We start from the raw sequence: 113,696 nt of genomic DNA, 5'->3' as shown, positions 1-113,696 counted from the left end.
GCGGGTGGTGAAGAAGGCCCGGAAGATCGACCGGATCTCCTTCGAGGACATGCTGGAGCTGGCATCGTCCGGCTCCAAGGTGCTGCTGCACCGCTGTGTCGAGTACGCGCGCCGCTACAACATCCCGATCCACGTGCGGTCGTCCTTCTCCGGCCTGAAGGGCACGTGGGTCACGAACGAGCAGCCGGACGGGCAAGGGGAAGAGTCGATGGAGCAGGCGATCATCTCGGGTGTGGCGCACGACACGTCCGAAGCCAAGGTCACGGTCGTCGGGGTGCCGGACAAGCCGGGCGAGGCCGCGGCGCTCTTCCGCGCCGTAGCGGAGGCCGAGATCAACCTCGACATGGTGGTGCAGAACGTCTCCGCCGCCTCCACGGGCCTGACCGACATCTCCTTCACGCTGCCCAAGTCCGAGGGCAAGAAGGCCATCGCGGCGCTGGAGAAGGTGCAGGGCACGGTCGGTTTCGACTCGCTGCGCTACGACGACCAGATCGCGAAGATCTCCCTCGTCGGCGCCGGGATGAAGACCAACCCGGGCGTCACGGCGACCTTCTTCGAGGCGCTCTCCAACGCCGGGGTGAACATCGAGCTGATCTCCACCTCGGAGATCCGCATCTCGGTCGTCACCCGCGAGGAGGCCGTGGGCGACGCGGTCCGCGCCGTCCACTCGGCCTTCGGACTGGACAGCGAGACGGACGAGGCCGTGGTCTACGGCGGCACCGGCCGCTGACGGGGTCCTTTCGGCCGTCCGTACGGCCCACTGGCCACGGTGGTGCTCACTGACGGACAATGGCGCTCCCCGCCCCTGCAACCGGCAGGCAGGCGGGGAGCGTCTTTGTGCCTCCAGAGCCTGACGCGCAGTGGGGAGCGCGGTCGACGGCCTGGAAGACACGGGGCGATCACAGAGACTGAGAGATGTGTGTATGACGGCATGTGGTGTGTTTTCCGGCACAGTGCCTGTCGCGTACAACCCTGACGGGGGGAAACGTGTCAAACAGGCGTGGCAGAGCTACTCGGAATCGCAACGGCCCCTGGTCGCCCCGGCCCCGGTGCTGGAGGGCTACCGGTGGCCGGAGGCATGCCTGTGATCGCGCCGTGGCCAGCCGCGCGCCCTTCGCGCCCGCTCACTCAGCCTGGGGACGCTGACGAGGCGATGGCTCATGGCACCACAGTCGACCACCTGACCGAGACCTACCGCGCCCACTACAAGTCCTTGCTCGGGCTCGCGGCGCTGCTGCTGGACGACACCGCCTCGTGCGAGGACGTCGTCCAGGAGGCGTTCATCCGCGTCCACTCGGCGCGCAAGCGCGTCCGCGACCCCGAGAAGACCCTCGCCTACCTCAGGCAGACGGTCGTGAACCTGTCCCGCTCCGCGCTGCGCCGCCGCATCCTCGGGCTGAAGCTGCTCTCCAAGCCGATGCCCGACATGGCGAGCGCCGAGGAGGGGGCCTACGAACAGCTCGAACGGGATCAGTTGATACAGGCGATGCGCGGCTTGCAGCGGCGCCAGCGCGAGGTGCTGGTGCTGCGGTACTTCGCCGATATGACCGAGGCTCAGGTAGCCGAGGTGCTCGGACTCTCCCTCGGCTCCGTGAAGGCGTACGGATCGCGAGGCATCGCCGCGCTGCGCACCGCCATGGAGACGGCGTCATGAGTGAGCGACCGGGCCTCCCCGGCGGCGAGGAGCCGCGCGAGCGGCCGGTGCCGCGTGACGAGCGGGACGAGAGCGCCGAGAGTGCCGAGGAACTGGACGGGCGTCCCGCGGAGGATGCCGACGCGAGAACCGACGGGAGAAGTGAGCTCGGCGCCGCCGAGGAGATGTCGCTGGACCTCTTCCCGGAGTCCGCGCTCAGCTCCGAGGAGGAGACCCTGCGGGAGCTCCTCAGGAGCAGTGTCCGCAGTATCGAGCCGCCCGCCGACAATCTCGACCGCACGCTCGAACATCTGCGCCGCGCGGTGCCCGCGCGCCGTGCGCACCGTCGCCAGGCGATGGTCGGCGGGGTGGCGGCGGCGCTCGTCGCCGTCGTCGGCGTGCCCGCGCTCTTCTACGGCGGCGTCGTACCGGGCGTCGGCGGTGACGACCGCCCGATGACCGCCGCCAGCACCCACGGTCAGACCCGCGGCCCCGACGCCGGTTCCGGCGGGAACGCCGGCAAGGGCGAGGACAAGCAGGGCAGCGGCAAGGACGAGGACGAGGGCAAGGGCGACAAGGGCGGTGCGGACGCCTCCCCGTCGCCCTCCGGCGGCCCCGGCGACAGCGGCGCCGACCCCGACGAGACCCTCAGCGCCAGCGCGCCCACCTGCGGCAGCGACCAGCTGGGCGGCGGCTCGGCGCAGTCGGGGGCACCCGACAGCTCGGGCACCGTCTACGGCAGCTTCCGCGTCTCCAACGTCTCCGGCGACGCGTGCACGGTCGACGGCGAGGGCGTCGTCGGAGCCTCCGTGCAGGGCAGCGGTGCCGGGCAGGTCGTGGTCGTCGACCACACCCCCGGCGATCCGGCGCCGGGCCTCGGCGATCCGGCCGCCGCGCGGGACGAGGTCGTGCTGCGGCCCGGCCAGGCGTACGTGGTGAAGTTCGCCTATGTGCCCAACGACGGGTGCAGCTCGCCCTCGCCGCAGGGCGGGCGGTACGACGGTGAGACCTCCGGGTCCGGCGCCGCTGTCGGTGACGGCTCCGCCGACGGTGGTGGTGACGGCTCGGGCGGCAACACCGGGACGCCAGGTGAGACCGACGGCGGCAACGGGGACCCTGGCGGGGGCGAGGCCGAGGTCGTGGTTTCCCACACCCCGGAGGGCGGTGCGCCTGTCGCGGGGACGCGGGTGCCCGGCGCGTGTGGTAGCGGCACCGTTTATCGCACGGGCGTTATTCCGCAGAGCTGAGCTGGCCCGCACTGGTTCGGGGGCTCGCCGTTGTGGGCTGAGGAAGTGCCCGTGTGCCGCTTCGTGGTGGCTGGGCGCGCAGTTCCCCGCGCCCCTTCGGGGCGCGGCCCCCTGACGGCGTGCCCCGTATCGCGTGGTCGTACTGTTGGGGTGTGTACCGGTTCTTGGTGACCCCGCGGTGGTGGGCGATCAACATCTTCGCCGTGCTGGCGATTCCGGTCTGTGTGCTGATGGGGAGCTGGCAGCTCAGCCGCTTCGACGACCGGGTCGACCGGCACCAGGAGCAGCAGGAGCAGTCGACGGCTCAGTCGCAGGAAAAGGCGCGGGCGTTGCGGGAGCTGCTGCCGCTCACCGAGGACACGGTCGGCCGTACGGCGGAGGTGACGGGGCGGTTCGACACCGCGCATCCGCTGCTGGTGCCGGACCGTACGGTCAAGGGCAAGCGGGGCTTCTATGTGCTGTCGCTGCTGCGCACCGAGGACACCGACGACGGCAAGGCGCTGCCCGTCGTACGGGGCTGGCTGCCCGGCAAGGCGGACCCCGACCGGGTACCGGCGCCCCCGAAGGGCGAGGTCACCGTCGAGGGTGTGCTCCAGGCGTCGGAGTCGCAGAACGACGCCGGTGACTCGGCCACGCGCGCACTGCCCGACGGGCAGCTCGGTTTCGTCAGTGCCGCGGCGCTCGTCAACGTCGTCCCGTACGGCGTTGAGGACGCCTGGATCACCCAGCAGCGTACGCAGCAGCCGCTGAGGCCGGTGCCGCCGGTCGCGCCCGACAACACCGGCCTCGACATGAAGGCGTTCCAGAACCTGGGCTATACGGCGCAGTGGTTCGTGTTCGCCGGGTTCGTGGTCTTCATGTGGTTCCGCTTCTTCCGCCGGGAGGCGGAGCTGGCCAAGGACGCGGCCCTGGGGCTCATTCCGGACGGGCCATCGGACGGTCCGGGAGAGGATGCCGGCCCGCCCGGTCCGTCTTCGGAAGGTGCCGCAACGCGAAGTCGATCTCCAGTCTGACCTGCTTGATCCGCTCCTCCACGACGAGCGAGCCGTGCCCCGCGTCGTAGCGGTACACCTCGTGCGGGTGGCCGCGCTCTGCCAGCTTGGCGACGTAGTTCTCGACCTGCCGGATCGGGCAGCGGGGATCGTTGACGCCCGCCGAGATGTAGACGGGGGCGCGCACCTTGTCGACGTACGTCAGAGGAGAGGACGCCGCGAAGCGCTCGGGCACCTCTTCCGGGGTGCCGCCGAGCAGGGTGCGGTCCATGGACTTCAGCGCCTCCATCTCGTCGTGGTAGGCGGTGACATAGTCCGCGACGGGCACGGCGGCCAGCCCCAGCGCCCACACCTCCGGCTGGGTGCCGACGCCGAGGAGGGTGAGGTACCCGCCCCAGGAGCCGCCCGCCAGCACGAGCCGGTCCGGGTCGGCGAGCCCGGAGTCGACGGCCCAGCCGCGGACGGCGTCGATGTCCTCGAGTTCGATCAGGCCGACGCGGTGCTTGAGGGCGTCGGTCCAGGCGCGGCCGTATCCGGTGGAGCCGCGGTAGTTGACCCGTACGACGGCGAAGCCGTGGTCGACCCAGGCGGCGGGCTGGCCGGCGAAGGAGTCGCTGTCGTGGTGGGTGGGGCCGCCGTGCACCTCGAAGACGGTGGGGAAGGGGCCCTCCCCGGCCGGCTTCTGCACCAGCGCGTGCACGGTCCCACCGGGGCCCTCGACCCAGGCGTCCTCGACCGGCACCGAGCGGGGCGCCTTCATCCCGGGAGGGTCGAGCACGGCGGAGCCGGTGGTGGAACGTACCTGCGGCGGTTCGGCGGCGGACGACCACAGATACTCCACCGTGCCGTCGGGCCGTGCCGTCGCGCCCATGACGGAGCCGGCGGGCGCGTCGATACGGGTGCGTTCGCCGCTCGCCAAGTCGTAGCGGAAGAGCTCGTCGCGGGCCTGGTAGCTGTGCGCGATCAGCAGCGCGGAGGCGTCCGGGTACCACTCCGCTGCGATGTCACCGGGCAGGTCCAGCTCCAGCTCCGTCACCGTGCCCGCGACCGGGTCCCAGATCATCGGCTCCCACCGGCCGTGCCGCTGGTGGCCGACCAGCAGCCGCGGGTCGCCGTCGAGGGGGGCGAAGCCGAGCACGGTCAGGCCGAGCTCCTTGGTGCCGCCCTCGCTGTCGTCCAGTTCGGCGACGGTCGAACCGTCGGGCCGTATGACGCGCAGCGCCGAGTGCATGGCGTCGCCGTGTTCGGTGTGCTCGACGGCCACCAGCGTGCTGTCGTGTGAGAGATCGCCCACACCGGCCGACTCGCTGTGCCGGTAGATCTCGACGGGAGCGGGGGAGCCGGGGCGCAGCACATGGATGGTCGAGCCGTCCTCGTCGGTGGAGCGGCCGACGACGACGGTGCCGTCCCGGCCGATCGCCAGGCCCGCCGGATAGGCGGGGTCCAGGCCCTCGACGGCGACGGCGTCCGGGCCACCCGCGAAGGGCTGGCGCATCCAGATGCCGAACTCGTCACCGTCGGTGTCCGAGAACCACCAGATCCACTCGCCGTCGGGCGTCAGGGTGCCGTCCGTGGTGCCGTTGGGCCGGTCGGTCACCTGCCGCTGTTCACCGGTCGTACGGTCCCAGGCGTACAGCTCGAACGTGCCCGTCGCGTTCGATACGAACAGCGACCGGGCGGGGGCGTCCTCGGCCCAGTCGGGCAGCGAGACGCGCGGCGCCCTGAACCGCTTCTCCCAGTCGGGCATGGCGTGGTCGGGCAGTGCGTTCTGATCCATGCGCCCCATTGTGGACCGGGACCGGTGGTCGGGGCGTGGGGTCCCGAACAGTACAGTTCCAGCCGTCCGTCTTCGAGAGCCTTCGCGTCCCCCTAGGTGTCTGTGATGTCCCCGTCTGCCGCTGCTGAGCCCGAGGTGTCCCTCGTCGGGATCGGGGCCGACGGCTGGGCGGGGCTGGCCGGGCCCGCGCGGGAGGCGCTGCGCGCTGCCGAGGTGATCATCGGGGGGCGCCGCCAGCTGGATCTGCTGCCGTCGCCGTCGCTGCCGTCGCTGCCGTCGTCGCCGTCGCCGCAGGAGTGCGCGGGGGAGCGGGTGGTGTGGCCGTCGCCGCTGCGGCCCGCCGTGCCCGGGCTGCTCGCGGCGCACGCCGGGCGCCGGATCGCGGTACTGGCGAGCGGCGACCCGTACTTCTACGGCATTGGCCGCACCCTCGCGGAAGTGCTCCCGCACCTTCCGCTCCGGGTGCTGCCCCATCCCTCGTCCGTCAGTTACGCGTGCGCGCGGCTGGGGTGGGCGCTGGAGGAGTGCGAGGTCGTCAGCGTCGTCGGCCGGCCGCTTGCCCGGATCGCCGCCGCACTGTACGACGGGCGGCGGCTGCTGGTCCTCAGCGCGGGCGCCGGCACCCCCGGCGAGGTCGCGGCGCTGCTGCGCGAGCGCGGGTTCGGGCCGAGCCGGATCCGGGTGCTGGAACAGCTCGGCGGCGCACACGAGCGCGGGTACGAGGGGACGGCGGACGACTGGCCGCACCCGCCGGGCGACCCCCTCAACATCGTCGCCGTCACCTGCACGGCCGCCCCGGACGGGATGCGGCTCGGCGCCGTGCCCGGGCTGCCGGACGCCGCCTACGAGCACGACGGGCAGCTCACCAAGCGCCACGTACGCGCCGCGACACTGGCCGCGCTGGCGCCCGCGCCCGGCGAACTGCTCTGGGACGTCGGCGGCGGCGCCGGCTCGATCGCCGTCGAGTGGCTGCGCGCCCACCCCGCGTGCCGGGCGCTCACGGTGGAGCGCAACCCCGAGCGGGCCGCACGCATCTCCCGCAACGCGGACCGCCTCGGCGTGCCCTCGCTGCGCGTCGTCACCGGTACGGCGCCGGGCGCGCTGGCCGGACTGCCCACGCCCGACGCCGTGTTCGTCGGCGGCGGGCTGACCGCGCCCGGCCTGCTGGACGCCTGCTGGGCCGCGCTACCGATGGGCGGCCGGCTGGTCGCCAACACCGTCACCCTGGAGTCGGAGGCGCTGTTGGTGGAGTGGTACCGGCGGTACGGCGGTGAGCTGGTGCGGCTCTCGGTGGCGCACGGAGTGCCGGTGGGCGGCTTCACGGGCTGGCGGCAGGCGATGCCGGTGACGCAATGGGCGGTGTGCAAGGGCGCGGGCACGGCAGTGGGAGGGGACTTGGGAGGGGACACATGACGGTGTACTTCATCGGCGCCGGGCCCGGCGCCGCCGATCTGATCACGGTGCGCGGCGCCCGTACGCTCGCCGCCTGCCAGGTGTGTCTGTACGCGGGCAGCCTGGTGCCCCGCGAACTGCTCGCCGAGTGCCCGCCCGACGCGCGGCTGGTCGATACCGCGCAGCTCGATCTGGACGCCATCACGCGGGAGCTGGTCAGCGCCCACCGCGAGGGGCTGGACGTGGCGCGGCTGCACTCGGGCGACCCGTCCGTCTTCAGCGCCGTCGCCGAGCAGATGCGGCGCCTCGATGCCGCGGAGGTGCCGTACGAGGTCGTACCGGGCGTGCCCGCGTTCGCGGCGGCGGCCGCCGCGCTGAAGCGGGAGTTGACGGTGCCGACTGTTGGGCAGACCGTCGTGCTGACCCGCGTTGCGCGGCAGGCGACGCCCATGCCGCCGGGGGAGGACCTCGCGACGTTGGGGCGCAGCGGCGCGCTGCTCGTTTTGCACCTGGCGGTGCGGTACGTCGATGAGGTCGTCGCCGAATTGGTGCCCTATTACGGTGCCGACTGCCCTGTCGCGGTGGTGGCTTTCGCCAGTCGGCCGGAGGAGATTGTTTTGCGGGGGGCTTTGCAGGACATTGCGGAGCAGGTGCGGGCCGCGGGTATTAGTAAGACCGCCGTCATCATGGTGGGGCGCACGCTTGCGGCGGAGCACTTTCGGGACAGCCACCTTTATTCGGCGGAGCGGGACCGGCACGTGTGCTGAGGGGGTGCCCCTGTCTGCCGTCCGCAGGCTGCAGGTTGCGTGTGGCTTGTCGCGCAGTTCCCCGCGCCCCTGACGGGGCGCGTCCGCACCCCCTACTGCGCTTGGGAGGTCTGCTCCCCCAGCCTCCGGCCGGGAGGTGCCCCCAGGGCGCAGGGCTGGCAAGCGCAGCCCCCTGGGACCTAGCGGATAGTGCTGCGGCCCACAATGGTGCCGGCGCGATCGATGCAGAGGACGTCGACTGCGACTGGCGCCCCGCGCAACACAGCGAGGGCTTCGTCGCGGGCCGCGGCGGCAACGAGATCGCCGAGTGGCACATCGGCGGCGGCACACAATTGCAGGGCGGCCAGGCCGGTGTTGGCCTCGCAGATGCGGGCGGCGAGCGCCTCGTCGGCCCCTCCCTGGCGGGCGAGGGAGGCGAGGAAGGCCTTGTCGACCTGGGAACGCTTCGAATGGAGATCCAGGTGCCCGGCGGCCAGTTTGGACAGCTTGGCGAAGCCGCCGCAGATGGTGAGCCGGTCGACGGGATGGCGGCGTACGTACTTGAGGACCGCGCCCGCGAAGTCCCCCATGTCCAGCAGCGCGTCCTCCGGCAGCCCGTACTCGGCGACGACCGTCCGCTCCGAGGTCGAGCCCGTACATCCGGCCACATGCGTACGACCGGCCGCGCGCGCCACATCCACCCCGCGCCGGATGGAATCGATCCACGCGGAGCAGGAGTACGGGACGACGATGCCGGTCGTGCCCAGGATGGACAGCCCGCCGACGATGCCGAGCCGCGGGTTCCAGGTGGAGCGTGCGATCTCCTCGCCGTTGTCGATGGAGAGCGTGATCTCCACATCGCCGCTGCCGCCGTACTTCTGGGCCACGCGTTCTATGTGCTCGCGCATCATCTGGCGCGGCACCGGATTGACGGCGGGCTCGCCCACATCGAGGGGCAGCCCGGCACGGGTCACGGTGCCCACGCCCGGCCCGGCGCGGAAGACGACGCCCGCGCCCGGCGCGAGGGGGCGCACGGTGGCGCGTACCAGGGCGCCGTGAGTGACGTCGGGGTCGTCGCCCGCGTCCTTCACCACGGCGGCCATGGCGCACCCCGGCGCCCACTCTTCGCGGGCCAGCGCGAACGAAGGCGTCTCGCCCTTGGGCAGCGTGATCGTCACCGGGTCGGGGAAGTCGCCGGTCAGCAGCGCGGTGTACGCGGCGGTCGTCGCCGCCGTCGCACAGGCACCGGTCGTCCAGCCGGGCCGCAACCCGGTGTGCTTGAGTTGAGCGCCGCGCCCGCCCTTGGGCTCCTCAGCCATGACGCCCTTGGACTCCTCAGCCATGAAAGGAACCGCAGCCCGTGCACGTACTGATCCTCGGCGGGACGACCGAGGGCCGCCGCCTCGCGGAGCTGCTGGACGGCGCCCCGGACATGAGGGTCACCAGCTCGCTGGCCGGACGGGTCGCCGCTCCGCGGATGCCCCCGGGCGACGTACGGATCGGCGGCTTCGGCGGTGTGCGGGGGCTGGCGGAATGGCTGCGTACACACCTTGTGGACGTACTCATCGACGCCACCCATCCCTTCGCCGAGACGATCAGTTTCCACGCCGCCGAGGCCGCGGCCGAAGCCCATGTTCCCCTGCTCGCTCTGCGCCGCCCCGGCTGGGTACCGACCGCGGGGGACAATTGGCACATGGCGGACTCTTTGCCGCACGCCGCGCAGCTGCTGCCCCGGCTGGGGCGCCGCGTCTTCCTGACGACGGGACGCATGGGGCTGGCCGCCTTCGCGGACGCCGCCTCCGCGGGCCAGGACAGCGATGGCCTGTGGTTTCTCGTCCGCTCCGTCGACCCGCCGGAACCGGGCACGCCGACCCCGGCCCGGATGGAGCTCCTCCTGGACCGGGGCCCGTTCACCCTGGACGGCGAACGCGAGCTGCTGCGCGGCCACCGCATCGACGTCGTCGTGACGAAGGACAGCGGCGGTACGGCCACCGCGCCGAAGCTCGCGGCGGCGCGGGAGGCCAGCCTGCCCGTCGTGATCGTCCGCCGCCCCCCGGTCCCGGAGGGCGTACGGGTGATGACGAGCCCCGAGGAGGCGGCGGAGGCGCTCCGCGAACCGTGACCGTCGGAGGACGTGGCGGAGGCGCTACGCGAACCGTGACCGTCAGCCGGTCGCCGCGCAGAGGCGGGTCGGCGTCAGTCGCAGAACGCGTCGTCCAGCGCCTTGTCGAGCGGGGCTCCGATGTCCGGGTCCGCGGGCCAGTCGGCGAGGTTCGCGGACAGCACCATCCGCCGTGACCGGTCGGGCGTGGTGAAGGCCATCGTCACGTAGCCGGGAATGCCGCCGGTGTGCCCGACGACCGTACGTCCGCAGCTCAGCTTCCGGTGCTTGAGCCCGAGCCCGTAGCGTGCGCCGGGCTCGCCGGTGCCGACGGTGCGGTTCATCTCCCGCCACTCGGCGGGGCGCAGCAGCTTGCCCGAGGTGAGCGCGGTGAGGAACGTGTCCAGGTCGCCCGTGGTGGACACGATCTCGCCCGCCGCGCCGGCCATCGAGGGGTTCAGCTCGGTGATGTCCTTGTGGTTTTTGCGGTCCTTGTGATCCTTACGGTCCTTGAGTGCGATGTAGCCGTGTGCGTGCGGCCCGGGAAGCACTGGGCTGTCTCCGGGTACGGAGGTGTGCCGCAGGCCCAGCGGTACGGTGATCCGCCGCCGGACCTCCTCGGCGTACGACCTGCCAGTGATCCGCTCGATGATGAGTCCGGCGACGGCGTAGTTGGTGTTGGAGTACCCGTAGTCGGTGCCGGGCGGGAAGTCGGCGGGCTTGGCCGCCGCCGCGCGCACCAGCGCCGCCGGATCGTGGTGCCGGAAGCGGGTCCGGACGAGCTCCTCGCCTTGCGGCAGGTCGCGGGCCAGGTCGTGCAGGCCGCTGGTGTGCTGGAGGACCATCCGCACGGTGATGCGGTCCGCGTTCGGTACGAGGCCGGTGGGCAGGTACCGCGACAAGGGATCGTCCAACGCGGCTCGGCCCTCCCCGACCAGTTGCAGCAGGACGACCGCGGTGAACATCTTGGTCGTACTGCCCGCGCGGAACACTCCGTTCCGGGGAACGGGGGCGGTTCCCTGAGCCCTCGCCGAGCCGGCCCGCGCGGTCCAGCTGTCGCTCTTGTCCGTCACTCGCACCTGGACGCCGATAGCGCCGTTGCGGGTGATGTCGACCAAGTCCTCGCGAATCTGGGTGCGTTTGTCCGGCTGCTGTTGCTCGGCAGTTGCGGGCAGCGTGCCCGTGACGACCATGACGGTGGTGAGGACGGCGAGGGCGCACAGGAGCGCAGGCCGGTGAAGGCTCATGTCTTTCCCCGTTCTTCGTGGCTGGTGGAGGGCGCGTGTTGGCTCCCGCACATTCCACAGCTGCCGACGGACGGGAACCATGGAGGTGGCACCCCTCCCGGGGTTCGGATTGCCCGAACCCCTATTGGTCCGCTTCCGGTAGCCGGGCACCCCGGCTGTCGGCGACGCGGATGACGTTGCTGAGGGCGACAGCGGCCTTCCGGGTGGCCCGCGCGGTCTCGTCGTCGGCGCCCGTCTGCCTGGCCACCAGGGGCAGGATGCGCTTCAACGCACGGTGACCGTCTTCCAGTTGGGCCTCTTCGAGTTCGTCGGCGTAGCGGGAGAGGAGGGAGTCGGGGGTGCCGCTGAGGTAGCACGGTTTGCCGGACCCGGTGGTCCACGGCAGCAGCCGGAGCTCGCCGGCCGCGGGGATGGCCGTCTGATCCCGGTCGTAGATCCAGACCCCCTCCACCCCTGTGTGGCAGACGCAGCCGCATGCCTCGTACGTCACCGGGACGCCGGGGGGTGCCTGCCTCGGTGTGGCATGCCGGCACTCCGGGTGCCTGCCGAGACCGCATGCCGCAGAGCGGTAACTCGTCACGGGACATTCCTTCCTTGCGCGCTCTGTGAGAAAGCGCCTACAGAGTGGCACCAACACGGCTAGCGTTGGAACGGAGTTGAGGAGTTTGCGCGGACAACTTTCCGCGCCATTTCCTGCTGCTCGGCGGTGGTTTTCACGGTTCACCGCAATGTTCTGCAAATTCGCAGAACATTTCTCGCGCTGGCGGAGGAAGGAAGCGCGCGATGATCACAGACATCGAGTCGGCAACGCCCGCCCTGTGCCGCTTGCAGCTCGGCAGCGAGCTGCGGCAACTGCGGCAGGCCGCGGGCCTGAACGGACGCCAGGTCGTCCGAAAGCTCCTGTGGAGCTCGTCCAAACTCACCCGCCTGGAGACGGGCGACAACGCCTCTGTCGAGCCGTCCGACGTGATAGCGCTCTGCCAGATCTACGGGGCAACGGCGGAGCAGCGGGCCGTGCTGGAGGGCTACGCCGCCGTGACGAAGACCCGGCGGGACTGGTGGCAGTCGGCGGAGTATCGGCCGGTGATTCGGCCGGGGTTCAAGGCGTACCTGGGATTGGAGGCCACGGCCAGTGCCTTCCAGACCTACGCGTCGGAGTTCGTGCCTGGCCTGTTGCAGACCGAGGCGTACGTCCGAGCGATCTACGCGAACGGTCATCAGGCGCTCAGTGCTGAGGAGGTGGATAGCCTGGTAACTGTGCGGATGACTCGTCAGGAGGCGTTACTGCGTACGGAGTCACCACTCAAGCTCACAGCCATCATCAACGAAGCGGTGTTGCGCCGCGCCGTTGGTGGGCCGAAGGTGATACGGGGACAGCTTGGCCACATCGTCGATGTAGTGACGGCTCGCCCGAACGTACGCGTGCAGGTGGTGCCGTTCAAACTCGGGCTCCACCCCGCGATGAGCGGTCCGTTCGTCGTCCTGCGCTTCTCCGACCGTGCTGTGCCCCGACACATCGTGTATCTGGAAAACCTGGCCGGTGCCTGGGTTTACCGCAAGGAGGGGGACGTGGAGCGGTACGTGGAAGCGTTCGCCGACCTCCAAGCGTTGGCTCCGGGGCCGCACGAGTCTCTGAACCTCATCAAGAAAGCAGTCAAGGAGCATTGATACCCATGAAGAGCATGGCCGAGGCGCCGCGTGATGCCGCTTGGTTCAGGTCGAGTTACAGCGACAACCAGGGCGGCGAGTGCGTTGAGGGCGCTCGCCTGAGTGGTGGCGTCATGGCTGTCCGGGACTCCAAGCAGCCGGAAGGCCCCGCGTTCACGTTCCGGGCCGACGCCTGGTCTGCCTTCCTGACCTCGGTAAAGAGCGGAGCTCTCGATGGCTGATGCCGCCTGGTTCAAGTCGAGCTACAGCAACGACCAAGGTGGCGCATGCATCGAAGGTGCCCGCCTGAGCGCTGGCGTCATGGCCGTCCGGGACTCCAAGCAGCCCGACGGCCCCGCGTTCACCTTCCGGGCCGACGCCTGGTCCGCGTTCCTGACCTCCGTGAAGAGCGGAGCCCTCGAATAGGAGCAGTGCTCGGGGGCGAGAGCACTGCTCTCGCCCCCGTCGCTCTCCGAGGGCCGCGGAAGTGGCCGGAACTGAAGGGCGTTCGCACAGTTCGGTACTGCGCGCTCATTCCCGCCCGGTGTTGGCACTTATGCCAGGACAGGAATAATTCCGAGACGGCATGGACGACCCGCTTCGGGCACCCTAGCGTCGTTGGTAGGGGCCGGGAGACGCCCGGTACGGAGGGGGAAAGCCATGGCCGTGAGTGAGGGACTGACACGACTTACCGGCAATGTCTACGGGCCGGAGTGCGATGACGATGACTGTCCGAACATCTACGCGACCGGGCGCGGTTCGTATGTCGTTCAGGGTGACGTATACGACGGGTTCCAGGTGCCGGGAGGGGAAGGTCTCGTCGAGATTCCCGAACACGTCCTGAGGGAGGCTGTCCGTGTTCTTGGATGGTGACGAATGGCGGAAGTTCTTCGACGCCTTCGAGCGGGAAGCATTTCGGTTCGAGGCGCAGCCGAAGTACTCCATGCCAAAAGAGGCCGCAAGCTTGGCACGGTTTCTGAGCGGGCAGCCCAAGCCCGTCGACCACAACCGCCGTTGGCATGAGCGGGTGCGCGAGTACTTGGATCAAGGAAAGTGGATCGGCCGCGTACGGGTAGTCAGTCAGCCGCTGACCGACTACCAGCGCTACCAACTGTCCTGGGGAATCCCGGGGAATGTGGCCGCTGGCGAGCACATTCGGATTCTTGATGTGACGCAAGGAGACTTTGGCCTTCCCCTTGGTCAGGACTGGTGGATGTTCGACGAATCAAGGGTGGTTCGTCTGAACTACCGACCGGACGGTACGCAGATCAACCGGGAAGTCGTGGAGGGTGACATCGAGCCCTACCGCCGGTGGAAGCATGCCGCCTTCGAGGCTGCGATCCCGTTTGCCGAGTACGCGAAAGTGCACGGGTGACGCTCGACCCTGAGCAGCTGGCGCAGTCCAAGAACGACCTGGCGGAGACGCTGAAAGAGTTGCGTAAGCGCGCAGGTCTCTCCGGAGATCGGCTCGCCAGGCGTTGTGCCATGAGCCAAAGTAAGATTTCGAAGATCGAGACGGGCAGGACAACGCCGAGCGTCGTTGATGTCGAGCGTATCCTCACTGCCCTTCAGGTGCCCCGGGAGCTGCTGGCCGAGATAACGGCGCTGGCGCGCATCGCGAACACCGAGTGGGAGGACAAGCGGTCGTCGTGGCGCCGTGGCCTCGACAAGCGTCAGACGGAGCTGGCGTCTCTCGAATCAGCCGCCGCTGAACTGCGCTATTTTTTGCCGTCCATGATCACTGGCCTCCTGGCCACGCCTGAGTATGTGCGCGCCAGTCTCGCTCATTCACCAGTGGACACATCGAGGACGGTGGCCAAGAAACTGGAACGGCAGGCCATTCTCTACGACGTCTCGAAGTCCTTCACGTTCCTGCTCACGGAGCAGGCGATCAAATGGGCAATCGTCCCCCCGTCGGCGATGGTCGTTCAGGTGGACCGGCTGGCCTCACTGTCCCGGCTCCCCAATATTCGCTTGGGGGTGCTTCGGAACGGGACGCCACTCGTACGTGGCCCGTTGAACACTTTTACCGTCTACGACAGTCGTCTGGCCACAGTGGAAACATTCACAGGGCGCCTCGTTTTTCGAGACGCCAAGGATGTGGCCCAGCACCTTGAAATCTTCGATATGTATATGAGTCGAGCTTTGTTCGGGGATGATGCTCGGGCATTCCTCGACGAGTGCGCTCGGTCCTTCCTTCATGATTTTTAGTATGAGACGGGAATGATGACGGCTGTGCAGCCGGTCTCGTTCTACATTGACTGATGAACACGGTTAGATCGAGCATCAGTTGAAGGAGGCGCCCGTATGGGAAGGCACAGTGACGGCAAGGGCGGCGAGGACGGCGACAAGCAGCAGTCTCCCCGGGAGTCGGACGGGCAGTGGAACAACCCCATCCCGCCTGAGGACGACGAGAGCGAGAAGTAGTCCCATGGTTGACTCGGAGTATGGACAACTCGTTGCTGATCTCGGCGAGTCCGGCGCTCTGGGGGCAGGCTGGCGGGGTGCGTTTTTGCGGACGCCGCGCAGTGGCTTTCTCCCCGAGTGCATCTGGGCCGAGGACGGACCCAGTGGGTACCGGAAGGTCACGAGGAGCGGCAATGCCGAGGAGTGGCACGCGAAAGCGAACGCGGACGATGTCGTGGTCACTCAGCTTGATGACGGGGCCGAGGGCGGCCCCGGAACAGCGACGAGTTCGGTGAGTATGCCGACATTGGTCGCCCGGATGCTCGGGCATCTCGATGTGCGTGACTCCGGGCAGTCCGTGTTGGAGATCGGCTCGGGCTGGACCACCGGGCTCCTGTGCGCTCGCGTGGGGGCTTCTCATGTCGTGTCCGTGGAGATCGACCCGGAAGTGGCGGAACGTGCCCGGAGGGCGTTGGCCGCACTCGGGCATTCCCCTGTGCTCGTCGTCGGTGACGGCACACGAGGGTTCCTGGAGCGTGCGCCGTATGACCGGGTGAGTTCCACGGCGGCGGTTCGGCGCGTGCCTTACGCATGGGTGGAGCAGTGCAAGCCGGGTGGGGTCGTGGTGACGCCGTGGGGCACGTCGTTCTGCAACGCGGGTCTTTTGAAGCTGCGGGTTGGCGAGGGGGTAGACGCCGGGCCCGAAGCTGTCGGCAAATGCGTGGACAGCGTGAGTTTCATGTGGATCCGCGACGAGCGGCCACCGGCGGACGCGGGTGCCGACCGTGATGAGGCCGAGGCGCGTTACGGCCCTTCCGCCATCAGTCCTGAATCAGTGCTGGAATCCGTCCACTGTGCGTTCTCCATCGGCCTGCATCTGCCCACCGTCCGGTATCGCGTCGTATGGAACGAGAGCGATCCGCAGGCCACGCGGCGCCTTGTGCTGTGGGACGTTGACGGCTCGCGGGCAGTCGCGTTCTTCCACGAATGGAAAGCGGACGACGCGGTGAAGCAGACCGGTCCCCGGGACCTGTGGACGGAAGCCACCGCCGCCCGCACGTGGTGGCAGCGTCAGGGAATGCCGGAACTGACCCGGTTCGGTGTGACGGTCACCCGCAGCGCGCAGCACATTTGGCTGGACCAGCCGGATCAGGTGACCGCGACGGTGTAGAGCCCGCGTTCGGGGCGGCAACTGGCGCCGCGATCGAGTTGAGAGGGCGAGGAGGTCGGCGAAGGCCTGGGCACTAGGGTGGGCCGTATGACCAACGGGGACATGCGCTATGGGCGGTGTGGCGCGTGCGGGGGTGGTGAGGTGTTCCGGGGCGAGTACGTGGCGCAGGGTGGGCTCCGTCCGGCGGGTGCGGGGGCGTTCGGGACGAAGCAGGCGGTGTTCGATGCCTTCGTCTGCGCGGCCTGTGGGAATACCCAGTTGCATGTGCGGCTGGACCCGAAGACGTCGGCGCACATCCGGCAGAAGCTCGCCTGGGTACCGCCGCAGCAGGGCATGGGCTAGGGCGGAACCCGCCCCCGAAGCGGGTGGCCCCCGAAGCGGGTGGCCCCCGAAGCGGGCGGCGCTGAAGGTCTTCACCAATCCCCCGATTTCAACCCGCCCTGGTGCCAAGGGTGTTCGGCTACGATCTTTCAGCTCAGCAGCCGGAAGGGGTGGCGGTGCGACCGTTGGAGACCTCCGACCCGCGCAGGGTCGGGCCGTACAGGATGCTCGCCGAACTCGGCAGCGGCGGCATGGGGCGGGTGCTGCTGGGGGATACGCCCGGCGGGCGGCTGGTCGCGCTCAAGCGTGTACGTGCGCAGTTCGTGGAGGACGACGGCTTTCGCGCACGGTTCCGGCGCGAGGTGGCGGCCTCCCGTAAGGTCTCCGGCGACCATACGGCGGCCGTGATCGACGACGGCGCGGACGAGCCGGTGCCGTGGCTGGCCTCGGAGTTCGTGCCCGGACCCTCACTGCACGCGGCAGTCGAGGCCGTCGGCGGGCTGCCGGAGGAGGCGGTGCTGCGGCTGGCCGCCGACCTCGCCTCGGCGCTGATCGACATCCACGGGGCCGGATTGGTGCACCGCGATCTGAAGCCCTCCAACGTGCTGCTCGCCGAGGGGCACGCCAAAGTGATCGACTTCGGCATCGCCCGCGCCACCGACAGCGACGACGGCACCTGGGTCACACATACCGGCTGGTTGGTAGGTGCACCCGGCTACATGTCGCCGGAGCAGGCGGAGCCCAACGGCCACCCCCTGACCCCCGCCAGCGATGTGTTCTCGCTGGGCGCCGCGCTGGTCATGGCGTGCACCGGCGAGGGCCCGTTCAACGGGACCTCGGCCCCGCAGATGATGTACAACGTCGTCCACACCGAGCCGGATCTCAGCGGGATACCGGAGGAGCTGCGCCGGATCATCCAGCCGTGCCTGGCCAAGGAGCCGACCGAACGGCCCACACCGGAGCAACTCCTCCAACAAATCAAAGAGTTGCTCACGCAGGACGAGCGGCCCGAGCAGCCCTGGCCGCGCGAGATACACCAGATGATCACGGCCCAGCGCGACGACGTGCTCCGGTTCCGCATGGCGGCGGACGAGCGGCAGGTCTCTCCGGACGACGAACAGCCGACCGTCGTCGTACCGCCCCATCCGCAGGGTGGCGCGGCGTGGGCCCGCCGGGTGTTCGCCTGGGTACGCGACTTCACCCGCGAGGCTTCCCGGACGGTACGCGGGGTACCGCCTGGCGGCTCACCAACGGGCGCGGCTCGCGGACGTACGAGCACCAGCGAGCCGGACGGGCCCGGGTCCACCGCGCAGGCCGCCGGCTGGACTCCGCCGCGCCCGGCCCCGCCGCTTCGGGCACGACTGATGGCCGCCGTCTCCGGTCCGAAGGCCCGCCGCGCGCTCAGACGGTCGCTGGATGTCGCCTTCATCGTTCTCGGCGTACTCGGGGGTGTGATCGCCGCGACCAAGGCCAACAGCGGCGCCCTCATCCCCATGTCCCAGCAGCACTTCCACGGCGACCTGCTGGACATGGAAGCGCCCGGGATCCCGGACGGGCTGATCCATCCCAGCTATGTGGGCGCGGTGGCCGGCGCCTGGCTCGGCGGGCTGTCCGGCGTCGTCGCATGTATCGTCGCCGGGCTGCGGTCCGCGCTCACCAGCTTTCTCGTCCTCGTGGCGCTGTCCGTGACCGGCTTCGTCGTCGGTTGGATCGGAGACGACGGCGGGCTGGATGTCGCTGTGATCTCGGTGGGTGAGTTCGGCGACGAAGGCGGCTGGGTCGGCGCGCTGCTGGGGCTGGCGCCGTTGGTCGTCGCCAGCGCCGTGTCCCAGCGGGGCAACGTGGCGAGCTCCGGCGAACAGGGCTGCGGAATCGTCGCCGCCCTCGTGGTCACCACGGCGTTCACCGCATGCCTGGGCGCAGTGTGCGGCTACTACGGCTGGACGGGCCTCGTCCTCGGCGACTCCAGCAGAATCGGACTGTTCACAGCCATCGGCGCGGCCGTCGGCGGCAGCGTCGCCTTCCGTATCGTCGCCGCTGCCCGCGGCCGGAGGGGATCCGGGTCTTGATCCCGTCTACGTAGGCGGAAACCGGGGCTGATTGGATCGCGCCCATGGAAATACTTGGTTTGGCCTGCGCGGCCGTGCTCCTGTTCGGCGCGGTCCTCAGCATCGAGACGCGGATCTCGCGTTCGGACCGGCAGTTGGCGCGGGTGGAGCGGAAGCTGGACCTGTTGCTGGAGCACATGGGGTTGCAGGAGCACGACCCGCGGCTGCGCGAGGTGATCGAACTTCTCCGCAACGGCAAGAAGCTCTACGCGATCAAGCGATACCGCGAGTTGACGGGCGCGGGCCTGAAGGAGGCCAAGGAAGCCGTCGAGCGGTTGGGCTAGCGCACGGGTGCGGCCTCCGGCAGGGCGACCTGGCCTGTCACGAAGGAGCTCCACAGCCCTACCCGGAGCTTGGTGCCGGTCTCGGCCGAGGTCTCGGCGAAGCTGACGGTACGGGGGCCCGTACGGCGAGTGGCGCCCCACTCCAACTGGAACCGCCGGGTGCCCACCCGGTCGGCCGGTGGCACGTCGGAGGGCGGCAGCATCTCGTCGAGACCCCACAGATAACCCCGCTGCCGGTAAGGACTGGTGACGCGTTCCCAGGTCAGCTCCAGAATCGTGTCCGTGGCCGGGATGACGACCAGGGCACCCCGCATCCCGTTCGCGTACCGGGTGTTGAAGGCGTACACCTCCGAAGTGCCCTGCGGGTAGGCGTGCGCCGTACCCCGGCCGATGCGGGAACCCTCGGGGCAGCCGTCGGTGCCCTGCCGCTCGACCACCGTGCGCGCACAGGTGGGAAAGGCGGCGGGGTGGAAGCGCAGCGATGCGTCGAAGAGGAAGACGAAGCGGCGCGCGGCAGCCGGCGGGCCTTCCGGATCGGCCCGGCTGGTGCGGTCGAAGGCCACGCGTACACCGTCCCGCGTGCCACCGTCAGGGCGCACCGTCGCGCTGAGCCCGTCGATGTTGCGGGGTCCGGGCACGTCGGGCTCGTACGGGCGCTGCGGCCCACCGGGTGTGGGATCGGACGGTGCTCCGCCGGTCCGGCGGCGGGGTGTCGCGGGTGCCCCGGGCGCCATGGAGGCCGCGATTGTCCCAGGGGCTGTGGACGTCACCGGCGCGGTAGGTGTCGTGGGTGACGTGGGTGACGTGGATGTCGCGGGTGACGCGGCGACGAGCACCGCCACGACCGCCGCCGCCGCGGATGCCGCGCTCCGTCCGCTGTGTTCGCGCAGGGATCCGCGCATAGTCGCCACCTTTCGACCGTCCCTCTGGTCCGTTTCGCCGGCCCGCTCGGCCCGGTCGGCCCGGTCGGCCCGGTCGGCCCGCTCGGCCTTGATCGGCCGCCGTCTGCCGCCGTATGCCGACGGCAGCCGGTGTCAGTCGCCCGGAGCCCCATGACGTCGAGCCCCGTGCCCCGCGTCATGTCCGGAACTCCATGGTGGTCCGGGTGCGCGGGTTCTCCGGCTGCTCTGCCGTACGGGGGGTCCGGCGTACCCACCGTCCGCCGGGCCCAGGTTCGGGGACAATGAACTCATGGGCAAACACGCGGAGTTGGGCGACTTTCTGCGGTCCCGTCGGGCGAGAATCCAGCCGCAGGACGTCGGGTTCGCCTCAGGGTCCGGCCATCGAAGGGTGCCGGGGCTGCGCCGGGAGGAGCTGGCGCACCTGGCGGGAGTGAGTGTCGACTACTACGTACGGCTGGAGCAGGGCCGCAACCAGAGCGTCTCGGACGCGGTGCTGGGCGCCGTGGCCGACGCACTGCGGCTGGACGAGGACGAGCGCGAGCACCTCTTCCGGCTGGCTCGCCCGCACCGACCGGTGCCCGCGCGGGGTGCCCCGGGCACGGCCCGGCCGGAGGCCGACTCCGTACGGCCCGAGGTGCGGCAACTGCTGGACTGGATCACTGCACCGGCCCTGGTGATGGGGCGGCGCATGGACGTACTGGCCTGGAACCGCCCCGTGTGCGCACTCATCACGGACTTCGACGCGCTACCGCCGGCCGAGCGGAACATGTGCCGACTCCACCTGCTCAACGCGGAGATCGGGAGCCGCTACCCCGACCGCGAGATGATCGCCCGGGAGGCCGTGGGCCATCTCCGGATCGCCGCGGGCCGCCACCCGGAGGACCCCGAACTGTGGCGGCTGGTCGCCGAACTCGTCGAACACAGCCCGGAGTTCCGGCAGCACTGGGAGCTGCACACGGTGCGCACGAAGTCGTACGGCATCAAACACATCGACCACCCCGACGCCGGCCCGCTGGCCCTCACGTACGAGATCACCCATTTCCCGCAGGACCCGGAACTGGCCCTGCTCGTCTACACCGCCGCACCCGGCACACCCGAGGAGGACGCGCTGCGCCTGATGGCCAAGGCGTGACCGCGGCAGCCCCGCAAACCGACCGAACTCACACTTCCGGATAGCGGCGCGGGGTCCACACGTACTCCGTACCGTCCGGCCGCCGGGAGGCCCGCGTCTGGGAGGAGCCGACGATCAGCAACGTACGCATGTCCACCTGGGCCGGGTCCAGTTCGGCCAGCGGCACGATCCGCACCCGCTCGCCGTGCCCGCCCACGTCACGGGCCAGCACCACCGGGGTGTCCGGCGCGCGGTGCTCCAGCAGGACCTCGCGGGCCTTGCCGACCTGCCAGGTGCGGCTGCGCGAGCCGGGGTTGTAGAGCGCGAGCACCAGATCGGCCGCCGCCGCCGCGCGGAGGCGCTCGGCGATGACCTCCCACGGCTTGAGGCGGTCGGAGAGGGAGAGCGTGGCGTAGTCGTGGCCCAGCGGAGCGCCCGCTTTGGCCGCTGCCGCGTTGGCCGCGGTCACGCCTGGCAGTACGCGTACGGGAACGTCCGCGTACGCCTCCTGATCGGCGGCCTCCAGTACGGCCGTCGCCATCGCGAACACGCCGGGATCGCCGCCCGAGACGACGGCCACCCGCCGGCCGCGCCGCGCCAGCTCCAGCGCGAACTCCGCGCGCTCCGCCTCCACACGGTTGTCGGAGCCGTGCCGGCGCTGCCCGTCCCGCGCCGGCACCCGGTCGAGGTAGGTGGTGTAGCCGACCAGATCGTCGGCGGTGGCCAGTGCCCCTCGCGTCTCGGGGGTGAGCCACAGCGGCCCGGCGGGCCCGGTGCCGACGACGACGACTTCGCCGCCGGGGACGACATCGCCACGGGGGACGACTTCGCTACCGGAGACGACTTCGCCGGAGGTCATGCCGTTCCCGGGGGCGTCGCCCTCGTTATCGAGGGCTGCTCCCGGCTTGCCCACCTTGCTCGGCAGTACGGCCACCGAGAAGTACGGCACCGAGTCCGGGTCCACGTCCGCGACCCGTCCGGTGCGTTCGCCGTCCATGGTGGCGCGCTCGACGTAGCGGGCCTCGGCCAGCCGCCCGGAACGCTCCAGCGCGCGGCGCACCTTCGGGAACGTACGCCCCAGCTTCATCACGGCCACCGCGTCGCTGGAGGCGAGGCGTGCGGTCAACTCTTCCTCGGGCAGCGTGCCGGGCAGTACGGTCAGCGCCTCCTCCGCCTCGGACAGCGGGGTGCCCAGCCGCGCGGCGGCGGCGCTCACGGACGTCACACCGGGGATCACCTCGGTCGGATACCGGTGCGCCAGCCGCTTGTGCATATGCATGTACGAGCCGTAGAAGAGCGGGTCGCCCTCCGCGAGCACGGCCACCGTCCGTCCCGCGTCCAGATGCGCGGCGAGCCGCGCCGCGGCCTCGGCGTAGAACTCCTCCAGCGCGCCCCGGTAGCCGCCGGGGTGGTCGGTGGACTCCGTGGTGACGGGGTAGACCAGGGCCTCCTCGATATGGTCCGGGCGCAGTTGCCCGGCCGCGATCGAGCGCGCGATCGAACGGCCGTGCCGGGCGCTGTGGTACGCGACCACATCCGCCTCCGCGATGGCCTCGACGGCGCGTACGGTCATCAGCGACGGATCGCCGGGCCCCAGTCCCACGCCGAGCAGCCGTCCACTGCCCGTACCCTCGGCCACGTCGCTCCTCGCTGTGTCGGTGCTGCTCACCCGGCTCACTCCTCCTCACTCGCGATGGCGTTGAGCGCGGACACGGCGAGCGCGCTGCCGCCGCGGCGACCGTGGACGACCAGGTGCTCCAGCCCGGAAGAGTGCGCGGCGAGCGCCTGCTTGGACTCGACAGCCCCGACGAACCCCACCGGCACCCCGATGACCGCAGCCGGTCTCGGCGCCCCCTCCTCGATCATCTCCAGCAGCCGGAACAACGCGGTGGGCGCGTTGCCGATCGCCACGACGGAACCCTCGATGCGGTCGCGCCACAGTTCGAGCGCCGCGGCGGTACGGGTCGTACCCAGTTCCGCGGCGAGCCGGGGGACGGAGGGGTCCGCGAGCGTGCAGATCACGTCGTTGTCGGCGGGCAGCCGCTTACGGGTGACGCCGCTGGCGATCATGGCGACGTCGCAGAGGATGGGCGCCCCCGCACGCAGGGCCGCGCGGGCCTGTTCGACGACCCGCGGGGTGTGGGCGAGGTCCCGTACGAGATCGACCATGCCGCAGGCGTGGATCATCCGCACCGCGACCTGGCTGACATCGGCGGGCAGCCCGGCCAGGTCCGCCTCCGCGCGGATGGTGGCAAAGGACTGCCGGTAGATGGCAGCGCCGTCCTTCTCGTACTCGAACACTGTGCTCTCGCTCATCGTCATGGGGCGGTCGTGGTGGCTGTGGCTTTGGTGGGGCTTGCTGCGGGGGTGGGGGTGGGTCCGGGGCCGGATGCGCTGTTGCGGGCTGCCGAGACGGTGGCGGTGAGAGCGGAGCGGTGGGGGAGGGGCACGCGGACCACCGCGCCCGAGCTCCGTACGACGGACACCTGGTAGCCGCCCGGGCCCGCGACGACTTCCACCCGGTCTCCGCGCGGATGCCCGCACCGGCGCTCGCAGCCGGACCAGTACACGGGCAGTGTTTTTGCGCCGTCTTCGCCTTGGGGGGTGCTTGGCCCGGCTGCGCCTTGGGGGCTGCCGTTTGTCAACGCGGCTGCGCCTTGGGGGCTGCTTGCCAACGCGGCTGCGGCGTCGTCCCGTACGTCCGTCAGCGACTTGGCGCACCCCGGCCGCCCGGCGCAGGCACCCACGCCGCGCCACGGGGACGCGGGGTCCGTCACCAGTCCGGCGTCGCCCAGCGCGGCCAGCGCACCGGGCGCCCGCTCGGGGGCGAGACCGGGCACGACGACCCCGCGCCACGGGGTCAGCCGCAACTCGCCGCTGCCGTGCCGCTCGGCGGTACGGGCGAGCAGCGCCCATTGGCGGCTGGTCAACCGGCCGAGGGGAGCGTGTACGGAGAGCGCGACCTGTCCGGTGGGGGAGGTGACGAGACCGGGCGCGGGCGCCTGGTCGTCGAGCTCCGGAACCGGTGAAATGGGGACGATTCGCTCGGCGTCGCCGAGTCGCTGGGCGTCGGCCAGCCGCTCGGTGTCGGTCGGCCGCTCGTCGTCGCCCGGCAGCTGGGCAACCCGGTGAGCCAACCGGGGCGCCAACCGGGGCGGCAAGCGGTGAGCCAACCGGTGCTCCAACCGGTGAGCCAACTCACCACCCGTCATCGGCAGCTCGCTCACCCGCCAGGCGCGAACGCCGCACTCCCGCGCGGTTTCGAGAAAGACCTCGGCGGCGGTCACGGCGGCAGTGGCGGCGTACGCGCTGTCGATACGGAGCGCTCCCGCGTCGCGATCCGCCCCTACGCGCAGCAGTGCGCCGCCCTCCCGAACGGCGACCAACGTCACATCCGCGCCGAGCGCGGCCACGTCCCCGCGGCCGTCGTCCACCGCGAACAGAAAGCGCCCCGACAGCCCGCGCGCCTCTTCGCTCCCGCACAGCAGCCGGTCCAACTCGGCGAGCCAGGGCCTGACATCCCGGTATCCGCACCCGTCCAGCCCCGACAGTGGCGAGGCGACGATGTTGCGCACCCGCTCGTGCGCGAGGGAGGGGAGCAGCCCCGCGCCGTCCAGCAAGCGCGCCAACTCGGCACCGGAATCCTCGCCGAGTCCGCGGAGTTGAAGGTTTCCCCGTGAGGTCAGATGCAGGTCACCGTCCCCGAGCTGAACCGCGGCCGCACCGAGCGCCGCGGCTTGCCCGCTCCCCAGCACCCCGCCGGGCACCCGCACCCGCGCCAGCCCGCCGTCATCGGCCTGATGCAACCGCAGCGCCCCCGGACATGCGTCGTCCCGCTCCCGCGAAGCCGCCCAACCAGTTGCACCGGCAACGACAGCGGCCTCGGCGGAGCGCGAGGAACGGGAGGGCATGACCATGTCGGCGAGCATACCGACCCCCCACCCCGCGCCTCCCCGCCCCAGCGTCGTTGCCGCCCCGACGTCGAACCTCCTGGGGCGGTGTCGCTACGCGGCTCGCCAGTAAGTGACCCAGTCGTGCGCATGGCGCGCCATCCGTTTCTTCCAGGGCTGGGGCTCATTGCGGGCGATCTCGTCCCAGGCTCGCGCGTTGGCCTCACCGAACCGCAGCGCGGCACCGTGCGGGGCGTCAGCCCATGCCGGTAGGTGTTCGCGGGCCCACGTGTCCGCGGCCGGCGCGGAGTGCCCGGCTTCCATCAGTCGCAGGATGAGTACGGCGGGGTCGATCCATGCGGCTCCTACCGTCGGCCACGCCCAGTCGATCAGGTGCGCTCGCTGCCCGATCAGTACGTTGTGCGGCGCGAGGTCGGTATGCAGCAGGGCGCTGCCGGCGAACGGCGAGGGGTCACCGTCGGTGTATCCCGCCCAGCGCTGCGCTGCGTCCTTGACGGGCACTCCGCTGGGAAGCGTGATCGAGCGCAGCTCGTCAACGGCGTGCGCGACGAGGGCGAGGTCGGGCGAACCGGGGCGGTAGTCGGCATGGCGGCCGGTGAGTCGTTCGTAACCGAGCAGATCCCATCCGGCGACCTGCACGTGCCACAGCAGCCGTGGGCAGGCGGCGGGCAGGTGCGGGGCGATGGCGGCCTCGCGGTGCTGGGTGCGGATCTGCGGATGATCGCTGGGCAGGCCTTTGACGAAGACGGGGCCGGTCGGGGTGTGCAGGGTCACAGCGATGCCGGAATTCGCGCCCGCTGCTGCCTGCTCGGCGCGGAGCATCGGGCCGGTGCACTCTTCGACGGCCTGTCGGGCAGAGCGCGGAAGGTCGTCCCAACAGATGCGGGTGACGGGCATCGGGTCGGTCTCCTGGGCGCGGGCGTGCAGAGCCGCCCCGACCCTACGCGAGTCGGGGCGGCTGGTGCGGGGGGCGTCAGTACGGTTGGTCGTCGCCCGCGCTGCATGAGCACATGACGGTTTCGACAATTTCGTCGAGGTCGTCGACGGCGACCACGTCGGCCGGTGCCTCGCCAGTGGGCGGGGCCGTGATTTCAACGGCTACGGCGGTCATGGGTGTCACCTCCCTCCGTGCTGGCAGTAGGTTTCGCGTTGTGCCTTCGCCTCCTGATAGAGCTTGGCGAGTGGCCGGCATGTCCAGCAGGTGCCGGACAGAGAGCAGCCCTCACAGCCCCCGGTGCGAAGCATCAGGGAGTCAGCGATGCCGCCGAGGCGGCGCAGCCCTTCGACTCCTTCGCGCATGAGGTCGACGTGCGGGTCTCGGCCTACCTTGCAGATGGAGGCGCGGCCGAACGGGTCGGAGTGGAAGAAGGTGTGTCCCGCGTTGCAGCCGGTGAACGGCTTTCGCTTGCGCAGGTAGTCGGCGGCCTGTGTGGGCAGGGGCTCGCCGCTGCCGTCGATGGTGGGGGACATGTTCGTGTAGACCTGGTGCGGGAAGCCGTGAGCGTCGGCGAGAGCCTTCATCGCGTCGAGCTCGTGTGCGTTCGTGTCCGAGACGATGATGTTCAGTCGTACAGGCAAGCCCGCTTCGCGGGCCGCAGCCAGGCCCCGGACGAAGCGGTTGAATGCGCCGCGGTTGCGGGTGAACCCGTCGTAGGTGTCCGCGGTGGCGCCGTAGACGCTGAGGGTGATCCGGTAAGGGCGCCGACGCGTCAGGCAGTCCAGCAGCATCGGCTTCGCGAGCTGCGAGCCGTTCGACGAGATCGCAACCATCATGCCCAGCTCGTGCGCGCGGGCGTACACAGCGGCGAAGTGCCGGTCGATCAGCGGCTCGCCCCCGGTGATCTGGAGCCACACCACGCCCGCCGTCCGCATGATGTCGAGCAGGTGCGCTTTCTTCTCCAGCGGCAGGCCCTCGAACTTCTTCTGCCCGAGGTAGCAGTGCGGACAGTCGTAGTCGCAGCCGAGATTGATCTCGTAGGAAGCGCGCGCGTAGCCGTACTCGGACACTTCGCGGACGAGTAGGGCGTCGTTGGCGCTCCGGCCGGTGAGGTCCACGCCCCATTGGGCGCGCACTGGGTCGTGCAGCCAGGCCGGGAACGGGTCGCGGTTGCGGGCGGCCTGCTGGAGTTCCAGGTAACGGTGCTGGGGGACCTTGAGGCCGCGTGTGCTTCCGGGGCGTAAGACGAGAAAGTCGGTCAGGAACGGGGCGACGATCAGCTCGTGCATGTTCCCTGCCTTTCGTTGATGTGGTGCGCCCCTGACCCTTCGGTCGCCGTGGGTGGTGCGCTGGTGTGCCCCCGGCTGACGGCGGTGTACGTCAGGAAACAGCCGTCGGCCGGGAGCGGCCCGCCCTGTGCCGGGACCTCCGCGGGGGATGGGTTGGGCGTCTCTCCGGCGCGGGCGGGAGTCACGGCGCGGCGTGTCGGCCGCGCCTCCTGGGCTCGCCCACACACGGGTGCGGGCGACTTGCACGCGTGGGTTGCGGCGGAGACGGCCGGTGATCGGGAAGCGGGAAGACACGCAGGGAATAACTGGCGTCGTAGTCCCTCACGGTGAGCAGGAAGGGCCGCCCCATGCCGAGAGCACGCATGGCGTGCTCGTACTCCCCCTCGCTGTTCCCCCACGCACGTAACTCGGCATCCGGGTGGGGCACATCCGGCGCGGTGGTGACGAGGGGGCGTCAAGTAGGTGAGCGGCGTCCGGCCTTGGGTCGAGTATGTCGGCAAGGCGTCGTGCTCTGGCCTTGAGCCAACGAGTGGCGAGACGTGGCGAACCACCTCGGTAGACACTGAGCAAGACCTCGCGTGTGCCGCTCAGATCGTGGGCGACCGCTTCGCACCGAAAGGCGACGGGACGATGCCGAGGCGGGAGGCTTGCCGGCGGCAGTGAGGCCGTCGGCGCGGCCGGATTCACCGCTCAAGCTCCCGGGCCGCTTTCCTGCGCTCGATGAGCTGTTCGAGCTGGATGTGGTACAGCTCGACTTGCCCGGGGGTGAGTACGAGTAAGGACTCGGAGGTGCCCCCGTCCTCGTGGCGGATGGTGACCGGTAGCCCCGCCTGCTGCGCCCGGTGGTCGTACACCACATCGCGGTTCATTGGTGTGACGTGGGTGATGGGGACGGGCACGGGGCGCAGGGTGGTTCCGTCGGAGCTGGCGCGCCAGTCCGTGCCGCCGCCCGGAGGGCGTAGTTGGTAGGAAGCAGATGTTGCGCTCGGAAGGTCGACGACCACGCCGATCCGGCCTGCTTTGGCGAGGTCGGATACGAGGTCGCCGAGCCTGGGATGAAAGGGGGCGTGTGCGTTCAACGTGCCGCCCCGCGCCGGTAGTTGCTTCGAGGTTCGTTCGGCCATGCCGGTGAAGCTAGGACGGCGACGGGGGGCCAATATGAACCAGCGGAATACGACTCTTATTCGTCGAGGTGGAAGCGGTCGGACATGCGGCGCAGCTTCTCGCGAGTGGTCGCTCGCTCGGCGTAGACGATGCTACGCAACGTTGACCGGGCGAGCGGATGATTCCTGATCAGCTGCGGCGCGAGACGTTCGGCAGTCTCCAGCTCGCGCAGCGCTTTGTCTCGGTTGCCATCCCACAGCCAAGCGCGGGCGAGATCCATATGGTGGTGGCCCTTGCGGGAGTTGGGCAGTGGCTCGATCAAATCCGGGCTGGTGCGCTGGTCTATCCTCAGCGCCTTACGCTGCTCCCCCATCTCCAGAGCCACACTGATGGCGTGAATCTGCACGTTTCCCGCTGAGAACGTCAGGCTGTGCCTGTCGTAGACCGGCGGGCCGGCGTATCCCTTCAACCGCTCGGCCGCGGCCTTGGCGTGTGCGATACGGTCCTCGGCTTCAGCACGCCGTCCGCCCCGTGCCGCGGAGACAGCCGCGCGGAGTTGGATGGACCCCCATGCCCGGACAGCGAGCGGGTCGCCCTGGTCGTGCTCTTGCTGCACGCTGGCGAGGGCCTTGTCAGCCAGGGACAGCGAATCGGTCCAATCGGCCGTAGCCCACATGTCCCAGACACGCATCCAGTCCGCGACCGCGGGCATGACTGGGTCCCCGGACTGCTGCGCCGCCCAGCTCGCCCGCTCGCACGACATGGCAATCAGCTCAGGGTGCCCGAGCGCGTGTGCCGCTGTATGCGCGAACTTGCAGCACACCGCGTAGATGGAAAATGCCTCTTCGCATTCACGACCTGTGCTGACCTCGGCGAGTGCACGCGCTTCCCGGATGAGGTCGGGAAGAACTTCCAGGATGGCGACGTTCGCCGCCGCATCGCGCAGGCGATGTAGACGAGTTGTCTCTTGCCAAAGCTGTGAAGCTGGGCGCGGCATGCCATCGAAGACGGGGACGAGGTCATACCGGCGTAGCTCGCGCACGATGGACGCTGCGGCGACCTGCCACTGATTCTCTGCGGGCGAGCTGTTGTAGGGGCGGCCGATCAGGTCATTGGGGTGCACATGCAGCTCGGACGCCAGCATGTTGAGCAGGCCAACGCGGTCGAGCTCGATATGCCCGCGCTCCATCTTGGAGACCCAGCCCTGAGTTTTGCCGAGCCTCGCGGCAAGGTCGGCTTGCGTCATGCCGAGACGGAGCCGTGCGCGGCGTGCGCGGCGGCCGATCTCTTCGGCTTCTTCCAACATCCGGGCTCCATCCGTTGGGGCTTCCCCAAGAACGGTACCGAGCAGGCGCACGGGGTGTGGGATGCATTCGGGCAGGAACGAATGGGAACGACGAAAGCGCTCCCCGGCCGGCTCGCTGCCGGGGCGGGGGCGATTCAATGTGCGGCCGTATGGAGGAACACCAGCACGCCGGCGGGGCCGACCAGCGTAGCGGCGGACGGCGGGGGCCGATCCCCCAGCCGGTGGAGCGGCAAGCGATGGCCCGTAACATGGCTGAGGGCGGACCACCCGGTCCGCCCTCATCGCCAGCGACGGCGACATGGGAGGAAGCCCGGTGCGAATCCGGCGCGGTCCCGCCACTGTGAGCCCGGCCACCACGGCTGGGTGAGCCAGGAACTCCTGCCGTCCGACACCGCCCGGGGCGCGGACACCCCGAGGAAGGGCCTACCGCAGCATGCTGATCCTCCTCCTGTCGACCTCCGACACGGACCTCCTCAGCGCCCGCGCGGCAAACGCGACGGCGGCAAACGCGACGGCGACGAACGCGGCGGCAAACAACGAGCCGCCCAACAACGCGGCACCGCCCAACAACGCACCAGCGCCCACCCCGACGCCCGACCAGAACAACATCACCTACCGCTACGCCAACCCCAGCCGCATCCCCGAGGACACCCTCACCGAAGAACTCGACGCCCTCCTCGAGGGCGTCGACCTCGTCGTCGTACGCCTCCTCGGCGGCATCCGCGCCTGGGAACCCGGCATCGAACTGCTCCGCGCGACCGGCCTCCCACTCGTGGTCCTGACCGGCGAACAGGCCCCGGACGCCCAGCTGATGGCGGCGTCCACGGTGCCGATCGGCGTGGCGGCGGAGGCGCACGCCTACCTCGCGCACGGCGGCCCCGCGAACCTCGCCCAGCTGGCCCGCTTCCTCTCCGACACGGTGCTGCTCACGGGGCACGGCTTCGAACCCCCGGCCCCGGCCCCGTCCTGGGGCCACCTGAACCGCGAGCCCTCACCGCAGCCTCCCGCGCCGGAAGGCGCCCCCACAATCGCCGTCCTCTACTACCGCGCCCACCACATGAGCGGCAACACCACATTCGCCGCGGCGCTCTGTGACGCGATCGAGGCGGCGGGCGGCCGGGCACTGCCCCTCTACGTGGCGTCGCTACGCGCGCCGGAGCCCGAGCTCATCGAGGAACTCCGCGCTGCCGACGTCATCGTGACCACGGTGCTGGCGGCGGGCGGGGCCGGCGGAGCCAAGCCGGCGGACGCGGGTGCGGGCGGTGACGACGAGGCGTGGGACGCGGGCGCGCTCACCGGCCTGGACGTACCGATCATCCAGGCGCTGTGCCTCACCGCGTCCCGTTCCGACTGGGAGCAGAACGACGAGGGCGTCTCCCCGCTGGACGCGGCGAGCCAGATCGCCGTACCGGAGTTCGACGGCCGCCTCATCACCGTTCCGTTCTCCTTCAAGGAGATCGACGCCGACGGCCTGCCGTCCTACGTGGCCGACCCGGAGCGCGCGGCGCGCGTCGCGGGCATCGCCGTACGCCATGCCAGGCTGCGCCGTATCCCGGCGGCGGAGAAGCGGCTGGCGCTCGTACTGTCGGCGTACCCGACCAAGCACTCCCGGATCGGCAACGCGGTCGGGCTCGACACCCCGGCCAGCGCGGTGGCCCTGCTGCACCGCCTCCGGGCGGAGGGCTACGACTTCGGTTCCGTCGAGATCCCCGGGCTGGTGACGGAGGACGGCGAGCACACCGGCGATGCCCTCATCCGGGCCCTGATCGACGCCGGCGGCCACGATCAGAACTGGCTCACCGAGGAGCAGCTGGCCAAGAACCCGGTCCGGATCCCGGCGGCCGACTACCGCCGCTGGTTCGCCACCCTTCCCGCCGAACTCCGCGCGGCGGTGGAGGAGCACTGGGGCCCGCCGCCGGGCGAGATGTTCGTGGACCGTACGCACAATCCGGACGGCGACATCGTCCTGGCGGCGCTGCGGTACGGCAATCTCCTCGTCCTCATCCAGCCGCCCCGTGGCTTCGGCGAGAACCCGATCGCCATCTACCACGATCCGGATCTGCCGCCCTCGCACCACTACCTGGCGGCGTACCGCTGGATCGCCGCGTCCCGCGAGGACGGCGGCTTCGGTGCGGACGCGATGATCCATCTGGGCAAGCACGGCAATCTGGAGTGGCTGCCCGGCAAGAACGCCGGGTTGTCGGCGGCGTGTGCGCCGGATGCCGCGCTGGGCGATCTGCCGCTCGTCTACCCGTTCCTGGTCAACGACCCGGGCGAGGGCACCCAGGCCAAGCGCCGGGTGCACGCCACGCTGGTCGATCACCTGGTGCCGCCGATGGCCCGCGCCGACTCCTACGGCGACATCGCGCGGCTCGAACAACTCCTGGACGAGTACGCGCAGATCAGCTCGATGGACCCGGCCAAGCTGCCGGCGATCCGCGCGCAGATCTGGACGCTGATCCAGGCGGCGAGGCTCGACCACGACCTCGGCCTGGAGGAGCGTCCGGACGACGACGGTTTCGACGACTTCCTCCTGCACGTCGACGGCTGGCTGTGCGAGGTCAAGGACGCGCAGATCCGGGACGGCCTGCATGTGCTGGGCACGGCTCCGGCCGGTGAGGACCGCGTCAACCTGGTCCTCGCCATCCTGCGCGCCCGCCAGATCTGGGGCGGCCGCAGCACCCTGCCGGGCCTGCGCGAAGCCCTCGGCCTGGACGAGTCGGCCGCCACCCGCACCACGTCCGACGAGGCGGAGGCGAAGGCCCGCGCGCTGGTCGAGGCGATGGAGGCGGCGGACTGGGACCCGCGCGCGTTGCCCCGCGTGGCGGAAGGCCATCCGCAACAGGTCGCCGACATCCTCGACTTCGCGGCCCGCGAGGTCGTCCCCCGGCTGGCGGCCACCACCGCCGAACTCGACCACACCGTGCACGCCCTGAACGGCGGCTTCGTCCCGGCGGGGCCGTCGGGATCCCCGCTCCGCGGCCTGGTCAACGTCCTGCCGACGGGCCGCAACTTCTACTCCGTCGACCCCAAGGCCGTTCCCTCCCGCCTCGCGTGGGAGACCGGCCAGGCCCTCGCCGACTCCCTCCTGGAGCGCTACCGCGCGGACAACGGCAGATGGCCCACCTCCGTCGGCCTGTCCCTGTGGGGCACCAGCGCCATGCGCACCGCGGGCGACGACATCGCCGAGGCCCTCGCGCTGCTGGGCATCCGTCCGGTGTGGGACGACGCGTCGCGCCGGGTGACGGGTCTGGAGCCCATCCCGGCGGACGAGCTGGGCCGCCCCCGGATCGACGTCACCCTGCGTATCTCCGGCTTCTTCCGCGACGCGTTTCCGCACGCGGTGGCGCTGCTGGACGACGCGGTGCGGCTGGCCGCTTCCCTGGAGGAGCCGGACGAGATCAACCATGTGCGCGCCCACACCCAGCAGGACCTGCGCGAACACGGCGACGAACGGCGGGCCACCACCCGTATCTTCGGCTCCCGCCCGGGGACGTACGGTGCGGGTCTGCTCCAGCTGATCGACTCCCGCGACTGGCGTACGGACGCCGATCTCGCCGAGGTCTACACCGTCTGGGGCGGCTACGCCTACGGCCGCGACCTCGACGGCCGCCCGGCACGCGGCGAGATGGAGACGGCGTACAAGCGCATCGCCGTCGCCGCGAAGAACACCGACACCCGCGAGCACGACATCGCGGACTCGGACGACTACTTCCAGTACCACGGCGGCATGGTCGCCACCGTGCGCGCGCTGCGCGGTACGGCCCCCGAGGCGTACATCGGCGACTCCACCCGCCCCGAGACGGTGCGCACCCGCACCCTCGTGGAGGAGACCTCCCGCGTCTTCCGCGCCCGCGTGGTCAACCCCAAGTGGATCGAGGCGATGCGCCGCCACGGCTACAAGGGCGCCTTCGAACTCGCCGCCACCGTCGACTACCTCTTCGGCTACGACGCCACCACCGGCGTGGTGGCCGACTGGATGTACGACAAGCTCACCGAGACGTATGTGCTGGATGAGACCAACCGCAGTTTCCTCCAGGAGTCCAACCCCTGGGCTCTGCACGGCATCGCCGAGCGCCTGCTGGAGGCGGAGTCCCGCGGCATGTGGTCCAAGCCCGATCCGGCCACCCTTGACGCGCTCCGCCAGATCTATCTGGAGACGGAAGGCGAACTGGAACAGGACGAGTGACGTGCGCAGGGCGGGCCTTGAGCGGCCCGCCCTGGGTCCTCCTGTGAGCGCCGTTGTCACCAACTCAGCGCTGCCTTATGGGAGTTACTGATGTGAAAGGCGTGCGCGCGAGGGGCGGCAGGGGCATACTCTCCGGCCATGAAACGGAATCTGGCGCTTAAGACCGCCACCGCGCTGGCGGCTGCCTTCGGATGCATATGGATGGTGGCCGGGCCCGCCCCGGCGGGGGAGACGCCGTCGGAGGACGCATGCCGGACGACGGACAACAGCATGCCGACGGGGAACTGCGGCAAGTTCCAGCAGGTGTTCGCCGAGGACTTCAACGGCGACACCGTGCCGGTCGGCTCGTTCTCCGACTGCGACCACAACGTCGACACCGCCGACGCCTACTGCGGCGGTCTCAGCGGCGAGTACCGCACCAACTGGTGGGCGTATCCGACCGGTTGGTACGACACGGCCCACCCGAACAACCACAGCAACGGCAACGACCGCAAGATGGGCGGTGAGTATCGCGCCGACAAGACCGTCTCCGTCTCCCCCTCCGGCTACGACGGCAGCGGCACCATGAAGGTCGACATGTACCGCCCCTCGACCGGCGACGACAACTACGTGGGCACCGTCGTACCGCGCAAGTGCATGGACCGCGCGTACGGCAAGTACACCGAACGCTTCAAGGTGACCCGCATGGACCCCGGCTTCAAGGCAGCGCACCTCTTCTTCGAGGGCAAGCACGAGATGGACTTCCCCGAGGCCGGCGGCAACTTCAACGACGACACCATCTCCGCCTTCACCCACCCCAGCGAGGAGAACGCAGACACCGGCGCCTCCTGGACCACCCCGCACACCACGTCCATCGAGTGGACGCCGGGCAAGGTGAAGTACTTCCTGGACGGCAAGCTGGTGAAGACCGCCAGCCGCGAAATCTCCTCCGTCCCCATGGACTGGGCCCTCCAGAACGAGTCCGCCCTCTCCGGCGCCTACGCGAAACCGGGCGCCCACGCCACCATCGAAACCACCTGGGCGACCTGCTACAAGTACAACCCCTGACGGCTGTGCGCCGGTGGCGGAGGGGTCGGATGCCGAATACGCGACGGGTCGGATGCCGAATATGCACCGAGTCGGATGCGACTACGCACCGGCTGGGGTGCCGACTACGCACCGATCAACTCCCGGACATCCTCCGCCGACCAGACCCCCTCCGCCCCCGGCGCCCCGGCGAGATACGCGGCCACCACCTCCGCGCTCCAGCCTCCGACCCCGACCCCGTTCCCGTCGCCACCGGCGCCCAGCAACCCGGACGCCAGATACCGCAGATAGGCCCCGGCCGGAGCCTCGTGCGGCACGTCCCCCAGCCCCCACGGCGCGGTGAACGTCAGCACCGGACGCCCCGCCAGCTCCCCGGCGCGCACCAACGTCTCGTACCGCCCCTCCCCGAGCGACACCCGCCCGTGCGTCAGTACCGCCGACAGATCCAGATCCGACCCCGGCTCCCGGTACATCTCCTGCGCCGCGATATCCGAGAACTGACCCGGCGTCACCAAATGTGCCACCGCGAGAGTGCGCCCCTCGGCCGCCGGGTCGTAGAAGGCCCTCCCGCCACCCCACACCGGCGACCTGGTCGCGAAGTACAGCGCCCCGGGCAGCTCGACCGGCACCGACTCCACCGGCATCCGCCGGTCCCGGCACCCCGGATACCACCGCTCCGCCCCGCGCGGCCTCCCGCCGCCGATATACGCGCCCAACCGTTCCCGGTCGGTATTGGACCCGTAGGCCGCGTACCAGATCCTCCGCTGCTGCCCCACCGGAGCTCCTTTTCGTTCCCGTGCCGATTTCCGCTGCCCGTGCGCCCTGCCGTGATCGTCGCTGACCGTTCTATGATCGCCACTCCGCGTACGAGGGGGAGTGGATGGCGGCTGGTGGATCGGCGTCGCGGCGGGCACAGGAGGCGCGGCGGCAGGAGCGGCTGTTGCGGGAGCAGTGGCAGGCGGCCCGGCAGGAGGCATACCGCTGGGAGGCGGCCGACGAGGGCGAACGACGGGTGGCCGCCCAGCTGTTGATCCTCACCATGCGCGGCTGGCGGCTGCTGGTCGACCGCAGATGGCCGGGCACGCGCGCCGCCAACGTCGACATGCTGCTGGTCGGCCCGGGCGGCGTGTTCGTCCTCGACGTCAAGAACTGGCGTGCCGCGCCCCAGGCGGCCAACGGCAAGCTCAGTGCGGCCGGTGAGCCGCGCGACGAGCATGTGGCCAAGCTGCTGGCCGTGACCAAGACCGCCGAGAGCGCGGTCGCGTCGCTGGGGATGTCCCCGGTGGCGGTCCAGCCCCTCATGGTCTTCGCTGGTCACCGCCTCGACACCGCGCTGGGCCGGGTCCGGCTGCTGGGGGAGCGCGAGGTCGGCCCGGTGCTGCTGTCCGAACGCCGCCGATTGCGCCCCGAGTCGGTACGCGCCATCGCCGATCATCTGGACCGGGTCTTCCCGGAGTACGAGGGCTCCACCGTCGCGCAGGGCCGGCCTGCCGCCGCGCCCGTCCGCGCACCGGTCGCCGACGCACCGTCCGACGGCCTCTTCGACCTCGACGGACTCCGCGAGGCCGCGCTCGAAGAAGCACTGCGCGCCCCGATCGAGCAGTGGATGACGTTCCTCGACCCCGACCAGGTCGGCCTGGTGCGCCGCAACTGGGCGGGCCCGGCCCGGATCAGCGGTCCGGCCGGCACCGGCAAAACCGTCGTCGGCCTGCACCGCACGGCGCGCCTCGCCCAGCGCACCACCGGCCGGGTGCTGTACGTCACGTTCGCCAACAACCTTCCGCGGGTGCAGTCGACGTTCCTGCGGACCATGTCCCCGGCCGTGGCCGACCGCGTCGACTTCCGCAGTCTGCACTCCTTCGCCCAGGAGTTCCTGCACGAGTGCGGCGTCCCCGTCCGGCTGCACGGGGACAAGGCCCTCACCGCCTTCAACCTCGCCTGGAAGCGGGTCGGCCGCGACAGTTGCCTGGCCGAGATCGACCCGGCTCCGCGCTACTGGCGCGAGGAGATCGACCACGTCATCAAGGGCCGCGGCCTCACCACCTTCGAGGAGTACGCCACCGTGCCCCGCCGACGGCGCCGCACCGCCCTGCGCCGGACACACCGGCAGGCCGTATGGCAGCTGTACGAGACGTATGAGTCGCTCCGCGCCGTCCGCGGCGTGCACGACTTCAACGACGTGCTCAGTCTCGCCCTGGCGGAAGCCCGCCGCCGTACCGGGCAGCACCCGTACGCGGCCGTGGTCGTGGACGAGGTCCAGGACCTGACGCTGGTCGGCATACGGCTGCTGCACACCCTCGTCGGCGACGGCCCCAACGGGCTGCTGCTGGTCGGCGACGGCCAACAGGCCGTCTACCCGGGCGGATTCCGGCTCACCGACGCCGGCATCGACATCCGCGGCGACCGCGGCCAGGTGCTGCGCACCAACTACCGCAACAGCAAGCAGATCCTGGAGGCAGCGCTCGCGGTCGTCGCCGAGGACACCTTCGAGGACATCGACGGACTGCGCACCCCGGGCCGCCGCGATGTCGACCTGACGTACCACGACGGCCAGGTGATCCGGGTAACGAAACCGACCCCAGCCGAACACGACCACGCCCTCCTGGAGGCCCTGCGCGCGCTGCCCCCCGAATCCCGTGCCGACGCCGCGGTCCTCTGCCCCTCCCACCGCGCCATCGGCCACTACCAGCAACTCCTCGAACGCGCCGGAATCCCGGTCTGCCCGCTGGAGCAGTACGACGGCCACCCGGTCGACGCCGTCAAACTCGGCAGCTACCTCCGCGCCAAGGGCCTCGAATTCAAACGCGTCTTCCTCCCCGAACACGACGCGACCCTCACCCGCCCCACTGCCCCTCTCGAGACCGCCGACGAACACGACGCCCTAGCCCGCAGCCGCCTCTTCGTCGCCATGACCCGCGCCCGCGACACCCTCTGGCTGGGCAGCGTGAACCGCTGAGGTCGGGGCTTGGCGAGGACGCGGCGGTCGACCTGGTCGGTGGGGGACAGGTCGAGCTTGGACGGCACCTCCCGCGACGACGAGCCGTTCGGCGATGGCGGCGTTGCCGAGCCCCTCGGCCATCAGGCCGACGACGTCACGCTCCCGCGAACTGAGCCGTTCCGGACCGGTGCCGTCCCGGCCGGCCTCCTACGAGCGAACAGCTGGACGACCACCTCGGGGCCGATGGCGGCGCCGTCCCCCCACCCACCGCAGGCGACTGGCCACCGGCCGGGATTCGGAACCGACGCGACGACGCCACTCAACCGTCGCCGACGTCGACCGCCTCGTCGATCTCCTTGTAATACTTCCGGCAGTACTCCACCAGGTCATCCGCGTGCACAGCGCCGTACTCCTCCGGCGCCGTCGTCTCCACCGCCTCGATGATCTGATGCGCGGACGCCGACCGGTACCCCATCACGCTGGCACCCTCGGTGACCGTAACTCCCCAGTACTTCACCAGGATCGGCGACCTCTGAAAGCTGCGATGTGTCCTGGTGTCCCGCAGATCCCGGTCAGTGATCTCCACGTTCAGCCCCTCCGCCAGGGCCTTCCGCGCATAGTCCAGAGCCGCGTCGACATCCAACGTGTAAAAGGCCAAAGGCCGACCATTCACCCCACGAGGGATCACCATGCCCGCACCCTAAACACCCCACCCACCCCACCCCCACCTTCCAGCCACTCCCACCCCGCCCCGTCAACGCCGAACAGCCCCCGATCCACCTCGCGCACTCAATCCCCTGACCCCGCATTCCCTCTATGAGGGTGGCGCGATTTGCTCCTTAGGTCGGGGAGCAGCGTGGCCGCCCCCGAGGTAGGGGCACCCGGGGGCGGCCGTGCTGCTCGCAGGGCACTGGCTTCGCCAGTTCAAAGGTCGCGGCGGAAGAACTCCACGATCACCGCCCAAAGGGCGCGAGCGCCCAACGACACAGCGATTCGCTTCGCAACCTCCCGCGCTACCTCCGCCCGCGTCTCCGACTTCTTGTCGGCCATTCGCATCTCCTCCTCCTTCACCGGGCTACCCCCGAACTGTTCGCCCGAGGGGAAGCCCAGCCCCCAATGGAGAGGGAGATGCACTCAACGTACCGGCGCCACCGCCGAGTTGGTAGATCCCGCCGCCCGAGGGGAGAGCCAGACGCGGACCCGCCTGTAACGCCGTACCTCGCTGTGTGGCGTTCTGTACGTACGCATGGAGACACAAAAAGACGCGGAAGTCGCGTCGGACGCTCGCGCTCCATGCCCGCTGCGTCGCGGCGTCGTGGCAGCACTGTGAGGACCAGGGGTGGGATCGGCTGGCTGCGGGGGACACGTGGGAGGAGCCCGGTCTCGTGTTCTGCTCCGCAAACGGCGGGAAGCTCGATTCCTCCAACGTGCGGAGAGCCTTCCGTCAAGCGATCAAGAAAGCTGACGGAGTCGACGCTGCGCGAGCTACAGCACAGCTTCGTGTCGCTGCTCTCTGACAGCGGCGTACTCCTCGAAGAGATCTCGCGCCTGGTCGGCCACTCCAGCACAGCCGTCACAGAAGAGGTCGCCGAAAGCAGGTCCGGCCGGTGATCCAGACGGAGCGGTCGCGATCGACGGCATCTTCAAGGGCGACCGAAAGTCGTAGTCACTCAGTTAGTCACCCAACACGAATCAGGGCCGGTCTTCCTCTCGGAAAACCGGCCCTGACCTGTTTCTTCTCTGTCGGGGTGGCGGGATTTGAACCCACGACCTCTTCGTCCCGAACGAAGCGCGCTGCCAAGCTGCGCTACACCCCGAAGCAACGACGACTACTTTAGCCCAGGGGAGCGCTGAGGCGAAATCGGGTTTCGAGGGGGCGGGAGGGGGTCCCGCGCGGGGGTGCGGGGGTCAGTTCTGGCGGGGGGTGAGGGTGAGAAGGGTGGCTTCCGGGGGGCAGGCGAAGCGGACGGGGGTGTAGCGGTTGGTGCCGCAACCCGCGCTGACGTGGAGATACGACTCGTGGCCGCCCGCACGGTGGGTGGAGAGGCCCTTCACGCGGTCGGTGTCGATGTCGCAGTTGGTGACGAGGGCACCGTAGAAGGGGATGCAGAGCTGGCCGCCATGGGTGTGGCCGGCCAGGATCAGCGGGTAGCGGTCGGCGGTGAACGCGTCGAGTACGCGCAGGTACGGAGCGTGTACGACGGCGAGCGAGAGATCCGCGCCCGCCTCGGGCCCGCCGGCGACCGCGCCGTACCGGTCGCGCTTGATGTGCGGGTCGTCCAGCCCGGTCAGCGCGATCTCCTGGCCGCCGTCCAGCTTGAGGCGGCCCCTGGCGTTGGAGAGGCCGACCCAGCCGGCGGCATCGAAGGCGTCCCGCAACTCCTCCCATGGGTTGTGGACGACGCCGACGGCCGGCGGATTCCCGTTCAGCCCGTGCCTGCCGGTGGCCTTCTCCATCAGGTACTTGGCGGGGTTCCGCAGCTTGGGCCCGTAGTAGTCATTCGAGCCGAAGACGTAGGCGCCCGGGTACTCCAGCAACGGGCCCAGCGCGTCGAGGACTTCGGGTACGCCCTCGGGGTCGGAGAGGTTGTCCCCGGTGTTGATCACGAAGTCGGGACGCAGTCCGGCCAGCTCCCGCAGCCACCGCTGCTTCTTCCGCTGGCCGCGGACCATGTGGATGTCGGAGACCTGGAGGACGCGCAGCGGGTGCATGCCGGGTGGCAGTACGGGTACGGAGACCCGTCGCAAGCGGAACGAACGGACTTCGATACCCGCCGCGTACCCGACGCAGGCCGCGCCGAGCGCCGTGATGCCGACGGCTGTCTTCAGGGGGATCCGGTATTGCGCGCGCATGGGCCCATGGTCGCAGACCCGCGAGCCCCGCCGCAGGGCTGTGGACCCCTCGCCGCAGGGCCATCCCACCCCGCCGCCCCGAGGGCCGCTCCGCCCACGCCAAAGGGCCGCATGCCAGGCTGCCCGCGCCCTCACGCCCAAGGCTGCCCGCCCGGACGCCCCAAGGCCGCCCGCCCCGATATCTTCGGCGGACAGCGGCCCGATCCTGGCACACTGGCCCCATGACCACGCTCAAGTCCCGGCTGCAGGACGACCTGACCGCAGCGATCAAGGAGCGCGACGAGCTCCGTTCCGCCACTCTCCGGATGACCCTTGCCGCGATCACGAAGGAGGAGGTCGCGGGCACCAGCGCACGCGAGCTCTCCGACGACGAGGTGCAGAAGGTGATCACCCGGGAGGCGAAGAAGCGGCGTGAGGCGGCTGAGGCGTTCGCGGGTGGTGGCCGTACCGAGCAGGCGGAGCGGGAGCGGGCCGAGGGCGAGGTGCTCGCCGACTATCTGCCCAAGCAGCTCACAGACGAGGAGCTGGATGCCCTGGTCGCCGAGGCGGTCGAGGAGGCGCGGGCCGCCGGTGCCGAGGGGCCGAAGGCGATGGGCGCCGTGATGAAGATCGTGAACCCGAAGGTCGCGGGCCGCGCGGAAGGCGGCCGAGTCGCCGCAGCGGTCAAGAAGCGCTTGGCGGGCTAACCACAGGCGGTACGAGAACGTGTAAGGGGCGTCCTCCCAGGGAGGGCGCCCCTTACACGTGGGCCAACGGTCCCGATACGGACGGGACCGATGCGGTCAGACAAGGCCGATGCGGTCGGCAGACCCGACGATCCCCACACCCGACGGAGCCCTCGCCCCGCGACGGGCCACGTCGCGCGGCCCCGCCGCCGCCCGCGTCCGGCCGCGGCTCTCAGTCAGGCGGCAGATCGGCAGCCCCGCCGCAGCGCGCAGTCCGGTCGGCGCGCACTCCAGCCGAGGGTTACGGCCAGCCAGCGGCCTCGGCGCGCAGGCCAGCCGCGGTCACGACCAGCCAGCAGCCGCCGCTCGCGGTTCCGCCGCGGCTCTCAGTCAGGCCGCAGCTCGGCAGTCCCGTCGCACTGCGCAGTCCGGCTGGCGCGCACTCCCGCCGCGAGTTACAACCAGCCAGCGGCCTCGACCTGCAGTCCGGCCTCGACCTGCAGTCCGGCCTCGGCCCGCAGCCCGGCCTCGGCGCGCAGTCCGGCCAGCGCGCAGGCCAGCCGCGGGTTACGGCCAGCCAGCGGCCCCGGCGCGCAGCCCGACCGCCCGACCCCCCAACCGACGGCCTACGGCCAGCCACCACCGCCATCCGCATCCCAGCCGCCGCCACCATTCCCGTTTCCGTTCCCGTTGCCGCCGGGCCAGCCGCCGCCTCCGATGCCGCCACCGTCACCACCGCCGATGTCACCGCCACCGATCGCGTCGCCGCCTCCGATGACGTCCGGGGGTGTGGTGGGCCAGGGGTCGGAGGGCCGGTCGTTACCGGCGTCGTCGTCGGGCTTCGGCGGGGCGGGCGGCTTTGGCCGGCTGGGCTTCTTGCCACCGTCCCGGATCGGTACGTGGTGGAAGTCCGGCGCTGCCTCACCGGCCAGCGCTCCCGCCATCGCGTCGCGCCAGATCGGTCCCGGCACCTCGCCACCGAAGACCTTGTCGTAGGGGCGCCCGCCGATGGTGATGTCGACCATCCGCGTACGGTGCGCCGGGTCGCCGACCCAGACGGCGCCGGACATGTTGGGGGTGTAGCCCACGAACCAGGCGGCGTACCGCTGGTCGGTGGTACCCGTCTTGCCCGCGCTGTCCCGGCCGCTCAGACCCGCCTTCTTACCGGTGCCGTCCTCGACCACGCCGCGCAGCAGCGAGTTGACCGTATCGGCGGTCTTGGTCTTCATCGCGCGCTCGCACTTGGTCTTGGGCACGCTCAGCTTCTTGCCCTGCGCGTCGGTGATCGACTCGATGGCGACGGGGGTGCAGTGCACGCCGCGGTTGGCGAAGGTTGCGTACCCCTCGGCCATGGTCAGCGGCGACATCTCCTGGGTGCCGAGCGAGATCGATGGCACCTGGTCGATCTTCTTGCCGTCGGCCCGCTGGACGCCCATCTTCTTCGCCATGTCCGTCACCGGGCAGATGCCGGTCTCCCCTATCAGTGAGACGAAGTAGGTGTTGACCGACTTCGCGGTCGCCTCCTTCATCCGATAGGGGCCGACTTCGCTGCTGTTCTCGTTCTCGACGGGCGCCTTGCCGCGCCACTTGCCCTTACAGGTGTTGACGGGCGAGGGGTACTGCATGCGGTAGGGCGAGGGGTAGGACTTGTAGGGGCTCATCCCCTTGTCCAGCGCCGCGGCGGCGATCACGGGCTTGAACGTCGACCCCGGCTGGTATCCGGCGCCGCCGCCCATGGACTTGTCCACCGACAGATTTATCTGGGTCTCGTTCTGCCCGAAGCCGTACGGGCGCGACTGCCCCATGCCCAGGATCTTTCCGGTGCCCGGCTGCACTATCGTCGCGGCGGTCGCGACCTTGTCCGACTTGTTCACATGCGACTCGATGGACCTCTGCACCGACCGCTGGGCCTTCGGGTCGAGGGTGGTCCTGATGGTGAGACCGCCCCGGTTCCACCGCTTGGCGCGCTCCTTACGGGTCTCGCCGAACCCCTTGTCGTTCAGGAAGACCTCGCGTACGTAGTCGCAGAAGAAGCCCGCGCCGCTGGTGGCGGTGATGCAGCCGTTCTTGGGCCTGCTGATGTCCAGCCCGAGGGGCTTCTTCTTGGCGGCCTCGGCCTGCTTGCGGGTGATGTCGTGGTGCGTGGCCATCTTGTTGAGCACGATGTTGCGCCGCTTGGTCGCCTCGTCCTTGTGGATGACCGGGTCGTACCGGCTCGGGGACTGGACGATCCCCGCCAGCAGCGCCGACTGGGTGAGGTCCAGCTCCTTGGCCGACTTGGAGAAGTAGCGCTGCGCCGCCGCCTCGACGCCGTACGCCTGCTGGCCGAAGAAGGTGATGTTGAGGTAGTTCTCCAGGATCTTCTTCTTGCCCAGCTCCTCCTCGACCTGGATCGCGTACTTCAGCTCCTTGATCTTGCGGCCGATCGTCTGCTGGGTGGCCTGGGCGACCTTGTCCGGGTCGTTGCCGGCCTCCTCCACGAAGACGTTCTTGACGTACTGCTGGGTGAGCGTCGAGGCGCCCTGGGAGACCTGGCCCGACTGGGCGTTCCGGTTCAGCGCCCGCAGTACGCCCTTGAGGTCGACGGCACCGTGCTTGTAGAAGCGCGCGTCCTCGATGGCGACGATCGCCTTGCGCATGTGCGGGGAGATGTCCTTGAGGTCGACGACCGTGCGGTCGCGGGAGTAGACCTTGGCGATCTCGCCGCCCTCGTTGTCCAGTATCGTCGTCCGCTGGCTGAGCGGCGGGCGCTTGAGATTGACCGGCAGCTCGTCGAAGCCCTCCACGGTGCCCTTCGTCGCCAGGCCGAGCGTCCCGACAGCAGGCAGCGCGAGCCCGGCCAGCACCGTCCCCGCCAGCACACTGACGCCGATGAACTTGGCGATCTGCTGGGGCTTGCTGACTCCGCTGCCCGCGCGCTTATTGGCCATGGGTAAGAGACTACGACGCGTCGGTGACACCGCACCGGCGGGGAAGCGTGGCAAACGCCGGACAGCCGTCGCGTCGGTCACCTAGGCTGAGGCTGTTGTCACTCTGACACCTCCCTTCACCTCCCGTTATTTCCCTCCACCCCTCTCCCGTTCTCCTTCTCGTCGTCTCCGCCGTTGCCGTACGTCGGCGTCGACCGCCCCCGCTGTCCGCCCCCGGGTTCTCCGCAGCGCTTCCGGCTCACTCCGTTGGGTGATGTGCTGCGCACGCATAGTCCGTTCGGGCCATTCAAGATTGGGCCCGAAGGGGGTGTTGCGTGCTGTGCGCTCTTCCGTAACGTCCTCAACTGGCAACGGTGAATATGCCGTTCGCCGCCGTGGGGGAGCCTCGATTCGGGAGAGGACGGCACCGGCAATGAGCTGGGTAACAGACTGGAGCGCGCAGGCTGCCTGCCGCTCTACGGATCCGGACGAACTGTTCGTGCAGGGCGCCGCGCAGAACCGCGCGAAAGCCGTGTGCACAGGCTGCCCGGTCCGCACGGAATGTCTCGCCGACGCTCTGGACAACCGCGTGGAGTTCGGAGTCTGGGGAGGAATGACCGAGCGCGAGCGGAGAGCCCTGCTGCGCCGCCGCCCGACGGTCACCTCCTGGCGCCGTCTGCTGGAGACGGCGCGGTCGGAGTACGAGCGCAGCACCGGCGTGGTGCTGCCGGTCGATGTGGAGCTGGAGGCGGACGAACACGAGCAGTACGCCGCGGTGGGCTGACCACCCGGCGGAACGGTACTGCGGCCAGGGGGCGCTACGGCGCACACGGCGCCGTGGTGCGGAGGCGTACGGCGCCGGGCCTGTGGCCAGACGGGCTCGCGGCGCCGACTCCTGTGCCGGTCTCGTCGTCGGCTCCTGCGCCGCCGCGTCGGCTCCTGCGTCGGCGCTGACGTGCGCTCGCGCACAGGGGCCGACTCACAGTCAGGCCGACTCGCGTCAGGCGGGCCGGTGGTGGCCGTAGTGGGCGGTGGCGGTAGGACAGTCGCGCGGGTGAGTGAGGCGCCGGTGGCCGGCAGTGGCGGTGGCGCGGTCAGTCCGCGTTCGCGGCGGCCTGTCGGTGCTGATGGGCGAGCCGTTCGCCGATCGTGCGCAGGCCGTCCAGGTCGTGTACGTCACCGGGCAGTGCGGCCACTTCGGCCATGGACACATCCGGGTGCAGCGCCGTGAAGCGGTCACGCGTGCGCCGCTCGCGGGCCAGTAGCCGCATACGGTCGGCGTGCAGCCGCAGCAGCCCGGCCGCGAGCACAGCGACATCGTCGTGGCCGTTCGGCGTGCCGTGGGCGGACGCGCGGTCGGTGGCCGACCGCGCGTCGGGGATCGTTCGCTCTGTCGTCGTCTCGGTGGTCTCGTTCCCCCCAAGTGTGGTGACGGACCGGGCTGGGCCGGGGTTCTCGGAGGCGGGGGAGCCGTCCTCGGAATCCGCTGGACCGGCCGATGGAGCGTCGCGATGCAGACTCTTCCCGCCATCGCGATCCACAATGCCGCCGTCCTCAAGATTTTCGGCCGCCGCCAGCGCACGCTCGGCGCTCAGCCCCGCCGCGTCACTGTCGTGCATCCGGTTGAGCACCAGTCCGGCCAACGGCATCCGGTCGGCGGCCAGCCGCTCCACGAAGTACGCGGCCTCGCGCAGCGCGTCCCGTTCCGGCGCCGCTACGACGAGGAAGGCGGTGCCCGGCGCCTGAAGCAGCCGGTAGGTGGCGTCCGCGCGGGTGCGGAAGCCGCCGAACATGGTGTCCATGGCGGCCACGAAGGTCTGCACATCGCGCAGCAGACCCGCGCCCAGCAGCTTGTTGAGTGCCCCGGTGAAAAGCGAGAGCCCCGCCATGCCCAGGTTGACGACCTTCATCCCGGCTCGGCCGCCGACCCGCGCCGGGGCCATCATCAGCTTGATGAACTTCCCGTCCAGGAACGATCCGAGACGCTTGGGCGCGTCCAGGAAGTCCAGCGCGGAGCGGGAGGGCGGGGTGTCCACCACGATCAGGTCCCACTCGTCGCCCGCCCGCAGCTGGCCGAGCTTCTCCATCGCCATGTACTCCTGCGTACCGGCGAAACCGGTGGACAGCGACTGGTAGAAGGGGTTCTCCAGGATCGCCTTGGCGCGCTCGGGATCGGCGTGCGTCTCGACGATCTCGTCGAACGTCCGCTTCATGTCGAGCATCATGGCGTGCAGTTCGCCGCCTGCCGTCTTGTCGATCCCGGGGACCTCGCGTGGGGTGTTGTCCAGCTCGGACAGGCCCATGGACTGTGCGAGCCGCCGGGCGGGGTCGATGGTCAGTACGACGGTTCTGCGGCCGCGCTCGGCGGCGCGAACGCCCAGGGCGGCGGCCGTGGTGGTCTTGCCGACGCCTCCGGAGCCGCAGCAGACGACGATCCGCGTCGTCGGATCGTCCAGCAGGGGGTCGATGTCCAGCGCGTCGGCGTCCAGCGGCGTGGCCATGGATGCCTCTCCTTCCCCGGATATCGCGGGTCGCACGGGTGGCACGGGTGGCTTCGGCGGCTGAGGGGGGCTTGGGCTCACGGGCGTGTGCCGTCCGTCCCGGTCGGCTGCCACTGACCCCGCAGTTCGCGGGCGAGCCCGTACAGGCCCGCCAGTTCGACACCCTCGCTGAGCAGGCCGAGCTCCCGTACCGGCAGGCCCTGTTCGGCGAGCTCCGCGCGCAGACCGCGCTCCAGCCGTACGCGCTCGGCGTGCTCTCTGCCCTGCTCCAGCAGCGGCGCCACAAGCCGTTCGGCGCGCCCTCCGCGGCGTGCGCCCCCGAGCCCGGCGCTTGCGAAGGCGCGCGCTATCTCGTCCGTGCGCTCCTGGGCCGTCAGCAGCTGCTCCTCGCCCGGCAGCTGAGGGCGCACCATGTTCACCACCACGGAGGTGGCCGGCAACCCCGCGGCCCGCAACTCGGCGATGCCGTCGACCGTCTCCTGGACTGGCATCTCCTCCAGCAGCGTCACCAGGTGCACCGCCGTCTCCGGCGACTTGAGGAGGCGCATGACGGCCTGCGCCTGGTTGTGCACCGGGCCGACCTTGGCGAGCCCCGCCACCTCCTCGTTGACGCCGAGGAAGCGCGCGATGCGGCCGGTGGGCGGCGCGTCCATCACCACGGCGTCGTAGACGGGCCGCTGCCGCTTGTCCCGGCGGCGTACCGCCTCGCACGCCTTACCGGTCAGCAGCACGTCGCGCAGGCCCGGTGCGATGGTCGTCGCGAAGTCGATGGCGCCCAGTCGCTTCAGAGCGCGGCCGGCGCTGCCGAGCTTGTAGAACATCTGGAGGTAGTCGAGCAGCGCCCGCTCGGCGTCGATGGCCAGCGCGTACACCTCACCGTTGCCGTGCGAGACGGCGATCTTGCGCTCCTCGTACGGCAGCGGTTCCGTCTCGAAGAGCTGTGCGATCCCCTGGCGGCCCTCCACCTCGACGAGCAGTGTGCGCCGGCCGCCGTGTGCCAGCGCCAGCGCGAGTGCGGCGGCGACCGTCGTCTTGCCGGTCCCGCCCTTGCCGGTCACTACGTGAAGCCTGCTCACGGCTGGGAAGCCTAATTCGTTGCCCGGGGCTCCGGCGAGACCGGCCACCGCCGGCCGTCCGACCAGCGCTCGCGGCGGCTCCGCGCGCGGCTGTGTTCGTTAGGGTCTCCCCATGACGAAGTGGGAATACGCAACCGTGCCGCTGCTCGTGCACGCGACCAAGCAGATCCTCGACACCTGGGGCGAGGACGGCTGGGAACTGGTCCAGGTCGTGCCCGGACCGAACAACCCCGAACAGCTTGTGGCCTACCTGAAGCGGGAGAAGCAGGCATGAGCGCGGTCGAGGACAAGCTCGCCGAGCTCGGGCTGACGCTGCCGGACACCCCCACCCCCGCCGGCGCGTACGTACCGGCCGTGCAGACCGGTCGGTATGTGTACACCGCGGGGCAGGTCCCGCTGGTGAAGGGCACCCTGCCGATGACCGGGAAGGTCGGCGCCGAGGTCACGCCCGAGGAGGCGAAGGATCTGGCGCGTACGGCGGCGTTGAACGCGCTGGCAGCCGTCAAGTCCGTGGCCGGGGACCTCGACCGGATCGTCCGGGTCGTCAAGGTCACCGGCTTTGTCGCCTCCGCACAGGACTTCACCGGCCAGCCCGGCGTCATCAACGGCGCCAGCGAGCTGCTGGGCGAGGTTCTCGGTGACAAGGGCGTGCACGCGCGCAGCGCGGTGGGCGTCGCGGTGCTGCCGCTGGACGCGCCGGTGGAGGTCGAGCTGCAGGTCGAGCTGGCCGACTGAGCCGGCTCGATGGGGGCGCATCTTTCCCTGCTGGCCGCCCCATCTTCTTTCCGCCGCAGCGGTGGGACGTGAAACGAACGTGATCGGCGGTGCCGGACCACCTCGGCTGGTGGGCTCGGCACCGCCGGTCTCGTTCGTGGTGGACGGGTGCCGCAATGGCGGGAAGGTGCCCGGAGGGAGGGGCTCTCGAACATCGGGGCGGTGGGCCGTAGCATCCGGCCATGTCGTCCTCGTCGTCCGCCGGCAACGGCCAGTGGTATCCGCCCGAGTGGCCGGAGCGCATCCGCGCCCTGGCCGCCGGGGAGCTGACCCCGGTGGCACCGCGCAGCGCCGCCACCGTGATGCTCCTGCGGGACACCCCGGACGGGCCTGCCGTCCATATGCTGCGGCGCCGCGCCTCGATGGCGTTCGCTGGCGGCGCGTACGCGTATCCGGGCGGCTCCGTCGATCCACGGGACGCGCGCGCCGTGGACGCGGCGGGTCCGGCCGCCCCGTGGTGGGGCGAGCGGCTGGGGACCGACGAGGCCACGGCACGCGCGATCGTGTGTGCGGCCGTCCGGGAGACCTTCGAGGAGTCCGGTGTCCTGCTGGCCGGGCCCGGTCCGGACACGGTCGTCGCGGACACCACCGGGGAGGACTGGGAGGCGGACCGTGCGGCGCTGGTCGCCCACGAGCTGTCGTTCGCCGACCTCCTTGACCGCAGGGGGCTCGTCCTGCGCGACGACCTGCTGGGAGCCTGGGCGCGCTGGATCACGCCGGAGTTCGAGACGCGGCGCTACGACACGTACTTTTTCGTCGCCGCGCTCCCCGAGGGCCAGCGCACCCGCAACGCCTCGACCGAGGCCGACCGCACCGTCTGGGTCCGGCCCGAGGAGGCCGCGGCCGGCTACGACCGGGGCGAACTGCTGATGATGCCGCCCACCATCGCCACCCTGCGCCAGCTGGCGCCGTACGGGACGGCAGCGGAGGCACTGACCGCCGCCGGACAGCGCGACCTGACGCCCGTACTCGCGCGCGCTCGCCTGGAGGGCGGCCAGATCGTGTTGAGCTGGCCAGGACACGACGAGTTCACCAAGAGGATCGATCCCGCATGACCGACGCCGCAGCACTCCCCGGCCAGCCGCGCGGCGGCACACTCGACGGCCAGGCCAGTCCGCGCGCCTACTGTGTGCTCGCCCCCAACCCGTCGCCCATGACGCTGGACGGCACCAACACCTGGATCGTGGCCGAGCCCGGCTCCGACCTCGCCGTCGTCATCGACCCCGGTCCGCTGGACGACGTACATCTGCGCAATGTGATCGCCACCGCCGAGCGGCAGGGCAAGCGGGTGGCGCTCACCCTGCTCACCCACGGCCACCCGGACCACGCCGAGGGCGCCGCGCGGTTCGCCGAGCTGACGGGCTCGCCGGTCCGCGCGCTCGACCCCGCACTGCGCCTGGGTGACGAGGGGCTCGGCGCCGGGGACGTCATCACCACCGGCGGCCTGGAGCTGCGTGTCGTCCCCACGCCCGGGCACACCGCCGACTCGCTCTCCTTCCACCTCCCCGCGGACGCCGCCGTACTGACCGGCGACACGGTGCTGGGGCGCGGCACCACGGTGGTCGCGCACCCGGACGGCAGACTCGGCGACTACCTCGACTCCCTGCGTGCCCTGCGCTCTTTGACGGTGGACGACGGCGTCAGCCGCGTACTGCCCGGCCACGGGCCCGTGCTCAACGACGCGCAGGGCGCCATCGACTACTACCTCGCCCACCGCGCCAAGCGGCTCGCCCAGGTGGAGACGGCCGTCGAGCAGGGGTACCGGACAGCCGCCGAGGTGGTGGCCCATGTCTACGCGGACGTGGACAGATCCCTGTGGCCCGCGGCGGAGCTGTCGGTACGGGCGCAGCTGGACTATCTGATCGAGCACGGGCTGGTGTGAGCGTCGAACCGCCGCGCGGAGGCCGTGCCCGCCGGACACGATGTAAGGGGCGCCCTCCCAGGGAGGGCGCCCCTTACATGTGCGTACGTACGGATCGGTGGGACCGGTCCCGGCGCAGGCGTCAGCGCGAGCGCTTCGCCAGCCGCTCGATGTCCAGCAGGATGACCGCGCGGGCCTCCAGCCGCAGCCAGCCGCGCCCGGCGAAGTCGGCCAGCGCCTTGTTCACCGTCTCGCGGGAGGCGCCCACCAGCTGGGCCAGCTCCTCCTGGGTCAGGTCGTGGACGACATGGATGCCTTCCTCGGACTGCACACCGAAGCGGCGGGACAGGTCGAGCAGCTGCTTGGCCACCCGGCCTGGCACATCGGAGAAGACCAGGTCGGACATGGAGTCGTTGGTACGGCGCAGCCGCCTGGCGATGGCGCGCAGCAGTGCCGAGGCCACCTCGGGGCGGGCGTTCAGCCAGGGCTGGAGGTCGCCGTGGCCCAGCCCCAGCAGCCTGACCTCGGTCAGCGCCGAGGCCGTGGCCGTACGCGGGCCCGGGTCGAACAGGGACAGCTCGCCGATCAGCTCGCCGGGGCCCAGCACCGCCAGCATGTTCTCCCGGCCGTCCGGCGAAGTACGGTGCAGCTTCACCTTGCCTTCGGTCACCACATAGAGGCGGTCACCCGGGTCACCCTCGTGGAAGAGGGCCTCACCGCGAGCGAGCGTCGTCTCCGTCATGGAGGCGCGCAGCTCAGCGGCCTGCTCCTCATCGAGCGCCGCGAAGAGCGGGGCGCGCCGCAGAACGTCGTCCACGAGTTCTCTCCTTGTCGACCTGCCCATGGGGTCCGTGGAACCCATGATGCCGGACGGTGAAACCATGCGATCAGTCACAGCAATCAGTCACAAGTTTGACGCACGCATGCTGTGACCCCCAACGCGGGGCGCGCTAGGGCTCTGGATCAGCCGCGTGTGCCACGAATGTCGGTGGGCCCCTTTACGCTGGCCGAGTGTCCACCACCGCGGGAAGCGCACGGACAGAGAGGGGGCTGGGCGGGTGACGGAAGCAGAGGATTCCGCTGTGAGCGAACACGAGACGGCGGCTGAGGCGCCGGCGAAGAAGGCTGCCGCCAAGAAGGCCACCAAGGCTGTCAAGGCTGCCAAGAAGGCCCCCGCGAAGACCGCCACCGCGAAGACCGCCACCGCGAAGACCGCCACCGCGAGAGCCGTCTCGGCGAAGAAGGCCGGCGCCACCAAGAAGGCCGCCGCCAAGAAGGGCGCCGTCGGCAAGTCGGCAGCCAAGACTGCCCCGGCCAAGAAGTCGGCCGCGAAGCAGCCCGCTGCGAAGAAGGCCCCCGCGAAGACGACCGCCGCCAAGAAGGCTCCCGGAGGCAAGCCGGAGTCGCAGGCGTCCAAGGCGAAGCGGGCCGCGCGGATCAACGAGGCGCTGGCGGAGGTCTACTACTACGCCCATCCCGAGCTGGATTTCGAGAATCCGTTCGAGCTCCTGGTGGCCACCGTCCTCTCCGCGCAGACCACCGACCTGCGCGTCAACCAGACAACGCCCGCCCTCTTCGCCACGTACCCCACCCCCGAGGACATGGCGGCGGCCAACCCGGAGGAGCTGGAGGAGCTGATCCGTCCCACCGGCTTCTTCCGCGCCAAGGCCAAGTCCCTGCTCGGCCTCTCGGCGGCGCTGCGGGACAACCACGGCGGCAAGGTCCCCGGTTCGATAGACGAACTGGTGAAGCTGCCGGGCGTGGGCCGCAAAACGGCGTTCGTGGTGCTCGGCAACGCCTTCGGCGTCCCTGGGCTGACCGTCGACACGCACTTCGGCCGCCTGGTGCGCCGCTGGCAGCTCACAGAGCAGACGGACGCCGTCAAGGTCGAGCAGGAGATCGACGACCTGCTGCCGGAGAGCGAGTGGACGATGTTCTCGCACCGCACGATCTTCCACGGCCGCCGCATCTGCCACTCCCGTAAGCCCGCCTGCGGCGCCTGCCCGATCGCGGAGCTGTGCCCCTCCTACGGCGAGGGCGAGACGGACCCGGAGAAGGCGAAGAAGCTGCTCAAGTACGAGATGGGCGGCCAGCCGGGGCAGCGCCTCAAGCCCCCGGCCAACTACCCGGGCCGCCCCGCCCCGCCGCTGCCCTCCCGCGACCCCGTCACCGAGCCGGCAGCCGGCTCGGCCGCCGGGCCGACAGCGGGACCGGCCACCGGGCCCGCAACCGCGTCCGCGAGCGATTCCGCCACCGGAGCCGCCCGGTGACGCGTGCCGGGCAGTCCTCGGACCGAGCGGCGGAGGCTCGTGCGGCCTCGGTGCCGGTCGAGGTCAGCGGGCGAGGGCTGCCGGAGTGGCTGGTGCCCGTACGGGAGGCTGCGGAGACCGTCGAGGCGGGCCAGCTCAGCCGCTTCCTCCCGCCGCGAGACGGCGGAGGCCGCCCTTCCGCCGTGCTGGTGCTCTTCGGTGAGGGGTCGCGCGGTCCCGAGCTGCTGCTGATCGAGCGCGCCTCCAGCCTGCGCTCGCACGCCGGGCAGCCCTCTTTCCCCGGCGGGGCCATCGATCCGGAGGATGGCGATCCGCAAGGGGACGGCAGGCTGCGGGCCGCGCTGCGGGAGGCCGAGGAGGAGACGGGGCTCGACCCCTCGGGCGTGCAGGTGTTCGCCGTACTGCCCAGCCTCTACATCCCCGTCAGCGGCTTCGTCGTCACGCCGGTGCTCGGCTGGTGGCGCCGGCCCACGCCGGTGGCGCCGGTCGACCCGGCGGAGACGGCCCGCGTCTTCACCGTCCCCGTCGCGCACCTCACCGACCCCGCCAACCGGGCCATGGCCGTGCACCCGGCCGGTCATGTGGGGCCCGCCTTCATGGTCGGCCCGGCGCTGGTGTGGGGGTTCACGGCGGGCCTGATCGACCGGATCCTGCACTACGCCGGGTGGGAACGGCCCTGGGACCGCGATCGCCGGGTCTCGCTCGACTGGCACGCGTGATCGCTGTGCCGACCGGATCGCGACTGGCACGGGTGATCGCCGTACCGACCGGATCGCGACCGCCACACACGAGCGCCATACCGACCGGATCGCGACCGCCACACGTGAGCGCCGTGTCGGCCCGATCGCGCCTGGCCCGCATGAGCGCCGTACCGACCCGATCGCGACCCCCACGCGTGACCCCCGTATCGACCGGATCGGCTGGTACGCGTGACCATCGCACCCGCGCGCGCATGAGACGGTGTCTCTTCCGCTCTCCTCAGCGGCCTCGTCCGGGCGGCCGCCCGGACCATGCGCGGAGCGCGTACGGGGCGGCACCGGGAGGCGGGGAACGGATGACTGCCGAGATGGACCCGAGGCGAGGCTGATTCGGTGAACGTGCTGGACGTACTGCTGGTCGTGGCTGCCGTGTGGTTCGCGATCGTCGGCTACCGCCAGGGCTTCGTCGTCGGCATCCTGTCGGTCCTCGGGTTTCTGGGGGGCGGTCTGGTCGCGCTGCTCGTTCTGCCGCTGCTGTGGGACGAGTTCGCCGCGGGCAACCGGCCGGGGTCGGGGCTGGCGATCGGCGCTGTGATCATCGTGATCATCTGCGCTTCCGTCGGCCAGGCCCTCACCACACATCTGGGCAACAAGCTGCGGCAGTACATCACCTGGTCGCCCGCGCGGGCCCTGGACGCGACGGGGGGCGCGCTCGTCAACGTCCTCGCGATGCTCGTCGTCGCCTGGCTGATCGGCTCCGCGCTGGCCGGTACGTCGCTGCCCACGCTCGGCCGGGAGGTGCGCGACTCCAACGTCCTGCTCGGCGTATCCCGCGTGATGCCCCAGCAGGTCAACTCCTGGTTCGCCGACTTTTCCTCCGTTCTGGCCAAGAACGGCTACCCGCAGGTGTTCGCGCCCTTCTCCAACGAGCCGATCCGCGAGGTCCCGCCGCCCGACCCCGAGCTGGCGGGCAGCCCCGTCGCGGAGCGCGCCAAGCGCAGCATCGTCAAGGTCGTGGGTACGGCAGCGAGCTGCGGAAAGGAACTGGAGGGCACCGGGTTCGTCTTCTCGCGCGGCAAGGTGATGACGAACGCGCACGTGGTCGGGGGCGTACGCCAACCGACCGTGCAGATCGGCGGCGAGGGGCAGCGCTACCTCGGCCGCGTCGTGCTCTACGACTGGAAGCGCGACATCGCCGTCATCGACGTTCCCGGGCTGAACGCGCCCGCGCTGCGCTTCGCCGAGCAGGACGCGGAGAGCGGCGGCGGCGCGATCGTGGCCGGCTTCCCGGAGAACGGCGGCTTCGACGTCCGCTCGGCGCGGGTGCGCGGCCGCATCCAGGCCAACGGCCCCGACATCTACCACCGGGGCACCGTCAGCCGGGACATCTACTCGCTCTACACCGTGATCCGGCAGGGCAATTCCGGCGGCCCGCTGCTCACCCCGGACGGCCGCGTCTACGGCGTGATCTTCGCCAAGTCACTGGACGACGACCGTACCGGGTACGCCCTCAGCGTCGACGAGGTGCGCGAGGACATCACCCGTGGCCGCACCGCCCAGCGGCCGGTGAACAGCCGGGGCTGTGCGATCTGACGAGCTCCGCGAGCCGCGCGTCCAGCGCTCGGGCTATGGGCTCGCGGCTCAGGAGCGGTTGTGCCGCAGTCTGGCGCCGACCCAGCGTGCGCGGCGACGCAGAATGCGGGGGATTCCCAGCTCGGCGTCGGCGGGATGCAGCCGGCCCGTGGCGCGCGGGGAAACCTGGCCGCGCGGGTTCCTCAGATGGCTGCGGTTACGTGCCACGTCACGGAAGTCGTGCGTCAACCCCATACCCGGGTCCCTGCCCCTGCCTCAAGGTCAGTAATCGCTCCGGGAGCCCTCAATCGGCCTATGCGCCGGGCACATGTACGAGCCGCCCTGGCGCTGGTGCCGGCGGACCAGGAGCGGGCCGGCCGGGCGGGCCGGCCGGGAGGGTCAGCGGTCCGGTTCGGGGTCGCTCAGCCAGTGGACCAGTTCGGAGGTGAAGGTCTCCGGGTCCTCCTCGTGCGGCCAGTGCCCCAGCCCGTCGAACAGCCGCCAGCGGTACGGGGCTTCGACGTACTCGCCCGACCCCGCGGCGCTGCGCGTACGCATCACCGGATCGAGCGAACCGTGCAGATGCAACGTCGGCACCCGCACCGGTCGCTTCATCCGGCGGTAGAACTGCATCCCGTCCGGCCGCGCCAGCGACCGCACCAGCCACCGGTACGGCTCCACCGAACAGTGCGCCGTGGAGGGTACGCACATCGCGCGCCGGTAGTTCTCCACCGCCAGCGCGCCCGTGTCGTCGGACGGGCCGGGCGGTTTGGGGCCGGCCCAGTCCCGGACCAGCCGCTCCACCAGCGCGCCGTCGTCCGCCACGAGCTGACGCTCCGGCAGCCAGGGGCGCTGGAAGCCCCAGATGTAGGAGCTGGCCGCCGTCTGCCGTACGTCGCCCAGCATGGCGGCGCGCCAGCGACGGGGGTGCGGCATCGAGACGACGACGAGGCGGCGGATCAGCTTGGGCCGCATCACCGCCGCCGTCCACGCCAGGTAGCCGCCCAGATCGTGCCCGACCAGCGCCGCGTCGGGCTCGCCCAGCGAGCGGATGACACCGGTCACATCGAGCGCGAGGTTGGCCGGGTCGTAGCCACGTGGCGTACGGTCGCTGCCGCCCACCCCGCGCAGATCCATCGCCACCGCCCGGTAACCGGCGTCGGCCAGTGCGGGCAGCTGGTGCCGCCATGCCCACCAGTACTGCGGAAAACCGTGCAGCAGCAGCACCAGCGGGCCCTCACCCATCTCGGCGATGTGGAACCGCGCTCCGTTGGCGGCCACGTCCCGGTGTGTCCAGGGGCCCTCGGGACGGATCACGGCCGCGGGGCTGTCTGCGAGCGTCATACGGACGAGCGTGTCACACCCTGAAGCTGCGGGCGCTCCTTGCCGCCGTTCTCCCCCGCGCGGGGGTGCGGCCTGGCGTGCGAGAGGACGGCAGCGCTCTGCTTGGCGGAGGCCATCGACTTCTGCGGGCTCTTGCTCTTGGAGACCTTCTTGAACTTGGCCAGCGCCAGCAGCAGCAGGAGCAGTGCGATCGCGATGAAGGCGCCGCCCACGATCAGGAACGACCAGGCGAGACCGAGCCCCAGGTTGTGGATCCCGTAGGCGGCGGCGAAGCTCAGCACGGGCAGTGCGAAGAGCACGAGGACCCCGGCGATCAGGGCGGCCCCGCTGCCCAGCACGCCGCGCTTGACGTCCTGCCGCAGTTCGGCCTTGGCCAGCGCGATCTCGTCGTGCACCAGTGCGGACATCTCCGCAGTGGCCGCTGCGACCAACTGGCCGAGGCTGCGGCCGTCGTCGGCTGCGCTCATCGCTGTCTCTCCCTCGCGGTAGTCAGGACCCGTCACGGTGCGGGTCCCGGGGCTTCCCTGGCCGTCGTGCCCGGCTTCCCCTGGTAGCCGGTCAGGCTCAGATCATGCCGGACCATCGTCCGTCACTTCGTGGCGAGTGGCCACCTCGGCGAGCCTGCGCTGCTCGGCGAGCCTGCGGTGCTCGGCCGCCTTCGCCTCGTGGAGCGCGGCCATCCGCAGATGGAACTCGGGGTCGTCCTCCTCGTAGATGTCGGGGACCCCGTCGCCGTCCTCGTCCCGGTCCTCGGCCTCCACCAGCGAACGGTACGTGCGGGCCCGCAGTTTGAGCACGATCCCGGCGAACACGGCGGCCAGCAGCGAACCGATCAGCACGGCGGCCTTGGCCTCGTCGGCGAGTACGACGTCGTCGGTGAAGGCAAGTTCGCTGATCAGCAGCGAGACGGTGAAGCCGATGCCGGACAGCGCGGCGATGGCCAGGACATCGGCCCAGCCCAGATCCCGGTTCAGCTCCGCCTTGGTGAAGCGCACCGCTGCCCAGGCCCCGCCGAACACCCCGAGCGTCTTGCCCACCAGCAGGCCGAACACCACGCCCAGCGTCTCCGGCTGGGTGAACACATCGGTCAGCGCCCCGCCCGAGACGGTCACTCCCGCCGCGAACAGCGCGAAGACCGGTACGGCGAGTCCCGCCGAGAGTGGCCTGACCAGGTGCTCGATGCGTGCGGCGGGTGAGGTCCCCGACTCCTCGCCCGGCCGCGTCGTACAGCGCAGCATCAACCCCATCGCGACCCCGGCGACCGTGGCGTGCACCCCGCTGGCGTGCATCAGCCCCCAGACGACGAGGGCGAGCGGTACGTACACATACCAGCCGCGCACGCCCCGGTGGTGCAGGAACCAGAAGAGCGCCAGCCCGGCGACCGCGCCCGCCAGCGCCCCGAAGCTGATACCGGCCGAGTAGAAGACGGCGATGATGACGATGGCACCCAGGTCGTCGACGACGGCCAGGGTCAGCAGAAATGCCCGCAGCGCTGAGGGCAGCCCGGTGCCGAGCACGGCCAGTACCCCCAGCGCGAAGGCGATGTCGGTCGCCATCGGTATCGCCCAGCCGCGCGGGTCGCCACCGCCGCCGGCGGAGAAGGCCAGGTAGACCAGCGCCGGGACGGCCATCCCGCACACCGCCGAGACGATCGGCAGCGCGGCGGCCCGTGGATCGCGCAGCTCACCCGCGACCAGCTCCCGCTTGAGCTCGATCCCGGCGACGAAGAAGAAGAGGGTGAGCAGCCCGTCCTTGGCCCAGTCGGCGACCGAGAGATGCAGATGGAGCGCCTCGGGGCCGAAGTGGAAGTTCCTGACGTCCTCGTAGAAGCCGCCGGCGCCGGTGTTGGCGAGCAGTAGGGCGACCACCGCGGCAGCCAGCAGCAGGGTGCCGCCGACGGTCTCGGTGCGCAGCGCGTCCGCGAGGAACCTGCGTTCGCCAAGAGGGAGCCTGCCGAGAAAGACGGAACGGCGGCTCTGCTTGTCGTCGCTGTGGGGTGGGGTGTGTGGCGGGGCGTGTGGCGAACCCATGCGGGGGCCTCCGAAAGGTGGCAGGGACACACCTGTGGTGTGTGCCGACCAGACTTCCCGGCTCGCCCACTGTCTTGTCGCGTTCTTGATGCGGTGCGACGCCGCAAGCCTAACCAAAAGAAGGAGGGGCACCCAGCCCGTGGACCGGTGCCCCTCGCTTCCGGGGTGCTCCCGCTCAGTCCTCGCTGGGCGCGCTCGGCAGCTTGGACTGGATGAGTTCCATCACCGAGGAGTCGGTGAGGGTCTGGGTGTCACCCAGCGTCCGGTTCTCCGCCACGTCCCGCAGCAGCCGGCGCATGATCTTGCCGGAGCGGGTCTTGGGCAGCTCCGCGACCGGCAGGATGCGCTTCGGCTTGGCGATCGGGCCGAGCTGCTTGGCGACGTGCGCCCGCAGCTCCTCGACCAGCCCTTCGTCCTCGGCCGCGCCGCCGCGCAGGATGACGAACGCGCAGATGGCCTGCGTCGTCTGCGGGTCGGTCGCGCCCACGACTGCCGCCTCGGCCACCTTCGGGTGCGAGACCAGTGCCGACTCGACCTCTGTGGTGGAGATGTTGTGCCCGGAGACGAGCATCACATCGTCCACCCGGCCCAGCAGCCACACATCGCCGTCGTCGTCCTTCTTGGCCCCGTCGCCCGCGAAGTACTTGCCCTCGAACCGCGACCAGTAGGTGTCCAGGAAGCGCTGGTCGTCGCCCCAGATGGTGCGCAGCATCGACGGCCACGGCTCGGTCAGCACCAGATAGCCACCGGCGCCGTTGGCCACCTCGTTGGCCTCGTCGTCCACCACCGTCGCCGCGATGCCCGGCAGCGGCACCTGCGCCGAGCCCGGCTTGGCCTCGGTGACACCGGGCAGCGGGCTGATCATGATGCCGCCCGTCTCCGTCTGCCACCAGGTGTCGACGACGGGGGTGCGGTCACCGCCGATGTGGTGCCGATACCACACCCACGCCTCGGGGTTGATGGGTTCGCCCACCGATCCGAGGATGCGCAGCGACGACAGGTCGAACTTCGCGGGGATGTCGTCACCCCACTTCATGCTGGCGCGGATCGCGGTCGGCGCCGTGTAGAGGAGGGTGACGCCGTACTTCTGCACGATCTCCCACCAGCGGCCCTTGTGCGGCGAGTCGGGCGTGCCCTCGTACAGCACCTCTGTCGCGCCGTTGGCGAGCGGGCCGTAGACGATGTACGAGTGCCCGGTCACCCAGCCGACGTCGGCGGTGCACCAGAACACATCGCTCTCCGGCTTGAGGTCGAAGACCGCGTGGTGTGTGTAGGCGACCTGCGTGAGGTAGCCGCCGGTGGTGTGCAGGATGCCCTTCGGCTTACCCGTGGTGCCGGAGGTGTAGAGGATGAACAGCGGGTGCTCGGCGTCGAAGTCCTGCGGCGTGTGCTGCTCTGACTGGCGGCCGACCACCTCGTGCCACCACAGGTCGCGGCCCTCGGTCCAGGAGATGTCCTCCTGGCCGGTCCGCCTCACCACCAGCACGTTGCGGACCTTCTCGGTGCCCGGCCGGGTCAGCGCCTCGTCGACGGCGGGCTTGAGCGCGGAGGCCGCGCCCTTGCGGTAGCCGCCGTCGGCGGTGATGACGACACGGGCGTCGGCGTCCTCGATACGGGTCGCCAGCGCGTCCGCCGAGAAGCCACCGAAGACGACCGAGTGCGGCGCTCCGATGCGGGCACACGCCAGCATCGCGACGATGGTCTCGGGAATCATCGGCATGTAGATGGCGACCCGGTCGCCCGCCTGAACGCCCAGCTCCGTGAGCGCGTTGGCCGCCTGCGAGACCTCCCGCTGGAGGTCGGCGTAGGTGAGCGTACGGGTGTCGCCGGGCTCGCCCTCGAAGTTGATGGCGACGCGGTCACCGCGACCGGCCTCCACATGCCTGTCCACACAGTTGTAGGCGACGTTGAGCTTCCCGTCCTTGAACCACTTGGCGAACGGCGGGTTCGACCAGTCCAGCGTCTCGGTCGGCTCGGTCCCCCAACTCAGCCGCCGCGCCTGCTCCGCCCAGAAGCCCAGCCGGTCAGCCTTGGCCTGCTCGTACGCCGCAGCGGTGACATTGGCGTTCGCGGCCAACTCGGCGGGCGGGGCGAACCGCCGCTCCTCCTTCAGCAGGTTGGAGAGGGAAGGACTCTCGTTCATGTCGGCTCCCGTTCCGGCAAGTGGTGTAGACCAATACCTGATACTGGCATGCTTCGTGATCGCGGGAGCCCGGTCAACCCCCAGGCGATCCTGGCACCTCCGACCCTGCTGGGTACAGCCGCAATCAGGGAGTCATTGCGTGTCGCTTCGCGCCGTTTCAGAGCTTGCCTTTCCCCTTGACGTCGGGGCGCTTCTCAGGGTGCGACGGGGTCGGGTCTGACGGCGGCGAACACCGGCTCGGACCGCTGAGCGCCAGGAACCACCGTGTCCAGCAGATAGGTCTGGGCTTCCCCGACGTGGAAGTACATGCCGTGCAGCTCCAGCGTCCCCTCGCGAAGCCGCCGGGCCACGCACGCGTGCGCCGCCAGATGCTCCAACTGCTGGACGACATTTGTCAGACAGAGCGCCTCGAGTTCGTCAGCCGTCTCCCGGTCGGCGAGGCGCGGGACGGCCTTCCCCGCCCTGCGGAACCGCTCCAGCGTCGGCCGGCCGTGCCGTAGCCAGCGGCCCAGCGGCGTCTCACCGGGGGCCTTGCCGGTGCCCTGGCCCGCTGCCGCCCCGCTGTGCAGCGCCTGCATGGCACCGCATCCCGAATGCCCGCATACGGTCACCGACTCGACCCGCAGCACGTCCACCGCGTACTCGATCGCCGCCGCCACCGACTGGTCGCCACGCTCCTCGCCGGGCGGCGGAACCAGGTTGCCGACATTGCGGACCGTGAACAGGTCACCGGGACCACTGGAGGTGATCATGCTGGTGACCAGGCGGGAGTCGGCACACGCGAGGAAGAGCTGGGAGGGCCGCTGCCCCTCCCGCGCCAGCCGCGCCAGTTCGTCCCGTACGAGCGGCGCCGTCGTGCGCTGGAAGTTCCGTACGCCGCCGAGCAGTTGGCCTCGCCGGGAGTGGGAGTGGCCGCGGTGTCTCCCCCGAGCGGGGTCGCTGGAGGCAGGTGTGTCGTAAGACGCCGGAGCGGCAGGAGGGTTGGGCGCTGCGCTCTGAGTGGCATACGCGGTGGCACCGGGGCTGTCGCCGTGCGAGCGGTCGCTGTGTGAGCGGTCGCCGTGCGGATCGTTGCCGGGGGAACCTTCGCCATACGAACCGTCGCCGGGCGAAGGGGCCCCGGGGGAGCTGTCGGTCCCCTCGGTGACCGGGCGCGTGCACTGATGGTTGCGCCAAGGCGTCCACGGCGTACACGTGTGAGCTGTCGAGGGCTCCCCGATCTCCTGCCCCGCGCGGCCTCTGACCTCCGCCTCGCCACCCGTGGCCGTATGTGCGGTCCGCCAGTCCTCCAGCGCCTCGTACGCCGCGTGGTCCATGAACGATCCCTCCAACTCCACCACTGCTTTCGCCCCCTCGGGGACCTGTGCCAGTGCCCGGCTCAGCCGGGGCACCGCCAGAAACGTCAACTGCCCCTGCACAACAGCCCGGTAGCCGCCGCCGGAGCGGGACGCGAGGTCGTCGGCCGTGTCGCGCTCCACCGTGATCCGCGTGCCCGTCAGCCGGTACAGCGCCACGACCACCGCCACCGCGATCCCCAGGCCGACCCCCTCCAGCACGCCAAGCAGTACGACAGCAACCGCCGTGATGCCGAACACCAGCGCCTCGCGGTGCCGTGCCACCTTTCTGATGTGGCCCGGGTTGATCATCCGCACGCCCACGACCATCACCAGCGCCCCCAGCGCCGCGAGCGGAATCAGCTCCAGCACCCCCACCAGCAGCCCGGCCGCCAGCAGCACCCAAACCCCTTGCAGCAGCGCCGAGTTCCGGCCGACGGCCCCGGCAGCGATGTTCGCCGCGCTGCGGACCGCGACCCCGGTGACGGGCAGCCCGCCCAGCGCACCCGAGACCGCGTTCGCCACCCCGTGCGCCCGCAGCTCCCGGTCCAGATCGCTGCGCGGCACCCGATCTCCGGCGCCCCGCGCGGCCGTCAGCTTGTCGGCCGCGACGGCGGACAGCAGGGCCTGCACGCTGGCCACCAGCGCGAGCGTCAGCACCGCCGTACCCAGCCCGAGCACCGGCCCCTCCGGAAGGTGGGGCAGCGCGTGCGAGCGCCAGGAGGGGAGCTCGACCTGGGGCAGCCGCATATCGGCCAGCACGGCGGCGAGGGTGGCCAGGCCGACCGCCGCGAGCGCGGCCGGCACTCTCCTGGTGACCGCGCCGAGCGCGCCGCCCTGCTCCTTCAGCCGGGGCCAGGCCAGCAGCACGACGACGGTCAGCCCGCTGACGGAGAGAGCGGCGGGCTGCACCGATGTGATCCGCCCGGGCAGCTCCAGCGCGTTGGTGAGCGGCGAGCTGTCGGGGGCGCCGCCGAGCATCACATGGAGCTGGGCGAGCGCGATGGTGCCCCCGATCCCCGCCAGCATCCCGTGCACAACAGCCGGGCTCACGGCGAGGGCGGAGCGAGCCACCCGCAGGCAGCCGAGCCCGATCTGGGCGAGCCCGGCCAGGACAGTGATCGCGCAGGTGGTCCGCCAGCCGTACTGCTGGATCAGCTCCGCCGTGATCACCGTCAGCCCTGCCGCGGGGCCGGTGATCTGCAACGGAGCCCCGCCGAGCCAGCCGCAGACCAGTCCGCCCACCACTCCCGCCACCAGCCCGGACTGGAGCGGGGCACCGGCGGCCAGTGCGATGCCGAGTGAGAGCGGCAGCGCGATCAGGAAGACCGTGACGGATGCGGAGAGGTCGGCTGACCAGCGCTGACGTGCGGAGCGCTGCGGGCGGGCGAGCGGGCGGCTGCACACCGGGGTGCGGTGGGGCATCGCGACTCCTCCCGAGATCGGCACACTGCGTAATCGCCTGATTACTTCCAGGTGGAAGTAAAAGAACAGTAATACCGAGTAAAGCCTTGGCGAAGCGCGGAGTGGCGTCTGGCTGCCTCTGTTCCACCCATCGAGTGAAGGACGCCGAAAAAGCCGCTTGTCCTATTTGTCTTATTAACGTCTCGTGCCACTTTTATCCGCGTGGCAGCGCCGGTCCCGACCGGTGACCGACGAGGCAAGGCGAGAGGACGAGGTGAGCCGATGGCAGCCACGCGAAGAAGACCCGCTCTCACCGCCGCGGTCCCGGCGGCGGTGGCGCTGTCCCTGGCCGCGGGCGGGTGCTCCGGCAGCGACGACGCGCGACGGCTGGAAGAGACCCCCGGCGCGGCGCCGCAGGCCAGACCGCAGGCCAAAGTCCAGCTCCTGGGCGACGGTTCGACCTCGCTGACGGGACCCCAGCCCTTCCAGCCCACCCCGCGCAGGCTCGCGCCCGGCAAGAAGCCCCCGCAGTTCGTCGTCTTCTCCTGGGACGGGGCCGGCGAGGACGGCAAGAAGCTCTTCTCCCGCTTCCGCAAGGCGGGCAAGAAGTACGGCGCGGCCCAGACCTACTTCCTCAGCGGTGTCTACGCGCTGCCGGAAGACGAGGCGAAACGTTACTCCCCGCCCGGTCACGCCCAAGGTGCATCTGACATCGGCTACCTCAAGGACAAGAACGTGCGTGCCACGCTCCGGCAGGTCCGTGAGGCGTGGCTGGACGGCAGCGAGATCGGAACCCACTTCAACGGCCACTTCTGCGGACCCGGCGGCGTGGGGTCCTGGTCCGTCGAGCAGTGGCGGAGCGAGATCAAGCAGGCCCGCTGGTTCGTCCAGAACTGGAAGACAACGACGGGCTGGGAGAAGGCCCGGGCCCTCCCGTTCGACTACAGGCGCGAGCTCGTCGGCGGCCGTACCCCGTGTCTCGAGGGGCAGGAGAATCTGCTGAAGGCCGCCCGTCAGATGGGCTTCCGCTACGACTCCAGCGGCAACGGCACTCAGGTGTGGCCGGGAAAGCGGTACGGGCTGTGGGACCTGCCGCTCCAGGAGGTGCCCTTCCCCGGGCGGCAGTTCGAGACGCTGTCGATGGACTACAACTTCCTCGCCAACCAGTCCGGCTCCATCGACGGCCCGGTGGAGAAACGGCCCGTCTGGAAACGGCAGATGCGTGACGGTCTGCTGCAAGGCTTCCAGCGCGCCTACGAGGGCAACCGCGCACCGCTGATCATCGGCAACCATTTCGAGAACTGGAACGGCGGCATCTACATGGACGCTGTCGAGGACGTCATGAAGACGGTCTGCCGCAAGGAGGGCGTCCGTTGCGTCTCGTTCCGCCAGCTCGTGGACTGGCTGGACGCGCAGGAGCCGCGCACGCTCGCAAAGTTGCGCACCCTGGAGGTGGGGGAGAAGCCGGCGGGCGGCTGGCGGTCCTTCCTCTCACGGAAAGCGGCACAGAGCGCCAAGGGAGCGACGTCGAGCTGACGTCGTCCCCCTGTTCCGGGCCGGGGCGGCCCGGAACAGGGCTCGGGCAGCGGAACGGTCGGAGCGCGCCGCCGGTCGTACCTCAGGCGGGTTGCGGAGCGGCCGCGGTCTCCTGCTGGTCTTCCCGCAGGACGAACGAGGGGTCCACCTGGGCCGCGAGGTCGGCGCCGGTCTTCGCGTTGCCCCAGCTCTCCGCGTTGCGCAGATGGAAGTGGACCATCTGCCGGGTGTAGCGCTCCCAGTCGCGCAGCTCGTAAGAGGCGTCCGCCATCTCGTGCAGCGCGGCCAGCGAGCGGGAGTTGTCCTCCTCCAGCTCGGCGAAGGGACGCGGGCGGCCCTTCTCCATGGCGCGCACCCAGTCCGAGTGGCCGAACGTCACCAGCAGGTCGTCACCCACTTCCTCGCGCAGGAAGTCGACGTCGTCCGCGTTCTGCACCTTGTTGCCGACGACCTTCAGCGGCACACCGAAGTCCCGTGCGTACTCCTTGTACTGCCGGTAGACGGAGACACCCTTGCGGGTCGGTTCCGCCACCAGGAACGTCATGTCGAAGCGGGTGAACATTCCGGAGGCGAAGGAGTCGCTGCCCGCCGTCATGTCGACGACCATGAACTCCTCGCGGCCGTCGACGAGATGGTTCAACAGCAGCTCCACGGCACCGGTCTTGGAGTGGTAGCAGGCCACACCCAGGTCCGACTCGGTGAACGGCCCCGTGGCCAGCAGCCTGATGTCCCCGCCGTCCAGTGCGACAGTGCGCGCACAGGCTTCGTAAACCGGGTTGTCCTCTTGTAGGCGGAGCAGCCGGGAACCCTCGCCGGGCGGCGTCGTTTTGATCATCTTCTCGGTGGAGGCGATCCGCGGGTTGCTGCCCCGCAGGTACTCCTTGATGAGCGGCAGGTGCGCGCCCATCGCGGGCAGCGCCGCGGACTCGGAGTCGTCCAGCCCCAGCGCCGCGCCCAGGTGCTGGTTGATGTCGGCGTCGACGGCGACCACGGGCCTGCCCCGGGCGGCGAGGTGACGAACGAACAGCGAGGACAGCGTGGTCTTGCCGCTGCCACCCTTACCTACGAAAGCGATCTTCATGTTCAATAGCGTAAGGTGCAGCAGGTGCCGGTTCGGCAGGCGCGAGTGAAGAAGACCACTCGATCGTGGGGTTGGGACGCTCAGCCGGGTGCGTAGGGTCGTACGCATGAGTAGTACCGCTCGCCCCGACGACGACAGCGGCAGGTCGAAGACCTCGGTGCCCGGCACCTCCGCAGCCGACCCGCTGGCCCCCCTCGCCGCGTTGCCGGGCGTGCCGGAGGCCGTTGAATCCGTGCGCAAGTCCGTCGACCGGGTCTACGGGCACCGCATCATGCGCCGTCGCAGCAGTGAGGTCACCGCGGAGGCCACACTGCGCGGAGCCCGCGCCACGGCCGCTGTGGAGGGCGTCGACTGGGCGCTCGAAGAGGTGCGCCGTCGCAGCGACTTCGGCGCCGAGGCCGAGGCCCGTACGGTCGGCGCGGCATTGCGCGTGACGGCCGAGGCGGGACAGCTGCTCGACATCTGGCAGCAGTCACCGCTGCGTGTGCTGGCCCGGCTGCATCTGGTGGCCGCCGGTGGCGTGACGCCGGAGGACACCGTCGGCCGCCCGCGGCGCCCCGGTGAGCCGGTCGACGGGCCGGACCTCGGCCTCGAGCTGCCCGGCGCCGACGAGGTCGCGGCCCGGCTGGACGGTCTGGCCCAGCTGATCACGGGCAGCACCTCGGCCCCCGCCCTGGTGATCTCCTCGGTGGTGCACGGCGAACTCCAGGTGCTGCGCCCGTTCGGCTCGTACAACGGGCAGGTCGCGCGTGCCGCCGAACGCGTCGTACTGATCGCCAGCGGCCTCGACCCCAAGGCCATCTGCCCGGCCGAGGTGGGTCATGCGGAGCTGGGCCTTGAGGCGTATCTGACGGCCTTGGCCGGCTATGCCTCGGGAACACCCGAAGGGATGACCGAGTGGATCGCGCACTGTGGCCGCGCTGTCGAGCTCGGCGTACGGGAGAGCACCGCGGTGTGCGAGGCGATGCAGCGCGGCGCGGCCTGAGGGGCTGGAGCGCCGCCTGAGAGCTTTTGGGCTCCTGTGGTTTGGGGCCCGGAGAGCTTTGGGGTGTGGAAATGCGGCGGCCCCGCCACAACGGGCGGGGCCGTCACTGGCACGTCCACCGGGTTACCAGTGCGTGCTTCACATTGCGTCCGGACATCAGGGTGGGACTTTGCCCTTCCCTGACGGGACCTGCCCGATCGCGGGCTATGCGTCGCGTGGGTACCCGGTATTCATGCATCCGGTCCGTGGGGCCAATGAGAACGGGATCCTCTCGGATTCCGCCGGTCTCGCGGGCCGTCAATTCCTTTGTACTCCGTGCGGGAGCTGAGCGGAACCCCTGCTCCCACATCTTTACTTTTGCCCTCAACTGCGGGCGTCTCAGGGGAAACCGGACATCGGCCGGCGGGGCGGTCTCGGAAGGCTCTCAGAAGGGGCGGAGGTTCGGCCGTCGCCGACTGTTGAGCCATACGAACCCCGCTGTCGCCGCGGCGGCTCCCACCGCCACAGCCGTCAACGCCAGCGCAGGCCGGGACGGCATCGAGAGCGAGGGGATGCGCTGCTTGAGCCGTACCGGCCGGGAGAACGTCAGGACGGGCCACTCGCGCGCGAGCGCCTCCTTGCGCAACGCCCGGTCCGGATTGACCGCGTGCGGGTGGCCGACGGCCTCCAGCATCGGCAGGTCCGTGACCGAGTCGCTGTAGGCGTAGCAGCGCGCCAGGTCGTACCCCTCGGACTCCGCCAGCTCCTGGATGGCCTCCGCCTTGGTCTGGCCGTAGGCGTAGTACTCGATCTCTCCGGTGAAGCGGCCGTCCTCGACGACCATCCGCGTGGCGACCACCCGGTCGGCGCCGATCATCCTGCCGATGGGCTCGACCACCTCCGCCCCCGAGGACGAGACGATCACCACGTCGCGGCCCGCCAGGTGGTGCTTTTCGATCAGAGAAGCGGCCTCGTCGTAGATGATGGGGTCGATCAGACCGTGGATGGTCTCCGCGACGATCTCCCTGACCTGCTCGACGTCCCAGCCGCGGGCGAGCCCCGAGAGGTACTCGCGCATCCGCTCCATCTGATCGTGATCGGCACCTCCTAGGAGATATACGAACTGCGCGTAGGCAGTCCGCAGCACTGCGCGGCGATTGATCAGGCCACCCTGGTAGAAGGACTTGCCGAAGGTGAGCGTGCTCGACTTCGCAATGACCGTCTTGTCCAGATCGAAGAAGGCGGCTGTGCGGGGCATCGCGAGATTTTCCACGGTACTGAGCATAGGGGCCCACCATTCGGCGTACTCTGGGGCGCGTGGGTTTGCCTGAGAAGGCTCTCGGGTACACCATGGAAGTCACGGATCGTTCGCGACCGTGCTAACCCGGCCCGACTCCTCCCCCCCCGAGTCGGCCGTGGGGACGACCCCCGCTCTCCCCCCCGGCGGGGGTCGTCGCATGTCCGGGGGCCTTTTTCCGCCTCGGCCCGAAGTGGCCGGGGCTTTTTCGATCTTTCGGTACCGGACGCTCCGATTCCCCTGATCTGTAACTGACCGTAATCGCGGGGCTGCTCTCCGATAGTCACTGGTTTGGGTGAGCGAGTTATTCACAGTCTCTGGGTTGTCCACAGTTTTCGACCATGATCCACAAGTTTTTCCGGTTCGCTGCACCGTGAATCCCGTCGGCGTCCGCAGCTGTTTGCGGACGCGAGTGCTCAACTGACGGGGAGGGGCCGGAGCATGGCCGAAAACATTCTGATTGTCACCGAGGACGAGGAACTCCTCGATGACCTACTGCGACTGTGCGCAGCCGCCGGGACGGAGGCCCAGGTAGCGCACGGCGGCCCTACGAACCGGACGGGGTGGGCATCGTGGAGCGGTGCGGCCTCCTGGGAACGGGCGCCCCTGGTGCTCGTCGGCGACGACTGCGCCCGCGCTTCCGGCTTCGGCGACGCCCCTGTCCCCGGCCCCGACCACGGACCTCCGAGGCCGAGCGCGGGTGGGGCGGTGCCACGGCGGCCTGGAGTGCTGCTGGTCGGGCGGGATTGGGACGACCCGGGCGTATGGGAGCGCGGAGTCCGTGTCGGTGCCGAGAGCGTGGTCCTGCTGCCAGACGCGGAGAGCTGGCTGACCGGCCGCATCGCCGACGCGCTGGAAGGAGTCGGCCAGACGGCGCTGACTGTCGGGGTCGTCGGGGGGCGGGGCGGAGCCGGAGCCTCCACCCTGGCCTGCGCCTTGGCGGTCACCGCTGCGCGCACCGGAGAGCAGACCATGCTCATCGACGCCGACCCGCTCGGTGGTGGCCTTGACGTCCTGCTGGGCGCGGAGCGGACCCAGGGGCTGCGGTGGCCGGACCTGGCGGAGTCCCGGGGCCGGGTCGGCGGCACTGCCCTCGCCGAATCCCTGCCGCGCTCCCACGACCTGAGCCTGCTCAGCTGGGACCGGGGCGATCGTGCCCTGGTGCCCGCCGAGGCGATGAAGTCCGTGCTCTCAGCCGCGCGGCGGCGCGGCGGCGTGGTCGTCGTCGACCTTCCGCGGCAGGTGGACGAAACCGTCGCGGAGGCTCTGGTCCAGCTCGACCTCGGGCTGGCCGTCGTGCCCGCCGAACTACGAGCCGTCGCCGCGGCGCACCGGGTGGCGGCCCGGATGCAACTGGCGGTCCGCGATCTGCGGGCAGTGGTGCGGACTCCCGGCGGCCCGGCCGGTGCCCATGGATACGGCTCGGGGCTGGACGACACGGAGGTCGCCCGGCTGCTCGGGGTGCCGCTGGCCGGGGAGCTGCCCTGGGAGCGCGGCCTGCTGGAGGACATCGACCGGGGCAGGCCACCCGGCTCCGCGAAGGACGGCGCGCTGGCCCGCTTCTGCGGCCGGTTCTGGGAGCGCGCGCTGAGCGGGGGAGGGGTGGCGGCGTGACCGGGCCGGACAAGAGCTCGCGGGGCGCCAGGACGGCGCCGGGAGCCGCGCCTGACGCGGACGACGCCGGAGCGGGCGCCCGGCTGCTGGACTCGGTACGGCGCAGTCTCGCCGAGGCCGGGGCCGAGCCGACCCCCGCCCGGGTGGCGGCCGCACTGCGGGCCCAGGGACGGCTGATGGGGGACAGCGCGGTGCTGGGCGTCGTGGAGGCCCTGCGCTCGGAACTGGTCGGCGCCGGACCGCTGGAACCACTGCTTGCGGACCCGGAGGTCACCGACGTACTGGTGACAGCTCCCGACCAGGTGTGGGTCGACAGGGGCCAGGGGCTCGAGCTCACCCAGGTGCGCTTCCCCGACGCGTCCGCCGTCCGCAGGCTCGCGCAGCGGCTGGCGACCTCGGCAGGACGCCGGCTCGACGACGCCCGCCCCTGGGTGGACGCCCGGCTTCCGGACGGCACCCGGCTGCACGCGGTACTGCCTCCGGTAGCCGTGGGCTCCACCTGCCTGTCGCTGCGCGTGGTGCGCCCCCGGGCATTCGGTCTCGACGAACTCGTTGCCGCGGGGACGGTTCCGCCTGGCGGGGAGCGGCTGCTGCGGGCCGTGCTGGACGCGCGCCTCTCGTTCGTCGTCAGCGGCGGCACCGGCTGCGGCAAGACGACGTTGCTCTCCACGCTGCTGGGTCTGGTCGGCCCCGACGAGCGCATCGTCCTCGCCGAGGACTCGGCGGAGCTGCGCCCCGATCACCCCCACGTGGTGCGACTGGAGGCCCGCCCGGCCAACCAGGAGGGAGTGGGCCGCGTGGAACTGCGCGATCTGGTACGGCAGGCGCTGCGCATGCGGCCGGACAGGCTGGTCGTGGGCGAGGTCAGGGGCCCCGAAGTCACAGATCTGCTGGCCGCGTTGAACACCGGCCACGAGGGCGGCTGCGGCACCGTACACGCGAACGCCGCCGCCGATGTCCCGGCCCGGCTCGAGGCCCTCGGCACGACGGCGGGGCTCGACAGAGCGGCCCTGCACAGCCAGTTGGCGGCCGCGCTGGACGTGATCGTGCACCTGGTGCGAGGCCGCGACGGCAGGCGCCGGATCTCCCAGATCCACGTGCTGGAGCGGGACGTCACCGGGCTGGTGACAACGGTGCCGGCCGCCGTTTGGAGCGGGCCTGACGAGCGCCGCCCTGGTGTCGCCGGGAGTGGGTTCGTCCGCGAGCGGGGCTGGCGGCGACTGGAGGAGCTGTGCAGGCGGCGCTACGCCGAGGGCGGCCTGCCCATCAGTAGCGGTTCCGTAGGCGGTGGCGTCGACGGGCGGACGCCCGCGGTGGCCGGTGTGCCAGGCGGTCCGGCGGCAGGGCCTTGGACAGGGGCTGCGGAGGGGAGCGTTCGATGACAGTGGCGAGCGGTGCCGGAACGGTGGGGACGGAGCCCGCGGTGGCATACGCGGCGTACGCCGCAGTGGTGTGCGCGGGGGCGGCGGCCTGGCTGATGACGGGACGGCACGACGGAACGCGGCGGGCCAGGCTGTTGCTCGCCGGTGGCGGAGAGGTGGCGGCGCGACGGCCGGCCTTCGAGCCGCCCGGCTGGTGGCAGGACGCCGTCGCCGCGGTGCGGGGGCGACTGGGCGAGCGGGTCGGGCCGGAGTGGTGGTGCCTGCCCGGAGGGCTGCTGGTGGCGCTACTGGGCCAGTCCTGGATCCCGCTGATCGCCGGGCTGGTCGCGGTTCCGCTGGTGCGCGGCTGGCTGCGCCGCCGCACTGCGGACCGGGCCGCGCGGGAGCGGGAGGCCGCCGTGGTCGGGCTGTGCGCGGCCGTCGCGGGTGAACTGCGGGCGGGCAGGCAGCCGGACGGCGCGCTGCTGGCCGTCGACCGTTCCGTGGTGCGGCACTTCGGGGACGCGGGAGCCGCGGTGCTCGCGGCGGCCCGGTTCGGCGGCGACGTACCCGGGGCGCTGCGGGAGGCGGCGCAGCTGCCCGGCGCCGAGGGGCTGGCCGGTGCGGCGGCCTGCTGGCAGGTGGCGGTCGAAGGCGGCGCGGGGCTGGCCGAGGGACTGGAAAGGGTGGCGGGCGCGGTGCGGGCCCGTGGAGAGCAGCGCGAGGACCTGCGGGCGCAGCTGGCGGGCCCCCGCTCCACCGCCTTGGTGCTCGCGCTGCTGCCGGTATTCGGACTGGCCATGGGCGCGGCCATGGAAGCCGATCCGCTGTGGATCCTGCTGCACACCCCTGCCGGCTTCCTCTGTCTGGCGGTCGGGCTGCTGCTGGAGTGGGCCGGGTTGTTCTGGGTCGCCCGCATCGTGCGCTCGGCCGAGGGCACCGCCGAGGGACCGGGAAAGGCGACGGATGCCGAGTTGGCGGGGCGCGGGACCGGGCCGACGAGCCGTGGGGCGGCGCCGACCGGGAGCCGGTCGAGGTGAGCGCCGGCTGGGCGGAGGTTGTCCCCAGGGTGTGGATGTGGACTCCGGCGGCTGTGGCGGTGCTGGCGGCGGCCTGGTGTGTGACGGGAGTTGTGGAGGTGGTCAGGCGAGAGGGGGCTGTACGACGGCGAGCGGGCCTGGTGTGTGGCTCCTCTGAGGGCGGAGCCGCAGGAGGAGCGACCCGGGAGGGGGCGGTGGCCGGTGCGCTGCCGGGCCGATGGGCGGCGGCAAGGCGGAAGTGGGAGGGAGTGCTGCGAAGGAGACGGGTGCGGGAGGGGGCGGGGGTTACAGGCGCCGGGGTGCTGGGGGTGCTGCTGATCGGCGGACCGGTGGGATGGCTGGTGGGCGGCGCGGCTGCCTGGGGCACCTGGCGGTGGCTGCGGCGACAGCCCGATGCGGACGACTCCCGGACGGTGGCGGAGCGGGCTGCCGAAGCGCAACTTCCGCTTGCCGCCGAGCTGATGGCGGCCTGCCTCGCGGCGGGTGCCGAACCCCAGCGCGCGGCAGAGGCCGTGGGGGGCTCACTGGGTGGCCCGTTGGGAGAGCGACTGACCAGGGCCGCGACGGAGCTGCGGCTGGGGGCAGAACCGGCGCTCGTGTGGGGGCGGTTCGCGGAGCGGCCGTGGGGTGTGGAGTTCGCCCGGTGCATGGAGCGGGCCGGGGTGGCCGGAGTGCCCGCGGTGGAGTCCGTGACCCGGCTGGCCGCCGGACTGCGAGACAGCCGGGCGCGAATCGCCGCCAGCCGGGCGAGACGGGCGGCGGTGCTGGTCACCGGGCCACTGGGGCTGTGCTTTCTCCCCGCGTTCCTGGCGGTGGGAGTCGTCCCCGTACTGCTGGGGCTGGCGCGGTCGCTGTGGTGAGGGCGGCGGCCGGCTGCCGGGCAGCGAGGCCGGCGCGGTGAGCAGGCACGGACGCGGTGAGCGGGTCCGGAGAAGAACAGATGCGAAGTGTGCGAAGCGAGGGAGGACATGGCGGTGTTGGCGAGGATGCGGCGACTGTGGGAGAGGGCGCGGGCGGCACGGAGGCTCAGCGGGGACCGGGGCATGAGTACGGCCGAGTACGCCATGGGCACGCTCGCGGCGGTCGCGTTGGCCGCGGTGCTCTACAAGGTCGTCAACAGCGGCCCGGTAGGAGCCGAATTGCAGCAGCTGATCGAACGGGCGCTCCGTGCGCCGTTCTGAGCTGACCGCTGGGACACGCCCCGGCGCGGGCGTACGTGAGGGCGCGGGGCGCCGGTGGCTGCGGCGGGGAGACCCGAGCGCGGGCTATGTGACCGCGGAGGCGGCAGTTGTGATCCCGGCTCTGGTGCTCCTGGTGGCGGGGCTGTTGTGGGGGCTGATGGCCGCGGTGGCCCGCATCCAGTGTGTGGACGCCGCTCGGGCCGGGGCGCGCGCTGCGGCCCGCGGTGAACCCGAGGGCGGGATCGCGCAGGCCGTGCGGTCCGCGGCGCCGCCCGATGCCCGGGTGGAGACGGCGAGGGAGGGCGAGCTGGTGAGAGTGGTGGTACGGGCGAGAACGGTCGGTCCGGGACCGCTGGCCGTGGAGCTGCGGTCGGAGGCGGTCGCGTTGGACGAGAGGAGGGCAGGTGGCGGCGAAGCTCCGTAGCGACCGGGGGTCGGCCTCGGTGTGGGCGGCGCTGAGCGTGGTGGTGCTGTGCGGAGTGTTCGCGGCAGTGCTCGGTTTCGGCCAGGCGGTCCACGTACGACATCGGGCAGGCGCCGCCGCCGATCTGGCCGCCCTCGCGGCCGCCGACCGGGCATTGGAGGGCCCCGCAAGAGCCTGTGCTGCGGCCCGCCGGGTGGCGCAGGCGCAGGGTGCGCGGGTGGCCAGGTGTGCGGTGCGCGGGGAGATCGCGGACCTGGACGCGGGGGTGCGCTGGGGCCCGTACACGGCACGGGTGCGGGCCCGCGCGGGCCCGGCCGGCGGCCCGTTGGACAGCCCGCCCGGTGGGCCCGGCAGGGAGGGAGGAGTCGACCGGGGGGACGGCTGAGGGCGCCGCGACCGGGGTCAGGCGGCGGAGCGGAGGAGTTCGGTGAGCAGGCGGATGGCGCCGCGTTTGTGGAGGGGGTCGTTGGCGTTGCCGCACTTGGGTGACTGGATGCAGGAGGGGCAGCCCGCCTCGCATTCGCAGGCGGCGATGGCGTCGCGGGTGGCGGTCAGCCAGGCGCGGGCGGTGTGAAAGGCCCGCTCGGCGAAACCGGCCCCGCCCGGCTGGCCGTCGTAGACGAAGACGGTGGGAAGGAGCGTGTCGGGATGCAGGGCGATGGAGACACCGCCGATGTCCCAGCGGTCGCAGGTGGCGAACAGCGGCAGCATGCCGATGGCGGCGTGCTCCGCGGCGTGCAGCGAGCCCGCCAGGATCTCCGGGTTGATCCGCGCGGTGTCGAGCTGGTCCTCGGTGACGGTCCACCACACGGCGCGGGTGCGCAGCGTGCGGGGCGGAAGGTCCAGCTTGGTCTCGCCGAGGACCTCGCCGGTGATCAGGCGGCGGCGCAGATAGGAGACGACCTGGTTGGTGACCTCGACGGAGCCGAAGCACAGCCGCGCCTCGCCCCAGGGGACCTCGGCCTCGGTCTCGAGCACGGCGAGAGAGGTGGTGTCGCGGGCCATCGTCGTCCACGGCGGGCTGGATTCCTCGACCAGCGCGGCGGAGTCCTCCAGATCGAGCTGTCGCACCACATAGGTACGGCCCTGGTGCAGATGGACCGCGCCCTCGTGGACGGTGGTGTGCGCGGCACCGGCGTCGACGGTGCCCAGCAGCCGACCGGTGCCCGCCTCCACCACCTGGACCGGCTTGCCGCCGCTGCCGCGGATGTCGGTCAGATCGGCGGCCCGCTCCTTGCGGGTCCAGTGCCAGCCGGAGCTGCGGCGGCGGAGCAGCTTGCGCTCTTCGAGCTTGCCCAACAACTGCTCGGTCTCCGGCCCGAAGAGGGCGAAGTCGGCCTCGGTGAGCGGGATCTCGGCTGCGGCTGCGCACAGATGGGGGGCCAGGACGTAGGGGTTGTGCGGGTCCAGGACGGTGGACTCGACGGGGGTGCGGAAGATGGAGTCGGGGTGGTGGACGAGATAGGTGTCCAGCGGTTCGTCCCGGGCGATCATGATGGCCAGCGCGCCCTGCCCTGCCCGTCCCGCGCGGCCGGCCTGCTGCCAGAGGGAGGCACGGGTGCCGGGATAGCCGGTGATCAGCACGGCATCCAGCCCTGAGATGTCGATGCCGAGCTCCAGCGCGTTCGTGGCGGCGAGCCCCAGCAGCTCTCCGGTGTGCAGGGCTCGTTCGAGAGCGCGCCGCTCCTCGGGCAGATAGCCGCCGCGGTAGGCCGCGATCCGCGACGACAGCCCACCCCGCCGCCCGGCCCCGGGCAGACTCCCGCCCCCGCGTGCGCCTGGTACGCCGTCGCCCGCCCTCGCGGCGCCGAGTCCTGGCTCGGCAACACCATCGCCCGGCCCCGCAGCACCCTCGCCCCGTGCCGTGGTGTTGCGGTCCCGTTCGGGCGACCCTGCAAGGTCCCGTTCGGGCGCCGCCGCAGGTGTGTCGTCGGCTTCGTCCGATTGCCTGGGGGCGGGGATGGCGGCGAGGCGATCCTGGGCGATGAGGGAGATCAGTTCGGCGCCGCGGCGGGAGCGGACGAAGGCGACGGTGCGGACACCGTGCGCGGCGAGGTCGGTGAGGAGTTCGGCGGCCTCGGCGGTGGCGGTGCGGCGTACGGGGGCACCGCGTTCGCCCTCCAGTTCGGTCAGCGGCGGCTCCCACAGCGCGAAGACCGTCTCGCCGCGAGGGGAGGTGTCCTCGGTGATCTCGACGGGCCGTACGCCGGTGAGCCTGGCTGCTCCCTCGCCGGGCGCGGCGGCGGTGGCGGAGGCGAGCAGGAAGACGGGCTCGGAGCCGTAGCGGGCACACACCCGGCGCAGTCGGCGCAGGACCTGGGCGACGTGCGAGCCGAAGACGCCGCGGTAGGTGTGGCACTCGTCGATGACGACATAGCGCAACGCGCGCAGAAAGGAGGACCACCGGGTGTGGCCGGGCAGCAGGCCGCGGTGCAGCATGTCCGGGTTGGTGAGCACGTAGTTGGCGTACAGGCGCACCCATTCGCGCTCCTCGACCGGCGTGTCCCCGTCGAAGACGGCGGCGCGTACCGCCGTGCCCAGTGGGGCGGCCAGGTCGGTGACGGCACGCCGCTGGTCGGCGGCGAGCGCCTTGGTGGGGGAGAGGTACAGCGCGGTGGCGCCGCGGCCGTTGGGGGCCTCGGCGCCGTCCAGCAGGGTGCTGAGAACGGGGACGAGGTAGGAGAGGGACTTGCCCGAGGCGGTGCCTGTGGCGATGATCACTGAATCGCCGTCGAGGGCGTGCGCCGCGGCACGGGCCTGGTGCTCCCAAGGACGGTCGATGCCCGCGTGACGTACGGCATCGATCACTTCCGGCCGGATCCGGTCGGGCCAGTGCGCATGGCGACCGTTTCGCGGGGGCAAGTGCTCCGTATGGGTGACACGCCCGGCGCGGTCCGGCCCACTGGTGAGACGAGCGAGCACATCGCGAGGGTCGCCGCGGAAGGCCGAGCCGTGGGGCTCGACTCGCGGGCGCACGCTCGCGGACCGGGTGTGCTGTTCGTTGGCCATCGGTACCGAGTGTGTCACTGGCGAGGCGGACAATGGTCGTAAGGCGTCGTCCTCGCCAGCTGGTAAGTGATTGAATGCCTCTGCGGCTGCCGATCCGTCCCCTGCCTTTGGGGGTACCTCCCTCCGTCAGGGCAGGGGGAGGGAGAACCGAGGGGGCTGACCGCTCGATAGCAAGGTGCTGGAGGATCCGTGGACCTGTCCCTGTCGACCCGTACCGTCGGCGATCGCACGATCGTCGAGGTCGGTGGCGAGATTGATGTATACACCGCGCCCAAGCTGCGCGAGCAACTGGTCGAGCTCGTGAACGACGGCAGTTACCACCTCGTCGTGGACATGGAGGGTGTCGACTTCCTCGACTCCACCGGACTCGGCGTGCTTGTCGGCGGGCTCAAGCGGGTGCGTGCCCACGAGGGCTCGCTGCGCCTGGTCTGCAACCAGGAGCGCATTCTCAAGATCTTCCGGATCACCGGTCTGACGAAGGTGTTCCCGATCCACTCCTCGGTCGACGAGGCCGTAGCGGCCACTGACTGATGTGCCGGGCCGCCGGTCCGCCCCTCCCGGGGTGGTCCGGCGGCTTACCGGTTGACTGGTGCGCGGTCGTTGGGGTCGGCTCTCCGAGTCCCCGGCCGGGCCCCGCAGACACTCAGGGAAGACCGAGGGGGATGGCATGGCCACCGTTGAGCTGCTCTTCAGCGCGCTGCCGGAGCACGTCCGTACGGCGCGGCTGGTGGCCGCCGCCGTGGCGCGGCGGGCCGGGGTCGATGAAGCCGTGCTCGACGAGGTGCGGCTGGCTGTCGGCGAGGCGTGCACGCGCGCCGTCGGGCTGCATATGAGCCATGGCCTCAGCAGTCCGGTGCGGGTGTCGCTCATCGAGGACGAGAAGAAGTTCTCGATCGAGGTGGGGGACGAGGCGCCGCACCGGCGCTTCACACTGCCCGGCGGCACGCTCGGCGCTGGCGCCTCGGCGGCGCCCCAGGACGCCAAGGCCAACGAGAACGGAAACGGCCCCGGGGGCGGCGGCCTCGTGGAGGCCGAGGGCGCGTTGCTGCCCGGAGCACGGGACGAGATCCCCGAGCCGGTCCCCGAGGAGGACGAGGGCGACGGCGAGATGGGGCTCGCGGTGATCAGCGGGCTGGTGGACGACGTCGAGGTGACGACCGACGAGCACGGCGGCGTCATCCGCATGAGCTGGCCCACGACGGAGCCCGTCCTCCCCTGACGCCCCGCCCAGGAGGGCCACACCGTAGAGCTGGCGCACACCGCACGGGGCTCGCTCACACCGCACGGCGTTCGCCGCCACCGATCCGGAGCGCCCGCACGGCGCGTGCCTCGCCGCCGCCGATCCGGCGCGCCACACCACGCGGGGCTCGCCGCCGCCGACACGGGCGCCCCCACGCGCGGGCTTCGCCGATGCCGCCACCCCGGAACGCCCCCAGCGCGGCCCTCGCCGGCGCCGCCGACCCAGTGCCGGCCTCCCTCACGGGCCACAACACGCCCACCCCCTTCCCGCCCCGGCAGCGCTCTGCGCCGAGGCGCTGAGGAGCCAAGACGCCAAGGCGCGCCGAGCGGAGCCGCCGACGAAGACCGCCCCGTCCCCTGAGCGCGAACCCCCCGGCGTCCAGGCGCGCGTCAGGCGTCCTCCCCCGAACTCACTCTGAACCTCCACATCCCCACCAGTCATAGCCCGCCACATCGTGGCGAGCCCGTGGCGGGGTTTTTGATCTTTGAGTGGGCCGTCCGTGTGGTTTTTCGTGATCTTCATTTCTGATCTTCCGAAGGTCACGGACGGCATTTCTGACCAGCGCCTAAACCGGCGACACCGGACTTCTTCGTTCACTCGACAGATCGTTTTCAGCGGCGTCAGTTGAATTTGCACATTCCCTCGTGCGAGCGAATTATCCGCTTCCGGGGCGGCTGATCTTCGCCGATCCCGGCGAATTCTCGCTGCTGCGCTCTGTTTTGATCCAGTGGCGCTCCCTACAATCCGTCCACATATTTGCAGCAGGACGCCTGAGCGTGCTTGCGCGCGCCCATGTGCCAAACGTCAAGGAGGACGAATGGCGGGGCATCTCAGCCCACTTCACCACCCCCAGCACCTCGCGGACGCCGCAGAACTGACCAGTGGCAACCGGGGACTCGCGATCGTGATCGCGGTTGTCGCGCTCGCAGCGCTCGGCGTCGCCATGGTGTTGGTACGACAAGTGCTCGCCGCGGGCGAAGGCACCGACAGTATGAAGAAGATCGCGGCGGCCGTGCAGGAGGGAGCCAACGCCTACCTGGCGCGGCAGCTACGCACCCTCGGCGTATTCGCGGTGGTTGTCTTCTTCCTGCTCATGCTGTTGCCGGCCGACGATATGAAGCAGCGGATCGGCCGTTCGTTGTTCTTCCTGGTCGGGGCCGCTTTCTCGGCGGGCACCGGCTATATCGGAATGTGGCTCGCGGTGCGTGCCAATGTGCGCGTGGCTGCTGCGGCGCGTGAGGCGACCCCGGCGCCGGGTGCGGAGCAGCCGTCGGGTGATCTCACGGCTGTTTCCCACAAGGCGATGAAGATCGCTTTTCGTACCGGTGGTGTCGTCGGAATGTTCACCGTCGGGCTCGGCCTGTTCGGTGCTTCCTGCGTGGTGCTCGTCTACGCGGCCGACGCGCCCAAGGTGCTGGAGGGCTTCGGTCTCGGTGCCGCGCTGATCGCGATGTTCATGCGAGTCGGCGGCGGCATCTTCACGAAGGCCGCCGATGTCGGCGCGGACCTCGTCGGCAAGGTCGAACAGGGCATCCCGGAGGACGACCCGCGCAACGCCGCCACCATCGCTGACAACGTCGGCGACAACGTCGGCGACTGCGCCGGCATGGCGGCGGACCTGTTCGAGTCGTACGCGGTGACGCTGGTGGCCGCGCTCATCCTGGGCACCGCCGTCTTCGGCAACGAAGGGCTGATCTTCCCGCTGCTCGTCCCGGCCATCGGGGTGCTCACCGCGATGATCGGGGTGTTCGCCGTGGCGCCGCGCCGCTCCGACCGCAGCGGGATGACGGCGATCAACCGCGGCTTCTTCATCTCGGCCGTGATCTCGCTCGGCCTGGTGGCCGTCGCCGCGTTCACCTATCTGCCGTCCAGCTACGCGGACCTCAAGGGCGTCTCCGGTGACGACGCGCAGGACATCCTCGGACACAGCGGTGACCCGCGGGTGCTGGCCGTCGTGGCCGTCGCCATCGGCATCGTGCTGGCCGCTGTCATCCAGCAGCTGACCGGCTACTTCACGGAGACCACCCGCAAGCCCGTACGGGACATCGGCAGGACCTCGCTGACGGGCCCGGCGACCGTGGTGCTCTCCGGGATCTCCATCGGTCTCGAGTCGGCCGTCTACACGGCCCTGTTGATCGGTCTGAGCGTCTACGGCGCGTTCCTGCTGGGCGGCGGCACGGTGATGCTGGCGCTGTTCGCGGTCGCGCTCGCCGGTACCGGGCTGCTGACCACCGTCGGTGTGATCGTCGCCATGGACACCTTCGGGCCGGTCTCCGACAACGCGCAGGGCATCGCCGAGATGTCCGGGGACGTCGAGGGCGCGGGCGCGCAGGTCCTCACCGACTTGGACGCGGTGGGCAACACCACCAAGGCGATCACCAAGGGCATCGCCATCGCCACGGCCGTGCTCGCCGCCGCCGCGCTGTTCGGTTCGTACCGTACCGAGCTGGCCGAGGCGCTCACGGACGCGGACCAGAGCGCGGGCAAGATGCTGGAGCTGGTGGACATCGCGCAGCCCAGCACGCTGGTCGGGCTGATGTTCGGGGCCGCAGTGGTGTTCCTCTTCTCGGGGCTGGCCATCAACGCCGTGTCCCGCTCGGCCGGTTCGGTCGTCTTCGAGGTGCGGCGGCAGTTCCGTGAGCGGCCCGGGATCATGGACTACTCCGAGAAGCCGGAGTACGGCCGGGTCGTGGACATCTGCACCAAGGACGCGCTGCGCGAGCTGACGACGCCGGGGCTGCTGGCCGTGATGGCGCCGATCCTGGTGGGCTTCACCTTCGGGGTGGGCGCGCTGGCGGCGTTCCTGGCGGGCGCGATCGGCGCGGGCACCCTGATGGCGGTCTTCCTCGCGAACTCGGGCGGTGCCTGGGACAACGCGAAGAAGCTCGTGGAGGACGGCCACCACGGCGGCAAGGGCAGCGAGGCGCACGAGGCCACGATCATCGGCGACACGGTCGGCGACCCCTTCAAGGACACCGCGGGTCCGGCGATCAACCCGCTGCTGAAGGTGATGAACCTGGTGGCGCTGCTCATCGCCCCCGCAGTGGTGCAGTTCAGCTACGGCGAGGACAAGAGCGTGGGCGTGCGGGTGGTGGTCTCGATGGTGGCCGTCGCGGTCATCGTCGGCGCCGTCTATGTCTCCAAGCGCCGTGGTGTCGCCGTGACGGAGGAGGGCACCGCCGAGCGGACGGCCAAGCCCTCTCAGGCCCCGGCGGATCCGACTGATCCGGCGGATCCGGTGGACCCGGTGGCGGCCTCGTAGCCGTACGACGGCCGTTCACAGGAGCTGTCCGGCAGCCGCCTGACAGCCGTTCGAAGCCGCTCACAGCGGAACGAGTGGCATAAATAACAGCCAACAGACCGGCGGGCGGGACGCATTGGCGTCCCGCCCGCCGTCTGTGCACCTCGGTTGCGGCCGGCGCGGACGGATCGTGCCCCCGGAGGGGTACGGGCGAATGTCTGTAATGTCGCACAGCACTGTTGGTGCAAATGGCTGCAATAGTAGCCATAGGGTTCTTCCGGCTCGCCGCCACTCCCTCTCTGGCGTGTATGTTCCGGGCCGAACAGCCATGGAAGGGACCGATCCGGTGAACAAGAAGCTCGCGGCGGCACTGTCCGGCGGTGCGGCGCTCGTACTCGCGCTGACTGGTTGCAGCGACGACAGTGGCAAGACGGACGACTGGGCCAAGCAGGTCTGCGACGACCTCCAGCCCCAGCTCAACAGGATCGATCAGGCCAATGCCTCGATCACGGAGGCGGCGCAGTCGGGCAAGTCTCCCGAAGAGGTCAAGAAGGCGGACATCACCGGCTTCCAGAAGGTCTCCGACGCGTACAAGGCGATGGCCGGCGCGGTGAAGAAGGCGGGAGCGCCGCCGGTGGACGACGGGGAGAAGCTGCAGAAGGACGCCGTCAAGGAACTGAACCGGATCTCCGGCGAGTACCGGGACCTCAAGGTGGCCTCCGAGAAGCTCCCCACCGACAAGAAGTTCGACGAGGGCCTCGACACCATCGCGGCCAAGCTCAAGTCCCTTGGCCAGAGCGGCGACAAGGCCCTGCAGCGGCTGCAGAAGGGCGAGGTCGGCAAGTCCATGGCCAAGCAGGAGAGCTGCAAGAAGACGGGCGTCACCAAGGGCGGCTCCTGAGGCCACGGTCACCCACGCCCCCGAAGGCGGGGCGGCCCGGGAGCGAAGGAGAATGGCGCGGGTGAGCACTGACGCACTTCCCGAGCCCACCACCGACAGCACCCGCAGGCTGCGGGGGGCTCTGATGGCGGCCGGTTTCACCGCCGACGGCCTCCTCGACCTGCTCGGCGCCCCCGCCTACGCGGCACTGGCCCGCGCCGAGACCGTCCCGGCGCTGCGCGCCGCCCGCGGCGAGGGCCCGCTGGAGACGCTGACGCGGCTCTTTCTGCTGCAACAGGCCGTGCCGTACCGCAGCGCGCGGGCGGTGCTGCCCGTCGACGAGGCGCTGGCCGACCGCTGGCTGGAGCGGGCGCCGGAGGCGGGCGCCCGCACGGACGCAGCCGTGGGGGCCGGGGAAGCCGGTGACGCCGTACGCGCCACGGTCGACGTACGCCCCTACAGCGGCCCCGAGGGCCAGGACTGGTGGGTCGTCAGCGACCGGGGGTGTGCCGTCGGCGGAGCCGGCGGTGTGGGCGCTCCGCGCGGGTCCGGGGCGGAAAGCCCTGGGGAGGGCGTCGTGCTCGGGGTCGGCGGCGCCTCCACCACGCTCGCCGGGATCATGGTGCCCACCCCGGTCGGCCGCGCGCTGGATCTCGGCACCGGCTCCGGGATCCAGGCGCTGCACGCGGACCGGTTCGCGACGCACGTCACCGCGACGGACGTCAACCCGCGCGCGCTGCACTTCGCGCGCCTGACCCTCGCGCTGTCGGGCGCCGCAGAACCGGAGTTGCGCGAGGGTTCGCTGTTCGAGCCGGTGGCGGACGAGGAGCCGTACGACCTGATCGTCTCCAACCCGCCCTTCGTGATCTCCCCGGGCGCCCGGCTCACCTACCGGGACGGCGGCATGGCGGGTGACGACATCTGCCGCACCCTCGTGCAGCAGGCGGCCCGCCATCTGGCTCCGGGCGGCTACTGCCAGCTGCTGGCCAACTGGGAGCACCAGGACGGCGCGGACTGGCGCGAGCGGGTCTCGGCGTGGGTGCCGGCGGGGTGTGACGCGTGGATCATCCAGCGGGAGGTGCAGGACGTCACCCAGTACGCGGAGCTGTGGTTGCGGGACGCGGGGGACCACCGGGGCGATCCGGCCGGGTACGCGGCGCGCTACGACGCCTGGCTGGAGGAGTTCGCGGCCCGCGGCACCAAGGCCGTCGGCTTCGGCTGGATCACCCTGCGGCGCTCGGACGCCGAGCGTCCCTCGGTGCTCGCCGAGGAGTGGCCGCACCCGGTCGAGCAGCCGCTGGGCGAGGTGATCCGGGCGCACTTCGACCGGCAGGACTTTCTGCGCCGTACCCACGACGGGGCGCTGCTGGAGCACCGTTTCGTGCTGGCGGACGAGGTGATGCAGGAGCAGGTTGGCGCTCCCGGCGCGGAGGATCCGGAGTACGTCGTACTGCGGCAGAACCGCGGGATGCGGCGCGCGACGACGGTGGACACGGTCGGCGCCGGGTTCGCCGGGGTCTGCGACGGGACGCTGACCGCGGGGCGGATTCTGGACGCCATCGGTCAGCTGCTGGGCGAGGACCCGGCCGAGTTGCGGGCGCGCACGCCGGAGTCGATCAGGCTCCTGGTCGAACAGGGGTTTTTGACACCGGTGCTGGACTGACGTTTACGTCACAGCAGATTACGGGCCACCGTCCAGGCGACGGCGGCGCTCAGTACGGCCACTTTCCCCCGGGTGCTCAGCCGGGGGGCGTACCGGCGTCCCCGCAGCCCCTCGTAGAGCCAGCGCGCTGACAGGTAGACGGCGACCGGCAGGCCGACCGTCAGCAGCGCGGCGTTGTCGTGCAGGGCTGTTGCCAGGTCGCCGTGCATCAGGTCGTACGCCATGCGCGTGCCCCCGCAGGCCGGGCAGAGCAGCCCGGTGGCCCAGTTGAAGGGGCAGCGCGGCAGCCAGGCGGCGCCCGGGTCATGGGGGTTGGTGCCCCACAGATAGCAGGCGCCTGCCAGACCCGCCGCCGCGGTGGCGAGCGGCGGGGCTGCCGGGTGGGAGAGGGCGGCGCGGAGTCGGCCAGCGGCAGCAGGGACGTTGGTTATCGCCATGTGGCCAATGCCTCCCCTCGTGTCGCGCCGCCCTCTCCCGGGGCCCTGCGAGGCCTCAGCCACGCAGGATACGGCCCTGGGCGTCGGTGCGGCTGTCGCTGGTCAGGAAGATGATTCCGTCGACCAGCGACCAGATGCCCAGACCGCCGCACGTCAGCAGCTGGGCTATGCCCATGCCGATGTGGCCGGTGTAGAAGCGGCCGATGCCGAGGCTGCCGATGAAGAGCGTCAGCACGCCGGCAACGATCTTGGACTTGTCGGAGAGCGGACGTCCGTACGGGTCGTAACCGTACGGGGCGTTCGGGTCCCCGGTGTACTGACCAGGAGCAGCCGCCATGGGCTGCTGCTGCGGATAGCCGTAGCCGGGCTGGCCGGGCGGCTGGTTGTAGGGGTTCTGTCCCGGCTGCTGCGGGTAGCCGTAGCCGGGCTGATTCGGGTCGGACACAAGACCTCCGAGGTCGAGCGGTACCTGGTGATGTGCCCCGGACATGTTGCCAGAGCCTTCGGGCGGCGGGACGGCTGGTTGTCGGGTTACCGTTCGAGTGGCGTTGCGGACTTTTCCCGTTTGACATGGGGGCGGGAGGTACCGTCACACTCCGCAGCGATAGCAATGCAGCGATATTGATACAGAAACCGACCGGAGAGAAGAGCAGAAGTTGTCCCCGACCCACGACACAGCAAATGGTGGGCGCCGACTTGTGATCGTCGAGTCGCCTGCCAAGGCCAAGACGATCAAGGGCTATCTCGGCCCTGGCTACGTTGTCGAGGCCAGCGTCGGGCACATCCGCGACCTCCCGGGCGGTGCGGCCGAGGTTCCCGCGAAGTACAAGGGCGAGCCCTGGGCCCGCCTCGGCGTCAATGTCGACCACGATTTCGAGCCGCTGTACGTCGTCAACAGCGACAAGAAGGACCAGGTCAAGAAGCTCAAGGAGCTGCTGGCCGAATCCGACGAGCTGCTGCTCGCCACTGACGAGGACCGCGAGGGCGAGGCCATCGCCTGGCATCTGCAAGAGGTGCTCAAGCCCAAGGTCCCGGTCAAGCGGATGGTCTTCCACGAGATCACCAAGGACGCCATCCAGAACGCCGTCCGCAACCCCCGCAGCCTCAACCAGCGGCTGGTCGACGCGCAGGAGACCCGCCGGATCCTGGACCGGCTGTACGGGTACGAGGTCTCGCCGGTGCTGTGGAAGAAGGTCATGCCGCGGCTGTCGGCGGGCCGGGTGCAGTCCGTGGCCACCCGGCTGGTGGTGGAGCGGGAGCGCGAGCGCATGGCGTTCCGCTCGGCCGAGTACTGGGACCTGACCGGCACGTTCGCGACGGGGCAGGCGGGGGATGCCTCGGCGGGAGCGGGTGCGACGGGTGATCCGGGAACCTTCGGCGCCCGGCTGACCACGGTCGACGGCCGCCGCGTCGCACAGGGCCGCGACTTCGGCTCCGACGGCCGGCTCAAGGACCCGTCCGCGGTGCTGCACCTGGACGAGGACGGCGCGCGGGCGCTGGCCGCCGCTCTGGAGAACACCGACTTCGCCGTCCGCTCCGTCGAGTCCAAGCCCTACCGCCGCTCCCCGTACGCGCCTTTCCGTACGACCACCCTCCAGCAGGAGGCGAGCCGCAAGCTCGGGTTCGGCGCCAAGTCGACGATGCAGGTGGCGCAGAAGCTGTACGAGAACGGCTTCATCACCTATATGCGTACGGACTCCACGACGCTCTCCGACACCGCCGTCTCCGCGGCCCGCGCTCAGGTCACCCAGCTCTACGGCGCCGACTATCTGCCGGACAAGCCGCGCACCTACGCGGGCAAGGTCAAGAACGCCCAGGAGGCGCACGAGGCGATCCGCCCCTCCGGCGACCGCTTTCGTACGCCTGCCGAGACGGGGCTGACCGGCGACCAGTTCAAGCTGTACGAGCTGATCTGGAAGCGCACCGTCGCCTCCCAGATGAAGGACGCCGTCGGGCAGTCGGTGACCGTGAAGGTCGGCGGCCGGTCCGCGGACGGCCGGGACGCCGAGTTCAGCGCCACCGGCAAGATCATCACCTTCCACGGCTTCCTCAAGGCGTACGTGGAAGGCGCCGACGACCCCAACGCGGAGCTGGACGACCGCGAGCGCCGGCTGCCCCAGGTCGCCGAGGGTGACCCGCTGCGCGCCGAGGAGATGTCCGTCGACGGCCACGCCACCAAGCCGCCGGCCCGCTACACCGAGGCCACGCTGGTCAAGGAGCTGGAAGAGCGCGAGATCGGACGCCCGTCCACCTACGCCTCGATCATCAGCACGATCCTGGACCGGCGCTACGTCTTCAAGAAGGGCACCGCGCTGGTGCCCTCCTTCCTGAGCTTCGCCGTGGTCGGGCTGCTGGAGAAGCACTTCGGCCGGCTCGTCGACTACGACTTCACCGCCAAGATGGAGGACGACCTCGACCGCATCGCCGCGGGCAGCGCCGAGGCCGTGCCGTGGCTGCGGCGCTTCTACTTCGGTGAGCGGGCCGGGGGCGGGGAGGCCGGGGCCGGTGCGGCCGCCGCCGCGGGCAACGGCGACGGCGACCACCTCGGCGGGCTCAAGGAACTCGTCTCCGACCTCGGCGCGATCGACGCCAAGGGCGTCTCGTCCTTCCCCGTCGGCGAGGGCATCACGCTGCGCGTCGGCCGCTACGGGCCGTACGTGGAGGGGCCCAGCGAGAAGGAGGGCGAGCCGGGCCAGCGCGCGGACGTCCCCGACGACCTGCCGCCGGACGAGCTGACGGTCGACTACGCCAAGGAGCTGCTGGCCAAGCCCAGCGGCGACTTCGAGCTGGGGACCGATCCGGACACCGGCCGCCCGATCGTCGCCCGGGACGGGCGGTACGGGCCGTACGTCACCGAGGTGCTGCCCGAGGGCACGCCGAAGACGGGCAAGAACGCGGTCAAGCCGCGGACCGCTTCGCTGCTCCGCTCGATGTCGCTGGACACCGTCACGCTCGACGATGCGCTGAAGCTGCTCTCGCTGCCCCGCGTCGTCGGTGTCGACCCCGAGTCCGGCAACGAGATCACCGCCCAGAACGGGCGCTACGGCCCCTACTTGAAGAAGGGGACCGACTCGCGCTCGCTGGAGAGCGAGGAGCAGATCTTCAGCATCACGCTGGAGCAGGCGCTGGAGATCTACTCCAAGCCGAAGCAGCGCGGCCGGGCCGCCGCCAAGCCGCCGCTCAAGGAGCTGGGGAACGACCCGCAGACGGACCGTCCCGTGGTGGTCAAGGACGGCCGTTTTGGCCCGTACGTGACGGACGGCGAGACCAACGCGACGCTGCGGCGGGACGACGACGTCGAGACGATCACCCCCGAGCGCGGGTTCGAGCTGCTGGCCGAGAAGCGGGCGAAGGGGCCCGCGAAGAAGGCTCCGGCGAAGAAGGCCGCCGCCAAGAAGACCGCGGCGAAGAAGGCTCCGGCAAAGAAGACGGCTGCCAAGAAGACCGCGGCGAAGAAGACGACAGCGAAGAAGACGACCACCAAGAAGAGCACTTCCAAGAAGGCCACTTCTCCGAAGAAGTCCACGGAGCAGCCTCCGGAGGAGTAGGCCCGCCGGCCTCGGCTTTCTCGGTGTTCTGACCGGTGTTCCGACGCTGTTGGGCGGGTGATCCTGCCCAACAGCCCCGCTGGGTACACACAGATGTTCGGGGACGGATTCGGGTGGCGGCTTCCTCCCTATACGCTGGCGGGATGAAGTCTTCGCCCTCAACTGCCCCGGACGACGCTCTCGCCGCGGAATCCCGCGAGGGCGCCGTGACCGCGTTGCTGCGTTTTCCCCCGCTGCGGCGGCTGTGGACCGCGCAGTTCACCAGTGGGATCGGCGACATGCTTGGTCTCCTGGTGCTGCTGTTGCTGGCGATGCAGGCGGCAGCCGTGCGTGGCGTGGCGGGGGACCCGGTGTTCGGCGGTGGCTACCGCGGAATGGCACTCGTCGTGGCCGCCGTCTTCGGGCTGCGGCTGCTGTCCACGCTGCTGTTCGGTGCCGTACTGCTGGGCCCGGTCTCCGCGCTGGTCAGCGGCGTCCAGCAGCAGGAGAAGGCCGACGAGGGCAAGAGCGACGGCGCGAAGAGCGGCCCGAGCAGCGGTCCGAACGGCGGGAAGAAGGTGCTCGACCGGCGGTGGACGCTGTTCGGCGCCGATGTGCTGCGGGCCCTCGCGCTGATCGTCGCTCCGCTGTGGATCGACTGGACACCCGGCAGCGCCTTCGTCGTTCTGCTGGTGACCGTCTTCGTGACCGGCGCCGCCGAGCGGCTCTCCACGGTGACGAGGGACAGCGCGGCTCCCGCGCTGCTGCCGGCCGCGCCGCCCGAGGGCGCTGCCGTCCGGCCGCTGCCCGACCACCATGAGGCGCTGCGCCGGCTCTGGCTGCGGTCCGGCTTCGTGGCGCTGCCGATCGCGGCTGCCGGACTCGTCGTCGTCACACTGATCAGCAATCTGTTCGGTGTGGGCATCGACTGGTTCAGCTCGCACCAGGCGGCGCTCGCCTCGTATGTGGCGGCCGGTCTCTTCGCGGCGGCCGCTGCCATCGGCTACTTCCTCGAACTGCCTGACGCGCAGACTCCGCGCCCCCGCTCCCCGCTGGAGGGGCTGCGCCGGCCCAGGACAGCCGAGGGCGGGCCGGACAAGGGCCGTACGGGCGCGGTGCCGCTGCTCGTCGTCGCGGGCGGGGCGATCGGCGGCGCCATCGCGGCGGCCGTCGCACTCGCTCCACTGCACGCGGCCGATCTGGGCGGCGGGCCTGTCGCGTTCGGGCTGCTGGCCCTGATGCTGACCGGCGGCACCGCCGCGGGGATCCGGCTCGCGCCGTACACCATGCCGTCGCTCTCCCGGCGCCGACTGCTCGCGCTCGTCATCGGGCTGACCGGCGTACTGCTGCTGGCGGCCGGGCTGGTGGCCGACACCGCGACCGTCATCGGGCTGGCGCTGCTGGCCGGGACGGGCGCCGGTATCGCGGCGAACACCCTGCACACGCTGCTCGACCAGGAGACCGAGGAATCCCGCCGGATCCGTACGACGGAGCACCTGCAGGCCGTGGTGCGGCTGTCGCTCGCGGTGGGCGCGATCCTGGCGCCCGCGCTGGCCGCGCTGATCGGGCCGCACCGGGTGGACAACGGGTCGTTCGTCTTCGACCACGGTGGCGCCTCGTTCACGCTGATGCTGGTGGGCGCACTGCTGCTGCCGGTCGGCGCGATCCTGCTGGGCCGTACCGACGACCGGCAGGGCGTACCGCTGCGGCGGGACCTGCTGGAGGCGTTCGGCGGCGGGCACCCCCGGCAGGCACCGGCCGGGAACGGCTTCTTCCTGGTGCTGGAGGGCGGCGACGGCGCGGGCAAGACCACGCAGGTGGAGGCGCTGGCCGAGTGGATCAGGGCCAAGGGGCACGAGGTCGTCGTCACCAAGGAGCCCGGTTCCACGCCGGTCGGCAAGCGGCTGCGCTCCATCCTGCTGGACGTCTCCTCGGCCGGGCTCTCGCACCGCGCGGAGGCACTGCTGTACGCCGCCGACCGCGCCGAGCACATCGACACGGTCGTCCGCCCGGCGCTGGAGCGCGGGGCCGTGGTGATCTCCGACCGCTACATCGACTCCTCCGTCGCCTACCAGGGTGCCGGGCGCGATCTGTCCCCGACCGAGATCGCCCGCATCAACCGCTGGGCCACCGAGGGGCTGGTGCCGCATCTGACCGTGCTGCTCGACATCGCGCCCGAGACGGCGCGGGAACGGTTCACCGAGGCGCCGGACCGCCTGGAGTCCGAGCCCGCCGAGTTCCACCAGCGGGTACGGGCCGGCTTCCTCACCCTCGCCGCCGCCGACCCGGCCCGCTACCTGGTCGTCGACGCGGGGCAGGAGCCGCAGACCGTCACCACTGCCGTCCGGCACCGTCTCGACCAGGTGCTGCCGCTCTCCGAAGCCGAGAAGAAGGCCCAGGAGGAGGCCCGTAAGCGGGCCGAGGAGGAAGCACGCAGGCGGGCCGAGGAAGAGGCCAAGCGGAAGGCGGAGGAAGAGCGCAAGGAGCGCGAGCGCAAGGAGCAGCTGGAGAAGCTCCGCCGCGAGGAGGAGGAGCGTCAGCGCCGGGAGGCGGAACTGGCGCGCCAGTTGGAGGAGGCCCGGCGTGCCGAGGAGGCACGTAAGCGGGCCGAGGAAGCGCGCCGTATCGAGGAGGAGCAGCGCAAGCGCCGCGAGGCCGAACAGCGCGCCTACGAGGAGGAGCAGGAGCGGCTGCGGAAGCGCGCCGAGGAGGAGAAGCGGCTGCGGGCCGAGGCCGAGGAGCGCCGCCGCGAGCGGCAGCGCAAGGCCGAGGAGGCGCTGCTGAAGGCCGAGCAGGCGCGGGCGGCGGCGGCCGCCGAGGCGGCGGCCAAGGCCGAGGCGGAGGCTGCGGAGAGGGCGCAGCGGGAGGCGGCGGAGGCCGCGGAGGCGGCTGAGGTGGGGTCGGTTGCGGAGACTGCTTCGGCGGCTGAGACCGCTTCGGCGGCGGAGGCTCCCGAGGCTTCTGAGGGGGCTGGGGTCTCTGAGGTGGCTGAGGTGGGGTCGGTTGCTGAGGCCGCTGAGTCCGTTGAGCCTCGTGAGGTCGCTGAGTCTCCTGAGCCCGTCGAGCCCGCTGAGCCCGAGGCCGACTCCTCGCCGGACGGGTCCGAGGCCGACACGGCGCAGATCCCCCAGGTGCGGCCGCAGGGCGAGGCCGCCGGGCCGGACGCGGAAGACACCACGCAGCTGCCGCGTCCCGAGGTGGCGCGGGCGGCGTCGCCCGAGGACGAGACGACGGTGCTGCCGCGGGTCTCCGAGGCCGACGACACCCAGGAGACGGCGGTCCTCCCGCAGGTCCCCGAGTCGGGACCCGAGCCCGACGACGACCGTACGCGGGAGCTTCCGCAGGTCGACGAGGGCGAGCGGCGCCGCCCCTCCTGGGCGGAGGACACCCCTCTCGACGACGCCCCCACCCTGGCGGACAAGCTGCTGGGCCCGCACGATGACGACGGCGACGACGCCGAAGGGGCCGACGAACGCCGTCGTCGCTAGGCCGTGTCGGGTGCCTGGACAGGGGTTGCCCCTGCCGGAGTACGCAGGCTGCGGGTTCGTTGTGGTTGCTGGGGGCACCTCCCGGCCGGAGTCCCCCAGCCTCCGGCCGGGAGGTGCCCCCAGGGGAGCAGTTCTCCGCGCCCCCTTACGCGGCGCAGCCCCCATGCCGGGTGCGTGAGATCTGCCGGCCCGCACTGTCACCGGCATCCGCGACAATGGTCCGCATGGCGGTGTGGGACGACCTGGTGGGCCAGGACAGGGCAGCGCGGCAGCTGGTCGCCGCCGCGCGCGATGCCGACGCGTACGTGACGGCGGAAGCCGAGGCGCACGGCTCCGCCGACCTCTCCGGCTCCGCGATGACCCACGCCTGGCTCTTCACGGGCCCGCCCGGCGCCGGCCGGGAGCACGCGGCCCGCGCCTTCGCGGCGGCGCTCCAGTGCGTGAGCCCGGACCGCGCGCTGGGCGGCAGCCCGGGGTGCGGCTTCTGCGAGGGCTGTCATACGACGATGGTCGGCACCCACGCGGATGTGCAGGTGGTCCGTACGGATCTGCTGACCATCGGCGTCAAGGAGACGCGCGCGCTGGTGCGCGGGGCGCAGATGTCGCCGTCCGGCGGTCGCTGGCAGGTGATCGTCCTGGAGGACGCCGACCGGCTGACGGAGGGCGCGGGGAACGTACTGCTGAAGGCCGTCGAGGAGCCCGCGCCGCGTACGGTGTGGCTGCTGTGCGCCCCGTCGACCGAGGACGTACTGCCGACGATCCGCTCGCGCTGCCGGCACCTGGCGCTGCGTACGCCGCCGGTGGACGCGGTGGCGGATCTGCTGATGCGGCGGGACGGGATCGAGCCGGGGATGGCCGCGTTCGCCGCGCGGGCCACGCAGGGGCACATCGATCGCGCGCTGCGGCTGGCCACGGACGAGCGGGCCCGCGCCAGACGGCAGGCGGTGCTCAAACTGCCCACGCGGGTCGACGACGTGGGCAGCGCGCTCCGGGCGGCACAGGAGCTGATCGACGCCGCCACGGAGGACGCCAAACAGGTCGCCGAGGAGCTGGACGCCAAGGAGACCGAGGAGTTGCGGGCAGCGCTCGGCGCGGCGGAGGGCAAGCGGCTGCCGCGCGGTACGGCGGGTGCGATGAAGGAGCTGGAGGACAAGCAGAAGCGCCGCTCCACCCGTACCCAGCGGGACTCGCTCGACCTGGCCCTGTCCGACCTGACGGCCTTCTACCGTGACGTGCTGGCCCGCCAGTTGGGCTCGTCCGTCGCCCTGTCGCACGACGAGGCGGCCGGTCCGATCGGCCAACTGGCCGCCACCTCGCGCCCGGAGCAGACGCTGCGCCGGATCGAGGCCGTACTGGAGTGCCGCCAGGCGCTGGACCGCAACGTGGCTCCGCTGCTGGCGGTCGAGGCGATGACGATGGCACTGCGGGCGGGCTGACGCGGTTGCGCGGCTGACCGGCTTCGCGGTTTCTGCGGGGTGGCGGCGTGGCTTCGGCGGGTTCGTGGACTGGCGCTTCTGCCGGGTGGCCGACTGGCGCGCCATGGGCCCCCGCGGACGACGGGGCGGTACCCGGCTGGGTACGCTCCCACCAGGTGCCGTCGGTGGAGGGATGCCCCATGAGCCAGTCACACGCCTCCCGTGTCCGATACGGGGGCGCGTCCCGTGTCCGGTACGGCGGCGCCGCGGCGCTCACGGCCGTCGCCCTCCTGCTCTCCGGATGCTCGTCGGACAAGGACTCGGCAGGGGAACCGGACACCGACCCCTCCGCGAAGGGCACGCACGCGGGCGCCGACGCCCCCCCGCTCAAGCCGCTGCCCGCCCGGATCCCGGACGCTCTGCGCCCGTACTACGAGCAGAAGTTGACGTGGCACAGCTGCGGCCCGGCCGAGTTCGAGTGCGCCACGCTGCGGGTGCCGCTGGACTACGACAAGCCGGGGAACGACCCCGCGGACGCCGCCGAGACCGTGGGCCTCGCGGTGACCCGTACCAAGCCGAAGCAGGGCAAGGACAAGCCCGAGGGCGGCTCGCTGCACATCAACCCCGGTGGTCCGGGCGGCTCGGCGATCGATTACGTACAGCAGTCGGCGGCCCTCGCCTATCCGCCGCAGGTGCGCGAGCACTATTCGCTGGTCGGCATGGACCCGCGCGGCGTCGGCCGCAGCGAGCCCGTCGAATGCCTCAGCGACAAGCAGATGGACGCCTACACGCGCGTCGACCAGACCCCGGACGACGCGAAGGAGACCGACGCGCTCACCGCCGCGTACGGGAGGTTCGCCAAGGGCTGCGAGAAGCGCAGCGGCAAGCTGCTCGGCCACGTCTCCACGAACGAGGCGGCCCGCGACATGGACGTGCTGCGTGCCGTGCTCGGCGACAAGAAGCTCAACTACGTCGGCGCCTCCTACGGCACCTACCTGGGCGCCACCTACGCGGGCCTGTTCCCGAAGCGCTCCGGCCGGCTGGTCCTGGACGGCGCCATGGACCCCTCCCTCCCGTCGCGCCGCGTCAACCGTGAGCAGACGGCGGGCTTCGAGACGGCGTTCAAGGCGTTCGCCCGCGACTGTGTGGGCATGTCCGACTGCCCGCTGGGCACGGGCGGTGTCCGGTCGGCGGGCAAGAAGCTGAGCGCCCTGTTCGCACAGGTGGACCGCAAACCGCTGAAGACCGACTCCTCGCGCACCCTCACCGAGTCCCTGGCCGGCACGGGTGTGACCCGCGCCATGTACGACGAGGGCTCCTGGCCCGCGCTGCGCGAGGCACTCACGGCGGCGAAGAAGGGCGACGGTACGGCGCTGCTGGAGCTGGCCGACGAGTACTACGAGCGCGGCCCGGACGGCTCGTACAGCAACATCATGTACGCCAACCCGGCCGTGAACTGCCTCGACCTGCCCCCGGCCTTCTCCGACGCCGCCGAGGCCCGTAAGTCCCTGTCCTCCTTCGAGAAGGCCAGCCCCGTCTTCGGCCGCGGCTTCGCCTGGGCGGCGCTGAACTGCGGTCAATGGCAGGTGAAGCCGACAGGCGAGCCGCACCGCATCGCTGCCGAGGGCGCCGACCCGATCGTCGTCGTCGGCACCACCCGCGACCCTGCCACCCCCTACCGCTGGGCCCAGGGCCTGGCGGGCCAGCTGTTCTCGGCCCGCCTCCTCACCAATGACGGCGACGGTCACACCGCGTACCTGCGCGGCAGCGACTGTGTCGACAGCGCCGTCAACGCCTACCTCCTCCAGGGCAAGCCCCCCAAGGACGGCACGACCTGCGAGTGACCCCCCGCCCCCCGTCCCGACCACCCCCACAAACCCTGTAGACTTATCGCCGCAGCGGCCCCCACACTGGCCGCACGCACGCCGCCTTAGCTCAGTCGGCCAGAGCGACGCACTCGTAATGCGTAGGTCAAGGGTTCGATTCCCTTAGGCGGCTCCACTGGAACCCCAGGTCAGATTCGATTCTGACCTGGGGTTTTGTCGTTGGTGGATGCGGCGGCGCCTTGTCGTGTAGGGGCAGTAGGTAGCGCGGGGGTGCGGCAGCAGTTGGGCTGCGGATCTTGCGGTGGGTTGGTGCCAGGGGAGGCGCTGCGAACTTTTGGGTCGGGGTGCATCAGGCGTTGGGACGGGCTGGTGCGGCTTGGGGTCCGGGGGACGGGCGGGATGACGGGTGACTGGCGTCGTGTAGTACGGCGTTGGTGATGCTTTCGTTCCGCCATCGGGGCCCGCAGCAGAGGGAGTTCATATTTGACTGGCCAGTCTCGAAAGAATATGGTGTTGGTATGGCGCGGACGAAGGAGTTTGATCCGGAGGCCGCCTTGGATGCGGCGATGCGGTTGTTCTGGCGGAAGGGGTACGAAGGGACATCCACCAGTGATCTGACGGGCGAGCTGGGTATTGCGCGGGCCAGCCTGTATGGAACGTTCGGGTCGAAGCGTGGTTTGTACCTGGCTGCCCTCGACCGGTTCCTTGCCGGGGCGGCGGGGCCGACCGCGGCTGACATTCTGGCGTCGCGGGAATCCGCGCTGGATGCGATCCGCGAGTTGCTGGAGACCAGTGCGACGCCTCCGGAAGGGAACGCCCCGTACGGGTGTTTCGCGGTCAACGCCACGGTGGAGCACGGCGATGCCGACCCTGAGATCTCGTCGCGTACCACTGGCAACATCAGCCGCCTCGAGACCGCGCTCTACGGGGCTCTTCTCCGGGCCCGTGCGGAGGGTGAGCTGGCGCCCGGCGTCGACCCGAAGTCGGCAGCGACCATGCTGGCCTCGCTCAATCACGGGCTGAAGGTGCTCGCGCGGGCGGGAGTGGAGCAGCGGGATCGCATCAACACGACGATCGATTCGGTGATGTCGATGCTCGGGTCCCCGTCGTCCGCCGGCACGGACTGACGCGCAGGGCGCATCCGCGCGGCGTCGGGGCTTCGAGGAGTTCTCACCTTGGAGGAGTGTGACGTCGATCAGTATGCCACTTTTCGAGACTGATCAGTCTTGAATTGAGTGGCTGTGTATGTGTGAAGTATGTAGGACTACGGAAAGCAGGCAAAGAAGTGATCTTCGACCACCGTGGGCAATCCCTCCGCACCGGCCGCGCCGGCGTCAACGGAACGAGCCTGCACTACCGGACGGGCGGTTCCGGTCCGGCGTTGGTGCTGCTGCACGGCGTGCCCAAGACCAGCTATCACTGGCGGCTCCTGGTTCCGAAACTCACCGCGCGGTACACGGTCGTCGTGCCGGATCTGCGCGGTCTCGGTGACTCCGCCCGTCCTTCGGGCGGCTACGACTCCGCGACGATGAGCGAAGACATCGCCGCGCTGATGGCCCACCTCGGGCACCGTACGTACGGCGTGCTGGGCGAGGACTGGGGTGCGGTGGCCGGGTACCAACTCGCCGCCCGGCACCGTGACGACGTCCACGCGCTGGTGTTCGCCGAGGCGCTGCTCCCCGGGTTCGGCTTCGAGGACCACACGGCTCTCACCGAAGAGAACGTGTCCAGGGGGATGCACCTGTGGCATCTGGGCTTCTACTTCCAGCCGGACGTGCCGGAGATGCTGATCGCCGGGCACGAGCGCGAGCTGATCAGCTACATGATCAAAAATGAGCGCAGTTACCCGGACACGGCCACGCCCGATGCCATCGACGAGTACGTGCGCTGCTACTCCATGCCCGGCGGGATCCGGGCGATGCTGGAGATCTACCGCGCGATGCTCGTGGACGCGGAGCAGAACCGGCAGGCGTCACAGAAGAAGCTGGACATCCCGGTACTGGCGCTCGGCGGCTCGGCGTTCATCGGCGACCGGAACGAGGAGATGATGCGGTTCGTGGCGCACGATGTCACCGGACATGTCTTCGACGCGGGACACGACCTCGCCGAAGAGGTTCCGGACGACATGGCCGCCGTCGTACTGCCGTTCCTCGACGAGCGGATGTAACGGCGCGGGTGCCGGGTCGGCTGGCGGTACGCTGGGGCACCGACTGGTCGGTATGTGTGCTGCTTCCCCGGTCGGGGGGGCTTCGATGTGCGGCGCTGGTGGAGCGGGCGGTGCGGGTCGGGTGCGGTGCGGGTCGGGTATCGAGGGCCGCTGTCCCTGGAGGTGTTCCACGATGTCTTCCGGCAGGCGGACGCGGGCCGTACTGCGGTGGACGCGATGCGTTCGCTGATCGGCCTGGAGGAGGTGGCGGGGCTGGCGACACCGCCCGCGCCGGTGGTGCCTCCGGGGTCGCCTTCGCGGAGCTGGCCGCGGCCGACACCGGCCCGGTGCGCGGGCTGCTCGGCGCCCTCGGGTTCACCCGTACTGGACGGCACCCGGTGAAGCCGGTGGAGCTGTGGGAGCAGGGGGAAGCCCGCATCGTGCTCAACACCGCCGGGGCCGACCGGCGTTCGGGCCTCGCCCCCACCGCGCTGGGACTGGAGGCCTCGGACCCCGAGGCGGAGGTGCGCCGGGCCGAGTCCCTGCGCGCCTTCGCGCTGCCGCGCCGGCCCGCCCCGCGAGAGGCGCCGCTGGAGGCGGTGGCCGCGCCCGATGGTACGGAGCTGTTCTTCCGCCGTACGGGGGATGCCGAACGCCCCGACTGGAGGGGGGATTTCGCGCCGACGCCCTCACCCGCGCCCGGGAGCGGGGCAAGACCCTGCGGAGTCACCCGGATCGACCATGTGGCGCTCACCCAGCCATGGCGCCACGTCGACGATGCCTCGCTGTTTATCCGGGCGTGCTGGGTCTCCAGCCGAACGAGAGCCTGGAGGGGGCCGACCCGTACGGGCTGTTCCGCAGCCGGGCCGTGGCCAACCCCGAGGGGGTCCTACGGATCTCCCTAAACGTGGCGCCCGTTCCGGGTGATCAGGGGGCACGCCCGCAGCATGTCGCGCTCGCCACCGACGACATCGCGGCCACCGCGCGCCGGGTGCGGGACGCGGGCGCCGAGCCGCTGCCCGTCCCGGAGAACTATTACGACGACCTCGGCGCGCGATTCGAGCTGTCGTCGGGTGCCTTGGCGACGCTGCGCGAACTGGACGTTCTCTATGACCGGGACGAGGACGGGGAGTTCTGGCACTGCTGCACCGTCACCTTAGGGCGGATTTTCTTCGAGCTGGTGCAGTGCACTGGGGGTTCTCGGGGGCGCTTCGAATGCTCCTATTCGGCTGGCCGCCAGCGCGCTGCCGAGCGGGGGCGGTCGCCGGTCCGGTAGGGGGTGCCCCTGTCTGGTGCGTGCGGTCTGCGGGTCGGCTTGTGGCTGGTCGCGCAGTTCCCCGCGCCCCTTCGGGGCGCCCCTGACCCTTACTCGCTTGCCTAAAGGTATTAGGAGGTTGCAGGATAGGATTTGGCAAACGGGAGGAACGTTATGGTGCGTGCAGGGCTGAGTGCGGAGCGGCTTACCCGGGGTGGGGCGGAGCTGGCGGACGAGGTCGGGTTCGACCAGGTGACCGTCTCGGCGCTGGCCAGGCGGTTCGACGTCAAGGTCGCGAGCTTGTACTCGCATCTGAAGAGCTCCCAGGACCTCAGGGTCAGGATTGCGCTGCTGGCCCTGGAGGAGCTTGCCGACCGGGCCGCGGACGCGGTGGCCGGGCGGGCGGGTAAGGACGCGCTGACCGCCTTCGCCAACGTCTACCGCGACTACGCCAGGGAACATCCCGGCCGTTACGCCGCCGCCCAGACGCGGCTCGATCCGGCGACGGCCGCTGCCAGCGCCGGTGTCCGGCACGCCCAGATGACCCGCGCGATCCTGCGCGGCTACCACCTCGCGGAGCCGGACCAGACGCACGCGGTCCGGATGCTGGGCAGCGTCTTCCACGGCTACGTCAGCTTGGAGATGGGGGGAGGTTTCAGCCACAGCGCACCCGACACGGAGGAGACCTGGGCGCGGATGCTGGACGCCCTCGACGCCCTGCTCCGCAACTGGCCGACGCCGACGCCCTGACACCGACAGAAGGCTGAGCTATGGACACGGAACAGGACTGGATCAGCACGCCCCTCACCGCCGACCTGGTGCGCGGCGCCCTCGAACTGGAGCGTACCGAGCACGGGTTGCTGCCGCATCGGCTGCCGGCCCGGGCCCGGGCGCAGTGCGCGGATGGGCAGCTCGCGATGGCCGAGTCGCAACCGTCCGGCGTACGGCTGGTGTTCCGTACCCGGGCGACGGCCGTCGAGCTGGACACGTTGCCGACCAAGCGGGTCTATGTTGGGGTGCCGCCCCGTCCGGACGGCGTGTACGACCTGGTCGTGGACGGCCGTACGGTGGACCAGGGCGTGGTGAGCGGCGGCAACGTGATGACCATCGACATGGCGACCGGGTCCGCCGAGACGCGCCCCGGACCCGTCGGCACGTTGCGATTCACCGGGCTGTCCGACCGGCTCAAGGACGTCGAGGTGTGGCTACCGCACGACGAGACCACCGAGTTGGTCGCCCTGCGCACCGACGCGCCCGTCGAGCCCGCACCGGCCCCGGACCGCAAGGTGTGGCTGCACCATGGGAGTTCGATCAGTCACGGTTCCAACGCCGCGAGTCCGACCGGGACCTGGCCGGCGGTGGCGGCCGCGCTCGGCGGGGTGGAACTGGTCAACCTCAGCCTGGGCGGCGGGGCCCTGCTCGACGCGTTCACCGCGCGGGCGATACGGGACACACCGGCGGATCTGATCAGCGTCAAGCTCGGCATCAACCTGGTCAACGCCGATTTGATGCGGCTGCGGGCGTTCACCCCGGCGGTGCACGGGTTTCTCGACACGATCCGGGAAGGGCACCCGGGCACGCCGCTGTTGGTCGTCTCGCCCATCCACTGCCCCATCCACGAGGAGACGCCCGGGCCGTGCATGCCGGACCTCGACGCACTCGGCTCCGGGCAGTTGCGGTTCGCGGCGATGGGGGATCCGGCGGAGCGTGCGAGCGGGAAGCTCACGCTGGGCGTCATCAGGGAGGAGCTTTCCCGGATTGTGCGGCAGCGGGCTGCCGACGATCCCGAGCTGTTCTATCTCGACGGCCGTGAGCTGTATGGCGAGGCCGACTTCGCCGAGCTGCCGCTGCCTGATGAGCTGCACCCGGACGCCGCCACCCAACGCCGCATCGGCGAACGCTTCGCCGAGTCGGCCTTCACCGACGGCGGCCCATTCACCCCCTGAACGCGGCCGCCCCGCAGGGGCGCGGGGAACTGCGAGCGACCACGACGCACCCGGCCAATCGGCGAAGCTGCAACGGCGGGTGCCCGCCGAACGGGTCACGATGCGGACGGGGTCGCGCCCCGCAGGGGCGCGGGGAACTGCGCGAGTGACCACGGCGCGCTCGCATTCGGGCATTCGGCGAAGTTGCAACGGTGGGTGTCCGCCGAGCGGGCCACGGCGCAGACCGGGGTCGCGCCCCGCAGGGGCGCGGGGAACTGCGCGAGCGACCACAATGCGCCTGCACCCGGGCAACCGGCGAAGCTCCTACGGCGGGTGTCCGCCGAGCGGGCCACGATGCAGACCGGGGTCGCGCCCCGCAGGGGCGCGGGGAACTGCGCGAGCGACCACGATGCGCCCGCACTCGGGCAATCAGCGAAGCTCCTACGGCGGGTGTCCGCCGCGACTGCGGGGCGAAGACACAGGCCCACCCCTCCCGCTGTGTGGGCCCCTCACATGGGCGCGCGCATGGGCGGAGCCCTACCGTGCGTGCTCGGCGGCAGCCGAAGGCGGAAGGGCGGGGCGGCATGGTGGGAAGGCGGACGGCGACGGTCGGCGTGGTGGCACTCGTACTGGCGGGCGGCCTCACTCCCGACGCCGCCGCGGACACACCCGGCACGGCGTGCGCGCGACTGCGGGGCCTGGAGATCCCCCGCGAGGTGATCGGCATGCCGACCCGCGGCGGCGCGGTCACCGCGGCAACACAGGTGACCCCCACCGCCAAGGAGGCCGCCGCCGCGAGGGAGGCCCCCGCCGCAAAGGAGGCGGCCGCCGAGAAGGAGGCCGCCCCCGGCACGAGGGAGGCGCCCGGCACGAAGGAGGTGCCCGCCGCGAAGGTGATCCCCGCTGCGAAGGTGACCCCCGCCGCGAAGGAGGCGCCCGCCGCAAAGGAGGCGCCCGCCGAGAAGGAGGCCCCCGCCGCGAAGGAGGCGCCCGGCGGATACTGCCGGGTCGACGCGGCGATCCGGCCGATGGACGGCGCGGCCCCCGACATCAGGCTCCGTATCGCCCTCCCAGCCCACTGGAACCACAAGGCGATGATGCTCGGCGGAGGCGGCTACGACGGCACCATTCCGGACGTCACCGGAAACGTGCCGTTCGCCCCCGCGGGCAAACCCACCCCGCTGGCCCGCGGCTACGCGGTCTTCGCGAGCGACTCCGGACACCAGGCGCCGCCGGACCACCGTCCGACGCCCTCCCTCGACGGCTCGTTCGGCACGAACGACGAGGCGCTGCGCAACTTCGCCGGGGACGCGCTGAAGAAGACCCGGGACGCGGCCCTCCACGTACTCGGCAAGCACTACGCGGGCCAGCAGCCGCGGCACCGCTTCTTCGCCGGCGGGTCGAGCGGCGGCCGGGAGGCGCTGGCCGTGGCACAGCGCTGGCCCCGCGACTTCGACGGGGTGTTCGCCGCCTACCCGGCGTGGAACGCGGCCGCCCTCGATCTGTTCTTCGGCCACGCGGCCCGGCTGCTCTCCCGGCCGGGCGCGTTCCCGGGCCCCGCGAAGCAGCGACTGCTGCACCGCGCGGTGCTGAGTGCCTGCGACGGGGACGACGGACTGCGGGACGGCGTCGTCTCCGACGAGGCGGGCTGCCGCTTCGACCCCCGTACGCTGCGCTGCCCGGGCGGCGCCGACCGCGGCGACGGCTGTCTGTCCGACCGGCAGATCCGGGCCGTACGGGCACTGTCGTCACCGCTGCGCTGGCCGTACCGCCCGGCCAGCGGTGAGCGCGGCTACCCCGGCTTCCCGTTCCTCTCCGGCGCCGACATGACCACCCCGCTGCTGGGCATGGGCAGCAGCGCTCCGGCGCATCCGATGCCCCTCGACACCGGCTACGGCGCCCAGTTCTGGGAGCAGTGGGTGAAGTACTTCGTCACCCGGGACGCCGGATACGACTCCCTCGCCCTCGATCCGCTGCGTCCCGGCCGCTGGCAGCGCCGGGTGAGCGAGCTGACGGCCCTCCAGGACGTCAACGACCCGGATCTGCGGCCGTTCGCCCGGGCGGGCGGCAAGCTGCTGCTGCTCCACGGAACGGCGGATGAGCTGGTCAGCCACCGTTCCACCGCCGAGTACTTCCGGCGGGTGGAGAGGACGGTGGGCAGGCGGGTCACGGACCGGTTCGCCCGGTTCCATCTCGTACCCGGCGCCAATCACGCCAACGTGGAGACGGCGTTCGCGGGCGGCTGGGACGCGGTGGGAGCGCTGGAGGAGTGGACGGAGCACGGGAGGGCACCGCACCGCCCGGTCGTCACCGACACCAACCCCGGCGCCGAGGGGCGGGCCCGGCCGCTGTGCAGATATCCGGGGTGGCCGCGGTACGACGGTTCGGGCGATCCCGCCGACGCGGACAGCTTCACCTGCCGCGGTGGGTCGGCCGGCACCGGCTGAGACCGCACACCCGGCGGCAAATGTCCCATTTGCGGTACTGTAATCACATGAATGCCGCACGACGGGTTCTCCGCCTCGCTTCGGTGCTCGCGACCGTGGTGGCCGCGCTGCTGCTGGTGGTCGCGGCTGCCGCCGGTCCGCGCGCCGTGGACGGCGGCGGGGTGGACGAGGCGGCCAACGCCCTGCGGGACGGCCCCGTCTACGTCGACCCGCAGGCCCGCGACGTACTGCCCCCGAAGGACGCCGACGCCCTCGGCGACAAGATCGAGCAGGCCGACAAGCCCGTCCTCGTCGCCGTCCTGCCCGCCGACGGCGGGTTCGATCGCAGCACGCTGCTGCGGGACCTGCGGACCGAGACCGGCATCACCGGCGTCTACGCGGTCGCGCTCGGCGACCGCTTCGACGCGGGCGCGGACCGGCAGGTCATGCCGCGCGACGCGGTCCAGAACGTGGTCGGCGACGTGCAGCGCGCCCACCCGGGCGAGCCGAGGGCCATGGTCACCGACTTCGTCGGCCAGGCCCTCGAACAGGCGGAGGGCGTGGCTCCGGCGGCCTGGGACGGCGGCGGCACGGCGGAGGACGGCGGCCGTACCGGCGGCGGCACCGGAGCCGTCGTCACGCTCGGCATCCTCGTTGTGCTGGCCGCGGGCGGCGCCTTCCTGGTGAGCCGGCGCGGACGCAGGAGACAGGAGCGGCAGGACCGGGCCGGACTGGAGCAGCTGCGCCCGGTCGTGGACGAGGACATCACCGCGTTCGGCGAGGAGCTGAGCCGGATCGGCTTCGACCCCAAGGCCGCGGACGTCGGGCTGAGCCGGGAGGACGCCGACGCGGCGCGCGAGGACTACGCGCGGGCCCTCGACTCGTACGAGGACGCCAAGGCGACGATGTCCGCGGCCCGCCGCCCGCAGGACGTACGGCGGGTGAGCGAGGCGCTGGGGGAGGGCCGCCTCGCGCTCGCCACCCTGGAGGCACGGCTGGCCGGGAAACCGCTGCCGGAGCGCCGCCCGCCCTGCTTCTTCGACCCCCGGCACGGCCCGTCCGTCGAGGACGTGCAGTGGACGCCGCCCGGCGGTACGCAGCGGACGGTGCCGGTCTGCGCGGCGGACGCGACCCGGCTGGCCGACGGGGAGGAGCCGCTGACCCGCGAGGTCGGCACACCACAGGGGCCCAGGCCCTACTGGGATGCCGGGCCGATGTACGCCCCGTGGGCGGCCGGTTACTTCGGCGGGGCCCTGCTCCCCGGTCTGCTGATGGGCACCATGCTGGGCAGCGCGCTGGGCGGCCCGTACGCGTACGGCGCGGAAGGCTACGGCGGAGATTTCGGCGGCGATTTCTCCGGCGGCGACTTCGACTCCCGCGATTTCGGCGGCGGCTTCGGGAACGGCGGCGGTGGCGGGGACTTCGGCGGAGGCTTCTGACGCGGAGGCTTCTGACGAGGCCAACGCGCGTGGACAGGCCCGGGTTTGGACTGCCGTGTCCGTGGTTACGCACACCATTGCGCGGAGTGAGCTCACCCTGCGAAGGCACCGGTGGGTTGGGGATACAGCCCCCGGTGCCGTTTTTTGAGGGAAACGCGGGGAATGGGCGGGGTTGCTGGTATGGGGGGAGTGGGTTCACTCTCGGAGGTGTCCGGAGTGCGGGAGCTTCTGGCGACAGCGGCTCCTCGCGGTGAAGGACCTAGCGCTTGGAGACGTCGATGAGTGCCGCAACCGGCTCTGTGCGTACATCTGTAGCCGCGGAGTGCTCGCGGCGCAGAGTTGTGCCGCCGGGCGAGGCGGCAGTGGCCCCTGTCCCGGAGGCATCGGAAACCGCGGAGAAGGCCGAGTCCCCCGAACCAACCGCGGAGGAGGCCGAGGACCCCGAGCCCTCGGAGCACTCGCGCAGCGACTCCGCGGAACTCGAACGAGAGCAACTGGCCGCGCAGGTCGAGGAGTTGACCGCGGAGGTCGGGCAGCTGCGGCAGGCGCTGGAGACCCGCCCGGTCATCGACCAGGCCCGGGGCATGGTGATGGCCCTCGCGCCGTGCGACGCGGAGGCGGCCTGGCAGGTCCTGGTACGGGTCTCCCAGCACTCCAACATCAAGCTGCGGCACGTGGCCACGGCGCTGGTGGCCGGTGCCCAGGGAACCCCCGTACCCAAGCCCGTACGGAAGAACCTGGCCGCCGCGCTCCACCGGGTGCGGACCACGCGCCGCTGACCACCGGACGGCACCACCGACGCGGCCGACCACTCGGCCGCGTACGTGTGCTGCTCGGCTGCGTACGCGGGCCTACTCGGCCGCGTGGGCGTGCGGCCGGGGGGCCTGCTCGGGGGCGGGGCCGGTGGCCGGGGGCTCGGAAGCCTCAGGTCTGCCGGTACTGGGGTGGCGGTGGTGCACGGGGGAGAAGTCCACCGCCTGCTCGGCCTCCTGCTGGAGCTCCTCGGCGGCCTGGCGTACATCGCCGGGCACATCGCCGTGCTCCTCGATCAGGCTGTCGTAGATGGGCGGGCCGGTGGCGTTGTCGATCGGCATGAGGAAGATCTCCTGGTGAGGGTACGGACATGCAACCGGCCACCCACGTCGTGCGCGCGGGCGGCCAGACGCCGACCATACGCCCTCGGCCCGGGCCGCCCGGCCCCCGGGTGGGCGGCTGCCGGCCCGCTCCCGTCCCCGGGCTTTGCCCACTGCTGGTTCGGTCGGCTGTTTGACGAGGCGCTGAGTGGTTACGCACACGGGTACGCGTCGGCGACGTCGCCGCGCGGAGGCACCGGCAGGTTGGACGAACAGCCGCCGGTGCCGCCTCATCCCGGCACCGGTGAGGCGGAACCCGATCGAGGGGTTTACCGGCCACCGGCTCGGTTACACAAGAGACCACGTGCTTGGGAGGACAGGCACATCCGCGGGAGGCGACCCCAGTAGGTCACCCCGGGTGTGTCACCCGAGTCAGGGTTGTCACCCGAGCCGCTTCTCCCGCGGTTGTCCACGTGTCAGCGACACCGGGAGGAGCCAGATCCCATGTGCCCCGTACGGTACCGGCCCCAGCGAACCCGCCACAGCCACGACGACGCCCCCGACACCAGCGAGGACTTCGCGCGGCTGGCCGCGCTGCCGGAGGGTCCCGAGCGGGAGGAGCTGAGCAGCCGTCTCGTGGAGGCGTGGCTGCCGATGGCCCGGCGGCTGGCGGCCAAGTACCGCAACCGTGGTGAGTCCCTGGAGGACCTGGAGCAGGTTGCCGCGCTGGGTCTGGTCAAGGCCGTCGACCGCTACGACCCGGCGCTCGGCACCCCGTTCGTGCCGTTTGCCGTACCGACCATCACCGGCGAGATCCGCCGCCACTTCCGCGACCACACCTGGGACGTGCACGTACCGCGCCGCGTCCAGGAGCTCCGCAACAAGGTGCGGGCCGCGGTACGGGACTTGAGCACCACCGTCGACGACCACGCCCCCTCCGTCGAGCGGATCGCCGAGCACACCGGTATGTCCCAGGAGGATGTGGCGGCAGGGCTGGAGGCGATCGGCAGTTTCCGTTCGCTGTCGCTGGATGCCTCGGTGGCGGCTGGTGCGGACGACGGTTTCTCGCTGGCCGACACGTTCGGTCAGGAGGAGGCCGAGTACGACACGGTGGTGGCCCGGGAGGCGGTCAAGCCGTGTCTGCGTGAACTGCCCGAACGCCAGCGGCACGTGCTGTATCTGCGGTTCTTCCGCGATATGTCGCAGTCGCGGATCGGCCAGGAGCTGGGCATCTCGCAGATGCACGTCTCCCGGCTGCTGTCCAAGAGCTTCGAGCGGGTGCGCCGGCAGGTCGAGCACGACCGCAGGGTCGGCCGCGCGCACGTGACCGGGCGCCCCGCACACCGGCACCCGGCGACCGTGCCGGACGGGATGGCAGCCGCTTGACCGGACCGACGACCGTATGCACCGACCGTCTGTAAGAAGGCGTCCGACCGAAAGGAAGGAAGGCCCAGCATGCTGATGGCACACCCCGCCGTCCTCCGTGACCTCGTCGAGCAGTACACGGCACTCAGCGCCCTGCACGCCGAGGAGGGCTCCCCCGAGAGCCGGCGGCGGATGGAGGACGTGGCCTACACGCTGTGCGTGGCGACCGGCACCCGCGACGTTGACGCTGCGCTGATTGCGGCGCTGCATCGGCTTCCCGGGGCTCGTACGGAGGACGACTCGCTGCTCACCTCTTCGTAGTCGGCCTGAACGCGGGCTGAGGCTGCGCCGCGAACACCCCTGCTGCGCTTGGGCAAACTGCGCCAGGGGCGCAGGGTGGGCAAGCGCAGCCACCAGCCACCGGGCCGCACCCGAGGGCGCCCACTGCGCGGTGCGGGGTGCGGCCCGTCGCGCGGGTGCGGCCGCTTGTGCCCACCCGTTCCGCCCCTGCGGAACGATTGCCCACAAGCGGTCAGAGCGCTTGCCCACAAGCGGTCGAAGTCCGCGAGCAAGCGCAGACGGAGCCCGGCGCCAGCGCGCTCCGTGTCACATCGCTGACGGCTCCGCGGTCCCTCCTGTCAGGTGAAGGAACCTGAAGGAGGAAGCGATGAAGGACTGGACAGTGCGGGGCGGACTGGTGTTTCTGGCGGTGACGCAAGGTGCCGCGGGGATGTCGCAACTCCTGTTGCCGAAGGTGTTCTACGAGGACTTCCCGTGGGTGTCGGGACTGCCCCCGTTCAACGACCACCTGATGCGCGACGTCGGCGCCGGCACCCTCGCGTACGTGCTCGTCCTGGCGGTCGCGGCGGTGACGATGGAGCCCCGCATGGTACGTACGGCGCTCGCCGCGAACCTGGTGTTCACGGTTCCGCACTGCACCTACCACGCCTTCCATCTCGACCCGTTCTCCACCGCCGACGCCGTCTCGCAGATGGTCGCGCTGGGGTTCGGGGTCCTGATCCCCGCGCTGTTGCTGTGGCGGGCGTGGCGGCCGACACCGCGGCTCAGCGGGCCGTCGTCATATGCAGGGCCTCGGTCACCTCGTCGTCGCTGATCTGCGGGAAGTGCTCGTACCAGAGACCGACGGCCTCGAAGACGGCGGGCTGGTGCAGGCAGATCACCGTGTCCGCCTCACGGCTGAGTGCCGTGACGGACTGCGGCGAGCCCACCGGGACCGCCAGCACGAGGCGGGCCGGCTGCTTCCGGCGGAGGTGCCGCAGTGCGGCCCGGGCCGTGACGCCGGTGGCCAGTCCGTCGTCGACGAGGATGACGGTGCGGCCCTCGATCCGCGGCTCCGGGCGGTTGCCGCGGTAGAGGTCCTGGCGGCGGTGCATCTCGGTCCGCTCGTGCGCCACCGTCGAGGACAGCCGGTCCTCGGTCAGCCCGAGCATCTCCAGGGCGGTCGCGTCGTAGACGGGCGGGTCCTCCCCGGCGATGGCTCCGACGCCGTACTCCGGCCGGCCCGGCAGCCCGATCTTGCGGGCGACCAGCACGTCCAGCGGTGCGTGCAGCGCGCGTGCCACCTCGGCCGCGACGGGTACGCCGCCCCGGGGCAGCGCCAGGACCAACGGGTCCGGCAGTCCTTCCGTACGCTGCATGTCGCGGACTGCCGCGGCGAGTTCACGGCCCGCCTGGATGCGGTCTGGGAAACGCATCAGGGGCTCCCTTCTGCGACGTGTTCCGGCTTCCGCCGGGCTGCGCGGCTTCCGCCGTACTCCGGCTTCCGCCGGTTTTCCAGTTCGTCCGCGCCCTCACTCGCCGTCCGTGGTGGGCGGGAGCGCGAACCACTTGGCCGCCTCCTGTGCGGCCTCCTCCAACGTGCCCGGCTCCTCGAACAGATGGGTGGCGCCCGGGACGACATGGATCCGGTGCGGGGCGCGCAGCCGCTCGGCGGCGGCCTCGTTCAGCCGCAGCACCTGGTGGTCGTTCCCGCCCACGATCAGCAGCACCGGAGCCAGCACCTCCGGCAGCGCGTCGCCCGCCAGATCGGGGCGGCCGCCGCGGGAGACCACCGCGTAGACGGTCTCGGGCCGTTCGGCCGCGGCCGTCAGCGCCGCCGCCGCGCCGGTGCTCGCGCCGAACAGACCCACCGGCAGCCCGGCCGTCCGCCCGTGCCGCGTCAGCTCGTCGACGGCCGCCACCAGCCGGCGGCCCAGCAGCGGGATGTCGAACCGGTGCTCCGCCGTCGCCACGTCGATCTGCTCCTCCTCCTCGGTCAGCAGATCCAGCAGCAGCGTGCCGAGCCCCTCCCCGCGCAGCGCCGCGGCGACCGCGCGGTTGCGGGGGCTGAACCGCGAGCTGCCGCTGCCGTGTGCGAAGGCCACGGCGCCGGTCACCCGCTCCGGCACCTGGAGGTCACCGGTGAGGACTGCTCCGTCGCCGGTCTCGATGTGCACGGTCTCCATGGTTTCCGTAGCCATGCCTCCTCACTTCCCCTCGCCCCTCGCGGCTTGCGTCGTCTCGCGGCTCGCGCCACTCCCCGGTTCTCGCGGCTCGCGCTGCTCCCCGGGTGCCCATGGGCGCAGCGGCCCAACCACACCCCCACCTTGAGCTGGGGTTTCGCTCATATTGCTCGCGGATGACGCTCTTGTGACGGGCACGCGGCGCTGCTTACGGTCGGGCGACCGCAGGGCACCGGCGCCCCGCTCGCAGGGCCGCCGCGTGCTCCGTCACCGGGCACCGGGACCCCGCCGCGACGCGACGGGGCCGGGCGGGCCCTCCGTCGCGTCGCGGCGGGCGAGAGATTGGGTTTCCATGCTGACGATCCTCGGCTTTGTCATGATCGCTACCTTCCTGGGGCTGATCATGACCAAGAAGATGTCCCCGATAGCCGCGCTCGTGCTCATCCCCGCGCTGTTCTGCGTCCTGGTCGGCCAGGGGGCGCAGCTGGGGAAGTACGTGCTCGACGGCGTCGGCGACCTCGCGCCCACGGCCGCCATGCTGATGTTCGCCATCATCTACTTCGGCGTGATGATCGACGTCGGCCTCTTCGACCCGGTCGTCCGGGGCATCCTGCGGTTCTGCAAGGCCGACCCCATGCGGATCGTCGTGGGCACGGCCGTGCTCGCCGCGATCGTCTCGCTGGACGGTGACGGCTCGACGACGTTCATGATCACGGTCTCCGCGATGCTGCCCCTCTACCGGCGGCTGGGGATGAGCGTGGTCGTGCTGACGGGCGTCGCCGCGACGGCCAACGGCGTCATGAACACCGTGCCCTGGGGCGGTCCCACCGCGCGGGCCGCCACCGCGCTGCACCTGGACGCGGGCGACATCTTCGTCCCGATGATCCCGGCGCTCGCCGTCGGCCTGCTCTGCGTCTTCGTCCTCTCCTACTTCCTCGGCCTGCGGGAACGGCGCCGCCTCGGCACGCTGACCTTCACCGGAGCCGACGAGCGCGAGCGTGCGGAGGAGCGTACGGAGGAGACGGTGCTGGTGGGCGCGGGCGGCGGCGCGGACGCCGCCGTACGGGCCGGGAGCCCGACCCGCGCGTCGGGCGGCGCGGGCACCGGTCCGGACGGGCCCGGGGACGCCGGTGCGGAGCCGAGCGCCGAGACCGCTGCCGGTCCCGAGAACGCCGTCCTGGACCCGAACCGTCCCACCCTCCGCCCGAAGCTGTACTGGTTCAACGCGGCGCTGACCGTCGCCCTCCTCGTCCTGCTGATCACCCAGCTCCTCCCCATCCCGGTGCTGTTCCTGCTGGGTGCCGCCATCGCGCTGACGGTGAATTTCCGGGACATGGCCGAGCAGAAGGCCCGGATCGCCGCGCACGCCGAGAATGTGCTCAACGTGTCGGGCATGGTCTTCGCCGCTGCCGTCTTCACCGGCGTACTGACCGGTACGGGCATGGTGGAGGAGATGGCCCGCACGGTGGTGAACGCGATCCCCGACGCGCTCGGCCCGCACATGGCGGTGGTCACCGGGATCCTGAGCATCCCGTTCACGTATCTGATGTCGAACGACGGCTTCTACTTCGGCATCGTGCCGATCCTCTCCGAGGCCGGGGCCGCACACGGGGTCAGTTCGCTGGAGATCGCCCGCGCCTCGCTCATCGGCCAGCCGCTGCACATGTCGAGCCCGCTGGTGCCCGCCGTGTATGTGCTGGTCGGGATGGCGAAGGTGGAGTTCGGGGAGCACACCAAGTTCACGATCAAGTGGGCGGTGCTGACGTCGCTGGTGGTGCTCGGCGCCGGCCTGCTCTTCGGGATCGTGTAGCCCGGCTCACGTGGACAGCCGGCGGCGGTCCTCTACTCTTCCTGCAGGAGTTGACCGGAACGGGTGATTCCAGACAGTTCCCTGACAGCCCGGTCGCTGACAGTCCGGCGAACGGAGCGGACGAGAGGAGGCGGGGCCGATGCGCGTCAGATCGCCGCGCCGTGTCTCCTCCCACGTACTGGCGGCCCAGCTCGCGCTCGTAGTGGGCGTGACAGCGCTGGTCAGCGGCCTGTTCCTGGCGCCGCTGAGCGACCAGCTCGACCGGCAGGCCATGCGCCGCGCCCTCGCCATCGCCCAGACCACGGCGGCCAGGCCGGGGCTGGCCGCCGAGCTGACCGACGCCGCCGAGGCCGCCGAGCGGCCCTCCGCGCGGGGCCCGCTCCAGACGGAGGCCGAGCGGGTCAGGCGCGCCACCGGCGCCGAGTATGTGGTGATCATGGACGAGCGCGGTATCCGCTGGTCACACCCGTCACCCTCGGCGATCGGACACCATGTCTCCACCGACCCGGGACCGGCGCTGGCGGGGCACGACGTCACCCAGATCGACGAGGGAACCCTCGGCCGTACCGCACGCGGCAAGGCCCCGCTGCGGGACGCCGAAGGGCGGGTCGTCGGCGCGGTCTCCGTCGGCATCGACTACGCCAACGTCCGCGAGGGCCTGCTGGCGCTCGTCCCCAGGCTGCTGACGTACGCGGGCGGCGCGCTGGCCGTGGGGGCGCTGGCCGCCTATCTGCTGGCCCGCAGGCTGCGGCGGCGCACCCACGCGCTCGCCTTCACCGACATCTCCGCGCTGCTCGCCGAGCGCGAGGCGATGCTGCACGGTCTCGCCGAGGGCGTTGTCGCGCTGGATGCGGGCGGCAGGGTACGGCTCGTCAACGACGAGGCCCAGCGGCTCCTCGGCCTCGGCCCCGACGCACTCGGCCGCCCGGTGACCGAGGCGCTCGGCCCGGGCCGTACGGCGGATGTGCTCGCGGGCCGGGTGGCCGGCCGGGACCTGGTCACCGTGCGCGGCACCCGCGTCCTGGTCGCCAACCGCATGCCCACCGCGGACGGCGGCGCCGTCGCCACCCTCCGCGACCGCACCGAACTCGAACGCCTCGGCCGCGAACTGGAGGGCACCCGCGGTCTGCTGGACGCGCTGCGCGCCCAGGACCACGAGCACGCCAACCGGCTGCACACCCTGCTCGGCCTGCTGGAGCTGGGGCTGTACGAGGAGGCCGCACAGTTCGTCACGGACGCGCTGGGCGTGCACCGGGCGACGGCCGAAGAGGTCACCGAGCGGGTGCACGACCCCCTGGTGTCGGCGCTGCTGGTCGGCAAGGCGGCGGTGGCCGCCGAGCGCGGTGTCGCGCTGCGTCTCGCCGCCGACTCGCTCCTCCCGGACCGGCTGGTCGACCCGAGCGGTCTGGTCACGGTGGTCGGCAACCTGGTCGACAACGCGCTGGACGCGGCGGCCGGCAGCGTGGACCCCGCGGTCGAGGTGGAGCTGCGCACCGAGGGTCGTACGGTCGTGCTGCTCGTCCGCGACACCGGCCCCGGTGTCCCGCCCGAGCACCGGGAGCTGGTCTTCGAGGAGGGCTGGTCCACGAAGAAGCCGACGGCGGCGACGTCACCGGAGGACGGCGGGACCTCCCATCTGGGCCTGGGGCTGGCCCTCGTACGACGCTTCGCGGAGCGGGTGGGCGGCGAGGTCCGGGTCGGCGCCCCGGACGAGGGCGGCGCCGAGTTCCGCGTCGTCCTGCCGGAGGCACTGACGGACACCGGGGAGGAAGCCGAACCCGCGCGGGCGGAAGCCGAAGCGGGGGTGCGGACATGATCGAAGTGCTCGTCGTGGACGACGACCCCAACGTGGCCCGGATCAACGCCGCGTACGTGGCGAAGGTCGCCGGCTTCCATGTGGCCGGGATCGCGCACAGTGCCGCCGAGGCGCTGCTCTTCCTGCGCGAGCACCCCGTCGATCTCGTCCTGCTCGACCACTACCTGCCGGACGAATCCGGCCTGGCCCTGCTCCGCAGGCTGCACGGCCTCGGCATCGAGACCGAGGTCATCATGGTGACCGCGGCCCGCGACACCGCGACCGTACGCGCCGCACAACGCCACGGCGCCCTGCAGTACGTGGTGAAGCCGTTCACCTTCGCCCATCTGCGCGGCAAGCTCGACGGCTATGCCGCCCTCCGCCACGAACTGGCCACCGCGCCCCGTTCCGGCGCCACCCAGGAAACGGTGGACCGCATCTTCGGCGCCGCGACGCCGGCCGGCGGCACGGAAACCCTCCCCAAGGGTCACTCGGTGCTGACCGCCGATCTGGTGCGCGAGGTCCTGCACGGCGCCTCCGTCCCCCTCTCGGCGCAGGAAGTCGCCGACCGTGCGGGGCTGAGCCGTCAGACCGCCCAGCGCTACCTCAAGCTTCTGGAGAACGCGGGACTGGTCCGCCACCGTCTCAAACACGGTGAGACCGGCCGCCCGGTTCACCTCTACCGCTGGCGCGGCCCGGCGGGCTGAATGGTTGAGGGCCTCGGGTGGGTGGGGGTGGGCGGGCTTGAGGGCCCCACCCCGGGGCCCCTCCTGTGTTGGGGGCTCCGCCCCCAAACCCCCGGTCCTCGCCGGACAGGCGTTGGGGCGGCTCCGCCCCCCAACTGCCCCCCGCTACGGGGGCTCCGCCCCCCTAGGAGCCCCCCCCGACCCCATGCCTCCGTCTGGACAATTTGTCCTCCGCCCCTGGTCCAGGACTATTCGCTGCGGGTGGCGCCCATATCTGGGGTCGGAGCATGGGTGCCGTAATCCACCCCAGATATGGGCGCCACGTGCAGACAAATGGCAGCTCTTTCGCACGGGCTGCTCTTACGTCAATGGCTTCTGCGATTGCGGAAGGGGGGTCCTAGGGGGGCGAAGCCCACCTAGCGGGGGGCCGTTGGGGGGCGGAGCCCCCCAACACGACCACTCGGCGGCAGCCGAAAACACAAGGGGGCGTGCCCCCACAAGCGGCGCACCCCGGAAAAGGGCCTGCTCACCGCCACGTACTCCCCGCGAAGTGCAAATCCTCCAGCGCATCGAGAACAACGGTGCGCTGATACCAGTCCAGCCACCGCCCAGCCTGCGCCCCCACCTCATCCAACGCCCGGGCCTGCGCGGACGAGAGAGCGCGGACCGGGCGTTCGTGGTGGGTGGAGACCACCCCCTCCACCTCCCCCGACGGCATGATCAGCGGCGTGCTGTGGCAGCCACGGCTGCCCGCGGCCAGAATCGCCTGCCTGGCGGGTTCGTCGAACACGGTGTCGGTGGCCACGTCTGTGACGGTGACGCGGGTGACCTGCTGCGAAGCCTGCGCGCACGAGGTGCCGTCCTTGCCGAC

At 71.1% G+C, this 113,696-nt stretch carries 100 protein-coding genes, 2 tRNA genes, 2 pseudogenes and 1 riboswitch (2 of these 105 only partly in view); of the genes and pseudogenes, 66 read left to right on the top strand and 38 right to left on the bottom strand.

The genetic code is table 11. The annotated features are described in order from the left end of the window. The 4 genes from ACQEU8_RS16450 to ACQEU8_RS16435 form a co-directional block, all read left to right on the top strand. Nucleotides 1–730 carry the 3' portion of an aspartate kinase gene (locus tag ACQEU8_RS16450; RefSeq protein WP_433101249.1) on the top strand. Its footprint begins 551 nt before the window's first position, so the window shows 730 of its 1,281 coding nt (coding positions 552–1,281); its start codon lies beyond the left edge, outside the window; the stop codon is at nt 728–730. Between the two features lie 348 nt (nt 731–1,078). Next, nucleotides 1,079–1,654: a SigE family RNA polymerase sigma factor gene (locus ACQEU8_RS16445; protein WP_433101247.1), complete on the top strand. Its 576-nt coding sequence runs from the start codon at nt 1,079–1,081 to the stop codon at nt 1,652–1,654. Next, complete coding sequence (locus ACQEU8_RS16440) at nt 1,651–2,880, top strand: hypothetical protein (protein WP_433101245.1); 1,230 nt, start codon at nt 1,651–1,653, stop codon at nt 2,878–2,880. The genes ACQEU8_RS16445 and ACQEU8_RS16440 overlap by 4 nt, the downstream gene beginning before the upstream one ends. Nucleotides 2,881–3,032: 152 nt before the next feature. Further along, nucleotides 3,033–3,893: an SURF1 family protein gene (locus ACQEU8_RS16435; RefSeq protein WP_433101243.1), complete on the top strand. Its 861-nt coding sequence runs from the start codon at nt 3,033–3,035 to the stop codon at nt 3,891–3,893. Here the strand turns inward: ACQEU8_RS16435 and ACQEU8_RS16430 are convergent. Further along, nucleotides 3,796–5,649 (bottom strand): prolyl oligopeptidase family serine peptidase, encoded by a 1,854-nt coding sequence (locus ACQEU8_RS16430; protein WP_433101241.1) that lies wholly within the window; start codon nt 5,647–5,649, stop codon nt 3,796–3,798. The genes ACQEU8_RS16435 and ACQEU8_RS16430 overlap by 98 nt on opposite strands. Nucleotides 5,650–5,754: 105 nt before the next feature. On the opposite strand from ACQEU8_RS16430, the gene cbiE reads away from it, so the two are divergent. Further along, on the top strand, nt 5,755–7,062 hold the full coding sequence (cbiE, locus tag ACQEU8_RS16425; RefSeq protein ID WP_433101239.1) for a precorrin-6y C5,15-methyltransferase (decarboxylating) subunit CbiE: 1,308 nt from the start codon (nt 5,755–5,757) through the stop codon (nt 7,060–7,062). Beyond that, a complete protein-coding gene (cobM, locus tag ACQEU8_RS16420) occupies nt 7,059–7,808 on the top strand; it encodes a precorrin-4 C(11)-methyltransferase (protein ID WP_433101237.1) in 750 nt (249 codons plus the stop codon). The genes cbiE and cobM overlap by 4 nt, the downstream gene beginning before the upstream one ends. A 179-nt stretch (nt 7,809–7,987) precedes the next feature. On the opposite strand, the gene ACQEU8_RS16415 is transcribed toward cobM, so the two are convergent. Then, nucleotides 7,988–9,106: a cobalt-precorrin-5B (C(1))-methyltransferase gene (locus ACQEU8_RS16415; protein WP_433102441.1), complete on the bottom strand. Its 1,119-nt coding sequence runs from the start codon at nt 9,104–9,106 to the stop codon at nt 7,988–7,990. 41 nt (nt 9,107–9,147) lie between these two features. Between ACQEU8_RS16415 and ACQEU8_RS16410 the strand changes: the two genes are divergently transcribed. Beyond that, nucleotides 9,148–9,909 carry a cobalt-precorrin-6A reductase gene (locus ACQEU8_RS16410; RefSeq protein ID WP_433101235.1) on the top strand — a complete coding sequence of 254 codons (762 nt, stop codon included), beginning with the start codon at nt 9,148–9,150 and terminating at the stop codon, nt 9,907–9,909. Between the two features lie 74 nt (nt 9,910–9,983). Here the strand turns inward: ACQEU8_RS16410 and ACQEU8_RS16405 are convergent, their stop codons facing one another. Then, entirely contained in the window at nt 9,984–11,135 is a 1,152-nt protein-coding gene (locus ACQEU8_RS16405; protein WP_433101233.1) for a serine hydrolase domain-containing protein, read from the bottom strand. Nucleotides 11,136–11,256: 121 nt separating this feature from the next. Beyond that, entirely contained in the window at nt 11,257–11,715 is a 459-nt protein-coding gene (locus ACQEU8_RS16400) for a hypothetical protein (RefSeq protein ID WP_433101231.1), read from the bottom strand. A 203-nt stretch (nt 11,716–11,918) separates the two neighbouring features. On the opposite strand from ACQEU8_RS16400, the gene ACQEU8_RS16395 reads away from it, so the two are divergent. The 10 genes from ACQEU8_RS16395 to ACQEU8_RS16350 all read left to right on the top strand — a co-directional run bounded on the left by ACQEU8_RS16395 (nt 11,919) and on the right by ACQEU8_RS16350 (nt 19,072). Continuing rightward, complete coding sequence (locus ACQEU8_RS16395) at nt 11,919–12,803, top strand: helix-turn-helix domain-containing protein (RefSeq protein WP_433101229.1); 885 nt, start codon at nt 11,919–11,921, stop codon at nt 12,801–12,803. Between the two features lie 5 nt (nt 12,804–12,808). Next, nucleotides 12,809–13,024, top strand: coding sequence for a DUF397 domain-containing protein (locus ACQEU8_RS16390; RefSeq protein ID WP_433101227.1), 216 nt, complete (start codon nt 12,809–12,811; stop codon nt 13,022–13,024). Then, nucleotides 13,017–13,208: a DUF397 domain-containing protein gene (locus tag ACQEU8_RS16385; protein ID WP_433101225.1), complete on the top strand. Its 192-nt coding sequence runs from the start codon at nt 13,017–13,019 to the stop codon at nt 13,206–13,208. Before ACQEU8_RS16390 ends, ACQEU8_RS16385 begins: the two co-directional genes overlap by 8 nt. A 234-nt stretch (nt 13,209–13,442) precedes the next feature. After that, nucleotides 13,443–13,655 carry a hypothetical protein gene (locus ACQEU8_RS16380; protein WP_433101223.1) on the top strand — a complete coding sequence of 71 codons (213 nt, stop codon included), beginning with the start codon at nt 13,443–13,445 and terminating at the stop codon, nt 13,653–13,655. Then, entirely contained in the window at nt 13,639–14,157 is a 519-nt protein-coding gene (locus ACQEU8_RS16375) for a DUF6879 family protein (RefSeq protein ID WP_433101221.1), read from the top strand. Before ACQEU8_RS16380 ends, ACQEU8_RS16375 begins: the two co-directional genes overlap by 17 nt. Continuing rightward, nucleotides 14,154–14,993: a helix-turn-helix domain-containing protein gene (locus tag ACQEU8_RS16370; protein ID WP_433101219.1), complete on the top strand. Its 840-nt coding sequence runs from the start codon at nt 14,154–14,156 to the stop codon at nt 14,991–14,993. Before ACQEU8_RS16375 ends, ACQEU8_RS16370 begins: the two co-directional genes overlap by 4 nt. Nucleotides 14,994–15,213: 220 nt before the next feature. Continuing rightward, nucleotides 15,214–16,359, top strand: coding sequence for a hypothetical protein (locus tag ACQEU8_RS16365; protein WP_433101217.1), 1,146 nt, complete (start codon nt 15,214–15,216; stop codon nt 16,357–16,359). An 87-nt stretch (nt 16,360–16,446) separates the two neighbouring features. Beyond that, complete coding sequence (locus tag ACQEU8_RS16360; RefSeq protein ID WP_433101215.1) at nt 16,447–16,701, top strand: hypothetical protein; 255 nt, start codon at nt 16,447–16,449, stop codon at nt 16,699–16,701. 155 nt (nt 16,702–16,856) lie between these two features. After that, complete coding sequence (locus ACQEU8_RS16355) at nt 16,857–18,749, top strand: serine/threonine-protein kinase (RefSeq protein ID WP_433101213.1); 1,893 nt, start codon at nt 16,857–16,859, stop codon at nt 18,747–18,749. Nucleotides 18,750–18,793: 44 nt separating this feature from the next. Continuing rightward, a complete protein-coding gene (locus ACQEU8_RS16350; RefSeq protein ID WP_433101211.1) occupies nt 18,794–19,072 on the top strand; it encodes a ribosomal protein L7/L12 in 279 nt (92 codons plus the stop codon). Here the strand turns inward: ACQEU8_RS16350 and ACQEU8_RS16345 are convergent. Then, entirely contained in the window at nt 19,069–19,710 is a 642-nt protein-coding gene (locus ACQEU8_RS16345; RefSeq protein ID WP_433101209.1) for a hypothetical protein, read from the bottom strand. The two genes, ACQEU8_RS16350 and ACQEU8_RS16345, sit on opposite strands and share 4 nt — an antisense overlap. A 553-nt stretch (nt 19,711–20,263) precedes the next feature. On the opposite strand from ACQEU8_RS16345, the gene ACQEU8_RS16340 reads away from it, so the two are divergent. Further along, a complete protein-coding gene (locus ACQEU8_RS16340; RefSeq protein WP_433101207.1) occupies nt 20,264–21,106 on the top strand; it encodes a helix-turn-helix transcriptional regulator in 843 nt (280 codons plus the stop codon). A 28-nt stretch (nt 21,107–21,134) separates the two neighbouring features. On the opposite strand, the gene cobJ is transcribed toward ACQEU8_RS16340, so the two are convergent. From cobJ to ACQEU8_RS16300, 8 genes are all read right to left on the bottom strand, one after another. Further along, on the bottom strand, nt 21,135–22,658 hold the full coding sequence (gene cobJ / locus ACQEU8_RS16335) for a precorrin-3B C(17)-methyltransferase (protein ID WP_433102439.1): 1,524 nt from the start codon (nt 22,656–22,658) through the stop codon (nt 21,135–21,137). A gap of 101 nt (nt 22,659–22,759) precedes the next feature. Then, entirely contained in the window at nt 22,760–23,386 is a 627-nt protein-coding gene (locus tag ACQEU8_RS16330) for a precorrin-8X methylmutase (RefSeq protein ID WP_433102437.1), read from the bottom strand. Between the two features lie 17 nt (nt 23,387–23,403). Continuing rightward, nucleotides 23,404–25,014, bottom strand: a complete 1,611-nt coding sequence (gene cobG / locus ACQEU8_RS16325; protein WP_433101205.1) for a precorrin-3B synthase — start codon at nt 25,012–25,014, stop codon at nt 23,404–23,406. A gap of 75 nt (nt 25,015–25,089) precedes the next feature. After that, nucleotides 25,090–25,893 (bottom strand): aminoglycoside phosphotransferase, encoded by an 804-nt coding sequence (locus ACQEU8_RS16320; RefSeq protein ID WP_433101203.1) that lies wholly within the window; start codon nt 25,891–25,893, stop codon nt 25,090–25,092. A 76-nt stretch (nt 25,894–25,969) separates the two neighbouring features. Continuing rightward, a complete protein-coding gene (locus tag ACQEU8_RS16315; protein WP_433101201.1) occupies nt 25,970–26,107 on the bottom strand; it encodes a hypothetical protein in 138 nt (45 codons plus the stop codon). A gap of 5 nt (nt 26,108–26,112) precedes the next feature. Next, entirely contained in the window at nt 26,113–27,222 is a 1,110-nt protein-coding gene (locus ACQEU8_RS16310; RefSeq protein WP_433101199.1) for a radical SAM protein, read from the bottom strand. 683 nt (nt 27,223–27,905) lie between these two features. Further along, on the bottom strand, nt 27,906–28,346 hold the full coding sequence (locus ACQEU8_RS16305) for a hypothetical protein (protein WP_433101197.1): 441 nt from the start codon (nt 28,344–28,346) through the stop codon (nt 27,906–27,908). Nucleotides 28,347–28,402: 56 nt separating this feature from the next. After that, nucleotides 28,403–29,632 (bottom strand): helix-turn-helix domain-containing protein, encoded by a 1,230-nt coding sequence (locus ACQEU8_RS16300; protein ID WP_433101195.1) that lies wholly within the window; start codon nt 29,630–29,632, stop codon nt 28,403–28,405. 281 nt (nt 29,633–29,913) lie between these two features. Then, nucleotides 29,914–30,010: riboswitch (cobalamin riboswitch) on the top strand. A 55-nt stretch (nt 30,011–30,065) separates the two neighbouring features. On the opposite strand from ACQEU8_RS16300, the gene cobN reads away from it, so the two are divergent. Together cobN and ACQEU8_RS16290 are read left to right on the top strand one after the other, a co-directional pair. Continuing rightward, complete coding sequence (cobN, locus tag ACQEU8_RS16295) at nt 30,066–33,821, top strand: cobaltochelatase subunit CobN (protein ID WP_433101193.1); 3,756 nt, start codon at nt 30,066–30,068, stop codon at nt 33,819–33,821. A 138-nt stretch (nt 33,822–33,959) separates the two neighbouring features. Then, entirely contained in the window at nt 33,960–34,868 is a 909-nt protein-coding gene (locus ACQEU8_RS16290) for a glycoside hydrolase family 16 protein (protein WP_433101191.1), read from the top strand. 104 nt (nt 34,869–34,972) lie between these two features. On the opposite strand, the gene ACQEU8_RS16285 is transcribed toward ACQEU8_RS16290, so the two are convergent. Next, a complete protein-coding gene (locus ACQEU8_RS16285; protein ID WP_433101189.1) occupies nt 34,973–35,623 on the bottom strand; it encodes a histone deacetylase in 651 nt (216 codons plus the stop codon). Between the two features lie 104 nt (nt 35,624–35,727). Between ACQEU8_RS16285 and ACQEU8_RS16280 the strand changes: the two genes are divergently transcribed. Next, the gene (locus tag ACQEU8_RS16280) at nt 35,728–37,803 is read left to right on the top strand and encodes a UvrD-helicase domain-containing protein (RefSeq protein WP_433101187.1); all 2,076 of its coding nucleotides are present in this window, start codon (nt 35,728–35,730) and stop codon (nt 37,801–37,803) included. Between the two features lie 11 nt (nt 37,804–37,814). On the opposite strand, the pseudogene ACQEU8_RS16275 reads toward ACQEU8_RS16280, so the two are convergent. The 3 genes and pseudogenes from ACQEU8_RS16275 to ACQEU8_RS16265 all read right to left on the bottom strand — a co-directional run. Then, a pseudogene (locus tag ACQEU8_RS16275) lies at nt 37,815–38,039 on the bottom strand (LuxR C-terminal-related transcriptional regulator); the annotation flags it as partial. 65 nt (nt 38,040–38,104) lie between these two features. Further along, nucleotides 38,105–38,443, bottom strand: coding sequence for a hypothetical protein (locus ACQEU8_RS16270; protein WP_433101185.1), 339 nt, complete (start codon nt 38,441–38,443; stop codon nt 38,105–38,107). 266 nt (nt 38,444–38,709) lie between these two features. Next, the gene (locus ACQEU8_RS16265; protein ID WP_433101183.1) at nt 38,710–38,835 is read right to left on the bottom strand and encodes a hypothetical protein; all 126 of its coding nucleotides are present in this window, start codon (nt 38,833–38,835) and stop codon (nt 38,710–38,712) included. 129 nt (nt 38,836–38,964) lie between these two features. On the opposite strand from ACQEU8_RS16265, the pseudogene ACQEU8_RS16260 reads away from it, so the two are divergent. Then, nucleotides 38,965–39,451, top strand: a pseudogene (locus ACQEU8_RS16260) (tyrosine-type recombinase/integrase); the annotation flags it as partial. Nucleotides 39,452–39,528: 77 nt separating this feature from the next. Here the strand turns inward: ACQEU8_RS16260 and ACQEU8_RS16255 are convergent. Both ACQEU8_RS16255 and ACQEU8_RS16250 read right to left on the bottom strand, forming a co-directional pair. Continuing rightward, nucleotides 39,529–39,602 (bottom strand) — tRNA-Pro (locus ACQEU8_RS16255). A 91-nt stretch (nt 39,603–39,693) separates the two neighbouring features. After that, the gene (locus ACQEU8_RS16250) at nt 39,694–40,638 is read right to left on the bottom strand and encodes a metallophosphoesterase (RefSeq protein ID WP_433101181.1); all 945 of its coding nucleotides are present in this window, start codon (nt 40,636–40,638) and stop codon (nt 39,694–39,696) included. 221 nt (nt 40,639–40,859) lie between these two features. On the opposite strand from ACQEU8_RS16250, the gene ACQEU8_RS16245 reads away from it, so the two are divergent. Then, nucleotides 40,860–41,324 carry a GatB/YqeY domain-containing protein gene (locus tag ACQEU8_RS16245; protein WP_433101179.1) on the top strand — a complete coding sequence of 155 codons (465 nt, stop codon included), beginning with the start codon at nt 40,860–40,862 and terminating at the stop codon, nt 41,322–41,324. A gap of 605 nt (nt 41,325–41,929) precedes the next feature. Here the strand turns inward: ACQEU8_RS16245 and ACQEU8_RS16240 are convergent. Next, the gene (locus ACQEU8_RS16240) at nt 41,930–44,233 is read right to left on the bottom strand and encodes a transglycosylase domain-containing protein (protein ID WP_433101177.1); all 2,304 of its coding nucleotides are present in this window, start codon (nt 44,231–44,233) and stop codon (nt 41,930–41,932) included. Nucleotides 44,234–44,645: 412 nt separating this feature from the next. Here ACQEU8_RS16240 and ACQEU8_RS16235 point away from each other — a divergent pair, with 412 nt between their 5' ends. Beyond that, nucleotides 44,646–44,996, top strand: a complete 351-nt coding sequence (locus ACQEU8_RS16235; protein WP_433101175.1) for a WhiB family transcriptional regulator — start codon at nt 44,646–44,648, stop codon at nt 44,994–44,996. 310 nt (nt 44,997–45,306) lie between these two features. Here ACQEU8_RS16235 and ACQEU8_RS16230 read toward each other — a convergent pair whose 3' ends face one another. Both ACQEU8_RS16230 and ACQEU8_RS16225 read right to left on the bottom strand, forming a co-directional pair. After that, a complete protein-coding gene (locus ACQEU8_RS16230; protein ID WP_433101173.1) occupies nt 45,307–46,713 on the bottom strand; it encodes an ArsA family ATPase in 1,407 nt (468 codons plus the stop codon). Nucleotides 46,714–46,790: 77 nt separating this feature from the next. Next, nucleotides 46,791–47,789: an ArsA-related P-loop ATPase gene (locus ACQEU8_RS16225; RefSeq protein ID WP_433101171.1), complete on the bottom strand. Its 999-nt coding sequence runs from the start codon at nt 47,787–47,789 to the stop codon at nt 46,791–46,793. 112 nt (nt 47,790–47,901) lie between these two features. Between ACQEU8_RS16225 and ACQEU8_RS16220 the strand changes: the two genes are divergently transcribed. The 4 genes from ACQEU8_RS16220 to ACQEU8_RS16205 all read left to right on the top strand — a co-directional run bounded on the left by ACQEU8_RS16220 (nt 47,902) and on the right by ACQEU8_RS16205 (nt 50,445). Next, entirely contained in the window at nt 47,902–48,063 is a 162-nt protein-coding gene (locus ACQEU8_RS16220; protein WP_003975360.1) for a DUF4177 domain-containing protein, read from the top strand. Then, nucleotides 48,060–48,524 carry a RidA family protein gene (locus ACQEU8_RS16215; RefSeq protein WP_433101169.1) on the top strand — a complete coding sequence of 155 codons (465 nt, stop codon included), beginning with the start codon at nt 48,060–48,062 and terminating at the stop codon, nt 48,522–48,524. The genes ACQEU8_RS16220 and ACQEU8_RS16215 overlap by 4 nt, the downstream gene beginning before the upstream one ends. A gap of 221 nt (nt 48,525–48,745) precedes the next feature. Continuing rightward, the gene (locus tag ACQEU8_RS16210) at nt 48,746–49,618 is read left to right on the top strand and encodes an NUDIX hydrolase (RefSeq protein WP_433101167.1); all 873 of its coding nucleotides are present in this window, start codon (nt 48,746–48,748) and stop codon (nt 49,616–49,618) included. Next, complete coding sequence (locus tag ACQEU8_RS16205) at nt 49,615–50,445, top strand: MBL fold metallo-hydrolase (RefSeq protein WP_433101165.1); 831 nt, start codon at nt 49,615–49,617, stop codon at nt 50,443–50,445. The genes ACQEU8_RS16210 and ACQEU8_RS16205 overlap by 4 nt, the downstream gene beginning before the upstream one ends. A 121-nt stretch (nt 50,446–50,566) precedes the next feature. On the opposite strand, the gene ACQEU8_RS16200 is transcribed toward ACQEU8_RS16205, so the two are convergent. Next, entirely contained in the window at nt 50,567–51,241 is a 675-nt protein-coding gene (locus ACQEU8_RS16200) for a Crp/Fnr family transcriptional regulator (protein WP_019355551.1), read from the bottom strand. Nucleotides 51,242–51,506: 265 nt separating this feature from the next. Here ACQEU8_RS16200 and nth point away from each other — a divergent pair, with 265 nt between their 5' ends. The 3 genes from nth to ACQEU8_RS16185 all read left to right on the top strand — a co-directional run bounded on the left by nth (nt 51,507) and on the right by ACQEU8_RS16185 (nt 54,985). Beyond that, entirely contained in the window at nt 51,507–52,694 is a 1,188-nt protein-coding gene (gene nth, locus ACQEU8_RS16195) for an endonuclease III (protein WP_433101163.1), read from the top strand. Next, nucleotides 52,691–53,413: an NUDIX hydrolase gene (locus tag ACQEU8_RS16190; RefSeq protein WP_433101161.1), complete on the top strand. Its 723-nt coding sequence runs from the start codon at nt 52,691–52,693 to the stop codon at nt 53,411–53,413. Before nth ends, ACQEU8_RS16190 begins: the two co-directional genes overlap by 4 nt. Nucleotides 53,414–53,785: 372 nt before the next feature. Next, on the top strand, nt 53,786–54,985 hold the full coding sequence (locus tag ACQEU8_RS16185) for a MarP family serine protease (RefSeq protein ID WP_433101159.1): 1,200 nt from the start codon (nt 53,786–53,788) through the stop codon (nt 54,983–54,985). Nucleotides 54,986–55,033: 48 nt separating this feature from the next. On the opposite strand, the gene ACQEU8_RS16180 is transcribed toward ACQEU8_RS16185, so the two are convergent. The 6 genes from ACQEU8_RS16180 to ACQEU8_RS16155 all read right to left on the bottom strand — a co-directional run bounded on the left by ACQEU8_RS16180 (nt 55,034) and on the right by ACQEU8_RS16155 (nt 63,240). Continuing rightward, the gene (locus tag ACQEU8_RS16180) at nt 55,034–55,219 is read right to left on the bottom strand and encodes a hypothetical protein (RefSeq protein WP_433101157.1); all 186 of its coding nucleotides are present in this window, start codon (nt 55,217–55,219) and stop codon (nt 55,034–55,036) included. 144 nt (nt 55,220–55,363) lie between these two features. After that, a complete protein-coding gene (locus ACQEU8_RS16175; protein WP_433101155.1) occupies nt 55,364–56,308 on the bottom strand; it encodes an alpha/beta fold hydrolase in 945 nt (314 codons plus the stop codon). Beyond that, nucleotides 56,305–56,775, bottom strand: coding sequence for a phage holin family protein (locus tag ACQEU8_RS16170; RefSeq protein WP_433101153.1), 471 nt, complete (start codon nt 56,773–56,775; stop codon nt 56,305–56,307). The genes ACQEU8_RS16175 and ACQEU8_RS16170 overlap by 4 nt, the downstream gene beginning before the upstream one ends. 102 nt (nt 56,776–56,877) lie before the next feature. Next, on the bottom strand, nt 56,878–58,338 hold the full coding sequence (gene nhaA, locus ACQEU8_RS16165; protein WP_433101151.1) for a Na+/H+ antiporter NhaA: 1,461 nt from the start codon (nt 58,336–58,338) through the stop codon (nt 56,878–56,880). Nucleotides 58,339–58,513: 175 nt separating this feature from the next. Further along, the gene (acs, locus tag ACQEU8_RS16160) at nt 58,514–60,481 is read right to left on the bottom strand and encodes an acetate--CoA ligase (protein ID WP_433101149.1); all 1,968 of its coding nucleotides are present in this window, start codon (nt 60,479–60,481) and stop codon (nt 58,514–58,516) included. 194 nt (nt 60,482–60,675) lie between these two features. Further along, the gene (locus ACQEU8_RS16155) at nt 60,676–63,240 is read right to left on the bottom strand and encodes a bifunctional SulP family inorganic anion transporter/carbonic anhydrase (protein ID WP_433101147.1); all 2,565 of its coding nucleotides are present in this window, start codon (nt 63,238–63,240) and stop codon (nt 60,676–60,678) included. 261 nt (nt 63,241–63,501) lie between these two features. Between ACQEU8_RS16155 and ACQEU8_RS16150 the strand changes: the two genes are divergently transcribed. After that, complete coding sequence (locus ACQEU8_RS16150) at nt 63,502–64,755, top strand: hypothetical protein (protein ID WP_433101145.1); 1,254 nt, start codon at nt 63,502–63,504, stop codon at nt 64,753–64,755. A gap of 82 nt (nt 64,756–64,837) precedes the next feature. Here the strand turns inward: ACQEU8_RS16150 and ACQEU8_RS16145 are convergent, their stop codons facing one another. Beyond that, on the bottom strand, nt 64,838–65,836 hold the full coding sequence (locus ACQEU8_RS16145; protein ID WP_433101143.1) for an ATP-binding protein: 999 nt from the start codon (nt 65,834–65,836) through the stop codon (nt 64,838–64,840). Nucleotides 65,837–65,942: 106 nt separating this feature from the next. Here ACQEU8_RS16145 and ACQEU8_RS16140 point away from each other — a divergent pair, with 106 nt between their 5' ends. After that, the gene (locus tag ACQEU8_RS16140; RefSeq protein ID WP_433101141.1) at nt 65,943–66,821 is read left to right on the top strand and encodes an oxidoreductase; all 879 of its coding nucleotides are present in this window, start codon (nt 65,943–65,945) and stop codon (nt 66,819–66,821) included. A gap of 424 nt (nt 66,822–67,245) precedes the next feature. Here the strand turns inward: ACQEU8_RS16140 and ACQEU8_RS16135 are convergent, their stop codons facing one another. Beyond that, nucleotides 67,246–68,085: an HAD family hydrolase gene (locus ACQEU8_RS16135; RefSeq protein WP_433101139.1), complete on the bottom strand. Its 840-nt coding sequence runs from the start codon at nt 68,083–68,085 to the stop codon at nt 67,246–67,248. A gap of 453 nt (nt 68,086–68,538) precedes the next feature. Here ACQEU8_RS16135 and ssd point away from each other — a divergent pair, with 453 nt between their 5' ends. The 7 genes from ssd to ACQEU8_RS16100 all read left to right on the top strand — a co-directional run bounded on the left by ssd (nt 68,539) and on the right by ACQEU8_RS16100 (nt 74,102). Continuing rightward, nucleotides 68,539–69,711 (top strand): septum site-determining protein Ssd, encoded by a 1,173-nt coding sequence (gene ssd, locus ACQEU8_RS16130; RefSeq protein WP_433101137.1) that lies wholly within the window; start codon nt 68,539–68,541, stop codon nt 69,709–69,711. Between the two features lie 83 nt (nt 69,712–69,794). After that, nucleotides 69,795–71,093 (top strand): TadA family conjugal transfer-associated ATPase, encoded by a 1,299-nt coding sequence (locus ACQEU8_RS16125; RefSeq protein ID WP_433102435.1) that lies wholly within the window; start codon nt 69,795–69,797, stop codon nt 71,091–71,093. Then, nucleotides 71,090–72,112 (top strand): type II secretion system F family protein, encoded by a 1,023-nt coding sequence (locus ACQEU8_RS16120; protein ID WP_433101135.1) that lies wholly within the window; start codon nt 71,090–71,092, stop codon nt 72,110–72,112. Before ACQEU8_RS16125 ends, ACQEU8_RS16120 begins: the two co-directional genes overlap by 4 nt. Nucleotides 72,113–72,378: 266 nt before the next feature. Continuing rightward, the gene (locus ACQEU8_RS16115; protein WP_433101133.1) at nt 72,379–72,972 is read left to right on the top strand and encodes a type II secretion system F family protein; all 594 of its coding nucleotides are present in this window, start codon (nt 72,379–72,381) and stop codon (nt 72,970–72,972) included. 108 nt (nt 72,973–73,080) lie between these two features. Continuing rightward, nucleotides 73,081–73,293, top strand: a complete 213-nt coding sequence (locus ACQEU8_RS16110; protein WP_433101131.1) for a DUF4244 domain-containing protein — start codon at nt 73,081–73,083, stop codon at nt 73,291–73,293. After that, nucleotides 73,280–73,717, top strand: coding sequence for a TadE family type IV pilus minor pilin (locus tag ACQEU8_RS16105; protein ID WP_433101129.1), 438 nt, complete (start codon nt 73,280–73,282; stop codon nt 73,715–73,717). The genes ACQEU8_RS16110 and ACQEU8_RS16105 overlap by 14 nt, the downstream gene beginning before the upstream one ends. Beyond that, the gene (locus ACQEU8_RS16100) at nt 73,698–74,102 is read left to right on the top strand and encodes an Rv3654c family TadE-like protein (RefSeq protein ID WP_433101127.1); all 405 of its coding nucleotides are present in this window, start codon (nt 73,698–73,700) and stop codon (nt 74,100–74,102) included. The genes ACQEU8_RS16105 and ACQEU8_RS16100 overlap by 20 nt, the downstream gene beginning before the upstream one ends. A 17-nt stretch (nt 74,103–74,119) precedes the next feature. Here the strand turns inward: ACQEU8_RS16100 and ACQEU8_RS16095 are convergent, their stop codons facing one another. Next, nucleotides 74,120–76,726, bottom strand: a complete 2,607-nt coding sequence (locus tag ACQEU8_RS16095; RefSeq protein WP_433101125.1) for a DEAD/DEAH box helicase — start codon at nt 76,724–76,726, stop codon at nt 74,120–74,122. Between the two features lie 189 nt (nt 76,727–76,915). On the opposite strand from ACQEU8_RS16095, the gene bldG reads away from it, so the two are divergent. The 5 genes from bldG (at nt 76,916) to ACQEU8_RS16070 (ending at nt 83,750) form a co-directional block, all read left to right on the top strand. Next, nucleotides 76,916–77,257, top strand: coding sequence for an anti-sigma factor antagonist BldG (gene bldG, locus ACQEU8_RS16090; RefSeq protein WP_016473000.1), 342 nt, complete (start codon nt 76,916–76,918; stop codon nt 77,255–77,257). 136 nt (nt 77,258–77,393) lie between these two features. Next, nucleotides 77,394–77,945, top strand: a complete 552-nt coding sequence (locus ACQEU8_RS16085; RefSeq protein ID WP_433101123.1) for an ATP-binding protein — start codon at nt 77,394–77,396, stop codon at nt 77,943–77,945. A gap of 838 nt (nt 77,946–78,783) precedes the next feature. Then, on the top strand, nt 78,784–81,228 hold the full coding sequence (locus tag ACQEU8_RS16080) for a sodium-translocating pyrophosphatase (RefSeq protein WP_433101121.1): 2,445 nt from the start codon (nt 78,784–78,786) through the stop codon (nt 81,226–81,228). Nucleotides 81,229–81,535: 307 nt separating this feature from the next. After that, nucleotides 81,536–82,108 (top strand): small secreted protein, encoded by a 573-nt coding sequence (locus ACQEU8_RS16075; protein WP_433101119.1) that lies wholly within the window; start codon nt 81,536–81,538, stop codon nt 82,106–82,108. 52 nt (nt 82,109–82,160) lie between these two features. Then, nucleotides 82,161–83,750, top strand: coding sequence for a DUF7059 domain-containing protein (locus ACQEU8_RS16070; RefSeq protein WP_433101117.1), 1,590 nt, complete (start codon nt 82,161–82,163; stop codon nt 83,748–83,750). Between the two features lie 8 nt (nt 83,751–83,758). On the opposite strand, the gene ACQEU8_RS16065 is transcribed toward ACQEU8_RS16070, so the two are convergent. Both ACQEU8_RS16065 and ACQEU8_RS16060 read right to left on the bottom strand, forming a co-directional pair. Further along, nucleotides 83,759–84,187 carry a DUF2752 domain-containing protein gene (locus tag ACQEU8_RS16065; RefSeq protein ID WP_433101115.1) on the bottom strand — a complete coding sequence of 143 codons (429 nt, stop codon included), beginning with the start codon at nt 84,185–84,187 and terminating at the stop codon, nt 83,759–83,761. Nucleotides 84,188–84,242: 55 nt separating this feature from the next. Next, on the bottom strand, nt 84,243–84,632 hold the full coding sequence (locus ACQEU8_RS16060; RefSeq protein WP_433101113.1) for an NINE protein: 390 nt from the start codon (nt 84,630–84,632) through the stop codon (nt 84,243–84,245). Nucleotides 84,633–84,843: 211 nt separating this feature from the next. Between ACQEU8_RS16060 and topA the strand changes: the two genes are divergently transcribed. The 15 genes from topA (at nt 84,844) to ACQEU8_RS15985 (ending at nt 104,413) form a co-directional block, all read left to right on the top strand. Beyond that, on the top strand, nt 84,844–87,735 hold the full coding sequence (topA, locus tag ACQEU8_RS16055; protein WP_433101111.1) for a type I DNA topoisomerase: 2,892 nt from the start codon (nt 84,844–84,846) through the stop codon (nt 87,733–87,735). A gap of 143 nt (nt 87,736–87,878) precedes the next feature. After that, nucleotides 87,879–91,202 (top strand): dTMP kinase, encoded by a 3,324-nt coding sequence (gene tmk / locus ACQEU8_RS16050; protein WP_433101109.1) that lies wholly within the window; start codon nt 87,879–87,881, stop codon nt 91,200–91,202. A 224-nt stretch (nt 91,203–91,426) separates the two neighbouring features. Next, nucleotides 91,427–92,638, top strand: a complete 1,212-nt coding sequence (locus ACQEU8_RS16045) for a DNA polymerase III subunit delta' (protein WP_433101107.1) — start codon at nt 91,427–91,429, stop codon at nt 92,636–92,638. 179 nt (nt 92,639–92,817) lie between these two features. Continuing rightward, complete coding sequence (locus ACQEU8_RS16040; protein WP_433101105.1) at nt 92,818–94,461, top strand: alpha/beta fold hydrolase; 1,644 nt, start codon at nt 92,818–92,820, stop codon at nt 94,459–94,461. Between the two features lie 80 nt (nt 94,462–94,541). Continuing rightward, a tRNA-Thr gene (locus ACQEU8_RS16035) sits at nt 94,542–94,618 on the top strand. A gap of 343 nt (nt 94,619–94,961) precedes the next feature. Further along, complete coding sequence (locus ACQEU8_RS16030) at nt 94,962–95,570, top strand: TetR/AcrR family transcriptional regulator (RefSeq protein ID WP_433101103.1); 609 nt, start codon at nt 94,962–94,964, stop codon at nt 95,568–95,570. Nucleotides 95,571–95,728: 158 nt separating this feature from the next. Beyond that, nucleotides 95,729–96,610, top strand: coding sequence for an alpha/beta fold hydrolase (locus ACQEU8_RS16025; protein ID WP_433101101.1), 882 nt, complete (start codon nt 95,729–95,731; stop codon nt 96,608–96,610). A 126-nt stretch (nt 96,611–96,736) separates the two neighbouring features. Beyond that, a complete protein-coding gene (locus ACQEU8_RS16020) occupies nt 96,737–96,991 on the top strand; it encodes a hypothetical protein (protein WP_433102523.1) in 255 nt (84 codons plus the stop codon). Then, nucleotides 96,937–97,494 (top strand): hypothetical protein, encoded by a 558-nt coding sequence (locus ACQEU8_RS16015; RefSeq protein WP_433101099.1) that lies wholly within the window; start codon nt 96,937–96,939, stop codon nt 97,492–97,494. The genes ACQEU8_RS16020 and ACQEU8_RS16015 overlap by 55 nt, the downstream gene beginning before the upstream one ends. Further along, nucleotides 97,389–97,865 carry a VOC family protein gene (locus ACQEU8_RS16010; protein WP_433101097.1) on the top strand — a complete coding sequence of 159 codons (477 nt, stop codon included), beginning with the start codon at nt 97,389–97,391 and terminating at the stop codon, nt 97,863–97,865. The genes ACQEU8_RS16015 and ACQEU8_RS16010 overlap by 106 nt, the downstream gene beginning before the upstream one ends. Before the next feature lie 153 nt (nt 97,866–98,018). Further along, nucleotides 98,019–98,594, top strand: coding sequence for a TetR/AcrR family transcriptional regulator (locus ACQEU8_RS16005; protein WP_433101095.1), 576 nt, complete (start codon nt 98,019–98,021; stop codon nt 98,592–98,594). Between the two features lie 20 nt (nt 98,595–98,614). Continuing rightward, on the top strand, nt 98,615–99,790 hold the full coding sequence (locus ACQEU8_RS16000; RefSeq protein ID WP_433101093.1) for a lipase: 1,176 nt from the start codon (nt 98,615–98,617) through the stop codon (nt 99,788–99,790). Nucleotides 99,791–100,311: 521 nt separating this feature from the next. Then, nucleotides 100,312–102,216, top strand: a complete 1,905-nt coding sequence (locus ACQEU8_RS15995) for a tannase/feruloyl esterase family alpha/beta hydrolase (protein ID WP_433101091.1) — start codon at nt 100,312–100,314, stop codon at nt 102,214–102,216. A 47-nt stretch (nt 102,217–102,263) separates the two neighbouring features. Then, entirely contained in the window at nt 102,264–103,634 is a 1,371-nt protein-coding gene (locus tag ACQEU8_RS15990) for a hypothetical protein (protein WP_433101089.1), read from the top strand. Between the two features lie 278 nt (nt 103,635–103,912). After that, entirely contained in the window at nt 103,913–104,413 is a 501-nt protein-coding gene (locus ACQEU8_RS15985) for an ANTAR domain-containing protein (protein WP_433101087.1), read from the top strand. A gap of 72 nt (nt 104,414–104,485) precedes the next feature. Here ACQEU8_RS15985 and ACQEU8_RS15980 read toward each other — a convergent pair whose 3' ends face one another. After that, complete coding sequence (locus tag ACQEU8_RS15980; RefSeq protein ID WP_433101085.1) at nt 104,486–104,728, bottom strand: hypothetical protein; 243 nt, start codon at nt 104,726–104,728, stop codon at nt 104,486–104,488. 483 nt (nt 104,729–105,211) lie between these two features. Between ACQEU8_RS15980 and ACQEU8_RS15975 the strand changes: the two genes are divergently transcribed. From ACQEU8_RS15975 to ACQEU8_RS15965, 3 genes are all read left to right on the top strand, one after another. Next, nucleotides 105,212–106,093 carry a SigB/SigF/SigG family RNA polymerase sigma factor gene (locus tag ACQEU8_RS15975; protein WP_433101083.1) on the top strand — a complete coding sequence of 294 codons (882 nt, stop codon included), beginning with the start codon at nt 105,212–105,214 and terminating at the stop codon, nt 106,091–106,093. A gap of 69 nt (nt 106,094–106,162) precedes the next feature. Further along, complete coding sequence (locus tag ACQEU8_RS15970) at nt 106,163–106,393, top strand: DUF5133 domain-containing protein (RefSeq protein ID WP_433101081.1); 231 nt, start codon at nt 106,163–106,165, stop codon at nt 106,391–106,393. A gap of 346 nt (nt 106,394–106,739) precedes the next feature. Then, complete coding sequence (locus tag ACQEU8_RS15965; protein ID WP_433101079.1) at nt 106,740–107,186, top strand: hypothetical protein; 447 nt, start codon at nt 106,740–106,742, stop codon at nt 107,184–107,186. Here the strand turns inward: ACQEU8_RS15965 and ACQEU8_RS15960 are convergent. After that, complete coding sequence (locus tag ACQEU8_RS15960; protein ID WP_433101077.1) at nt 107,137–107,787, bottom strand: phosphoribosyltransferase; 651 nt, start codon at nt 107,785–107,787, stop codon at nt 107,137–107,139. The genes ACQEU8_RS15965 and ACQEU8_RS15960 overlap by 50 nt on opposite strands. Nucleotides 107,788–107,883: 96 nt before the next feature. Continuing rightward, nucleotides 107,884–108,552: a dienelactone hydrolase family protein gene (locus ACQEU8_RS15955; protein WP_433101075.1), complete on the bottom strand. Its 669-nt coding sequence runs from the start codon at nt 108,550–108,552 to the stop codon at nt 107,884–107,886. Between the two features lie 334 nt (nt 108,553–108,886). Here ACQEU8_RS15955 and ACQEU8_RS15950 point away from each other — a divergent pair, with 334 nt between their 5' ends. From ACQEU8_RS15950 to ACQEU8_RS15940, 3 genes are all read left to right on the top strand, one after another. Then, entirely contained in the window at nt 108,887–110,344 is a 1,458-nt protein-coding gene (locus ACQEU8_RS15950; protein ID WP_433101073.1) for a CitMHS family transporter, read from the top strand. A 139-nt stretch (nt 110,345–110,483) separates the two neighbouring features. Continuing rightward, the gene (locus ACQEU8_RS15945) at nt 110,484–112,160 is read left to right on the top strand and encodes a sensor histidine kinase (RefSeq protein ID WP_433101071.1); all 1,677 of its coding nucleotides are present in this window, start codon (nt 110,484–110,486) and stop codon (nt 112,158–112,160) included. Beyond that, nucleotides 112,157–112,846, top strand: a complete 690-nt coding sequence (locus tag ACQEU8_RS15940) for a DUF7342 family protein (protein ID WP_433101069.1) — start codon at nt 112,157–112,159, stop codon at nt 112,844–112,846. Before ACQEU8_RS15945 ends, ACQEU8_RS15940 begins: the two co-directional genes overlap by 4 nt. A gap of 505 nt (nt 112,847–113,351) precedes the next feature. Here ACQEU8_RS15940 and ACQEU8_RS15935 read toward each other — a convergent pair. Further along, nucleotides 113,352–113,696, bottom strand: partial view of an ANTAR domain-containing protein gene (locus ACQEU8_RS15935; RefSeq protein WP_433101067.1) — the 3' end only. It continues 1,065 nt past the right edge of the window; the window shows 345 of its 1,410 coding nt (coding positions 1,066–1,410); the start codon falls outside the window, past its right edge; its stop codon occupies nt 113,352–113,354.

Origin of the sequence: Streptomyces sp. CA-250714, assembly GCF_050936705.1 — a bacterium.
GTDB lineage: Bacteria > Actinomycetota > Actinomycetes > Streptomycetales > Streptomycetaceae > Streptomyces.
Note: the sequence above shows the minus strand (reverse complement) of the source record. Positions and strands in the feature narration are given on the sequence as shown.

Excerpts from the sequence above, each read along its gene's own strand:
- ACQEU8_RS16445 (WP_433101247.1), top strand. The coding sequence starts at position 1,079 with ATGCCTGTGATCGCGCCGTGGCCAGCCGCGCGCCCTTCGCGCCCGCTC.
- ACQEU8_RS16440 (WP_433101245.1), top strand. The coding sequence starts at position 1,651 with ATGAGTGAGCGACCGGGCCTCCCCGGCGGCGAGGAGCCGCGCGAGCGG.
- ACQEU8_RS16430 (WP_433101241.1), bottom strand. The coding sequence starts at position 5,649 with ATGGATCAGAACGCACTGCCCGACCACGCCATGCCCGACTGGGAGAAG.
- cbiE (WP_433101239.1), top strand. The coding sequence starts at position 5,755 with ATGTCCCCGTCTGCCGCTGCTGAGCCCGAGGTGTCCCTCGTCGGGATC.
- cobM (WP_433101237.1), top strand. The coding sequence starts at position 7,059 with ATGACGGTGTACTTCATCGGCGCCGGGCCCGGCGCCGCCGATCTGATC.
- ACQEU8_RS16415 (WP_433102441.1), bottom strand. The coding sequence starts at position 9,106 with ATGGCTGAGGAGCCCAAGGGCGGGCGCGGCGCTCAACTCAAGCACACC.
- ACQEU8_RS16405 (WP_433101233.1), bottom strand. The coding sequence starts at position 11,135 with ATGAGCCTTCACCGGCCTGCGCTCCTGTGCGCCCTCGCCGTCCTCACC.
- ACQEU8_RS16395 (WP_433101229.1), top strand. The coding sequence starts at position 11,919 with ATGATCACAGACATCGAGTCGGCAACGCCCGCCCTGTGCCGCTTGCAG.
- ACQEU8_RS16390 (WP_433101227.1), top strand. The coding sequence starts at position 12,809 with ATGAAGAGCATGGCCGAGGCGCCGCGTGATGCCGCTTGGTTCAGGTCG.
- ACQEU8_RS16385 (WP_433101225.1), top strand. The coding sequence starts at position 13,017 with ATGGCTGATGCCGCCTGGTTCAAGTCGAGCTACAGCAACGACCAAGGT.
- ACQEU8_RS16380 (WP_433101223.1), top strand. The coding sequence starts at position 13,443 with ATGGCCGTGAGTGAGGGACTGACACGACTTACCGGCAATGTCTACGGG.
- ACQEU8_RS16365 (WP_433101217.1), top strand. The coding sequence starts at position 15,214 with ATGGTTGACTCGGAGTATGGACAACTCGTTGCTGATCTCGGCGAGTCC.
- ACQEU8_RS16360 (WP_433101215.1), top strand. The coding sequence starts at position 16,447 with ATGACCAACGGGGACATGCGCTATGGGCGGTGTGGCGCGTGCGGGGGT.
- ACQEU8_RS16350 (WP_433101211.1), top strand. The coding sequence starts at position 18,794 with ATGGAAATACTTGGTTTGGCCTGCGCGGCCGTGCTCCTGTTCGGCGCG.
- ACQEU8_RS16340 (WP_433101207.1), top strand. The coding sequence starts at position 20,264 with ATGGGCAAACACGCGGAGTTGGGCGACTTTCTGCGGTCCCGTCGGGCG.
- cobJ (WP_433102439.1), bottom strand. The coding sequence starts at position 22,658 with ATGACCGTACGCGCCGTCGAGGCCATCGCGGAGGCGGATGTGGTCGCG.
- cobG (WP_433101205.1), bottom strand. The coding sequence starts at position 25,014 with ATGCTCGCCGACATGGTCATGCCCTCCCGTTCCTCGCGCTCCGCCGAG.
- ACQEU8_RS16320 (WP_433101203.1), bottom strand. The coding sequence starts at position 25,893 with ATGCCCGTCACCCGCATCTGTTGGGACGACCTTCCGCGCTCTGCCCGA.
- ACQEU8_RS16315 (WP_433101201.1), bottom strand. The coding sequence starts at position 26,107 with ATGACCGCCGTAGCCGTTGAAATCACGGCCCCGCCCACTGGCGAGGCA.
- ACQEU8_RS16310 (WP_433101199.1), bottom strand. The coding sequence starts at position 27,222 with ATGCACGAGCTGATCGTCGCCCCGTTCCTGACCGACTTTCTCGTCTTA.
- ACQEU8_RS16305 (WP_433101197.1), bottom strand. The coding sequence starts at position 28,346 with ATGGCCGAACGAACCTCGAAGCAACTACCGGCGCGGGGCGGCACGTTG.
- ACQEU8_RS16300 (WP_433101195.1), bottom strand. The coding sequence starts at position 29,632 with ATGTTGGAAGAAGCCGAAGAGATCGGCCGCCGCGCACGCCGCGCACGG.
- cobN (WP_433101193.1), top strand. The coding sequence starts at position 30,066 with ATGCTGATCCTCCTCCTGTCGACCTCCGACACGGACCTCCTCAGCGCC.
- ACQEU8_RS16290 (WP_433101191.1), top strand. The coding sequence starts at position 33,960 with ATGAAACGGAATCTGGCGCTTAAGACCGCCACCGCGCTGGCGGCTGCC.
- ACQEU8_RS16280 (WP_433101187.1), top strand. The coding sequence starts at position 35,728 with ATGGCGGCTGGTGGATCGGCGTCGCGGCGGGCACAGGAGGCGCGGCGG.
- ACQEU8_RS16265 (WP_433101183.1), bottom strand. The coding sequence starts at position 38,835 with ATGGCCGACAAGAAGTCGGAGACGCGGGCGGAGGTAGCGCGGGAGGTT.
- ACQEU8_RS16250 (WP_433101181.1), bottom strand. The coding sequence starts at position 40,638 with ATGCGCGCGCAATACCGGATCCCCCTGAAGACAGCCGTCGGCATCACG.
- ACQEU8_RS16245 (WP_433101179.1), top strand. The coding sequence starts at position 40,860 with ATGACCACGCTCAAGTCCCGGCTGCAGGACGACCTGACCGCAGCGATC.
- ACQEU8_RS16240 (WP_433101177.1), bottom strand. The coding sequence starts at position 44,233 with ATGGCCAATAAGCGCGCGGGCAGCGGAGTCAGCAAGCCCCAGCAGATC.
- ACQEU8_RS16235 (WP_433101175.1), top strand. The coding sequence starts at position 44,646 with ATGAGCTGGGTAACAGACTGGAGCGCGCAGGCTGCCTGCCGCTCTACG.
- ACQEU8_RS16230 (WP_433101173.1), bottom strand. The coding sequence starts at position 46,713 with ATGGCCACGCCGCTGGACGCCGACGCGCTGGACATCGACCCCCTGCTG.
- ACQEU8_RS16220 (WP_003975360.1), top strand. The coding sequence starts at position 47,902 with ATGACGAAGTGGGAATACGCAACCGTGCCGCTGCTCGTGCACGCGACC.
- ACQEU8_RS16215 (WP_433101169.1), top strand. The coding sequence starts at position 48,060 with ATGAGCGCGGTCGAGGACAAGCTCGCCGAGCTCGGGCTGACGCTGCCG.
- ACQEU8_RS16210 (WP_433101167.1), top strand. The coding sequence starts at position 48,746 with ATGTCGTCCTCGTCGTCCGCCGGCAACGGCCAGTGGTATCCGCCCGAG.
- ACQEU8_RS16205 (WP_433101165.1), top strand. The coding sequence starts at position 49,615 with ATGACCGACGCCGCAGCACTCCCCGGCCAGCCGCGCGGCGGCACACTC.
- ACQEU8_RS16180 (WP_433101157.1), bottom strand. The coding sequence starts at position 55,219 with ATGGGGTTGACGCACGACTTCCGTGACGTGGCACGTAACCGCAGCCAT.
- ACQEU8_RS16175 (WP_433101155.1), bottom strand. The coding sequence starts at position 56,308 with ATGACGCTCGCAGACAGCCCCGCGGCCGTGATCCGTCCCGAGGGCCCC.
- ACQEU8_RS16170 (WP_433101153.1), bottom strand. The coding sequence starts at position 56,775 with ATGAGCGCAGCCGACGACGGCCGCAGCCTCGGCCAGTTGGTCGCAGCG.
- nhaA (WP_433101151.1), bottom strand. The coding sequence starts at position 58,338 with ATGGGTTCGCCACACGCCCCGCCACACACCCCACCCCACAGCGACGAC.
- acs (WP_433101149.1), bottom strand. The coding sequence starts at position 60,481 with ATGAACGAGAGTCCTTCCCTCTCCAACCTGCTGAAGGAGGAGCGGCGG.
- ACQEU8_RS16155 (WP_433101147.1), bottom strand. The coding sequence starts at position 63,240 with ATGCCCCACCGCACCCCGGTGTGCAGCCGCCCGCTCGCCCGCCCGCAG.
- ACQEU8_RS16150 (WP_433101145.1), top strand. The coding sequence starts at position 63,502 with ATGGCAGCCACGCGAAGAAGACCCGCTCTCACCGCCGCGGTCCCGGCG.
- ACQEU8_RS16145 (WP_433101143.1), bottom strand. The coding sequence starts at position 65,836 with ATGAAGATCGCTTTCGTAGGTAAGGGTGGCAGCGGCAAGACCACGCTG.
- ACQEU8_RS16140 (WP_433101141.1), top strand. The coding sequence starts at position 65,943 with ATGAGTAGTACCGCTCGCCCCGACGACGACAGCGGCAGGTCGAAGACC.
- ACQEU8_RS16135 (WP_433101139.1), bottom strand. The coding sequence starts at position 68,085 with ATGCTCAGTACCGTGGAAAATCTCGCGATGCCCCGCACAGCCGCCTTC.
- ssd (WP_433101137.1), top strand. The coding sequence starts at position 68,539 with ATGGCCGAAAACATTCTGATTGTCACCGAGGACGAGGAACTCCTCGAT.
- ACQEU8_RS16120 (WP_433101135.1), top strand. The coding sequence starts at position 71,090 with ATGACAGTGGCGAGCGGTGCCGGAACGGTGGGGACGGAGCCCGCGGTG.
- ACQEU8_RS16110 (WP_433101131.1), top strand. The coding sequence starts at position 73,081 with ATGGCGGTGTTGGCGAGGATGCGGCGACTGTGGGAGAGGGCGCGGGCG.
- ACQEU8_RS16095 (WP_433101125.1), bottom strand. The coding sequence starts at position 76,726 with ATGGCCAACGAACAGCACACCCGGTCCGCGAGCGTGCGCCCGCGAGTC.
- ACQEU8_RS16085 (WP_433101123.1), top strand. The coding sequence starts at position 77,394 with ATGGCCACCGTTGAGCTGCTCTTCAGCGCGCTGCCGGAGCACGTCCGT.
- ACQEU8_RS16080 (WP_433101121.1), top strand. The coding sequence starts at position 78,784 with ATGGCGGGGCATCTCAGCCCACTTCACCACCCCCAGCACCTCGCGGAC.
- ACQEU8_RS16075 (WP_433101119.1), top strand. The coding sequence starts at position 81,536 with ATGGAAGGGACCGATCCGGTGAACAAGAAGCTCGCGGCGGCACTGTCC.
- ACQEU8_RS16070 (WP_433101117.1), top strand. The coding sequence starts at position 82,161 with ATGGCGCGGGTGAGCACTGACGCACTTCCCGAGCCCACCACCGACAGC.
- ACQEU8_RS16065 (WP_433101115.1), bottom strand. The coding sequence starts at position 84,187 with ATGGCGATAACCAACGTCCCTGCTGCCGCTGGCCGACTCCGCGCCGCC.
- tmk (WP_433101109.1), top strand. The coding sequence starts at position 87,879 with ATGAAGTCTTCGCCCTCAACTGCCCCGGACGACGCTCTCGCCGCGGAA.
- ACQEU8_RS16045 (WP_433101107.1), top strand. The coding sequence starts at position 91,427 with ATGGCGGTGTGGGACGACCTGGTGGGCCAGGACAGGGCAGCGCGGCAG.
- ACQEU8_RS16040 (WP_433101105.1), top strand. The coding sequence starts at position 92,818 with ATGAGCCAGTCACACGCCTCCCGTGTCCGATACGGGGGCGCGTCCCGT.
- ACQEU8_RS16030 (WP_433101103.1), top strand. The coding sequence starts at position 94,962 with ATGGCGCGGACGAAGGAGTTTGATCCGGAGGCCGCCTTGGATGCGGCG.
- ACQEU8_RS16005 (WP_433101095.1), top strand. The coding sequence starts at position 98,019 with ATGGTGCGTGCAGGGCTGAGTGCGGAGCGGCTTACCCGGGGTGGGGCG.
- ACQEU8_RS16000 (WP_433101093.1), top strand. The coding sequence starts at position 98,615 with ATGGACACGGAACAGGACTGGATCAGCACGCCCCTCACCGCCGACCTG.
- ACQEU8_RS15990 (WP_433101089.1), top strand. The coding sequence starts at position 102,264 with ATGAATGCCGCACGACGGGTTCTCCGCCTCGCTTCGGTGCTCGCGACC.
- ACQEU8_RS15985 (WP_433101087.1), top strand. The coding sequence starts at position 103,913 with ATGAGTGCCGCAACCGGCTCTGTGCGTACATCTGTAGCCGCGGAGTGC.
- ACQEU8_RS15980 (WP_433101085.1), bottom strand. The coding sequence starts at position 104,728 with ATGCCGATCGACAACGCCACCGGCCCGCCCATCTACGACAGCCTGATC.
- ACQEU8_RS15975 (WP_433101083.1), top strand. The coding sequence starts at position 105,212 with ATGTGCCCCGTACGGTACCGGCCCCAGCGAACCCGCCACAGCCACGAC.
- ACQEU8_RS15970 (WP_433101081.1), top strand. The coding sequence starts at position 106,163 with ATGCTGATGGCACACCCCGCCGTCCTCCGTGACCTCGTCGAGCAGTAC.
- ACQEU8_RS15965 (WP_433101079.1), top strand. The coding sequence starts at position 106,740 with ATGAAGGACTGGACAGTGCGGGGCGGACTGGTGTTTCTGGCGGTGACG.
- ACQEU8_RS15960 (WP_433101077.1), bottom strand. The coding sequence starts at position 107,787 with ATGCGTTTCCCAGACCGCATCCAGGCGGGCCGTGAACTCGCCGCGGCA.
- ACQEU8_RS15955 (WP_433101075.1), bottom strand. The coding sequence starts at position 108,552 with ATGGCTACGGAAACCATGGAGACCGTGCACATCGAGACCGGCGACGGA.
- ACQEU8_RS15950 (WP_433101073.1), top strand. The coding sequence starts at position 108,887 with ATGCTGACGATCCTCGGCTTTGTCATGATCGCTACCTTCCTGGGGCTG.
- ACQEU8_RS15945 (WP_433101071.1), top strand. The coding sequence starts at position 110,484 with ATGCGCGTCAGATCGCCGCGCCGTGTCTCCTCCCACGTACTGGCGGCC.
- ACQEU8_RS15940 (WP_433101069.1), top strand. The coding sequence starts at position 112,157 with ATGATCGAAGTGCTCGTCGTGGACGACGACCCCAACGTGGCCCGGATC.